The sequence below is a fragment of the Myxococcus sp. CA056 genome, assembly GCF_013336715.1.
Taxonomy (GTDB): domain Bacteria; phylum Myxococcota; class Myxococcia; order Myxococcales; family Myxococcaceae; genus Myxococcus; species Myxococcus llanfairpwllgwyngyllgogerychwyrndrobwllllantysiliogogogochensis.
Window position 1 is genome coordinate 287,846 of the sequence record NZ_JABUMT010000004.1, and the last position, 115,343, is coordinate 403,188.

Annotated in this window: 88 protein-coding genes (1 of these 88 cut by a window edge); 44 read left to right on the plus strand and 44 right to left on the minus strand. The window is 69.0% G+C overall.

Annotated features, from left to right (window positions below):
- The first annotated feature begins 314 nt into the window (after nt 1–314).
- Nucleotides 315–947 (plus strand): response regulator transcription factor, encoded by a 633-nt coding sequence (locus HUA76_RS19545; protein ID WP_174461756.1) that lies wholly within the window; start codon nt 315–317, stop codon nt 945–947.
- 267 nt (nt 948–1,214) lie between these two features.
- Complete coding sequence (locus HUA76_RS19550) at nt 1,215–3,665, plus strand: lectin-like protein (RefSeq protein ID WP_174461757.1); 2,451 nt, start codon at nt 1,215–1,217, stop codon at nt 3,663–3,665.
- 60 nt (nt 3,666–3,725) lie between these two features.
- Here the strand turns inward: HUA76_RS19550 and HUA76_RS19555 are convergent, their stop codons facing one another.
- Entirely contained in the window at nt 3,726–4,220 is a 495-nt protein-coding gene (locus HUA76_RS19555; RefSeq protein WP_174461758.1) for a GNAT family N-acetyltransferase, read from the minus strand.
- 379 nt (nt 4,221–4,599) lie between these two features.
- Here HUA76_RS19555 and HUA76_RS19560 point away from each other — a divergent pair, with 379 nt between their 5' ends.
- Nucleotides 4,600–5,709: a hypothetical protein gene (locus HUA76_RS19560; protein ID WP_174461759.1), complete on the plus strand. Its 1,110-nt coding sequence runs from the start codon at nt 4,600–4,602 to the stop codon at nt 5,707–5,709.
- A gap of 27 nt (nt 5,710–5,736) precedes the next feature.
- Here HUA76_RS19560 and HUA76_RS19565 read toward each other — a convergent pair whose 3' ends face one another.
- Nucleotides 5,737–6,234, minus strand: a complete 498-nt coding sequence (locus HUA76_RS19565) for a DUF3592 domain-containing protein (protein ID WP_174461760.1) — start codon at nt 6,232–6,234, stop codon at nt 5,737–5,739.
- A 226-nt stretch (nt 6,235–6,460) separates the two neighbouring features.
- Between HUA76_RS19565 and HUA76_RS19570 the strand changes: the two genes are divergently transcribed.
- Complete coding sequence (locus HUA76_RS19570; protein ID WP_174461761.1) at nt 6,461–7,294, plus strand: 3'(2'),5'-bisphosphate nucleotidase CysQ; 834 nt, start codon at nt 6,461–6,463, stop codon at nt 7,292–7,294.
- Nucleotides 7,295–7,301: 7 nt separating this feature from the next.
- Here the strand turns inward: HUA76_RS19570 and mug are convergent, their stop codons facing one another.
- On the minus strand, nt 7,302–7,859 hold the full coding sequence (mug, locus tag HUA76_RS19575) for a G/U mismatch-specific DNA glycosylase (protein ID WP_305794242.1): 558 nt from the start codon (nt 7,857–7,859) through the stop codon (nt 7,302–7,304).
- Between the two features lie 128 nt (nt 7,860–7,987).
- Between mug and HUA76_RS19580 the strand changes: the two genes are divergently transcribed.
- Nucleotides 7,988–8,938, plus strand: coding sequence for a 1-phosphofructokinase family hexose kinase (locus HUA76_RS19580; protein WP_174461762.1), 951 nt, complete (start codon nt 7,988–7,990; stop codon nt 8,936–8,938).
- A 112-nt stretch (nt 8,939–9,050) separates the two neighbouring features.
- On the plus strand, nt 9,051–10,373 hold the full coding sequence (locus HUA76_RS19585) for a glycosyltransferase family 87 protein (protein WP_174461763.1): 1,323 nt from the start codon (nt 9,051–9,053) through the stop codon (nt 10,371–10,373).
- On the opposite strand, the gene HUA76_RS19590 is transcribed toward HUA76_RS19585, so the two are convergent.
- Nucleotides 10,361–11,641 carry an amidohydrolase family protein gene (locus HUA76_RS19590; protein WP_141646877.1) on the minus strand — a complete coding sequence of 427 codons (1,281 nt, stop codon included), beginning with the start codon at nt 11,639–11,641 and terminating at the stop codon, nt 10,361–10,363. The two genes, HUA76_RS19585 and HUA76_RS19590, sit on opposite strands and share 13 nt — an antisense overlap.
- A 167-nt stretch (nt 11,642–11,808) precedes the next feature.
- Here HUA76_RS19590 and HUA76_RS19595 point away from each other — a divergent pair, with 167 nt between their 5' ends.
- The gene (locus tag HUA76_RS19595) at nt 11,809–12,117 is read left to right on the plus strand and encodes a hypothetical protein (RefSeq protein WP_174461764.1); all 309 of its coding nucleotides are present in this window, start codon (nt 11,809–11,811) and stop codon (nt 12,115–12,117) included.
- Between the two features lie 28 nt (nt 12,118–12,145).
- Here the strand turns inward: HUA76_RS19595 and HUA76_RS19600 are convergent, their stop codons facing one another.
- The gene (locus tag HUA76_RS19600; protein WP_174461765.1) at nt 12,146–12,520 is read right to left on the minus strand and encodes a DUF423 domain-containing protein; all 375 of its coding nucleotides are present in this window, start codon (nt 12,518–12,520) and stop codon (nt 12,146–12,148) included.
- 94 nt (nt 12,521–12,614) lie between these two features.
- On the opposite strand from HUA76_RS19600, the gene HUA76_RS19605 reads away from it, so the two are divergent.
- Together HUA76_RS19605 and HUA76_RS19610 are read left to right on the plus strand one after the other, a co-directional pair.
- On the plus strand, nt 12,615–13,223 hold the full coding sequence (locus HUA76_RS19605; RefSeq protein ID WP_174457251.1) for an SET domain-containing protein: 609 nt from the start codon (nt 12,615–12,617) through the stop codon (nt 13,221–13,223).
- A gap of 512 nt (nt 13,224–13,735) precedes the next feature.
- Nucleotides 13,736–14,677: an acyl-CoA dehydrogenase family protein gene (locus tag HUA76_RS19610; protein WP_174461766.1), complete on the plus strand. Its 942-nt coding sequence runs from the start codon at nt 13,736–13,738 to the stop codon at nt 14,675–14,677.
- Between the two features lie 337 nt (nt 14,678–15,014).
- Here HUA76_RS19610 and HUA76_RS19615 read toward each other — a convergent pair whose 3' ends face one another.
- Nucleotides 15,015–15,740 (minus strand): hypothetical protein, encoded by a 726-nt coding sequence (locus HUA76_RS19615; protein ID WP_174461767.1) that lies wholly within the window; start codon nt 15,738–15,740, stop codon nt 15,015–15,017.
- 518 nt (nt 15,741–16,258) lie between these two features.
- Between HUA76_RS19615 and HUA76_RS19620 the strand changes: the two genes are divergently transcribed.
- From HUA76_RS19620 to HUA76_RS45405, 3 genes are read left to right on the plus strand one after another with little or no spacing between them, the layout of a single operon-like run.
- The gene (locus HUA76_RS19620; protein ID WP_174461768.1) at nt 16,259–17,062 is read left to right on the plus strand and encodes a hypothetical protein; all 804 of its coding nucleotides are present in this window, start codon (nt 16,259–16,261) and stop codon (nt 17,060–17,062) included.
- Nucleotides 17,063–17,107: 45 nt separating this feature from the next.
- Entirely contained in the window at nt 17,108–18,418 is a 1,311-nt protein-coding gene (locus HUA76_RS19625) for a M18 family aminopeptidase (protein ID WP_174461769.1), read from the plus strand.
- Between the two features lie 46 nt (nt 18,419–18,464).
- The gene (locus HUA76_RS45405) at nt 18,465–19,439 is read left to right on the plus strand and encodes a fused MFS/spermidine synthase (RefSeq protein ID WP_174461770.1); all 975 of its coding nucleotides are present in this window, start codon (nt 18,465–18,467) and stop codon (nt 19,437–19,439) included.
- A 13-nt stretch (nt 19,440–19,452) separates the two neighbouring features.
- Here the strand turns inward: HUA76_RS45405 and mdoH are convergent, their stop codons facing one another.
- The 4 genes from mdoH to HUA76_RS19650 all read right to left on the minus strand — a co-directional run bounded on the left by mdoH (nt 19,453) and on the right by HUA76_RS19650 (nt 26,208).
- Complete coding sequence (gene mdoH / locus HUA76_RS19635; RefSeq protein ID WP_174461771.1) at nt 19,453–21,477, minus strand: glucans biosynthesis glucosyltransferase MdoH; 2,025 nt, start codon at nt 21,475–21,477, stop codon at nt 19,453–19,455.
- 25 nt (nt 21,478–21,502) lie between these two features.
- A complete protein-coding gene (locus HUA76_RS19640; protein WP_254614347.1) occupies nt 21,503–21,997 on the minus strand; it encodes a hypothetical protein in 495 nt (164 codons plus the stop codon).
- Nucleotides 21,994–23,586, minus strand: coding sequence for a glucan biosynthesis protein (locus HUA76_RS19645; protein WP_371823500.1), 1,593 nt, complete (start codon nt 23,584–23,586; stop codon nt 21,994–21,996). Before HUA76_RS19645 ends, HUA76_RS19640 begins: the two co-directional genes overlap by 4 nt.
- Nucleotides 23,587–23,916: 330 nt before the next feature.
- On the minus strand, nt 23,917–26,208 hold the full coding sequence (locus HUA76_RS19650) for a PAS domain S-box protein (RefSeq protein WP_174461773.1): 2,292 nt from the start codon (nt 26,206–26,208) through the stop codon (nt 23,917–23,919).
- Between the two features lie 160 nt (nt 26,209–26,368).
- Here HUA76_RS19650 and HUA76_RS19655 point away from each other — a divergent pair, with 160 nt between their 5' ends.
- The gene (locus HUA76_RS19655; RefSeq protein WP_174457243.1) at nt 26,369–26,962 is read left to right on the plus strand and encodes a DUF2378 family protein; all 594 of its coding nucleotides are present in this window, start codon (nt 26,369–26,371) and stop codon (nt 26,960–26,962) included.
- 9 nt (nt 26,963–26,971) lie between these two features.
- On the opposite strand, the gene HUA76_RS19660 is transcribed toward HUA76_RS19655, so the two are convergent.
- Entirely contained in the window at nt 26,972–27,982 is a 1,011-nt protein-coding gene (locus HUA76_RS19660) for a serine protease (protein WP_174461774.1), read from the minus strand.
- Between the two features lie 182 nt (nt 27,983–28,164).
- Between HUA76_RS19660 and uvrA the strand changes: the two genes are divergently transcribed.
- From uvrA to HUA76_RS19675, 3 genes are all read left to right on the plus strand, one after another.
- Nucleotides 28,165–33,471 carry an excinuclease ABC subunit UvrA gene (gene uvrA / locus HUA76_RS19665; protein ID WP_174461775.1) on the plus strand — a complete coding sequence of 1,769 codons (5,307 nt, stop codon included), beginning with the start codon at nt 28,165–28,167 and terminating at the stop codon, nt 33,469–33,471.
- 70 nt (nt 33,472–33,541) lie between these two features.
- Nucleotides 33,542–34,138, plus strand: coding sequence for a glutathione peroxidase (locus tag HUA76_RS19670; protein ID WP_174457240.1), 597 nt, complete (start codon nt 33,542–33,544; stop codon nt 34,136–34,138).
- 199 nt (nt 34,139–34,337) lie between these two features.
- Nucleotides 34,338–35,348, plus strand: coding sequence for a DUF5996 family protein (locus HUA76_RS19675; protein ID WP_174461776.1), 1,011 nt, complete (start codon nt 34,338–34,340; stop codon nt 35,346–35,348).
- Nucleotides 35,349–35,414: 66 nt separating this feature from the next.
- Here HUA76_RS19675 and HUA76_RS19680 read toward each other — a convergent pair whose 3' ends face one another.
- From HUA76_RS19680 to HUA76_RS19705, 6 genes are all read right to left on the minus strand, one after another.
- Complete coding sequence (locus HUA76_RS19680) at nt 35,415–36,500, minus strand: ADP-ribosylglycohydrolase family protein (RefSeq protein ID WP_174457300.1); 1,086 nt, start codon at nt 36,498–36,500, stop codon at nt 35,415–35,417.
- Between the two features lie 239 nt (nt 36,501–36,739).
- Nucleotides 36,740–37,882 (minus strand): chemotaxis protein, encoded by a 1,143-nt coding sequence (locus HUA76_RS19685; RefSeq protein WP_174461777.1) that lies wholly within the window; start codon nt 37,880–37,882, stop codon nt 36,740–36,742.
- Nucleotides 37,883–37,997: 115 nt separating this feature from the next.
- Nucleotides 37,998–38,588, minus strand: coding sequence for a DUF4136 domain-containing protein (locus HUA76_RS19690; protein ID WP_141642572.1), 591 nt, complete (start codon nt 38,586–38,588; stop codon nt 37,998–38,000).
- A gap of 127 nt (nt 38,589–38,715) precedes the next feature.
- Nucleotides 38,716–39,231 (minus strand): hypothetical protein, encoded by a 516-nt coding sequence (locus tag HUA76_RS19695; protein WP_141642580.1) that lies wholly within the window; start codon nt 39,229–39,231, stop codon nt 38,716–38,718.
- Between the two features lie 5 nt (nt 39,232–39,236).
- A complete protein-coding gene (locus HUA76_RS19700) occupies nt 39,237–39,764 on the minus strand; it encodes a zf-HC2 domain-containing protein (protein ID WP_174461778.1) in 528 nt (175 codons plus the stop codon).
- A complete protein-coding gene (locus HUA76_RS19705) occupies nt 39,764–40,399 on the minus strand; it encodes an RNA polymerase sigma factor (RefSeq protein WP_371823501.1) in 636 nt (211 codons plus the stop codon). The genes HUA76_RS19700 and HUA76_RS19705 overlap by 1 nt, the downstream gene beginning before the upstream one ends.
- A 180-nt stretch (nt 40,400–40,579) precedes the next feature.
- Here HUA76_RS19705 and HUA76_RS19710 point away from each other — a divergent pair, with 180 nt between their 5' ends.
- Nucleotides 40,580–41,158, plus strand: a complete 579-nt coding sequence (locus HUA76_RS19710; protein WP_141642575.1) for a TIGR02265 family protein — start codon at nt 40,580–40,582, stop codon at nt 41,156–41,158.
- A 10-nt stretch (nt 41,159–41,168) separates the two neighbouring features.
- Here HUA76_RS19710 and HUA76_RS19715 read toward each other — a convergent pair whose 3' ends face one another.
- Nucleotides 41,169–41,645 carry a peroxiredoxin gene (locus HUA76_RS19715; RefSeq protein ID WP_174461779.1) on the minus strand — a complete coding sequence of 159 codons (477 nt, stop codon included), beginning with the start codon at nt 41,643–41,645 and terminating at the stop codon, nt 41,169–41,171.
- Nucleotides 41,646–41,940: 295 nt separating this feature from the next.
- Nucleotides 41,941–43,230 carry a hypothetical protein gene (locus tag HUA76_RS19720; RefSeq protein WP_174461780.1) on the minus strand — a complete coding sequence of 430 codons (1,290 nt, stop codon included), beginning with the start codon at nt 43,228–43,230 and terminating at the stop codon, nt 41,941–41,943.
- A gap of 402 nt (nt 43,231–43,632) precedes the next feature.
- Here HUA76_RS19720 and HUA76_RS19725 point away from each other — a divergent pair, with 402 nt between their 5' ends.
- The 4 genes from HUA76_RS19725 (at nt 43,633) to HUA76_RS19740 (ending at nt 49,009) form a co-directional block, all read left to right on the plus strand.
- The gene (locus tag HUA76_RS19725) at nt 43,633–43,803 is read left to right on the plus strand and encodes a hypothetical protein (protein ID WP_174457234.1); all 171 of its coding nucleotides are present in this window, start codon (nt 43,633–43,635) and stop codon (nt 43,801–43,803) included.
- A gap of 166 nt (nt 43,804–43,969) precedes the next feature.
- Nucleotides 43,970–45,136, plus strand: a complete 1,167-nt coding sequence (locus tag HUA76_RS19730) for an aminopeptidase (RefSeq protein ID WP_174457233.1) — start codon at nt 43,970–43,972, stop codon at nt 45,134–45,136.
- Complete coding sequence (locus HUA76_RS19735) at nt 45,133–46,398, plus strand: MFS transporter (protein ID WP_174461781.1); 1,266 nt, start codon at nt 45,133–45,135, stop codon at nt 46,396–46,398. Before HUA76_RS19730 ends, HUA76_RS19735 begins: the two co-directional genes overlap by 4 nt.
- Nucleotides 46,399–46,402: 4 nt before the next feature.
- Nucleotides 46,403–49,009 (plus strand): pitrilysin family protein, encoded by a 2,607-nt coding sequence (locus HUA76_RS19740; protein WP_174457297.1) that lies wholly within the window; start codon nt 46,403–46,405, stop codon nt 49,007–49,009.
- Between the two features lie 30 nt (nt 49,010–49,039).
- On the opposite strand, the gene HUA76_RS19745 is transcribed toward HUA76_RS19740, so the two are convergent.
- Nucleotides 49,040–50,251 carry a hypothetical protein gene (locus HUA76_RS19745; RefSeq protein WP_174461782.1) on the minus strand — a complete coding sequence of 404 codons (1,212 nt, stop codon included), beginning with the start codon at nt 50,249–50,251 and terminating at the stop codon, nt 49,040–49,042.
- A gap of 188 nt (nt 50,252–50,439) precedes the next feature.
- Between HUA76_RS19745 and HUA76_RS19750 the strand changes: the two genes are divergently transcribed.
- The gene (locus HUA76_RS19750) at nt 50,440–50,904 is read left to right on the plus strand and encodes a DoxX family membrane protein (protein WP_174461783.1); all 465 of its coding nucleotides are present in this window, start codon (nt 50,440–50,442) and stop codon (nt 50,902–50,904) included.
- 28 nt (nt 50,905–50,932) lie between these two features.
- Here HUA76_RS19750 and HUA76_RS19755 read toward each other — a convergent pair whose 3' ends face one another.
- Entirely contained in the window at nt 50,933–51,157 is a 225-nt protein-coding gene (locus tag HUA76_RS19755; protein ID WP_371823502.1) for an SDR family oxidoreductase, read from the minus strand.
- Between the two features lie 308 nt (nt 51,158–51,465).
- Entirely contained in the window at nt 51,466–53,703 is a 2,238-nt protein-coding gene (locus tag HUA76_RS19760) for a M9 family metallopeptidase (RefSeq protein WP_174461784.1), read from the minus strand.
- Between the two features lie 305 nt (nt 53,704–54,008).
- On the opposite strand from HUA76_RS19760, the gene HUA76_RS19765 reads away from it, so the two are divergent.
- The 4 genes from HUA76_RS19765 to HUA76_RS19780 are packed head-to-tail and all read left to right on the plus strand — an operon-like array spanning nt 54,009 to nt 57,289.
- Complete coding sequence (locus HUA76_RS19765) at nt 54,009–54,776, plus strand: AHH domain-containing protein (protein ID WP_174461785.1); 768 nt, start codon at nt 54,009–54,011, stop codon at nt 54,774–54,776.
- Between the two features lie 32 nt (nt 54,777–54,808).
- On the plus strand, nt 54,809–55,396 hold the full coding sequence (locus HUA76_RS19770; protein ID WP_141648388.1) for an imm11 family protein: 588 nt from the start codon (nt 54,809–54,811) through the stop codon (nt 55,394–55,396).
- Nucleotides 55,397–55,424: 28 nt separating this feature from the next.
- Nucleotides 55,425–56,519, plus strand: a complete 1,095-nt coding sequence (locus HUA76_RS19775; RefSeq protein WP_174461786.1) for a hypothetical protein — start codon at nt 55,425–55,427, stop codon at nt 56,517–56,519.
- 5 nt (nt 56,520–56,524) lie between these two features.
- A complete protein-coding gene (locus tag HUA76_RS19780; RefSeq protein ID WP_174457225.1) occupies nt 56,525–57,289 on the plus strand; it encodes an Imm49 family immunity protein in 765 nt (254 codons plus the stop codon).
- 95 nt (nt 57,290–57,384) lie between these two features.
- On the opposite strand, the gene HUA76_RS19785 is transcribed toward HUA76_RS19780, so the two are convergent.
- Nucleotides 57,385–57,690, minus strand: coding sequence for a hypothetical protein (locus HUA76_RS19785; protein ID WP_246137682.1), 306 nt, complete (start codon nt 57,688–57,690; stop codon nt 57,385–57,387).
- A gap of 198 nt (nt 57,691–57,888) precedes the next feature.
- On the minus strand, nt 57,889–58,242 hold the full coding sequence (locus HUA76_RS19790; RefSeq protein ID WP_174457224.1) for a hypothetical protein: 354 nt from the start codon (nt 58,240–58,242) through the stop codon (nt 57,889–57,891).
- A gap of 275 nt (nt 58,243–58,517) precedes the next feature.
- Here HUA76_RS19790 and HUA76_RS19795 point away from each other — a divergent pair, with 275 nt between their 5' ends.
- From HUA76_RS19795 to HUA76_RS19810, 4 genes are all read left to right on the plus strand, one after another.
- On the plus strand, nt 58,518–59,627 hold the full coding sequence (locus tag HUA76_RS19795) for a YcaO-like family protein (RefSeq protein ID WP_174457296.1): 1,110 nt from the start codon (nt 58,518–58,520) through the stop codon (nt 59,625–59,627).
- Nucleotides 59,624–60,802, plus strand: a complete 1,179-nt coding sequence (locus HUA76_RS19800) for a TfuA-like protein (protein WP_141647577.1) — start codon at nt 59,624–59,626, stop codon at nt 60,800–60,802. Before HUA76_RS19795 ends, HUA76_RS19800 begins: the two co-directional genes overlap by 4 nt.
- A 273-nt stretch (nt 60,803–61,075) precedes the next feature.
- Nucleotides 61,076–63,109 (plus strand): protein kinase, encoded by a 2,034-nt coding sequence (locus HUA76_RS19805; RefSeq protein ID WP_174457223.1) that lies wholly within the window; start codon nt 61,076–61,078, stop codon nt 63,107–63,109.
- 73 nt (nt 63,110–63,182) lie between these two features.
- Complete coding sequence (locus HUA76_RS19810; protein ID WP_174461787.1) at nt 63,183–63,998, plus strand: DUF2381 family protein; 816 nt, start codon at nt 63,183–63,185, stop codon at nt 63,996–63,998.
- A 16-nt stretch (nt 63,999–64,014) separates the two neighbouring features.
- On the opposite strand, the gene HUA76_RS19815 is transcribed toward HUA76_RS19810, so the two are convergent.
- Together HUA76_RS19815 and HUA76_RS19820 are read right to left on the minus strand one after the other, a co-directional pair.
- Nucleotides 64,015–64,932 (minus strand): type VI immunity family protein, encoded by a 918-nt coding sequence (locus HUA76_RS19815; protein ID WP_174457221.1) that lies wholly within the window; start codon nt 64,930–64,932, stop codon nt 64,015–64,017.
- On the minus strand, nt 64,929–65,726 hold the full coding sequence (locus HUA76_RS19820; RefSeq protein ID WP_174461788.1) for a hypothetical protein: 798 nt from the start codon (nt 65,724–65,726) through the stop codon (nt 64,929–64,931). Before HUA76_RS19820 ends, HUA76_RS19815 begins: the two co-directional genes overlap by 4 nt.
- 103 nt (nt 65,727–65,829) lie before the next feature.
- Here HUA76_RS19820 and HUA76_RS19825 point away from each other — a divergent pair, with 103 nt between their 5' ends.
- Nucleotides 65,830–66,612: a DNA methyltransferase gene (locus HUA76_RS19825; protein WP_141647582.1), complete on the plus strand. Its 783-nt coding sequence runs from the start codon at nt 65,830–65,832 to the stop codon at nt 66,610–66,612.
- On the opposite strand, the gene HUA76_RS19830 is transcribed toward HUA76_RS19825, so the two are convergent.
- Nucleotides 66,591–67,229 (minus strand): 2OG-Fe(II) oxygenase, encoded by a 639-nt coding sequence (locus HUA76_RS19830; RefSeq protein WP_141647583.1) that lies wholly within the window; start codon nt 67,227–67,229, stop codon nt 66,591–66,593. The genes HUA76_RS19825 and HUA76_RS19830 overlap by 22 nt on opposite strands.
- Before the next feature lie 107 nt (nt 67,230–67,336).
- Between HUA76_RS19830 and HUA76_RS19835 the strand changes: the two genes are divergently transcribed.
- The 3 genes from HUA76_RS19835 (at nt 67,337) to HUA76_RS19845 (ending at nt 71,219) form a co-directional block, all read left to right on the plus strand.
- Nucleotides 67,337–68,614, plus strand: coding sequence for a dicarboxylate/amino acid:cation symporter (locus tag HUA76_RS19835; protein ID WP_174461789.1), 1,278 nt, complete (start codon nt 67,337–67,339; stop codon nt 68,612–68,614).
- 73 nt (nt 68,615–68,687) lie between these two features.
- The gene (locus tag HUA76_RS19840; protein WP_141647585.1) at nt 68,688–69,194 is read left to right on the plus strand and encodes a peptidylprolyl isomerase; all 507 of its coding nucleotides are present in this window, start codon (nt 68,688–68,690) and stop codon (nt 69,192–69,194) included.
- 123 nt (nt 69,195–69,317) lie between these two features.
- A complete protein-coding gene (locus HUA76_RS19845; protein ID WP_174461790.1) occupies nt 69,318–71,219 on the plus strand; it encodes an OPT family oligopeptide transporter in 1,902 nt (633 codons plus the stop codon).
- Between the two features lie 64 nt (nt 71,220–71,283).
- Here HUA76_RS19845 and HUA76_RS19850 read toward each other — a convergent pair whose 3' ends face one another.
- Nucleotides 71,284–72,189 (minus strand): flagellar motor protein MotB, encoded by a 906-nt coding sequence (locus HUA76_RS19850; protein WP_371745609.1) that lies wholly within the window; start codon nt 72,187–72,189, stop codon nt 71,284–71,286.
- A 288-nt stretch (nt 72,190–72,477) separates the two neighbouring features.
- Here HUA76_RS19850 and HUA76_RS19855 point away from each other — a divergent pair, with 288 nt between their 5' ends.
- The gene (locus HUA76_RS19855) at nt 72,478–74,934 is read left to right on the plus strand and encodes an ABC transporter permease (protein ID WP_174461792.1); all 2,457 of its coding nucleotides are present in this window, start codon (nt 72,478–72,480) and stop codon (nt 74,932–74,934) included.
- 50 nt (nt 74,935–74,984) lie between these two features.
- On the opposite strand, the gene HUA76_RS19860 is transcribed toward HUA76_RS19855, so the two are convergent.
- The 3 genes from HUA76_RS19860 to fusA all read right to left on the minus strand — a co-directional run bounded on the left by HUA76_RS19860 (nt 74,985) and on the right by fusA (nt 80,609).
- Complete coding sequence (locus tag HUA76_RS19860; RefSeq protein WP_174461793.1) at nt 74,985–76,376, minus strand: fibrinogen-like YCDxxxxGGGW domain-containing protein; 1,392 nt, start codon at nt 76,374–76,376, stop codon at nt 74,985–74,987.
- Between the two features lie 103 nt (nt 76,377–76,479).
- Nucleotides 76,480–78,408, minus strand: coding sequence for an ABC-F family ATP-binding cassette domain-containing protein (locus tag HUA76_RS19865; RefSeq protein WP_174457213.1), 1,929 nt, complete (start codon nt 78,406–78,408; stop codon nt 76,480–76,482).
- Nucleotides 78,409–78,494: 86 nt separating this feature from the next.
- Nucleotides 78,495–80,609, minus strand: a complete 2,115-nt coding sequence (gene fusA, locus HUA76_RS19870) for an elongation factor G (protein ID WP_174457212.1) — start codon at nt 80,607–80,609, stop codon at nt 78,495–78,497.
- A 213-nt stretch (nt 80,610–80,822) separates the two neighbouring features.
- Here fusA and HUA76_RS19875 point away from each other — a divergent pair, with 213 nt between their 5' ends.
- Nucleotides 80,823–81,185, plus strand: a complete 363-nt coding sequence (locus tag HUA76_RS19875; protein WP_174461794.1) for a nuclear transport factor 2 family protein — start codon at nt 80,823–80,825, stop codon at nt 81,183–81,185.
- A gap of 57 nt (nt 81,186–81,242) precedes the next feature.
- On the plus strand, nt 81,243–81,569 hold the full coding sequence (locus HUA76_RS19880) for a hypothetical protein (RefSeq protein ID WP_141645973.1): 327 nt from the start codon (nt 81,243–81,245) through the stop codon (nt 81,567–81,569).
- Nucleotides 81,570–81,572: 3 nt separating this feature from the next.
- Here HUA76_RS19880 and sthA read toward each other — a convergent pair whose 3' ends face one another.
- The 4 genes from sthA to HUA76_RS19900 all read right to left on the minus strand — a co-directional run bounded on the left by sthA (nt 81,573) and on the right by HUA76_RS19900 (nt 87,651).
- Nucleotides 81,573–82,979 carry a Si-specific NAD(P)(+) transhydrogenase gene (gene sthA, locus HUA76_RS19885; protein WP_141645972.1) on the minus strand — a complete coding sequence of 469 codons (1,407 nt, stop codon included), beginning with the start codon at nt 82,977–82,979 and terminating at the stop codon, nt 81,573–81,575.
- Nucleotides 82,980–83,015: 36 nt separating this feature from the next.
- Complete coding sequence (locus tag HUA76_RS19890; RefSeq protein ID WP_174461795.1) at nt 83,016–84,815, minus strand: acyl-CoA thioester hydrolase/BAAT C-terminal domain-containing protein; 1,800 nt, start codon at nt 84,813–84,815, stop codon at nt 83,016–83,018.
- A gap of 94 nt (nt 84,816–84,909) precedes the next feature.
- Nucleotides 84,910–86,733, minus strand: a complete 1,824-nt coding sequence (locus HUA76_RS19895; protein ID WP_254614348.1) for a right-handed parallel beta-helix repeat-containing protein — start codon at nt 86,731–86,733, stop codon at nt 84,910–84,912.
- A gap of 111 nt (nt 86,734–86,844) precedes the next feature.
- Nucleotides 86,845–87,651, minus strand: a complete 807-nt coding sequence (locus HUA76_RS19900) for a pseudouridine synthase (RefSeq protein WP_174461796.1) — start codon at nt 87,649–87,651, stop codon at nt 86,845–86,847.
- A gap of 150 nt (nt 87,652–87,801) precedes the next feature.
- On the opposite strand from HUA76_RS19900, the gene HUA76_RS19905 reads away from it, so the two are divergent.
- Nucleotides 87,802–88,806 (plus strand): alpha/beta hydrolase family protein, encoded by a 1,005-nt coding sequence (locus HUA76_RS19905; protein ID WP_174461797.1) that lies wholly within the window; start codon nt 87,802–87,804, stop codon nt 88,804–88,806.
- A 48-nt stretch (nt 88,807–88,854) separates the two neighbouring features.
- Here HUA76_RS19905 and HUA76_RS19910 read toward each other — a convergent pair whose 3' ends face one another.
- Nucleotides 88,855–89,079, minus strand: coding sequence for a hypothetical protein (locus HUA76_RS19910; RefSeq protein ID WP_246137501.1), 225 nt, complete (start codon nt 89,077–89,079; stop codon nt 88,855–88,857).
- A 127-nt stretch (nt 89,080–89,206) separates the two neighbouring features.
- On the opposite strand from HUA76_RS19910, the gene HUA76_RS19915 reads away from it, so the two are divergent.
- Both HUA76_RS19915 and HUA76_RS19920 read left to right on the plus strand, forming a co-directional pair.
- On the plus strand, nt 89,207–90,205 hold the full coding sequence (locus tag HUA76_RS19915; RefSeq protein ID WP_174461798.1) for a DUF1028 domain-containing protein: 999 nt from the start codon (nt 89,207–89,209) through the stop codon (nt 90,203–90,205).
- Nucleotides 90,206–90,329: 124 nt separating this feature from the next.
- Nucleotides 90,330–90,566 (plus strand): hypothetical protein, encoded by a 237-nt coding sequence (locus tag HUA76_RS19920; protein ID WP_141645967.1) that lies wholly within the window; start codon nt 90,330–90,332, stop codon nt 90,564–90,566.
- Here the strand turns inward: HUA76_RS19920 and HUA76_RS19925 are convergent.
- The gene (locus HUA76_RS19925) at nt 90,563–91,285 is read right to left on the minus strand and encodes an RNA methyltransferase (protein ID WP_174461799.1); all 723 of its coding nucleotides are present in this window, start codon (nt 91,283–91,285) and stop codon (nt 90,563–90,565) included. The genes HUA76_RS19920 and HUA76_RS19925 overlap by 4 nt on opposite strands.
- A gap of 261 nt (nt 91,286–91,546) precedes the next feature.
- Here HUA76_RS19925 and HUA76_RS19930 point away from each other — a divergent pair, with 261 nt between their 5' ends.
- Nucleotides 91,547–97,288 carry an alpha-2-macroglobulin gene (locus HUA76_RS19930; protein ID WP_174461800.1) on the plus strand — a complete coding sequence of 1,914 codons (5,742 nt, stop codon included), beginning with the start codon at nt 91,547–91,549 and terminating at the stop codon, nt 97,286–97,288.
- Between the two features lies 1 nt (nt 97,289).
- On the plus strand, nt 97,290–99,662 hold the full coding sequence (gene pbpC, locus HUA76_RS19935) for a penicillin-binding protein 1C (protein WP_174461801.1): 2,373 nt from the start codon (nt 97,290–97,292) through the stop codon (nt 99,660–99,662).
- Nucleotides 99,663–99,678: 16 nt separating this feature from the next.
- On the opposite strand, the gene HUA76_RS19940 is transcribed toward pbpC, so the two are convergent.
- Nucleotides 99,679–101,478, minus strand: a complete 1,800-nt coding sequence (locus HUA76_RS19940; protein WP_174457204.1) for a CotH kinase family protein — start codon at nt 101,476–101,478, stop codon at nt 99,679–99,681.
- Between the two features lie 345 nt (nt 101,479–101,823).
- On the opposite strand from HUA76_RS19940, the gene HUA76_RS19945 reads away from it, so the two are divergent.
- Nucleotides 101,824–102,291 carry a DUF2892 domain-containing protein gene (locus HUA76_RS19945; protein ID WP_174457203.1) on the plus strand — a complete coding sequence of 156 codons (468 nt, stop codon included), beginning with the start codon at nt 101,824–101,826 and terminating at the stop codon, nt 102,289–102,291.
- 67 nt (nt 102,292–102,358) lie between these two features.
- On the opposite strand, the gene HUA76_RS19950 is transcribed toward HUA76_RS19945, so the two are convergent.
- Nucleotides 102,359–105,922, minus strand: coding sequence for a tolB protein precursor protein (locus tag HUA76_RS19950; RefSeq protein ID WP_174457202.1), 3,564 nt, complete (start codon nt 105,920–105,922; stop codon nt 102,359–102,361).
- A gap of 193 nt (nt 105,923–106,115) precedes the next feature.
- On the opposite strand from HUA76_RS19950, the gene HUA76_RS19955 reads away from it, so the two are divergent.
- On the plus strand, nt 106,116–107,558 hold the full coding sequence (locus HUA76_RS19955) for an LVIVD repeat-containing protein (RefSeq protein WP_174457201.1): 1,443 nt from the start codon (nt 106,116–106,118) through the stop codon (nt 107,556–107,558).
- 314 nt (nt 107,559–107,872) lie between these two features.
- Here the strand turns inward: HUA76_RS19955 and HUA76_RS19960 are convergent, their stop codons facing one another.
- The 5 genes from HUA76_RS19960 to HUA76_RS19980 all read right to left on the minus strand — a co-directional run.
- Entirely contained in the window at nt 107,873–109,699 is a 1,827-nt protein-coding gene (locus HUA76_RS19960; RefSeq protein WP_174461802.1) for a hypothetical protein, read from the minus strand.
- Between the two features lie 159 nt (nt 109,700–109,858).
- A complete protein-coding gene (locus tag HUA76_RS19965; RefSeq protein ID WP_174461803.1) occupies nt 109,859–111,487 on the minus strand; it encodes a hypothetical protein in 1,629 nt (542 codons plus the stop codon).
- Complete coding sequence (locus tag HUA76_RS19970; protein WP_174461804.1) at nt 111,484–112,266, minus strand: outer membrane lipoprotein-sorting protein; 783 nt, start codon at nt 112,264–112,266, stop codon at nt 111,484–111,486. The genes HUA76_RS19965 and HUA76_RS19970 overlap by 4 nt, the downstream gene beginning before the upstream one ends.
- Before the next feature lie 5 nt (nt 112,267–112,271).
- Nucleotides 112,272–113,573 carry an FtsX-like permease family protein gene (locus HUA76_RS19975; protein ID WP_174461805.1) on the minus strand — a complete coding sequence of 434 codons (1,302 nt, stop codon included), beginning with the start codon at nt 113,571–113,573 and terminating at the stop codon, nt 112,272–112,274.
- Between the two features lie 4 nt (nt 113,574–113,577).
- Nucleotides 113,578–115,343: the 3' portion of an ABC transporter permease gene (locus tag HUA76_RS19980; RefSeq protein WP_174461806.1), read on the minus strand. It continues 343 nt past the right edge of the window; 1,766 of the gene's 2,109 nt are visible here — the last part of the coding sequence; its start codon lies beyond the right edge, outside the window — the gene reads right to left on this strand; its stop codon occupies nt 113,578–113,580.

Here is a 115,343-nt window from a genome sequence, read left to right on the forward strand (position 1 = left end):
CAGTCCCCGGTGGCGTTGAAGGGCAAGGCCCCCGTCACGGGCAATCGCAGCCACAGTCAGGCCATTCCCGGCGTCCCCTCGGGAATCATCGAGATGAGTCGTTGCACGACGAGAGGATAGCGATGCCAGACGTCTGGATGAAACCCCATGCCAGGGAGGATGTCCTCCCCATTTCGGGGGAGGGCGGGGGACTCGGCCTGTGTAGAGAGCGGCACGGGGCGTGAGGAATCCGCTGGTGTTGAGGGTGTATCAGTCCCGTTGTCGCGGTGATGGCCAGATTCCGGCCTCCCTCCCGGAGTGGTATCCTTGACGTCATGAACGCGATGGACTCGAACATCCGAATCCTGGTGGCCGACGACCATCCGCTGTTGCGTGAAGGGCTCAGCGGGATGATTGCCGGCCAGCCGGACATGAAGCTGGTCGCCGAGGCGGAGAACGGCGAGCAGGCGCTCCAGGCCTACCGGACCCACCAGCCCGACATCACCTTGATGGACGTGCAGATGCCCAAGATGAATGGCATCGACGCCATCACCGCGATTCGCTCGGAGTTCCCGGCGGCGCGCATCGTCGTGCTGACGACCTACAAGGGCGACGCGCAGGCCGTGCGGGCCATCAAGGCGGGCGCGTCCGGCTATCTGCTCAAGAGCATGCTGCGCAAGGACCTGGTGGAGACCATCCGCAGCGTGCATGCGGGGCGCCGCCGCATCGCCGCGGACATCGCGTCGGAGATGGCCGAGCACATGGCGGACGACGAGCTGACGACGCGCGAGCGGGACGTCCTGAGCCGGGTCGCCGCGGGCAACGCGAACAAGGAAGTCGCCGCGCAGATGGGGATCTCCGAAGAGACCGTCAAGACGCACATGAAGAACGTGCTGACGAAGCTCTCGGCCAGGGACCGCACGCACGCGGTGGTGGTGGCCGTACGGCGGGGCATCATCGACCTCTGAGCGGAATTCCCCGCGCTCCCTGCCCAGCTCTGCGATACAAGAATTGTTCAACAGGCCGATGTTCCGTGCTTGTCCCGCAACGTAGGTGGATGTAGAAGGCGCGCCCCCTTGGCCGAACCGGGCCTGGGGGACATCCAAGGACAGCACTATATGAAGTTGGCCAATGCTTGCCTGCTCATGGGCATGCTTGCTTGCGTTTCTTGCAACACCCCTCCGGCTGAAGCTGAACCCACTCCTCCCCAGGAGTCAGGGGCTGTCTCCCAGGCGATGGAGCCTGGTGATTATTGGGCGGCGCACGCCGCCAGATTCCAGCAGACCGAGCTCCAGCGAGACATTCCGGTCCAGCGCTTCCAGCGGCTTGGCGCGCACAATGCCCACGTCAGCAATGCCTATTCCCACGGCGGGCGTTGGTACACGCGAGTCAATCAGCACCGCTATGTCTACAACCAGCTCGCCATGGGCATGCGCGCGCTCTATGTGGACGTCTGGGACCATGGCTGTTTCTACAGCAAGGACGAGCCGAACGACCCCTACGGCAACGCACAGGCGCCGGGGTTGTGTTTCAGCCATGCCGTGGAGCCCTTCTCGACGCCGATCAATGGCATCCTGGGGGAGATCTCGACCTGGCTCCGCGAGCCCCAGAACCAGAATGAAGTCCTTCTGATTGGCATTGAGGACCTGGAGGTCAACTCGGCGGATTCCCGGACGCGAATGGTCAACCTGTTGCGCCATTTCTTCGACAAGTCCTATCCGAATGTCCCGGGGGATACACGGGGCAGTCTCATCTTCACTCCGCGGGACCTGCGAACCTACTTCTCGAACCCGTGGGCCATGGGGTCGGGCTCCCAGGCTCCCGGCGAGTATCATCCCCAGCGCTGGCCGACGAACGAGGAGCTGGCCAGGATGGGCAAGCGGGTCATCATCTCCGTGAAGGACCGATTCGACTATTCATCCCTGCCCGATGGAAACGGCGGCTCGCTCAAGGACTGGGTCTTCTCCGAGAGTTCGGGGCACCATGAGGGCGGCTCGGCCGAGCCGGATCTGTGGGTCAACGCGCCCGGTTACCCCGCGAACGAGGCGCAGAAGTTCACCGGATATCCCTCCTGTCGCTCGCAGGACCTGCCCGGGGCGCTGGGCCTGTATTGGACGGAGTTCTCCGAGCTGCGTATCTGTGACCAGACTCTCCACTGTGGGCTGCCGTACTCCGGGTTCTCCCACTACCTGGACTACTGGGCTGCCACGCGCTGTGGCTTCAGCATCTCAATGGACCAGGTGGAGTCGAACCTCTCGTATTCACCGTATGGTGTCAGTATGGATGCGATGAAGGAGGCGCTCTGGTCCTTTGGCGAGGATGAGCCGAATGACGGGGATGACAATGAAGACTGTGCGGAGTTCCAGTCGGATACCGGTCAGTGGAACGACGTGGACTGTGCTTCGAGTCTGCGGCGCGCCTGTCAGAAGGTGGGCGCGACCTGTGACGCCTCCTACTGTCCGTCTGATTACTGGAAGTTGTCGACGGGGGCCTACGAGTGGGCGCCCCAGTACAACTTCTGCCCGGACGGATATGCATTCATTCCTCCCCAGAACGGCTACGAGAACCAGAAGCTGCAGGAACTCGTCGATGGCGGAGACAACGTCTGGGTCAACTTCTCCGACCGCCTGCTCGAGGGCAAATGGCAGTACGAGGGTTTCCAGTGGTGGGCTGACGGCGAGCCCAACAACTACGATGGTGTCGAGCATTGCGCTGAGTGGAAGGGGCTGTATGGCTACAACGACGCCCCCTGCGCCACGAACAAGGCCTATGCCTGCCTCCGGATTGCAACCGGTTCCTCCTCCGGCAATCCCTGGTTCATTACGGACGCCACGGGCCCCTGGAACCGGCCGCAGTGCCCCGCGGGCTATGAGTTCGTCCCGCCCAGGAACGCCTCGATGGGTTATCAGCTCCAGGAACTCTCGTACCTCTCGGGCAAGAACGCCTGGGTCAACCTGACGGACCAGTTCGAGGCAGGTCGCTGGGAGGAGGTCCCCTTCCAGCCCTGGGGGACGGGCGAGCCGAACAACGCGGGAGGCGCCGAGAACTGCACGCTGGCCAACGTGACGGGCACCTGGAATGACGCGCCCTGCGATACCGCGGTGAAGCACGCCTGCCGGTGTACGAGCCAGGGCTGTGTGCTGAATGACTGGAAGCTGTCGGCCACGGCTGGCGCCTGGAGCGCGAGTGTCTGTGGCGATGGCTGGACGTTCTCGGCACCCAGGAACTCCATCGAGAACACGGCGCTCCAGCAGAAGCAGCAGGGGGCCATTGTCTGGGTCAACCTCACGGACCAGACGAAGGAGGGGCGGTGGGTTCACTGGGGCGGTGCCCCGGTGCCGTTTACGCAGTGGGCCGCGACCGAGCCGAACAACTACAATGGCAACGAGCACTGCGCCATGATTCTGGCCAATGGGACCTGGTACGACGCGAATTGCGCCGAAAGCCATCCGCATGCATGCCGGAAGTACGCGACGAGTTGCACTGCGACCGCGTGCCCGTCTGACTATTGGGCAATGGGTGGGACGGGGTCTTTCGACAACTTCCAGTGTCCCTCGGGGTATGGGGCGGGTGTCCCCAAGACCGCCGTCGAGAACGCCGCGCTGCTGACCAAGACGAACGGTCAGAACGCGTGGCTGAAGCTGACGGACCGAGGCCACGAAGCAGACTGGACCACCTGGGACTGAGCTGTGCCCGGTGACACGCCAGCCGCCATTTGGGGCGGGCGTGTCGGAAGCCCTGAGTCCTCAGGGCTTCTTGGGCGTGTCGGGCGCCTCGCGGGTCATCTCCACCATGGTGGGGCGCCACCCGAGGCGCGCGAACATCCGCTGTGCGGGCTCGTTCTTGGCGGCGGCGTGCAGGACGACGCGCGGCACGCCCAGGGCCGTCAGTCGGCGCATCAGCTCCTCGGCGAGCAGGGGGCCTACGCCGGCGCGGCGGGCCTTCGCGTCCACCCACAAATCATGGAAGCCGCCGGAGCGGTCCAGCAGGGCGTTCCAGTCCACGTCCTCCACGCGGCCGTACGCATAGCCCACCACCTCACCGTCCAGCTCGGCGACGAGGACGACCGCGTCAGGCTTGCGGGCCTCTCGTCCCAGCCACCAGCGGTATCCAGACTCCACGTCGTCCGGAAGCATGAAGCGCTGAGGGTCAAGCTCGTGATGGAGCCGTGCGAGCGCCGCGCCCATCCGGCCCAGAGCGGGCTCGTCCGAGGGCTGGGCGGGGCGGAGGGTGACGGGCATGCGGGAGCTCCTTCAGGGAGGGCCGTCCAGATAGCACGGCGCGGGGGCGACAGCGTCACACAGGGGCTTCGGGTCCGCACGGCGTTCGTTTGGGGCGGATGTGGAGTGTCGGACGGGAGAGGTCTCCGTCCGTCCGCTTCCCGTCGCGACATCCGGCGTTCGGACGGGGCCGTCGGCAATCGATACCACGCGGAACGGGCTGCTTTGAGCCTCGCGCGACGCCCCGCGCAAGGAGCGCATCTGCGTGCCGTCCGGACGCCGAGGCGTGCCGGGTGGACGCGAGGTCCGGCGCTCCAGCAAGGGAGGTCCTTGTCTTTACTGGGCTTGCGCTCCGGGTACACAGCTTGCTCCCCGGGCACCGACCAACCCGGGAGTCTTCATGCTGTGCAGCTTCTGCAAGCGCGAGGAGATGGAAGTCCGCCTCGAATGTGACACGTGCGCCAAGAAGTTCTTCATCTGTCTCAAGTGCTGGAATGGCTGGCGCGGCAAGGTCACCCACTGCGGGAAGCTGCTCGACGTCAAGCGCTTCATCTCGCGCTCGGACGCGCATCCTCCGCTCGATGAGCTGCTCGGTCGCGCCGCCGCCGAGGGACGGAAGTTCCAGTCGCGGCTCTCGCTCTCCACCATCGAGATGTTCGTGTGCTCTCCGCTCTCCACCTATGGGAGCACGACGACGAGCGACCTGGAGGAGGTTGTCCGGGTCTTCGCCCTGAAGACCTCCGTGGCCACCCTGCGGTCCATGCTGTTCGCGGACTACGTGGAGTTCACCGCGAAGCACAACCTGGAGTCGGGCTCGTGCGGCGCCACGTCCTCCTGGATGGATGACGTCACGACGGTGGGAGGCGACGCGCCGGCCGTGGGGGACATCGGCGCGCCCGCGCTGCTGAGCCTGCTCGAGAACACGCCGGGCCCCTACTACTGTCGCATCTCGCGCAAGCCCCACTCGTTCATGGTCGAGCGCCTGGGCGACGAGGTCCGCGTGTACCAGAGCTATGCGAGCAAGTACTCCCTCGCCCACTGTCTGGAGGCGATGCGGCCCATGTCCCACGCGAAGTTCTGCGAGGACTTCACGCTCGCGCTGACGGAGCTGGGGGCAGGCGAGGAGGTCCGCCAGGCCAAGAAGCGCCTGTTCCTCATCGACGTGCACTGGAGCCAGCCCCGCATCCAGTACCGGCTGAACGCCGCTCCCGCCAGAAGCTCCCTCGTGCTCCAGAACCTCCAGGCGCGCCTGCAGGCCTACCGGGGCGAGTGGGCGACCTGTCTGACGAAGACCATCGAGGAGCTGGCTCCGGACCCGGTGCCCCAGGTGTTCGCGACAGCGCCGCTGGGGCCCCTGGAGCTCGTCGACACCCGCCAGAAGCTCCTCGTCTACTTCGACGAAGACACGTTTCCGGATCCACTCCAGCTGGGCATGGACGTGGATGGTGACTTGGGGGGCTACAGAGTCGTCGCGCAGAATGGCGACGTCTTCACCTTGCGAAGACGCTGAGGCGGAAGCCCGCGCCCGCGACCATGGCTACCGCGCGAGCCGCTGCCCCTTGATGCGGCGCCGCTCGCGCACGTCGGAGCGCACCATGTCCACCATGCCCGCGCCCGCGAGCCCCGCGAAGGCCAGGCCGCCGAACATCACGACGTAGCTGGACATCCCCGCGTTGCCACACTCCACGCACGCGATGGCCGGGTCGTCCGGTTCGTAGTGCACGGGCAGCTTCGTGCCGGAGGCATACCGGTGCGTCAGGCGCTGGGCATCCGGCAGCGCGCCCGTGTCATTGCCTCCGAACGAAATGGTGTCCGCCGAGTAGGAATGGCCACCCACCGAGTACTCGTACTTCACCTCGGGGTGGAAGCGGGTGGTGCGCCGGTTGCGCACCGTCTCCACGCCCGAGGACACCACGGTCCCCTCCGTGGTGGGCCAGCGCTCGCTCGCATGGGCGCGGTACAGCATGCGCCCGCCCCCGAAGGCGAGCATCCCCCCGAACACCAGCATCAACCCCGCCAGTAGCACCTTCATCATCTCGGCATGTCCTCACTTCGCGTCGGGGGCTTGGGCGCGGGCCCGCTCCCCGAGCGCTCACGGTTCGCTTCATGCAGTGCAGGAGCCACGCCACCATCTTCCCTCGCGAGCGCGTCCGGCCGGGCGGGGCAATCCGCCCCGCGCGGGGCGGTTCGCCCCATGTTCAAGGTCCACACCGACGCGCGACCTCCCACCCAGGCCCCATTCGAGGGCAGACTGTCCGCCCATGCCATCCCTCGACACCGAGCTCGACACCGCCCGCCGCATCGCCCGTGAAGCGGGCGCCCTCTTGCTGGAGGTCTACGCCACCCCCTTCTCCGTCGAGGACAAGGCGGGCGGCCAGGGGCCCGTCACCGAGGCGGACACCCGAGCCAACGCCCTCATCGTGGAGGCGCTGCGCCGGGCCTTCCCCGGTGACGGTGTGGTGGCCGAGGAGTCCGACAACAGCGCCGCCGCCGGCCGCTTCGAGCGCTGCTGGTTCGTGGACCCGCTCGACGGCACGCAGGAGTTCGTCAACCGCAACGGCGAGTTCGCCATCCACATCGGCCTGGCCATTGGCACCGAGGCCGTGCTGGGCGTGGTGTACCGGCCGGTGGGCGACACGCTCTATTCGGGCGTGGTGGGGCAGGGGGGCTTCGTGGAGAAGGCGGGCGCGCGCCGGGCCCTGTGCGTGTCGGACGTGGCGGAGCCCGCGTCGCTGCGACTGGTGGTGTCGCGCTCGCATCGCTCCAAGCTGACCAACCAGGTCGTGGCCCGGCTGGGAATCACCCGCGAGCAGGAGTCCGGCTCGGTGGGCGTCAAGTGCGGCCTGCTGGCGGAGTCCCAGGCGGACCTCTACCTCCACGTCAGCGACAAGAGCTATCGCTGGGACAACTGCGCGCCGGAGGCCGTGCTGCGCTCGGCCGGGGGCATCCTCACGGACCTGGGCGGCACGCCGTATCGCTATGACGGCTCCGAGCTGCAGAACCTGCGCGGCCTGCTGGCCTGCAACGCCGCCGCGTTCCCCCACGTGCAGCCCGTCGTCACCCGCTTCGCGCGCGAGGCGGGGCTCATCACCTGAAGCGCCGTCAGCCCGCGTCCGCCGCGAGTCGCAGTTGCGCGTAGAGCCGGGCCAGGTCCGGGAGCTGGTAGTGGGCATTGAGCCCGCTGGGATTGGGCAGCACCCACAGCCGGGTGGTGCCCAAGGTCTCCTCCTGAAGCCCGAGCTGGGCCTTGGGCCGCGCGAAGGCGGTGCGGTAGGCCCCCATGCCCAGCACCGCGAGGAAGCGCGGGTGGTAGCGGCGCACCTTGGCTTCGAGCGAGCGGGCGCCCTCGGTCAGCTCCGACTTGTCGAGCAGGTCCGCGGTGGCGGTGGCGCGGTCGACGACGTTGGTGATGCCCAGGCCCTGCTCGCGCAGCTCGCCCTGCTCCGAGGGGCTCAACTGTCGCGTCGTGAAGCCCGACAGGTGCAGCGTGGGCCAGAAGCGGTTGCCGGGGCGCGCGAAGTGGTGGCCCATCACCACGGAGTAGAGGCTGGGGTTGATGCCGCAGAAGAGCACGCGCAGGCCGGGCGCGATGATGTCCGGCATGTGGCGGCCGGTGGCGGCGTCGAGCTCGTCCCGCGTGGGGCCTCGTGGCGAGGGCATGTCACGCATCTCGCATCAGCCGCGCGGGGATGGCAACGGCCGGGCTGGCGGGGACGTGCCCGGTGGGGCACTCTCTGCGCTTGCGTTCCGAGAGGGACGACCTCTTCCCATCGCTGGAGACCTGGCACATGGCGCACATCGTGACGCTGACGCTCAACCCCGCCATCGACGTCGCGACGTCGGTGCCGGAGGTCACCCCGGAGCACAAGCTGCGGTGCGGCTCGGTGCGCAGGGACCCGGGCGGTGGCGGCATCAACGTGGCGCGCGTGGTGCGGGAGCTGGGCGGGGAGTCCATCGCCGTCTACACGCGGGGCGGTGCCACGGGGCTCATGCTGGAGGAACTGTTGGAGGAGAAGGGCCTGCTGCGCCGCTCCATCCCCGTGGAGGGCTCCACGCGCGAGAGCTTCACCGTGGCCGAGGGCGCCAGCGCCCGGGAGTACCGCTTCATCCTCCCCGGGCCGGTGCTCTCCGAGCTCGAGTGGCAGCGCTGCCTGAGCGCGGTGGGGGAGGTCGCCACGGGCGCCGCGTTCATCGTGGCCAGCGGAAGCCTGCCCCAGGGCGTGCCCGACGACTTCTACGCGCGTGTCGCGCGGCTGGCGAAGCGGCTGGGGGTGCGCGTGGTGGTGGACACCAGCGGGACGCCGCTCTCGGCGGCGCTGGAGGAAGGGGTGTTCCTGGCCAAGCCCAACCGCCGCGAGCTGCGCGAGCTGACGGGCCTGAAGGCGGAGGACCTGGCGACCCAGGCCGAGGCGGCGCGGGAGCTGGTGGCGAGGGGCCGGGCGGAGGTCCTGGCCGTGTCCATGGGGGCCGACGGCGCGCTCCTGACGACGCGTGACGCGCAGCTTCGCGCCTCGCCTCCTCCTGTGGAGACGCACAGCTCGGTGGGCGCGGGGGACAGCTTCGTCGCGGGGCTGACGCTGGCGCTCGCTCGGGGCCAGTCCCATGAGGAGGCCCTGCGCTGGGGCATCGCCTCCGGCACGGCGGCCCTGCTCTCCCAGGGCACGGACCTGTGCGGCCGAGCGGACGTCGAGCGCCTCTTCACGCAGGTGAAGGCCGAGCCCCTGGCCCGCACCCCGTAGCGCCGACCCGGGTAGACTCCGCCTCCTCGGGTGGCGCCCGACCAGGGGAGGGGGCGGCGTGTCTCTCTTTCCCCGCGACAAAAGCAGCCAGGATTGGACAGAGTGCGCTCGCGTGTCCGCCTCCACCCCTCCTTCTCCCGCAGCTTCCCCTTCCGCCCGTCTCGGGCCCTGGCACTGGGTCGCGTTCCTCGTCGGCGTGACGCCGCTCGTGGTGTACGCGTTTTCGCCGCGTATCGGCGACCTGGACCTGTACTTCAAGACGGCGCGAGCCTTCCTCGCCGGCGCCACGCCCAACCAGGACTTCCGCTTCGAGTACCCGCCCTACGCGCTGTTGTGGTTCGTCCCCGCCGCGTGGGTGCGCCATACGCAGTGGGAGTTCATCCCGCTGTTCGGCCTCCAGCTGGCGGTGATGGATGGGTTCATCAAGTGGGTGCTGCTGACCGAGGGGGCCCGCAAGTGGGGCAGGGCGTGGCGCTCGGTGGTTCCGTGTCTGGCGTACTCGGTGACGTCGTGGATGGCGGCGCTCTACTACCTCAAGCGCTATGACCTCATCCCCGCGGCGCTGACGATGGCGGCCCTCTTCGCGCTGGCGCGCCGCCGAGAGACGGTGGCGGGCCTGGCGCTCTCGGTGGGCGTGGTGACGAAGCTGTACCCGGTGGTGCTGGTGCCGCTCGCGTTGGCCGTGTGCTGGAAGCGCGGCACGCTGGGCAAGCTGGTGGTGGGCCTGACGCTGGGCGTGGCGCCGCTGTTGCCGCTGAGCGCGGTGTGGCCCTGGTGGGGCTTCGCGTCGTTCCATGTCGACCGGGGGCTCCAGGTGGAGTCGCTCGGGGCCTCGCTGCTGTGGGCCGCGCATCACCTGGGCCTGGTCCAGGGCGTGCTCTGGATTCACGCCCCCGCGGCGTTCGAGCTGCATGGCGCGGCCGCCGAGGGCGTGAGGGCGGTGAGCCGGTGGCTGTGGGTGGTGGGCTCGTTGGGCATGGCCGCGGTGGGCATGTGGTCCGTGCGTCGCCGGCTCCCCGAGCGGATGGATGACCTGGCGCGGCTGGCGCTGGGGCCGCTGGTGGCCTTCATCATCCTCAACCCGGTGCTCAGTCCGCAGTTCCTCACGTGGGTCATGGGCGCGGCGGCGCTGTCGCTCTTGTCCGGCTCGCGCACGGTGCCCGTGCTCATCCTCGTGGCCGCCATCCTGTCGCGCGGTGTCTTCGTGGGGCCCTCGTACAAGTACGGGCTGGGCATTCCCCAGACGCTGCTGCTGCTGGCGCGCAACGGGATGTTGTTCGTCGCGGGCTATCTGCTGCTGCGGGATGCGTGGCGCCGGGTGGCCTCGGAAGACGCGGCGCCCAAGGAGTCGTCGGCGCTGGACTACCTGCCCGCGTCGGTGGAGGCGGGCTGCGCGGAGCCCGCGGGCATCGGGCTGGCGAGTCAGCGCCGGTAGGGCGTTCCGTTCTTCATCACCCAGCGGACCTTGCGCACGGCGGAGATGTCCCGCGTGGGGTCTCCGTCCACGGCGACGAGGTCCGCGAGCAGGCCGGCCTTCACCTGGCCGAGCCGGTCCTCGCGGTGCAGCATCCGCGCGTTGCCGGACGTGGCCGCCTGGAGCACCTGCACGGGCGTCATGCCGTACTCCACCATCAGCTCCATTTCGCGCCCGTTCTCCCCGTGGGTGAAGACGCCCGAGTCTCCACCCACGCACATGGGCACGCCCGCGGTGAGCGCCGCGCGGAAGCTGGCGCGCTTCTCCTGGATGGGGGCGGGCTCCGGACCCACGCCCTTCTTCCAGCCGTGGTAGCGGAACAGCGCGTCGCCCGCGGCGAGCGTGGGGCAGAGGAAGACTCCGCGCTGCGCCATGAGGCGGAAGACCTCCGGTGTTCCCCCATCGCCGTGTTCGATGGTCTCCGCGCCGGCGAGCACGGCGCGGCGCATGCCTTCGGGCGTGCTGGCGTGGACGGAGACGGGGCGGCCGCCGTCGCGCGCCGTCTCGACGATGAGCTTCATCTCCTCGAGTGAGTAGGTGGGGCGCGCCTCGCCCGAGGGGCCCCAGCGATAGTCGCCGTAGACCTTCACCCAGTCGGCGCCCCGGCCCATCTGTCCGCGCACCGCGCGCACCAGGTCATCGACGCCGTCGGCTTCTTCGGCGCCCTGGGGGACGTGCCACTCGGGGGCGAAGCCCTTGGGGGCATAGGTGCCAGTGGCCACCAGGGCCCGGGTCGCCACGAGGAGGCGAGGTCCGGGGATGATGCCCTGCTGGATGGCTTGCTTGAGTCCGACGTCGGCGTCGCCCGCGCCCTCGGTGCCCAGGTCACGCGCGGTGGTGAAGCCCGCGAGCAGCGTCTCTCGCGCGTGCTGGGTGGCTCGGGCCACGCGCAGGGACAGCGGCTCCTTCAGCACCTGGTCGTTCCAGCTCGTCTCGTTGTACGGGTGGAGGAACAGGTGGGAGTGGCCCTCGATGAGCCCGGGCAGGAGCGTGGTGCCGGCGAGGTCGACGACTTCCGTGCCCTCGGGCGCCTTCACCTGTGAGGCGGGGCCGGCGGCGACGATGCGCTCTCCGGTGACGAGCACCACCCAGCCCGCATGGGGCTTGGGGGTGACGCCGTCGAAGACGCTCGTGGGGCGCAGCAGGTAGGACCTTGGAGCAGGGGCCGAGGCTCCAGACTGCTGGGCCGAGGCCGTGGTGACGACGAGGGCCAGGAGGAAGGCGCGCATGGCGGTTCCGGGGAGTGGGTGTGGGGGAGGGGATGATGACGCGGCGCCAGGAAGGCAGCCACTTCGCCGCTCCCTGTCCTGGAGGGCAAGCTGGACTGAGAGGGCGCTTCAGGTGCGCTCATCCCCCGCGCTGCGAGCGCCAGTGGGGGGTGGTTAAACCCAAGGGCATGGCCCGAGAACAGAGCGTCAACGCGTTGTTGCCGGTGGAGGCCGAGTTCCAGAAGGAGAAGGCCTCCGCGCTCAAGCGCACCGGCGAGAAGCTGGAGAAGGCCCTGGCCGCGCTGGAGGGCGCGGAGCGCGAGCTCTTGATGTCCCGGGGCCCCACGCGGGCGGTGCGCCTGGAGCGCTACCGCGAGGTGCGCAAGGAGGCGGAGCTGCAGCGCTGGTATCTGATGGTGCAGCGCGAGGCGTGTGGCATCCGCAACAACCGGGACCTGGACCTGATGTACCCGATGCCTCCGCTGGTTCGGGAGTGACACCGGGGGCCGGGCCTCGGTGGGGTGGCTAGGGCGTCGCGCGCCAGGCGGCGATGGCGAAGAGGGCCCAGCCCGCGAGGAAGCCCAGCCCGCCCAGGGGTGTCACCGCGCCCAGGACGCGGACGCCGGAGAGTGCGAGCGCGTAGAGGCTGCCAGAGAACAGGACGATGCCCACGAGCATGGCCCAGCCCGCGCCGTTCAGGAGCGAGGAGGGGCGCAGTAGGGAGAGCAGTCCCACCGCGAGCAGCCCGAGCGCGTGGTACATGTGATAGCGCGCGCCCGTCTCGAAGATGACGAGGAGGTCGGGAGGGAGCCGGGCCTTGAGCGCATGAGCGCCGAAGGCTCCCGCCGACACGGACAGGAAAGCGTTCACCGCACCGAGCACGAGCCACCACCGCATCATCGAACGCCTTTCATCGAGAGTCCGTCTGGTGCACGCTACACCGCCGTTGATGGAGCGTCCTGGCCGACGTGAACTCCGGGCCACTCATACCCGCATGACATCCCCCACTTTCACTCCTTCTTCCAAGCCCATCCCCTTCGAGCTGCGTCCGTCGTCCATCCAGGGCACGGGCGCCTTCGCCACCCGCCGCATCCGCAAGGGCGAGCGCATCATCGAGTACGTCGGTGAGCGCATCACCCAGGCGGACGCGGACCGTCGCTACGACGACGAGGCCATGGGGCGGCACCACACCTTCTTGTTCAACCTGGACAGCAAGACGGTGCTCGACGCGGGCACCCTGCACAACGAGGCGCGCTACATCAACCACTCGTGTGCCCCCAACTGCGAGGCGCTCATCGACAAGGGGCGCATCTACATCTTCGCCCTGCGCGCGCTCGAGGTAGGGGAGGAGCTGGTCTACGACTACGCCTACGAGCGCACCGAGGACATGGGGTCGGAGTCCGAAGCCCTCTACGTGTGCCGCTGTGGCGCGCCCCAGTGCAGGGGCACCATCCTGGCGCCGGAGAAGAAGGCCCCTGCCCGGAAGAAGGCCTCGAAGAAGAAGTCCGTGTCCAAGTCCCGCTCCGCGAAGAAGCCCGTGAAGGGGAAGAAGACGACGAAGGGCAAGAAGTCCGCGGGTGGCCGCAAACGCCTGGCGGGGTGAGGTTGTTTGCCCGGGCCTGACGCGCTGTCGTCGGGCCTCGTGGCGAAGTGAGTGCGAGGGCCAGCGACGCCGGCCGGGAGTTGTCGCCCTGGGGCCCGCGAAGGTCGCGTGCTGGTGCGGGCGAATCCCAGTTCCCTGGCACGCCGACTGAGCGCATTCCGGGACACCTCAGCCGCGCCCCTGAGCATCCAGGTCGCCAGCGCATTCGTGGACGTAGCGAGTGACTCCTGCCACGTTCACGACTCCCGCGAGCTGGATGCTCGGGCTGCGATTGATGAGGTTGTAGATGGAGGCGCGTGGGATGTAACGCCGAGCGCTGGACTCTGTCTGCTCATCATGGGGGGCTGGTGCAGCGCATCCTGTACACAGTCATGCCTTGGGTGTTGTTTTTGAGAGGGTAAAGGCATGTTGGGTCTGGCGCCGCTGGCTGACTTCAGTCAGGCCGGTGGGCCGCCTCTGGTTTGGATTGTTCCGGGAACGCCGCTTGCGTCTGGCTGTCGTATAGTGGCCCTGTGAACGACGTCCTCTCCTTCCTGCTCACTGAGTCCCCCGAGCCCGTCACACTTGACTCCGTCGAGACGTGGTGGCGCCGTCATGTGGAACTGGTGCCGCGGTTCCAGTCGCCCGCGGACCTCGCGCTCGCGGGAGGCTTTCGCGCGGACCGGCTCGGATTTGCATTCGCCTCCGGGTACCACGCCGCCCACCGCTTCCTGTTCCCCATGCTCCCCGCTGACCAGCCCGTCGCGCTCTGCGCCACGGAGTCGATGGGTGGGCACCCCGCCGCCATCCAGACGCGTCTTGCGCCAACGGCCACGGGCTGGACACTCACAGGGGAGAAAGCCTTCGTCACGCTGGGCTCCAGCGCGAAGCTGCTACTCATCGTCGCCTCCGAAGGACAGGACGAGCAGGGCCGCAACCGGCTCAGGTTGGTGTCCGTGGACGCCAGGCGTGCGGGCATCATCGCTACTGAATTGCCCGAACTCCCCTTTGTGCCCGAGGTCCCTCACGCGGAGCTGCGACTCGAAGACGTGGCGGTATCACCGGACGAAGTACTCCCGGGCGATGGCTACACGCGCTACCTCAAGCCCTTCCGCACCGTGGAGGACTGTCATGTCCATCTCGCGCTCCTCGGCTGGCTTCTCCAGGTCGGCCGACGCAGCGGCTGGCCTGACCCCATCCGCGAGGAGTTGCTCGCGCTCGCGGTGATGATGCGCGGGCTTGCCCAGGCGGACCCGTCATCCGTGGCGACGCATGTGGCGCTCGCTGGCGCGCTGGCTCAGGTGAAGCGCACGCTCGTCGAGAGTGAGCCGCTGTGGGCCCAGGTCGACGCTGTGACTCGTGAGCGCTGGGCGCGCGACCGCCGACTGCTCGACGTTGCTGGAAAGGTGCGCGCCAAGCGGCTGGAGGCTGCTCGCGCGAAGCTCGCGGGCGCGGTGCCGGAACAAGGCGACTGACCTCAGAACGCGCGTACAGGCAAGACGATGGAGGCTGCGCGCGCGAAGCTTGCTGTCCAGGTGCCGGAACACGGCGACTGACTTCAGGACGCGCGTACAGGCAACTGCTCGCGCGGGCTGTCGGCGTTGCGCCGGAACAAGGCGACTGACCTCAGGACGCGCGTACAGGTAACTGCTCGCGCGAGCCGTCGTCGTTGCGCCGGAACAAGGTGATTGCCGCGCACGTGCCAGGGCAGGGGACGCCGCTCGCTCGAAGCTCGTCCCTTGAAAGACGAAGGGCCGCGCCCCTGTACGGGACACGGCCCTGACACGCCTCACGGCGTGAACCCCGGACTTCTCAGTACCGTCCGCCGCCCACGATGGAGACGAGGGCGGACAGGATGCGGTTCTCCACGCCCCACACGGCCTTGTTCAGGCCCTTGATGCCCGCTCCGCGCAGGTAGTCCGTGAAGTCGTGCAGCGCGGTGGAGCGCTGCGTGCTCTGCCCCTCCGCCGCATACAGCAGCGGCGTGCCCGGCGCGCCCGTCAGGCCCAGGTCGGGACAGGCCTCGGACAGCTTCTTCGGATCAATTCCCGTCGCCGCCGACAGCATCGCCACCGTGAACTTGTGCACCGGCAGCTCGCGCGCGTTCGGCACCTTCTTCAGGACCTTCTCCCGGTCCTTCGGATCCGTCGCGAGCTGATCCAACGTCACCTTCGACATCGCGATGATCTGCTCGTTCGACACCTTCTTGCCGTCCAGGATGGCGCGGCCGAGCAGCGACGCCGGCGTGTCTCCCTTGATGGTGACATCCGCCCCCGGCATGTTCTGCATCCGGTCCCAGATGGCCTGCACCGCCTTGCCCACCTCGGTGTCCGGTCCGCCACGCCACGCGCCCGGCGCCGGCTGTGCAGCCACGGCCTGCGCCGGCGGCGCCAGCTTCGCCTCGAAGGTGCTCAACTGCGCATGACCCACCGCGTTGGCCCTTGCCGGGGCCGCCGTCTGCTGCGCCTCCCGCTGCGGCTGGAGCGACGTGGACGGGTTCGACGTGACGACGCGGGTGCGGTTGCGGATGGGATCCATGCTTGGGGGACTCTCCAGAATTCGACGAATCAGCAGGTTATCGCAGGCGGCCGGTAAAGGTTGCCGCCGAGCGGAAACCCACTCATCACGGCGCCAAGAACAGCGCTCAATGTCTGACGCATGACGTCATGAGGTCCCTGGACACCCATATCGTGCTGAAGCCTGTAACCGGTATTTCCTCTCCGACCTATCCCTCATGTGCGCACGAGGTGCGACAACTCCCAGGAGACGAACATGCCCATTCATATCAACCCCCATCGTCCCAGGCCCACACCAAGGCCGCCCCCCAAGGCGCCCTCGAAGATCGAGTCACGGCCTCCGAGCAAGAAGCCCGACCCCAACCGGGACAGGGACCGCTTCGAGCCTCCTCGGCATCAGCGGCCCACACATCGGACGTGACAGGCCCCTCGCGGGCCGTGCTTTCCGGGACATGAAGCACGGCCCGTGGCACCGAGCGAACACGGATGCGGCGCGCATTCCGCACGACAACCGGCCGGTGAAGCCGTATTCGGGGCGGCATGAAGCGTTTCCCCTCCGAGTTCGCCGACCTCCTCACTCCCAAGGGCCGCCGCATCCTGGAGGGCCGGGACACCTCAGTCTCTGGCGCGTTGCTGGACCCCGCGCGCCGCTTCGTCTCCCTCCAGGGCGTGGTGGACGCGACTCGTGCCGCCGCCTGTCGCAACGCGCTCGACGCGGCGCTCAACGACACCCTGGTGCGCATGGAGGACCCCATCCCCGTGGACTCCATCTCCGGGATGACGATGAACTACATGGAGCTGCTGCCCAAGACGGTCCGCGTGCGCACCGCGCTGCTGGAGAACCGGCGCTCCCGCTCCTGGCGCGCGGCGGAAGCGGTGGGGCTCACCACCATGCTTCGCTCGGACACCTTCGCCGCCTTCGCCGCCTCCGTCAGTGGCCGCGTGCTGCGGCGCAACTGGGGCATCCAGGTGCTCTGCTACGGGCCCGGCGACTACTCCGGCCCTCACAATGACCACCACCCCGAGGAGGCCGAGGCCCGCGACGGCTACGTGGACATGCACGTGAGCCTCACCATGCCGGGCGTGGACCACCAGTATCTCGTCTATGAGAAGGACGGGCACCTGTCCGAGATGACGCGGGTGAGCACCGTGGGCGGCATCACCGTGTACCGGCTGCCCTTCTGGCACTACACGACGCCGCTGCTCGCCAAGCGCGGCAAGGAGGACCAGTCCCGCCGGTGGGTGCTGCTGGGGACCTTCCTCGACGCCGCCCCCCAGGCCCGGCCGTCCTCCACCGTGCCGCCGCCGGGGACAGGGGCCCGTCCGCCCGCTCGGGGGACGTGATTCGGACGTGGCGAGACGCCCGGTAGCGGTTAGCTTCGGGCCGACATGAGCCCCACCGACACCGATGCCCTGGCCGATGACCTGCTCGCGTACATCGATGCCTCGCCCACGCCGTACCACGCGGTGCGGGAGACGGCCCGCCGCCTGGAGCAAGCGGGCTACCGCGCCCTGGACGAGCGCGAGTCCTGGACGCTGAAGCCCGGTGAGCGCGTCTACGTCACCCGGGGCGACACCAGCATCGCCGCCTTCCACCTGGGCACCGCGCCAGTGGACCGGACGGGCTTCCGGCTGGTCGGCTCCCACACCGACTCGCCCAATCTGCGACTCAAGCCCAACGCCCAGGTCGCCAAGAACGGCTACCAGCAGCTCGGCGTCGAAATCTACGGCGGGGTGCTGCTGCACACCTGGACCGACCGAGACTTGTCGCTCGCCGGCCGCGTCGTGCTGCTCGAGGGCGGAAAGCCCCGGGGCCACCTGGTGGACTTCCGCAAGCCGCTGTTGCGAGTGCCCAACCTGGCCATCCACCTCAACCGAGGCGTGAACACCGAGGGCCTCAAGCTCAACCCGCAGGAGCAGATGGTGCCCGTGCTGGGCCTGGAGAGCGCGGGCGCGGTGGACCTGCGCGCCATGCTGGTGAAGGAGCTGTCGAAGGGCGGCGTGAAGGCGGAGGCGGCCGACATCCTGGGCTACGACTTGTGCCTCTACGACTTGCAGCCGTCCACGCGCTCGGGGGCGCACGAGGAGTTCCTCCATGCGCCGCGCCTGGACAACCTCGCGAGCTGCCATTCGAGCCTGACGGCGCTGCTCACCGGCCCGGCCTCGCGCGAGGCCACCAGCGGCGTCATCCTGTTCGACCACGAGGAGGTGGGAAGCCGCAGCGCGCAGGGCGCCGCGTCCCCCTTCCTGCGCACGCTCCTGGAGCGCCTCACACTGGGGCTCTCGGACGGAAAGCCCGACGCCTTCCACCGCGCCATGGCCCAGTCCTTCCTGGTCAGCGCGGACATGGCGCACGCGGTCCACCCCAACTACGCCTCGCTGCACGAGCCCAAGCACCAGCCGCAGATGGGCGCCGGGCCCGTCATCAAGTCGAACGTGAATCAGTCCTACGCCACCGATGGCGAGTCCTGGGCGTACTTCGCCGCGCTGTGTCGCGAGGCGGGGGTGACTCCCCAGCACTTCGTCACGCGCACGGACCTGGGGTGCGGCAGCACCATTGGCCCCATTACGGCGGGACAGCTCGGCATCCGCACCGTCGACGTGGGCAACCCCATGCTGTCCATGCACTCCATCCGGGAGATGGCGTGCGCGTCCGACGTGGCGGCGATGGTGGCCGTGCTCCGTCGCCTCTTCGCGTGACGCAGGGCTGTCAAAAGCCGGCCGGGGAGGTGATAGACCTTTGTGCGTGACTTGGCCGCGCGCGGGAGGTCCCTGGTGGTGCGAGGCGCCCTGGAAGCGGGTTCTCCCCCGCCAGGGCGCACCGCTCGGCCTCTCTCTTCCCGGAGGCAAGGTCGAGCGCTCCCGGCGCTACCTCGCGCGAGTCTTCCGCTGGCTCTCCCAGCCGCGCACCGTCCTGCACGTGGGGCTCGCCGGCTCACATCGCTGCATCGTCAGCCAGGACGACGAGGGCCGGCGCTACCTCCAGTTCGGCTGGGACAGCGCATACCAGAGCGTGGTGGGGCAGGGCTTCCCGCTGCGGCTGGAGCTCGAATACACGCAAGGCATGATTGGCGGCGTGGCCTTCGTGGCCAATCCCCAGCGCATCCTGATGGTGGGTGTGGGGGGCGGCTCGCTGCCCATGTTCCTGCGCGCCGCGCTGCCCCAGACGCGCATCGACGCGGTGGACAGTGACGGGGAGGTGCTCGAGGTCGCCCGGCGCTACTTCGGCTTCCGCGAGGATGCGCTGCTGCACGCGCACGTGGCGGACGGGCGCCGCTTCATCGAAACGCCGGGGCCCGCCTACGACGTCATCCTCCTGGATGCCTATGGCCCCCGAGGCATGCCCAAGGCGCTGGCGACATGGGAGTTCCTCCAGGCCGCCAAGGCCCGGCTCACGCCCGACGGCGCGGTGGTGAGCAACGTGCACCGTTCTCCCAATCCGCTGTACCCGGCGATGCTCCAGACGTGGCAGGCGAGCTTCGCGCAACTGCACGCCTTCGACTCGCAGACCACGGCCAACCGCGTCTTCGTGGGGCTGACGTCCACGCAAAAGGTCTCGCGAGGGGCGCTGAAGGCTCGTGCCGGTCGGCTGGCCCGCGCCGCGCGCTTCAACCTGCGCGCGCTGATGTCGCGTCGATTCGAGGACCGCGAGGTCCGCCGCGCCTCCTCGGAGGGCCGAGCGCTCGACTCGCTGGACCTCGTGCTGCACGACGAGGACTGACCGCTCCGACGCGTCAGGACAGCGCGCGCGTGAGGCGCTGCTCGCGCGCCTCGCTCAGCGTGCCCACGTCCAGCAGGGCCGCGACCTTCTCCTGCGCGGAGAGGGGCTCGGCGCCGCCGCCCAGCAGTTTGCGTCGCGCGGACTCCAGGGCCGCGGGCGAGGTGTGCTCGGCGAGCCCCGGCTGCGACTCCAGCAGCGCCAGGTGCAGTGCGTGCATCTTGGCGTCGCCGAGCACCCGCTCGATGGCGTCCGGCACCGGCTCCACCGCGTGCTCCTCGGTGATGGCCTGGGCCCTCTCCACCACCTCGGGAGGCTCCGTCTCCTCCGGCAGGAGGAACAGCCCCCGGCGCGCGGCCCACATCCCCAGCGAGGAGCGCGCCGTCAGCACCGTGAGGGGGACGGCGAGCAGCAGCCCCACCGCCACCGGCAGCAGCCACGCCACCAGCGCCGGGGACACCAGCGCGGCCACGGCCAGCATCCCCACGCCCACCGCCATGTGCACGGCGTGACGCCGCGCCGCTTCGGACCACGGCAGGTCCGCGTCCTCTCGCTGCTGGCTGGACCAGTTCACCCGGTACCCCAGGAGCGTGCCGAAGACGAAGTGTGACTGGAACAGCATCATCACCGGCGCCAGGAGCGAGGCCAGCACGCTCTCCACGAGCACGCTGAGCACCAGCTTCACGCGGCCCCCCATCTTCGCCGCCTCACCCCGCTTGAAGAGCGCGAGCATCAGCCCCAGGATCTTGGGCGCGAACAGCATGCCCATGGACACCGCGAACAGGCGCAGCGCGCCGGGCGCGTCGAACGCGAGCACGGGCGACTCCAGCGCGTGCGCGTCCAGGAAGAAGCGGTCATGAAGCGCGGCGACGAGCCCCGACACCAGGAACAGGAGCCACAGCGGCGAGGCGACATAGGACATGACGCCCATCAGGAAGTGGCCCCGGCTGAACGGATGCAGGCCGCCCGCCATGACGAGGCTCAGGTGCTGCAGGTTGCCCTGGCACCAGCGCCTGTCGCGCTGCGCATACGCGAGCAGGTTCGGCGGCGGCTGCTCGTAGCTTCCGCCCAGCTCCGGCACCAGCCACACCGTGTAGCCCGCGCGCCGCATCAGCGCCGCCTCGACGAAGTCGTGGCTGAGGATGTGTCCACCGAAGGGCTGCTTGCCCGGGAGCACCGGCAACCCACAGTGGTTGATGAACGCCTCCGTGCGGATGATGGCGTTGTGGCCCCAGTAGTTGGACTCGCCCAGCTGCCACGCCGCCGCGCCCGCGGCCACGACGGGCCCGTACACCCGGCCCGCGAACTGCTGGAGGCGCGCGAAGAGCGTCGTGCGGCCCACGTTCAACGGCGGCGCCTGGAGGATGCCCGCGCGCGGGTTGAGCTCCATCAGCCGCGCCATCTTCACCAGCGTGCGGCCGTCCATGAGGCTGTCGGCGTCCAGCACCACCGTGAAGTCGTAGCGGCGGCCCCACCGCTCGCAGAAGTCGCCGAGGTTGCCCGCCTTCTTGCCCGTGTTGTCCGTGCGCCGCCGGTAGAAGATGCGCCCCTGGCCGCCCACCCGGCGGCACAACTCCGACCACGCCAGCTCCTCCGCCACCCACGCCTCCGCGCGCGTGGAGTCGCTCAGCACGTAGAAGTCGAAGGCGTCCAGATGCCCGGTGGCGGCCACGGACTCGTACGTCGCCTGCACGTTGGCGAAGACGGAGGCCGGGTCCTCGTTGTGGATGGGCATCACCACCGACGTGCGCGACGCCAGGGGCTGTCCCTCCTCGTCCGGCGTCGGGTAGCGCAGCCCGGGAAGCCGGGGGCCCAGGGCCAGTTGGAGGAAGCCCGCGATGGCCGTCCAGAAGGACAGCGCAATCCAGCCGAAGCACAGCGCGAAGAGCCCCACCAGCACCACTTCGGGCACCGAGGTGCCGTGGGCGCTCAACAGGCGGTGCATCTCCAGCGTCCCCACGAGGGTGGTGATGGCCGCCAGGCCCAGGACTCCGACGCGCCGGAAAGCGGCGCTCTCGGGCGAAAACGAGTGGGCTTCCATCGCGAGGCTCCGGTGCAACCCCCGCTCAGCGGGAGATGGAGACGTCCGGCGACACCCCGCGCCACCAGCGGCGCAGCAGCTCACCGAACGGCCACAGCACGAGCTGCTGCTCGGGCATCACCGCGCTGACCTGCGCGGGCGCCGGCACCGGCACCGCCGCGCGCGCCGCCTTCACGAAGTCCTCCGGCGCCGAAGCCCGGGTGAGCAGCCGCGCGCCCCGGCTCGCGCCGTCGCACAGGACGAAGGCCGCGCGGCCTCGCGCCAGCAGGCCCGGGCCCGCGTGCTCCATTCCCAGGACGCTCGCGAACCACGTCTCCATGCGCGCGCGCGCCAGCGCCACGGCCGCGGGGGGCTGGGCACCCTGGGCGCCGTAGCCGTCCAGCACCCACGCCGCCAGCGCGGACAGGTCCGCCTCGGTGGTGAAGCCGAAGCCGCGGAAGAAGGTGTCGAGCGCCGCGCGAGAACGCGGGACGGCCCAGACGGTGGACGGGACGGAGGGGCAGGCAGTCAGCGTCGTCACGGAATCCACAGGTAGCTCCAGGTCTCGGTGAGAGTCTCCGGGCCGCGCTTGAGGTACGCGCGCAGCTCGGTGGGGACGGCAGGGGAGGCGGGGTGCAGCTCGAAGGTGGCGCGCCAGCCACCCGAGGGCGTGTGGCGGTTGGCGATGGGGCGCAGGACCTTGCCCGAGCCGGCGCTGACGACGAGCTCCACGGGCGTGGTGCTCTCCTTCAGGTCCGGCACGGGGGAGAAGTCGATGACGAAGCGGCGCATGGGGCGCGCGTCCTTCAGCCTGGCGCCCTTCCAGGAGTCGCCCGCGTCCAGGCGCGTGCTGACGACGGTGGCGCCCGTCACGGGCCACGGCGAGCGCGAGCCCCAGTGCAGCTTGTACGCGACGCGCAGCGAATCGCCGGCCGCCAGCGGCTTCTGGGGCACCCAGAAGGCGACGATGTTGTCGTTCGTCTCGTCCGGCGTCGGCAGCTCCACCAGCCGCACCACGCCCGGGCCCCACTCGCCCACCGGCTCCACCCACGCGCTGGGCCGGCGCTCGTAGTGCGCCTCCAGGTCTTCGTAGTGGGCGAACGCCGTGTCGCGCTGCAGGACGCCGAAGGCGCGCGGGCTGTCCACCTGGAAGCTGGAGACGTTGATGCGCTCGGGGTTCTGCAGGGGCCGCCAGAGCTGCTCGCCCGTGCGCGTCCAGACGAAGAGGCCGTCCGAGTCGTGCACCTCCGGCCGGAAGTCGTCGTAGTCGCCCCGGTCGTTCTCCCCGAAGAGGTACATGCTCGTCAGCGGCGCCACGCCGAGCTGCTCCACCGGCTTGCGAGCGAAAATCGTGGCCTCCACCTCCATCACCGTGTTCACCCCGGGGATGACGGTGAAGCGATACGCGCCGGTGACGCTGGGGCTGTCCATCAGCGCGTGCACGACGACGCGGTCCGCGCCGGGAGCGGGCTTCTCCAGCCACAGCTCACGGAAGGCGGGGAACTCCTCGGGGCGCGACGTCGCCGTGTCGAGCGCGAGCCCGCGCGCGGACAGGCCATACAGGTTGCCCTGGCCCAGCGCCCGGAAGTAGCTGGCGCCCAGGAACACCACCAGCTCGTCGAAGAGGTCCGAGCGGTTCAGCGGATGCGACAGCCGCATGCCCGCGTAGCCATCCGCCTTCTTCAGCGGGCCGGGCTTCACCAGCGGGCCGTAGGTGAACAGCTCCGGCGAGAAGCGCAGCGGCGCCGACCTGCCGCCGGTCACCTCGTACATCGCCACCGGGAACTGGAAGAAGAAGCCGGGGTGGAAGAACTGCGCCTGGAAGGGCAGCCCCGCGTCACGCCACTGCGCCTTCTCCGGACGGAAGCGGATGTCCCGGTACGCGTCGTAGTCCAGCGTCTTGTAGGACTCCGGCAGCGTCGACACGGGCTCCACGTACGCCCGCGCCGCCTTCGCCCTCGCCCGCTCCACCACCGTCTCCGACGTGAAGCTCGAGCCGCCCCGAGACTGCGACGTGGACGGGGCGGGGGCCGCCGCGCACGCGGTTCCGGCCGTGGCCACCAGCGCCACACCCAGCCACCGCACGCACGCCGCGCGCGTCCCACCGTGCTTGTTCCTGTCCGCCGTCACGCCTGATGCCTCCGGGAAAACCGAGGGGGCGAGCGGCTCCTGGTGACTCCCGGACCTCGCTCGACTCCGCCGCCCGCATGGCCTCCACGGTGCGGCGCGTCAGCCCAGAGCAACCCCCGTACCAGCCCATGACGCGGTCGTTCATCCCTGGAATATCTTCAGGAATCGCGCACGCTTACTCGGAGGATTTAGTTTGAGGTCAATGAAGCTGCGGGCTTGCGGGGGCGTCGTGTGACGCAGCCTGGGCAGGGCCGTGGAATCGCTGGGGAATTGAAGGACAGCCGGCGCGTGAGTCTGTCCGATTCTTCCACAGGTGGACTGTGACCCGGATCAGGCGCGGGCCAATCGTTCCTGCACCAAGGACAGCAGCTCGCGGCCCGCGAAGGGCTTCTCGAGATGCGGGCTGGTGACGGTTTCAAGGAAGGCGCGGGCCTGGGGTGTCACCGCACCGCCGGTGAGGAAGACGACGCGGCGGGCCTGGTCCGGATAGCGCTTCATCAGCGTGGAGTAGAAGTCCATGCCGCTCATGCCGGGCATCATCAAGTCGCAGAAGACGACGTCGTAGTGCTCGCCGGCTTCGATTCGCTCCAGCGCGTCCTGCGCGCGCGTGGCGAGCGTGACGTCGTGGTGGGGGCGCAGCGTGCGGCCGAGCGCCGTGCAGACCAGGGGTTCGTCATCCACCACGAGCAGCCGTCCGCGCTTCTCCGCGGAGGAGGGCGCCTCCAGTGGCGGCGGTGGTGGCAGCGCGCGCGGGCGCTCGGACGGAGGCAGCAGCACCTGGAAGGTGGAGCCTCGGTTGGGGGCGCTGCGCACGCGAATCTCGCCGCCCAGCGCCGTCACCAGGTTGTGGCAGATGGACAGGCCCAGGCCGGTGCCCACGCCGGGAGCCTTGGTGGTGAAGAAGGGGTCGAACAGACGCGGCAGGTGCTCCGCGGCGATGCCCACGCCCGTGTCCGACACCTCCACCAGCACGCGACCTCCGTCGCCCATGCGCGCGGCGACGCGAATCTCGTGGCGGTCCGGCGAGCCCTCCGGAATGGCCTGCGCGGCGTTGACCAGGAGATTCAGGAACACCTGGCCCAGCCGCGACTCGTTGGCGCGCACGGGCGTGACGTCCTCGAAGAGCTTCACCAGCCGGGCGCGGTGGCGGATCTCCGTGGTCGCCAGGTTCAGCGTGGAGTCGAGCACCTGGCGCACGTCGACGACGGAGTCCTCGAGCGAATCCACCCGACTGAAGGTCTTCAAGTCGCGGACGATGGTGCGCACGCGCTCGGCGCCCTGCTGGGCCTCGGCGAGCGCGGATTGCGCATCCGCCAGGGACTCGGTCACCGTGGCGTCCATGCCGGGCGCGCCGGGGCCGGGCAGGTTGGACAGCTCCTCGCGCGCGAAGGCGAGGTTGGCGGTGAGGTAGGCCAGCGGGTTGTTGATTTCATGCGCCACGCCCGCGGCGAGCGTTCCCACGGAGGCCATGCGCTCGGCGAGCATCAGCCGCGCCTGCATCTGGTGGCGCTCCGTCAGGTCATGCGCCACGGAGACAATGGAGTCCTCGCCGTCGAAGTGCAGCGGGAAGGTGGTGGACTCCACGTGGAGGATGCCGCCGTCGCGCCGCACCATGCGCCTTTCTGAAAGCGCGTTGCGCCCGGTGCGCAGGGCCTCGTGCATGCGCGCGTCCGCCGAGGCCAGGTCCTCGGGGGGAATCATGTCGGAGATGTGCTTGCCGATGAGCTCGCGCACGTCCGAGTAGCCCAGTGCGCGGGCGACCTTCAGGTTGGCGTAGCGCACGCGCGCGTCACGGTCGAAGACGGCCACCAGGTCCGGCAGGCTCTGGATGAGGGTGCGGAAGCTCACCTCCGAGCGGCGCACCTCCTCCTCGGCCTGCTTCAGCGGGGTGATGTCCGGGAAGAAGGAGATGACGTGCGGCTCGCCCGCATAGGGCACCAGCCCCATGAACAACAGCGTGTGGCGCAGCTCGCCGGTGCTGGTGTGGTACTGCGCGTCCACGCCCCGCACCGAGCCGTGCTGCCGCAGCCGCTCCATGACGTGGGCGCGGTCGAACGGGCGCTCCCACAGGCGCAGCTCCACCGTCGTCTTGCCCAGCATGTCCTCGCGCGAGTAGCCGAACGCCCGGAAGTAGGCGTCATTGGCCGCCACGACGCGGCCTTCGCCCAGCGTGGTGATGGAGGTGGGCACCGGGCTGACGGAGAGCATGGTGTCGCGCAGTTCGTCGCCGAACGGCACCCCGACGCGCGACTCGCGGCGGGCGGAGCGGCGCTCGGCCATGTCCAGCCGCAGCCGCAGCTCCTCCGCGTCCATGGGCCACGCCAGCACTTCGTCCGCGCCGTCCTCCAGCGCGGGCTCCAACAGGTGGAGCGCGCCGCGTCGCCCCACCAACATCACCACCGCCGCGGCGCCACCCGGCAGGCTGCGCAGGGCCCGCACGAGGGGCATTCGCGAGCCCGGCTCGCGCGCATCCAGCACCACCAGGGGACAGGGCTCGGCGCGCCAGGCCGCCGGTACTTCCACGTCACGAGTGACGTGGACCACCGTGTTCCCCCTGGCTTCCAGCAGGGTTTCCAGTGGCGACAGGTCCGCCCCTCCCTGAGCGACTATCAGGACCCGCATGGGACTCCTTGCATGCAAACGACCATCGTTGCACGAGCCCTCGTGTTGTAAAAGTGTGCTGAGGCGCTAGTTTTCCAGGGCAACGAAAGCCGCGCGGACAGCGGGCTGTTAGAGTGGTTCCGGGCCGGTGCGGACCGGCGGATTCGGAGGGGGGAACGCCATGGAGCGGCGGGGCTCGAAGGACGCGGCGGTGGGGGCTCGGAAGGCGCCCTACGTGCCAGTGCAGGTGCCACGGCGCAACTTCGAGGGGCTGTTCGTCCATGCGCTGAAGCCCTCCGGCGCGTTCGCCCAGTCTCTGCGAGACATCGGCTACGACACGGACACGGACGCATCGCAGGAGTACTACCCCCTCACCGTGTGGCGCGCGGCGCTGGGTGTGGCGCGGCGCTTCGCGTGCGCGGGACAACCTCCTGAGGAGGCAAACCGGGCGCTGGGGCACCGCTACGTGGAGGGCTTCGCGCAGACGTTGGTGGGGCGCATCTTCGCCACCGCGGCGCCACTGTTGGGTACCGAGCGTTGTCTGACGCGGCTGCCCACGTACCTGAAGGCGGGGCGCGAGGACATGAAGATGGTCCTGGAGCCGGTGCAGGAGCGGGAGTGGCGCGTGCGGGTGGTGGACGGGGACCCGCTGCCGGACTTCGTGGCGGGCGTGGTGGAAGGCGTGCTGCGGCGCACCCGGGTGCGGCCGCGCGTGGACGTGCTGGACCGGCAGCCGGCCGGCTACGCGCTGCGCGTGCGCTGGGAGGATGCGTGAGGCGGCGCGTCAGTTGAGGTAGTTCTTGGGCGGCGGCGCCGAGTGCCGTGCGATGCGGGCGGCTTCTGGACGGATTTTCTGGAGCCAGCGGCCGATGACGTCCAGCAATCCGTCGAAGGTGTCGCGCAGGGCCCAGGCCCGGTCGTCGGAGTCCGGCAAATCATCGCAGCGCGTGAGTCCGTCGCGCAGCGCGCGCTGGGCGCCAGGGAAGGCCTTGCACGAGTCGATGAGTCGCTCGGCGGTGCGGGCATAGAGGCGGTAGCAGCCGTCCACGTCGCCCCGGTTGTACGCGGGGGCGCCCGCGTTGATGGCGTGGCCCAGCGTGGTGGCGATGGACTCCAGCGCATCCGTCGTCGCGCCTTCCAGCACGCTCAACGGATGTTGCGGCACCCTTCTCACGCGTCCGGCCCTGCGGCGAGGCGCCTCCAGCGCGGACAGGGGCGAGGCGGCCGAGCCCCGCAGGAGCGGCGCGATGTAGCGCGTGGGGATGACGAGGCCCAGGGAGCGGCCGTTGGCCAGCGCCGCGGTGGCCACGCCGACCACCGCGCCGCGCATGTCCAGCACCGGCCCGCCGGAGGACTCCTCCGGAAGCGTGCGCGTCAGCTCCAGCAAGGTGAGCCAGTCGCCGAGCACCTGGACCGCCCGCACTTGCTGGGAGCGAACCTCCGGTGCGGGGCCGGCGCCGGCTCGCAGGACGTAGACGGTGTCTCCCTCGGCGGGCAGGGGTGCGGGCGCCAGACCGAGCGGAGGCGCCAGGTCCGTCACCGGTAAACGGAGGATGGCCAGATCACGGCGGTCATCCATCGCCGCCACCTGGTCCACCTCCGCGCGCGTCCCATCCGCCATCACCGCGTGGATGAGGCGTGCTCCCGCCACGGCATGCAGGCTGGTGACGAGGTGTCCCTGTCCGGTGGCGACGAAGGCAGAGGCCGTGTGGCCATCGACTTCCAGCAACACCAGGGAGGGCGAGGCTTGGACCAGCGCGTCACGGGGGGGAGAACTGTTGCTTCCCTCGGCCATGGAGAGCCTCCTGCATCGCGGGGCATCTGGGCACCTGGGCCGGGCGCCGCCCCCGCGCGCTCATTGTACCCCAGTTGTAGCAAGCCGCTCGCCCTTCACCCAACCAGGGGGGGCATTCGTTGACGCGTTGGTTCACTTGTCTGTGGCGTTGAAGTGTCAGGTCGTTAAACCTCCGACCCGAAATGCACAAGACCCACCTCGTAGGCGCCCGAACGCACAACCTGAAGGACCTCTCCGTGGACCTCGCGGAAGGGGAGCTGGTCTGCATCACCGGAGTCTCGGGGGCGGGCAAGTCGAGTCTGGCGCTCGACACGCTGTATGCCGAGGGTCAGCGGCGCTTCGTGGAGAGCTTCAGCCCGTATGCCCGGCAGTTCCTGGAGCGGCTGGAGCGGCCGCCCATGGAGGCGCTGGAGCCGGTGGCCGCGGGTGTGGCGGTGGACCGGCGCGCGCCGGTGAAGAGCTCGCGCTCGACGGTGGCGACGCTGGCGGACGTGGAGCCGTACCTGTCCGCGCTCTTCACGCGCGAGGCGATGCCGGTGTGCCCGGACTGCGGCGGGGAGGCGGTGCGCACGGATGCGCGCGTCGCGGCGTCGGCCCTGCTGCGCGAGTCGCCGGATGCCCAGGCCCTCATCGCCTTCCCGCTGCGCATCGCGGACACGGCCTCGTTCCTGGACGTGCGCGCCCGGTTGCTGAAGGACGGCTACCACCGGCTGGTGGTGCAGGGCGAGGTGCGGGAGCTGGAGTCGCTCAAGCCCTCGGAGGCGACGGACTCCGCGGGCGTGGCGCGGGTGCTGGTGGACCGGGTGAAGCTGTCTTCCTCGCAGCTGTCGCGCGTGACGCAGGCGATGGAGGACGCGTGGGCTCGCTCGGAGGGTGAGGCGGTGGTGCTGGGGGTCGGCGCCGAGCCGAAGCGGGTGCGCAGGGGGCTGGTGTGTCCGAAGTGCGCGCGTGAGTTCGAGGCCGCGAGGCCGGGCCTGTTCAGCTACCAGTCGCCGGTGGGCGCGTGCGCGCCGTGTCGAGGCTTCGGGCGCACCATCGGCATCGACTGGGACAAGGTGATTCCCAACCCGGCGCTGAGTCTTTCAGAGGGGGCCATCCGTCCGTGGTCCGGCGCGTCGACGGAGTGGGAGCGGGGCATGCTCCAGCGCTGGTGCCGCGCGAAGGGGATTCCCATGGACGCGCCCTGGGCGTCGCTGACGCCGGCGCAGCGGGAGTCGGTGCTGGAGGGTGCGGGTGACTACGACGAAGGGCGCGCCTATCCGGGCGTGCGCGCGTGGTTCCGGTGGATGGAGGGGCGCACGTACAAGATGCACGTGCGCGTGCTGCTGGCGCGCTACCGCGCGTATTCGCTGTGCCAGAGCTGTGGCGGCGCGCGGCTCAATGAGCAGGCGCGCGCGTACCGCGTGGGCGGGTTGGACCTGCCGGGCTGGCACGGGCTGGAGCTGACGGAGGCGCTGGCTCGGCTGGAGGCGCTGGGCACGACGACGGGGCAGGGCGAACTGGCGCGGCGTGAGCTGTCCGGGCGCCTGAGCTACCTGCGGCGCGTGGGGTTGGGCTACCTGACGTTGGACCGCCAGGCGCGCACGCTGTCCGGAGGCGAGGCGCAGCGCGTGTCGCTGACGGCGGCGCTGGGGACGTCACTCACCGGCTCGCTGTTCGTCCTGGACGAGCCCACGGTGGGACTGCATCCCGGGGACGTGCCTCCGTTGACGGAGGCCATCGCGGAGCTGGCGGAGCGGGGCAACATCGCGCTCGTGATTGAGCATGACCCGCTGGTCATCCGCTCCGCGCATCGCGTGCTGGAGCTGGGCCCCGGCGCGGGCCGCGAAGGTGGACGGCTGTGCTTCGATGGTCCGCCGGAGGCGCTGGCGAAGCGCAAGGACCTGCCCACCGGTCGACTCCTCGCGGGGAGCGATGAGGCGCCGAGGACGCCTCGCGTGAAGACGGGCTCCATCGAGGTGCGGGGCGCGCGGGAGCACAACCTGAAGGCGCTGTCGGTGAGCGTGCCGCTGGGCGTGCTGTGCGCGGTGACGGGGCCGAGCGGCTCCGGAAAGAGCACGCTGGTGGACGAGGTGCTCTACCGGCACCTGGCCCGGCGGCTGGGCGTGAAGGACGTGGAGGCCCCGGGGGTGGTGGACGCGCTGGAGGGTGCCGAGGCGGTGAAGGCCATCACCTTCGTGGACCAGTCTCCGCTGGGGCGCACGTCGCGTGGCAATGCCGCCACGTACACCAAGGCGTGGGACAGGCTGCGAGAGCGCTTCGCCGCGGAGCCCGACGCGCAGGTGCGCGGACTGACGCCGGCCCACTTCTCCTTCAACGTGGACAAGGGGCGCTGCGAGGCGTGCTCGGGCGAGGGCTACGAGACGGTGGAGATGCAGTTCCTCGCGGACGTGGCCCTGCTGTGCGCGGTGTGCCGGGGCCGGCGCTTCAAGGAGGAGGTGCTCGCCGTCCGCCACCAGGGCTTCAGCGTGGCGCAGGTGCTGGAGATGACGGTGTCCGAGGTGCTCCAGCACTTCGGGAGCGACGCGGCCCTCCAGCGCACGCTGGGGCCGGTGGCGCGGCTGGGCCTGGGCTACCTGCCCCTGGGGCAGCCCCTGTCCACGTTGTCGGGCGGAGAGGCGCAGCGGCTGAAGCTGGCGCGTGCGCTGGCCACCGAGTCGAAGGGCTCGCTGTTCCTCATCGACGAGCCGAGCGCGGGCCTGCACGCGGAGGACGTGCGTCACGTCATCGACGCGCTTCATGCGCTGGTGGACCGTGGCGCCAGCGTCATCGTCGTGGACCACGACGTGTCGGTGATGAAGGCGTCGGACTGGGTCATCGACCTGGGGCCGGTGGGCGGCAAGGACGGCGGCCGGCTGGTGGCTGAAGGCACGCCCGCGGACGTGGCGCGTGGCGAGGGCGCGACGGCGGAGGCGCTGCGAGGTGAGCGCAAGCCGTTGGGCCGTTCGGTGAAGCCGCGCAAGCCGGGCAAGGACGTCGCTCCGGCCATCGAGGTGGAGCACGCGCGCGAGCACAACCTGCAGGACGTGTCGTGCAAGATTCCGCTCGGGAAGATGACCGTCGTCACCGGGCCGAGCGGCTCGGGCAAGAGCTCGCTGGCCTTCGACGTGGTGTTCGCGGAGGGACAGCGGCGCTTCCTGGAGACGCTCAGCCCCTACGCGCGGCAGTTCCTGCCCACCATGCCCCGGCCGGACGTGGAGCGCGTCAGCTCCATTCCGCCCACCGTGGCGCTGGAGCAACGCACCTCTCGCGCGGGTGGCACGAGCACCGTGGCCACCGTCACCGAGGTGGCCCACTACCTGCGCCTGCTGTTCGCCAAGCTGGGGGAGCCGCACTGCCCTCGCGACGACACGGCCATCACCTCCATCTCTCCGGAGCTCCTGTTCGCGCAGCTCTCCGCGATGAAGGGCGAGGCGACGGTGCTGGCGCCCGCGGTGCGCTCGCGCAAGGGCACGTACCTGGATGTCTTCACGGCGGCGGCGCGCGGGGGCATCACCACCGCCATCGTCGACGGGCAGCTCGCCTCCACGGATGACCCGCCGCGACTGGCGAAGACGCGCGAGCACGACATCGACCTCGTCATGTACGAGGGCAAGGTCTCCAAGCTGCCGCGCGACGTGTTCGACAAGGCGCTGGGCTGGGGACAGGGCGCGCTGAAGCTGCGCACCTCGAAGGGTGAGACGCTGCTGTCCACCGAGCGCACCTGTCCCCAGTGCGGCACCGCCGTGCCGGAGCTGGACCCGCGCTGGTTCTCCTTCAACACGAAGCAGGGGCGCTGCGACTCGTGCGAGGGCACGGGTGTGCAGGGCGGACCCACGGCGCAGGCCGAGGGCGAGACGGCGCCGTGCCGCGCGTGCGGTGGCAGTCGGTTGGACCCCATCCCTCGCGGCGTGCGGCTGGAAGGGGCGCGCTACCACGAGGTGGTGAAGCAGTCCGTGGCCTCGGCGCTGGAGCGCGTGAAGGGCTGGAAGTTCAAGGGGGACCGCGCGCTCCTGGGCGAGCCGTCCCGACAGGAGCTCCTGCGGCGCATGGAGTTCCTGGAGCGAGTGGGCCTGGGCTACCTGTCCCTGGACCGCAACGCGGCCACGCTGTCGGGCGGAGAGATGCAGCGACTGCGCCTGTCCGCGCAGCTCGGCGCGGGCCTCACCGGGGCGATGTACGTGCTGGATGAGCCCACCATCGGCCTGCATCCGCGTGACACCCACCGCCTGCTCGACAACCTGCGCGCGCTGGTGAACACGGGCTCCACGGTGCTGGTGGTGGAGCACGACTCGGACACCATCCGCGCGGCGGACCATCTGCTCGACCTGGGACCCACCGGTGGCCGTGGCGGCGGACGCATCCTCGCGGAAGGCCCGCCGGACGTGGTGCTGCAGAGCGACTCTCCCACGGCCGTCGCGCTGCGCGAGGCGCAGGTGCGGCCTCCTTCAGGACGCGGAGAGCCGAAGCACTGGCTGGAGCTGAAGGGCGCGCGCGCCAACAACCTGAAGCGCGTGGACCTGCGGCTGCCCGTGGGCCGGCTCAACGTCGTCAGCGGCGTGTCCGGCTCCGGCAAGAGCACGCTGATTCGCCAGGTGCTCTACCCGGCGCTGCGCGAGGCGCTGGAGCTGGTCTCCTCGAAGCCGGGACCCTTCGATTCGCTGAAGGGCGTGGACCCGGTGAAGCGGGTGATGTCGGTGGACCAGTCGCCCATCGGTCGCACGCCGCGCTCGGTGCCGGCGACGTTCCTGGGCATCTGGGACGAGCTGCGCCGGGCCTTCGCCGCCACGCCCGAGGCGAAGATTCGGGGCTTCTCCGCCGCGCGCTTCTCCTTCAACACCGCCGCCGGTGGACGGTGCACCGCGTGCGAGGGGCAGGGCTCCATCTCCCATGAGATGTCCTTCCTCCCGGACGTGGTGACGCCGTGCGAGGCCTGCGGCGGCGCGCGCTTCGACGCGGCCACGCTGGAGATTCGCTACCACGGCCTGTCCATCGGCGACGTGCTGCGGCTGTCCGCCGACGAGGCGAAGGACGTCTTCCGCTCCATCCCCAAGGTGGCCGCGCCGCTGCAATGCCTGTCGGACCTGGGCGTGGGCTACCTCCAGCTCGGGCAGGGCTCCAACACCCTGTCCGGCGGCGAGGCGCAGCGGCTCAAGCTGGCGTCCGAGCTGACGGCCTCCTCACGGCACGAGCCCACGCTGTACGTGCTCGACGAGCCGACGACGGGCCTGCACCTGGGCGACGTGGAGAAGCTCATCACCTTCCTGGGGCGACTGGTGGACCGGGGCGACACGCTGGTGGTCATCGAGCACCACCCGTCCGTCATCGGCGCGGCGGACCATGTCGTGGAGCTGGGGCCGGAGGGGGGCGATGACGGCGGCCTCATCGTCGCGGAGGGCACACCTCGCGAGGTGGCGAAGCTGAAGACGGCCACCGGGCGGGTGCTCAAGTCCCTCTTCTCCGGCGAGGACCGTCACGCATCGCGTCGCGGTGCGGCGGGGAGCCGGTGAGGGTGGGATGTCGAAGACAGGACAGAAGGTCGTGAAACGGGGGCTGTGCTTCGGCATTCTTGGCGGCCCCATGAGAACCCTCCATGTACTGACCGTCGCCACGGCGCTCATCGTCACCCCGGCACTCGCCGGGGATTCGGCGACGAAGCCCACCACTCCCGCGAAGTCCCAGCCCCCGAGCGAGAAGAAGCCCATGTCCCTGCATGACCTGTCCGCGAACCGTCTCGATGGCAAGGCCGAGAAGCTCTCCGATTTCCAGGGCAAGGTCCTGGTCGTGGTGAACACCGCGTCGGAGTGTGGCTACACGCCGCAGTACGCGGGCCTGGAGAAGCTCTTCCAGGACTACAAGGACAAGGGCGTCGTCGTGCTGGGCTTCCCGTCCAATGACTTCGGCGGGCAGGAGCCGGGCAGCTCGGAGGACATCAAGAAGTTCTGCGAGCTGCGCTTCAAGGTCACCTTCCCCATGTTCGAGAAGGTGAAGACGAAGGGCGACGGCCAGTCCCCGGTCTACGCCTTCCTCGCGAAGAACCACGACGCGCCGAAGTGGAACTTCCACAAGTACGTCGTGGGCAAGGACGGCCAGGTGAAGGCGGGCTTCCCCAGCAAGGTGACGCCGGAGAGCGACGAGCTGCGCAAGGCCGTCGACGCCGCGCTCGCCCAGCCGTAGCGGACGCCTGAACTCTCGCCGGCCCGGAGCGAGCATCCGCCCGGGCCGGTGGCGGGTCGTCCGTCGGGAGCCCGAGGGCTCGCGAGGACTGACGCTCCGTCCTCCGTCCTCCCTGCATGCGGCCCGTGAGGCCACCGTGGCATGTGGGCCATGAGGGGCTCACCGTGGTGGTGGACGTGGCCCTTGAGGAGGGAGCCGCATGGCCATCGCGTCGATACCCGGACTGGGAACGAAGGAGGAGGCGTGGCCGGCGCTTCCATTCGCGGAGTGGAAGGACACCTATGCCACGCTGCACCGGTACACCCAGGTGCTCGGCAAGGTGCGGCTGACGCTGACGCCACCGGAGAACCACTGGTGGAATGTGTCGTTCCGCGTGACGGCGCGGGGTCTGACGACAGGGCTCATCCCCTATGGGAATGGCGGCTTCGAGGTGGACTTCGACTTCCTCGCCAGCGAGCTGCGCTTCCTGACGAGTCAGGGGGACGTGCGCGTCATGGAGCTGACGTCCCGACCGGTGGCGGAGTTCTACCGGGATGTCATGGCCACGCTGCGCTCGCTGGGCATCGAGACCCGCATCTGGGAGCAGCCGGTGGAGATACCGGACGACACCACGCCGTTCAGTGAGGACCGGCACCACGAAACCTATGTGGCCGAGCACGCGCAGCACTGGTGGCGGGCGCTGCTCCAGGCGGACCTCATCCTGAAGGAGTTCCGGGCCCGCTTCACCGGCAAGTGCAGCCCGGTGCAGTTCTTCTGGGGGAGCTTCGACCTGGCGGTGACGCGCTTCGGTGGCCGGCCCGCGCCGGTGCGTGAAGGCGCGGATGCGGTGACGGCCGAGGCCTACTGCGAGGAGGTCTGCAGCGCGGGCTTCTGGCCCGGCAGCGAGGCCCTGGGCGGCGCGGCGTTCTATTGCTACGCGGCACCGGAGCCGACGGGCTTCGCCGCCGCGCGCGTGGAGCCGGCGGAGGCGGGATACGACGCGGGCCTCAAGGAGTTCCTGCTGCCCTACGAGTCGGTGCGCCACGCGAAGGACCCCAAGGCGTTCCTGCTCGACTTCTTCCAGACGAGCTACGACGCCTGCGCGAACCTGGGGAAGTGGGACCGGGCCCGGCTGGAGCGGCCGCTCATCATTCCCGACAGCTTGAAGGCGGCTCGCGGAACCGTCAGTGCCACGGAGGCCGAGCAGCCCACCGCCGACAGTCACTCGTGAGGGCGTGGCTCCGTGGCCGTTGCGTGATGCACCCGTGAGCGCCAGGGCGGAGATGCGCCGTGGCGTTCAGTACGGTGGCAGCAAGCGACGGAAGCCGTGTGCGAGCACGATGGCGAGGACTCCCAGGTTGCGCGGGAGCAGTCCGGGCCAGAAGAGGGCGAGCGGGCCCGTCCTCTCGGCAGGGGGTTCGCCTGAGGGGAACTGCCGCGCCAGGCGTTCAGCGAGCGTCCGCATCCACTGCGTTGAGCGAGGCCACTCGGCGACGCCGTCCAGCCATGCCTGGGGAATGGCGCCCGCGCCGACGGTGGCTCCGAGCATGCCTCCCACGATGGCGCCCACCGTGTCCGTGTCTCCGCCGAGCAGGATGACTTCCTCCACCGCGCGGGGGAGGTCGTCCGGGTGGCGCAGCCACGCATAGAGGGCCACGGGCACGGTGTGCATGACGTAGCCCGTGACTCCACGTCCCAACCCGAGGACCTCGGCGAGCTCCGTCAGGGAGGCACCGCGCGCCAGTTGGGCGCTCAGCGTGTCGAGCACCGCGTGAAAGTCAGCGGTGGTGGTGGCTTCGCGCAGCATGCGCAGCGCGGCCTCCGAGTCCTTCACGCCCTCGGGCCCATGGAGGGCGCCGTACGCGGCGGCTCGTGCGACGAGGCGCGCTCCGTCCTCGGCCCGGGGATCTCGATGGGTCAGCCGTGTGGAGGCCCGCACGAAGGCATCGAGCCGCTCTGGCTGCGCGGCGAGACAGGCTCCCAACAGGGGTGCTCGCATCGCCGGGCCGTTGCCCGCGGAGACGACGCCGCTGTGCTCGGGCGGGAAGCCGCACCACAACTTCACGATGGCGCGCACGGTCGCCCAGCCGATGCCCGCGGGCAGGGCCAGGAACCACCCCCGCAGTCGCCACCCGAGGTTGCGAGCGAAGCGCGGCGCGTCCTCGGGTTGCGCGAGCAGGGCCTGTCCCGTCATGCACGCGTGCTCCGTGTCATCGCTGGCGAAGCCCCGGCCCAGCACCAGCCGGTGTCGCAGCGGCGCGCCTCCGAACATGCGGTGCGCCCGTCGAGGGCCGAGCCCTTCCCGGGGCAGACCGAGGGCGTCTCCCACGAGGGTTCCGAGCAGTGCACCGGTGATGAGGTCCTGACGTGAGCGCGAGTCCATGTCCGGGACGAATGCAATCACGGAGCCCGCCCCGCGCCGAGAGTGTTCACAGTCTCGGCTTGAAGGGCGCCTGACAGATTGGCAAAGCTCGTCGGGAGGTGGCGTCAGGATGTCGGGGCCGCGCGTGAGTCGCTGCCGCCGCGCGACGCTCAGTCCATGCGCCGTCGCCATGTGGCGAGGCGCGTCGAGAAGTGGTGTCAGGAGGGCGGGGCCGCACGCGGGTCGATGCCGCGCCGTGCTCAGCCCATCCGTCGACGCCACGCACGCGTGAGCAGGAGTGCGACGGCGACCACACCCACCACGCCCAGCAGCGTCAACCCGAGCAGCCACAGGAAGATGCGGTCCACCAGCATGGCGGCGCGCTGGAAGGTGTGGTCCACCAATCCGTAGCCGATCTGCTCGCCCTGCTGGAGTGTCTCCACTCGTTCGGTGTGAAGCGCCGCGAGAATCGCCTGCCGCTCGCCTCGCACGTCCCCCATGAGCGCTTGTCGCTCCGACTCGATGAACCGCTGGAGGGCCTCCCTGCCCGCGTCGAGCGCGCTCAGCACCGCCGTCCTCTCGCGGGCCACCATCGCGGGAGTCCCCGCCGCCAGCGCGCCCAACTGGTCCAGCGTGTCCACCACGCGGTCCAGGTCCCGCATCGCCTCCTTCGCGGGCAGCGTCCTCAGGACCTCCTGCGCCATCGACTCCACCTGCCAGCGGGCCTGTCGGGGGAGGGACGCGGCGTAGAGGTCCACGCGCGCGGTGATGTCGCGCACGTCTTCGACGAGTGCCCCCGCCGTCCCCCTCGCCCCCATCCCGGACAGAGACGTCACGTCCGCCAGCAACCCCACGGTGGACACCCGCGCGACGAGCGAGCCCACCAGCGGGTTCTTCGCGGCCCACTCATGGACGAGGCGGTGCGCCGGCGACACGTCCGCATGGCCGGACACGTCCTTCCACAACGCCTCCACTTCGGCCTCCTGCTCGCGCAACATGCGCTCGGCCTTGGCTGTCACCTCGGGTGACGCCCCCGCGGAGACGGCCCACTGCGGAAGCGCGAGCTCGAGCTGCGCGAGCAGGGCCCACGCATCCACCAGGGCCGCCACGGGGTCGGGCTGGAGCAACGCGGCCTGCATCGCCGGCACCGAGTTGATCTTGAAAGTGGTCATCGCCTCGCGCACGGAGGCCGAGCCCGAGCGCGCGGCGATTTCATCCGAAGAGACCTCCAGCAACCCGGAGAAGCGGCGCGCCATGTCCCGCACCCGCGTACGCAACGCCCCGACGGACAGGTCCGAGCGGCCCACGCGGCGCACCAACTCCGAGCGCGGCGCCGAGACGGTGCAACCGCCAAGGCAGGCGAGCAGCAAGACGCAGCCAGCGAGTCGGCGGACGCGAGACATGGAGCGCAGGCAACCTGGGCATGTCCGCCCGCGCCGACGAGTGTTCCCGAGGACACGCCCGTGTCCGACGCCTGACGCTCCCATACGTCAACGGCGTCGGACACGGGCCCGCACGTCACTTCTTCCCGGGCTTGGGCGGGAAGCGCTCCAGGATTTCCTTCACGGACTTGTCGATGTTCGACTGCCGCTTCTCCGCCTTGGCGTTGTCGTCAATCTCCGCCTGCGCCTGCCCGCGCCAGACGAGCTTCTTGGACTCGGCGTCCACGATGTCCAGCAGGAGGGTGCCCTGCTCGTACTCGCGCACATACGTCTCGGGCGCGGACATGGCGACGGTCCCACCGCCGTAGAACGGGTCCCACATCGAGTTGTACGGATAGCCGTAGTAGGAGTTGACGGTGTCCGCTTCAATCTTGTTGTCGATGGCCCCATGCCAGCCGATGAGGAAGTTGGGGTTCGCCCCCGCATCCACCTTCTGGTAGCCGTGCGACTGCAGATACGCGTCGGCCGCGTGCTGCACCTGGCCACCGACGATGGGATTGTAGACGCGCTTGTCGGTCCCCTCTGGCTGCGGGAGCCACGCGTAGGTCTTGTATCCGTCGATCTGCTGGACGGCGCTGGGGTCGTAGTTGCTGCTCACGTCGATGCTCGCGCAGGCCGTGAAGGCCAGGCCCAGCAGCAGGGGTGCGAGTCGGGGCAGTAGACGCATGGAAGCCTCCTCGGTGGCGGCGCGACACGCGCCGTTGGCTCCCTGACGGTAGGCACGGGCGCTCATCGCCCCCGGGGACGGATGCCCGTCCGTCCCCGACTCCAGTCTCATTCCCGGGGGAGGGGCCTCAGTCTTCGCCCCGCGAGTCGCCCGGCAGCTCGTTCTTCCAGAAGCGCTTGGTCTTCACTCCGCCGCCGCGCGCGAGGGCGAGCGCCAGCTTCGCCCGCTTCTCCGGAGCAAGCTCCTTGGCCAGCGCCTGGTACATCTCCCGGTCCAGTGCGGCGATGCGCTCGCGCGCCTCGAACGCACGCTGCGCGGCGGCGTCCACCTGGGCCAGCGCCGCGCTGTCGCCCCGCGCCGCCTGATGCAGCGTGCGAGCCGCGTCGCGAACCTGCTCCCGCAGAGGCCGCCGCTTCTCGTCGAAGCGCCGCAACGTCTCTTCCATCTTCAACGCCTGCGCGTTGTCCAGCTCCAGCGCGTCCGACAGCGTCAGCACCTGCCGCAGCCGCATCCGCTTCTCCGCGCGCTCCATCCGCTCGGCCTCGCGGGGCTGCTGCTCCGCGCCCTCCTTGTTGCCGGGCCGGGCCAGCGCCAGCCAGGGCACCAGCACCACCGTCACCGCCACCCACGACTTGCGAGTCATCGTCTTCACAGCGTCTCCCCCAGCAGCGCTTCCTCGTCCCAGCTCTCGACGTCGTCGAGCGCTTCCTCGTCTTCCCACTCGGAGCTGGCCTCCAGCGGCTCCAACCCCGCCCAGGCCTCGAAGTCCGCCAGCGCCCGCGCTTCCACCGCGCGCTCCTCGGATGGCAGCTCCCGGGGCTCCGGCGGGGTGTTCCAGTCCCAGGGGCGCGGGATGCCTGGCACCAGGACCATCACCGCCACCGCCGCTGCCGCCGCCACCAGCGAGCCCACGGTGCGTCGCCGCAGCGCCTGGCTCATGCGCTCCCGCTTCCATGTGTCCAGCGCGCGCTGGGGCAGCGATTCCTGTGCGTGCTTCTCCGCCGCCGTCGGCGCGGGCAACGTCAAGAGCGACAGGACCTCCACCGACGCGGCGAAGGCCTCGCGGCACCCCGCGCACGACTCCAGATGGTGGAGCAGGGCCACGGTCTCCGACGCCTCCAGCGCCCCCGCGGCGTGGAGATCCACCCGCGCTTCCTGGTCAGGGCATGCAGCCATCAACGCATCTCCTCGGGCTCGCCCACCCGCGCCTTCAGGCGCTTCACCGCATGGTGGAACTGCACCTTCGCATTGTTCTCGGTGATGCCGAGCGTCTCCGCGATGTCCTTGAACGCCAACCCGGCGTCCACGCGCAGCGTCAACACCTCGCGCTGACGCCTGGGCAGCGTCAGCACCGCCTCGCGCACCTCGCGCGCTCTCTCCGCCCGCTCCAGGCCGTCCTGCGCGGACTCGCCAGGGGCCTCCGCCACCTCGTCGTTCGCGGCCTCCACCAGCACCGGCCGCCACCGCTGGCCGTGCCGCGCGTGGTTCTTCGCCAGGTTGAGGGCGATGCGCACCAGCCACGCACGGAACGGCGCCGGGCCCACGGGCGTGAAGCGCGCGAACACCCGGCGAGAGGCCTCCAGCGCGCGCAGGAAGGCGGCCTGCGTCAGGTCCGCCGCGTCCTCGGGCCGGGTCGTGTAGCGGCGCACCAGCGCAAAGACGAGCGCCCGGTGCCGCGTCACCAGCACCTCGAAGGCCGCCTCCTCGCCGTCCAGGAAGACACGACAGAGCACCTCGTCCGGCGCCCGCTCCAGGGCCAGCCGGCGAGACGGCATCGCCACCACCCGGCCGCCTGTCTCCCTGATGCTCACGACGCCTTCAACCCCCGAGCCGCCCCCAGGTTATTTTTCGACGCGTTTCCGCCATCGCATCAATTCAGGAATCTCAGGAAATGACAGCGATTTGGCCGACACTCGGTTGTGACGTCGGGTTGCCCTGTTCGCTCGGCCGCTGTCAGAATGGCCGCGGTTGGTGCAACCCACGGACTTCTCATGGTTCTGGAAGGCTCGGGCTCTCGCATCAAGGGGGGCGTGCTCATATCCCGCTTGAACATGCTGCGCCGGCACGGCGGGCAGGTTCGGGTGGACGAGGTCCTCGGGCGGCTGCCCCCGTTGGACCAGGCATTGCTTCGCAAGTCGATATTGCCGGTGGCCTGGTATCCGCTGGAGCTGAACCTGCGGCTGGACTCGGCCATCGCGGAGGTGCTGTCGCCGGATGACGAGGGCCGGGCCTTCATCGACATGGGCCGCGCGTCCGCGGACGAGTCGCTCCACGGTCCGCAGCATGCCTTCGTGAGGGCGGGGGACCCGCACTTCCTGTTGAGCCAGGCGGCGCGCATCTACCGGTTCTATTACGCCGTGGGCTCGCGCACGTATGACTGGACGGGGCCCCGGTCCGCGGTGCTGCGCACCTTCAGCGCGGAGAACGTCACGGAGGCTGACTGCCTCACCATCATCGGCTGGCACGAGCGAGCCATCGAGCTGTCGGGCGGTCAGTCGCCGCGAATCACCCACCCGATGTGCCGCGCCCGGGGCGCATCCCATTGCGAGTACTACTGCCTCTGGGACTGAAGCCCGGGGTTCAGGCGGCCGTGTCGTAGGCGACGGGGAGCGGGGTGGACTCGAGGTAGCGCAGGACGTCATCCAGGTGGCGGTACACGCGCACCTCGTGGCGGATGATGTCCTCGATGCGGCCGTCGGGGCCGATGATGAACGTGACGCGACGGTCCACCCGGAGCACCGGCCAGAGCACGTCATAGGCCCGGCTGATGACCCGGTCCGGGTCTCCGAGCAGGGAGAAGTGGATGTCTTCCTTCTCCGCGAAGGCGCACTGGGTGCGCTGGGTGTCCACGGAGACGCCCACCAGCTCCGCGCCCAGCTCCTGGAGGCGGTGGTGGTTGTCCCTGAACGCCCGGTTCTCGATGGTGCAGCCGAGCGTGAAGGCCTTGGGAAAGAAGAACAGGACGACCCTGCGGCCCCGGAGCGCGGACAGGCTCAGGGGCGCGCCATGGCAGTCCGTGGCGGAGAAGTCCGGCGCGAGGTCTCCAATGGCGAGCATTCCGACGGCTCCCTTTCTGGTGGCCGCGACGGTCCACCGGTACCACGTTTTCCGCGCGAGTCCGGGGACGTATTCCCCACCGGACGCCACCCGTTCTCCCCTCGACTGCGGGACTGTGTCCTTCCCAAGTCCCGGGGAGGGGCGCGTCCTGCATCGCATGGTTGGAGTCACCGGGGTGTTAAGTAATGTTGAGCGCTGTGCCAGGGGGTGGAGCCGTCAACGCACCCGACGACGCCCGGTGCGGCGCTCACACCCACCTCACTCCCGCGGAACGTAAGCCAGGCCGTCAGGGGCTTCAGCGAAACCCATGGGGGTTGAACAGGGGCTGTCTGTTCTGCTGGCAGTCGATGGTCTGCTGGATGAGGTTCGGATGGCGGAACGGGAGCAGGTTCATGCCCGGCGCGGCGAGTCCATCCGCCTCCAACTTGCTCTGGAGGAACTTGAGGCTCTCCTTGGAGGTGACTTGCGACTGGCAGGACTCGTCCAGGTAGACCTTGGGGTCGGGAAGGTAGTGGCCGGAGGCGGAGTCCGCCTGGGTGACCTGGCCTCCTTTCGCCAGCAGCATGCCCGCCGCATACACGTCGCCCCCTGACGCCAGATAGCTGTGGGGCACGGCGTTGTTCGTGGTGGCATCCGTCCCCGTGTAGGAGATGGCCACCCGCCCATCCTTCGCGCGGTGGGAATAGGCGTAGTAGCCGTCCTGGGCCAGGTCGTTCGGGCCCGACAGGAAGCTCACCCCGGGAATCTCGGTCGGGTCTTCGGGATAGCTCCACCTCCCCGTGGCGAATGCATTCAGCCAATCCTTCCAGACGCCATGATTGGACCAGGTCTTCGGCGCAACGGGGGCGTCGGCCATATCGCACGTGGGAAGAGGCATGGGCAGGAAGCTGTCCATGAGGCCGGGGACCTTGCACACGTCCTGCCGCAGGCCGGTCATGTTCGTCAGCGCGTTCGACGGGCCACTGGGGCCCATGGGGAGCGGCATCGCATTCGCCTTGGGCAGGACGTTCTGCACCGCGCTCTGGGCCGCGAGGAACAGGGTGCCGTACTTCAACAGCTTCCACGCGAGCCCACCCCAGCCCCCCGATTCCTGCTGCGTGTCCTCGTCATCAAGGTCCTCCTGCGGCCCCACCGGGTAGTCCGTCCCCTCCCGGGCATTCAGCTGCTGGGTCAGCAGGTCCGCGGCGTCTTCGTAGTACTCGAACTCCTGGTCCTCCCCCATGGCCGCGAGCTGCTGCTTCATCTCGGGCCAGTAGCGGTCGGGAATGCCTTTGTCCCAGAGGAACTCCTCCACCGTCTTCCAGGCCTCGTCGACGCTCTCCGTGACGTCACCACTGGTGATGCGCATGCGCTGGACGACGGGGGCCCGTGGTGGGCCGCGCTGCAGCGCCGCCACCCTGGGGCTCGTGTTCAGCAATTGCTGGTAGCCGGACACGCGCTGGACCGGAGGGCTCTGATTGGCGCGTTGCTGGCATTGCGCGAGCCCCCGCTCCGCGCTCGTGTGGACTCCCTCCCCGCTCACGGTGCGCGAGGGATGGGCCATGCCGTGCATCTCAGAGGGGGCTGCATAGGCCGTCGCGCGCATGGGCTCAGCTCCTGTGGGCTGTCCCAAGAATAGACGCGGGGCTCGCCTCGGAAACAGTTGCTGGCGAGTCCTCCCACTCGAAGGGACTCCCCGCGTCGGGCCCCCTACCCGTGGAGTCGAGAGAGATGGGGATGGATGTGATGCGGAAAGCCCTGTCATGGAAAGCCGCTACAGCGCGGGCGCGCGCCGCGTGGATGGGATTCAAGGCGCTGTCCGGGGATGTCGGGTCGTCAACGGTGCAGCCACGCCATGTCACTGGGTTGAGAGGATATGGTGCTCAAGGGTTGTCTGGAATTCGTGATGGGATTGCCCTGGATGGCGGGGTGTCTGTTTTGTGGAGTGCGTTGTGATAGTCCTTGGGCGCGCCAATCCAGGCGTGACCGGCGTACCGGGAGGTTGCACATGGAACATTCGAACCGTGATGAAATCCTTGCGCAGACCCTGATGGAGATGCAGAGCGCGGAGCCCGAGGGCTTCGAGAGCTCCGGACTGAACCCCTGCAACCTGAGCGACTCCAACGCCGAGCACACCATCGGCATGTGGTCGATCTGGACCACCGAGCAGAACAACTAGTCGCACCGCGCGACTTCGCGGGCACCTGCCCCAGGCGCTGGTGGTGGCCTGGGGCAGGCGTAAAGGCCGGGCGGGACGTCTGGCGCGGTGTTCATGCGCAAGGCCCCGAGCTTCAAACCATGGGCAATCTCAACCTGCTGCCGCAGCACATCCGGGGAGTCGCGAGATGAGCAAAGTGGACGAGCGAGTCTGGGCCGGCATCGATGTCCTGCTTGATGATTACGCGCGCCTCATGCCGGAGGACCAGGTCCTCGTGGCCTACACGCCCGAGAGTCGCGAGTCCGCCGCGTGGATTGCCACCGTCTTGCGGATGCGTGGGATGGAGGCCGCCTTGTTGGGGATGCGGCCCAAGCCCTTCCCGGACGAGACCTTCCCTCAGCGCCTGGACGCGGCGTTGCCGCCTGCCGAGAGCCTCAAGGGCAAGCTGGTCATCATCACCGTCGAGCGCGACTCGATGTCGCACATGATGACCTTCCGCAACGCCCTGGCGCGCTACGATTTGGACAAGTGGCTGGCGGTGCGCATCATCAACGCCTCCCAGGACTTCTTCCTCAAGGCGCTGAACGTCAGGTCTGGGATGTTGTCGGAGCTCAACGCGGGCTTGCTGGACCGGTTCATGAAGGCGCGTGAGCTGAAGGTGAAGACTCCATCGGGAACGGACCTGCGCATCGGGCTCGACTCGGAGCGGTACCGGTGGATCAGCAACCGGGGCGTGTGGCGTCCTGGGAGCTTCGTCATCCTGCCCGCGGGAGAGGTGGCCACCTTTCCGGGCACCGTGGACGGTGTCCTGGTCGCCGACGGGGCCTTCAACATCAATGCCTTGACGCAGGTCGATGCGCGTCTGGCGAAGAATCCCATCCGCATCCGGATTCAGGACGGCCATGCCGTCGACTACGAGTGTGACAGCCCCGAAGTGAGCCGCCTGGTGGAGGCGGTCTTCGCCCAGCCCAACTCCAGACGGGTGGGGGAGGTGGGGTTCGGGACGAACGGAGGGCTGGGGGAGTTCATCTCCATGAACTCTCACATCAACGAACGTCATCCGGGCGTGCACCTGGGTTTTGGCCAGCACAACCAGAGCATCCATGTCCTGGACTACTACTCGCCCATCCACATGGACCTCATCTCCCCGGGAGGGCAGGTGTGGGTGGATGACGACCAGGTGCCGTTGGACCTGCTGAATCTCAAACCCTCGCAGGTGCCTCACCCCAAGCTGGTCTTCAACGAGGACATCGACGGGAACTGCTGCGGGTTGACCGGCGACGAGGAGATGCGGGAGGTGTGTCCGCTGCCGGATCGCCTGAAGGCCTCCACGCGGACCCAGCGGGCGGGATGAGCCCGGGCCCTCCGCCCGGTCTCTGGCGCAACGCCACCTTCCTGCGGCTGTGGGCGGCGCAGACCGTCACGTTGACGGGCTCGGCGGTGACCAAGGTGGCGCTGCCGCTCGTCGCGGTGACCATCCTGAACCTCACGCCCCAGCAGATGGGGTTGCTGATGGCCGTGGAGATTGCGCCGACCCTGCTGCTGCGGCTCCCCGCCGCGGCGTGGGCCGATGCGAGCTCGCGTCAGGTGCCCGTCCTGGTGGCGTGCAGCATGACGAGCAGCCTGCTCATCGCCTCCATTCCGTTGCTCTGGTGGATGGGCCTGTTGAGCTTCGGGTTGCTCCTGGGGATGGCTTTCTGTCTGACCTCGGTGAGCGCCATCGGCGGGATGTTCGCCGCGCCCATCCTCCCCGCTGTGGTGGGGGATGGGCAGTTGGTGGAGGCCAATGGCCGGTTCAGCGTGACGCGCAACCTGGCGGACGTCTCGGGGCGCAGCCTGGGGGGCCTGCTCGTCTCCGTGCTCTCGGCGCCCGTGGCGCTGCTCGTGGACGCGGCCTCCTTCGCGGTGGCCGCGCTGCTGACCGTGGCCGTGCGGGTCCCCCGCAAGCCGCAGCATGTCCCGGCGAGGAACACGGCGAGCCTGAAGGGGCTCACCCTGGGATTCTCGCTGCTGCTCCAGCGGCCCTTCCTGGGCCTGGGGCTCGTCATCGTCGGGTATCTCTGCCTGGCCAATGGCGTGGTCTCCGCGCTGCTGGTCCTCTTCATGTCCGGGGACCTGGGCATGTCGCCGTCGCTCATCGGCCCCATCGTCGGGGTGGGCTCCGTGGGGGGCATCGTCGCCAGCCTTCTCGTGGGGACCTTCCACCGGCGCCTGGGAGCGCAGTGGACCGTGGCGGTGGCCGTGGCCCTGCTCACTGGCTCGTTCGCGCTGCTGCCGCTGGCCCGGCCTGGGGCGCTGGGACTGGTGGCGTGCCTGAACTACGAGTTGATGGGCAGCTTCGGCGCCTCGCTCCTGCTCATCACGCTCTTCGCGGAGGTCCCCCGACAGGTGCCCTCCAACGCGCTCGCCCGGGTCATGGCCGTCATCAGCCTGATGCCCGAGGTCTCGACGATGCTGGGCGCGCTCCTGGGCGGAACGCTGGGGACGTCGCTGGGCATCCCCCGGGCCTTCGCGGTGAGCTTCGCCTTTGCCCTGCTATCGGGGACCGCGCTGGCGCTGGGGCTCGCGTGGCGCCGTCGCCTGTTGCTCAAGCGCCAGGCCATGGTGGGAGGTTAGGACCCTGACGGCTCAAACGTACACGCTGGACAATGGGCTCACCGTCGTCTTCGAGCGACGAGACACCGCACGCGCTGTCGCCTTCCAGGTCTGGGTCCGGGCCGGCAGCGCGGACGAGCGGCCCGACCAACTGGGCCTGGCCCACCTGCATGAGCACATGCTCTTCAAGGGGACATCGCGTCGGGCACCCGGGGATATCGCTCGCACGGTGGAGGCCCATGGTGGGCAGATCAACGCCTGGACGAGCTACGACCAGACCGTCTTCCATGTCGTCATCGCCAGTCGGTTCGCCCGGCTGGGGCTGGACATCCTCTCGGACGCGGTGCGTGGCTCCTCGTTCGACGCGGGAGAGCTGGCGCGAGAAATCGAGGTGGTGTGCGAGGAGATCAAACGCAACGAGGACCTCCCCGCGCGGCGGGCCTCGCGGCAGTTGTTCGCCGCCGCCTACCCCCAGCATCCCTACGGACGCCCCGTGATTGGCACGGCCGCGAGCGTGCGCGACTTCACCCGGGAGCGGGTGCTCGAGTTCTACGCGCGGCACTACACCCCGCGAAACCTGGTGCTCAGTCTCGCGGGCGACTTCGACGAGTCGCGGCTGCGCGAATGGGTGGACGAACTCCTTGGCGGTGACTGGGGGCAGCACCACTCGGGGCCGCTGCGGCGTCCCGCCGAGCCGGAGCGCACCGCGCCGCGGATATGTCTGCGAGAAGATGGCGCGAAGGAGGCATGGCTGCATCTGGGCTTCTCCATCCCGGACGTCGCGCATCCGGACGTGCCGGCGCTGGACGTGCTGGCGCTGCTGACGGGGCAGGGAGAGCGCTCGCGGGTCATCCGGGAATGCAAACGCAGACAGGGCCTCGTCAGGGCGCTGGAGTCCTCGTCCTATACTCCCTTGGACCCCGGGCTCTTCTCCCTCCGGTTCACGCTCGCGCCGAACCAGGTCGCGGAGGCGGTGGAGGAGGAGCTGCGGGTGCTGGCCCGGCTGCGCGCGGAGCCGGTGCCCGCCGAGGAGCTGGCGATGTTGCAGGCCCACTTCGAGGCGCGGGCCGTGCAACAGCGCGAGGAGGTGCAGGAGCTGGCGCGGCGGCTGGGCTACTACCAGTTCATGCTGGGCGGCCTGGAGGCGGAGGCGCGCTACCACGAGGCCATCGCTCGGCTCACTCCGGAGCGATTGCACGAGGTGGCGGAGCGCTACCTGCGCCTCGACCGGGCTGTCCTTACGGGGCTGCTCCCCCAGGGCTGCGACTTCTCCACCGAAAGGGCGGAGGCGATGTTGATGCACGCCGCGCACGACGGTGTGTCACGGGGGCGCGCGCCAGCCTCGGTGCGTGGAGGGCCCGCGCCGCTGCCTCGGCTCGTGAGGCGCAAGACGACCGAGACGGCTCGAGGGCTGGTGGAGTCGCGACTGCCTTCGGGGGCACGGGTGTTGGTGCTGGAGTCGCGCGCGGTGCCGCTCGTCGCGATGCGAGCCTGCTTCGCGGGCGGCGTGCGTTACGAGACCGCGGAGACCAACGGGCTCACCACGTTGCTGGGTCGCTGCCTCACGCGTGGCACGGCCACTCGCGACGCACAGGAGATTATGCGGCGGGTCACCGCCATGGCGGGCTCGCTCCAGGGGGCCCATGGACGCAACCTGGTGGAGCTTCGCGGCGAGTTCCTGTCACGCCACTTCCAGCCCGCGTTTCGTCTCTTCGCGGACTGCCTGCGCGCCCCGCTGTTCTCCGAGAGTGAGGTGGCTCGCGAACGCGGGAACTTGTCCAGGGAGCTGGGCGCTCGCGATGGCAAGCCCGAGGGCCGGGTGTTCGATGTCCTCGCGAGCACGCTCTACCGCACGCATCCCTACCGGTTGCCGGTGTCAGGGGAGAGCCGTGCGGTGGCGCGACTGGGCCCCGAGTCGCTGCGCGCCTGGCACGCGGCCTACATGAACCCCGCGCAGATGGTGCTGAGCGTGGTGGGGGACGTGCGCGCGGAGGAGGTGCTGGAGCGGGCGCATGAGCTGTTCGGCGACGCCTCGGGCGCGCTGGCCGCACCGCCCCCTGTGGCGCCGGAGCCGCTTCCGGAGTCGCCTCGCGAGCACAGGCAGGTGCTCGCGCGCTCCTTGACCCATCTGGCGCTGGGCTTCCAGGGGGCACGGGTGACCGATTCGTGGCGCCACGCCTTGAAGGTGCTCAGCACGCTGCTCGCGGGGCAGGGCGGGCGATTGTTCCGCGAGCTGCGTGACAAACGCGCCATGGCCTACAGCGTGAACAGCTACAGCATGGAAGGCGTGGACCCTGGCTACCTCGCCATCTACATGGGGACGAGCCCGGAGAAGGTGACAGCGGCGCTGGTGGCCATCCGCTCCGAGCTGGAGCGGGTGAGGGACGAACGGGTGAGCGAAGAGGAACTGGAGCGGGCGCGCCAGCACCTCATCGGCACGCATGAGCTGGGGCTGCAGCGCAACGCCGCTCGTGCGGCGATGCTGGCGATGGATGGGTGTCTCGGGGTCGGACAGGAGAACTTCCAGCACTACGCGCAGCGGGTCTCCGAGGTGACGGCCGACCACGTGCGTGACGTGGCCCGGCGGGTCATCGACTTCGAACGCAGCGCCCTGGCGGTCGTCGGTCCCTGACGGGGGAAGGCCCTCGCGGCTCCATCTCCATCATTGCGTGAGCATGAGCAGCGTGGCGCCGGCTTCCACCCGCGCCCACGGCTGGACGTTCTGCTCCACCGTGGGAAAGGGGCGCCCCGGCTCGGCGACGAAGAGCACCTTGGGGAAGACATTCACCAGCGTCTCCTGACCCTTCCCGTCTCCATCCGAGAAGAACACCGAGAACCAGGGCATGGAGGTCATCGCGTCGTAATAGGTGCGCTTCGCGGGCGGCGGCATGAACCAGTCCAGGGGCAGCTCCACCTCGATGGCCTCCGGGGAGGTCCACCGAATCGTCGGCGGTGGCGTGTCCTTTTTCTTGGGAGGCTTGAACCACGTGGCCACGGGCACCCCCAACGCGTTGCGCGCGACCCCCAGCTCCACCGGTCGATTCTCCATGCGCTTGGTGGTGCCCCACTCCGACCATCGCAGCTCGAGGTGGTCCGCCGCGAGGATGGCCTTGGGACTGGCATCTGCGGCAACGACTGTCTTGTCATCCTTCAGCCGGACACTGACCACCATCAGGTCGCCCCGGCGACGCAGGCTCACCGTCAGGTCCGCATCCTCGAGTCCCTTCCAGTTCTTCTGGCCCCAGGTGACCTTTCCCGGAGTCGGAAGCACCGTCGACTCCAGGTCCGTCACCACCTGCGCCGGGCCTTCCCACCGGGTCTCATTCCCCTCGGGGTCCTGTTCCTCCGAGGTCGGCGCCGTGTAGTTGTAGGTCTGGGCGCGCTGGGTCAGCAGGTCCATGCGGTTCGAACTGGAATATGTCGTCACGTGGCTCGCCACGAGCAACGGGCCGTTCCGGTCGAAGCGCAGCGACACCGATGACGAACTTCTCATCCCGGTTCGTGGCAGCAGCAGGAACGGCTTGCCCGTGTTTGACGCTTCCGGGGTGGGGGACGGGCAGCCCAGTTCGACGTCCAATCCCACGCCTGTGTTCATCGCGAAGCGCTCTCCGCTGGCCAGCCCCACCAGCGTGACCGGAGCTCCATCCCCGCGCCTCGTTTCGTCGCTTTTCACCAGGGAATAGCAGACCACCTCGTCCTCGCGCCCATCACCGTCGAGGTCCACCTGGTATCGCGTCAGGACCTTTGGCTGCTCCTCCTTCGCTCGCGCGTCGAACCAGCTCGAGAAGGCGGCAGGCGCAGGCTCGGCGCGTGCGGCGGCGGGTGGCACGGAGTGAAGGGTGACAAGCACGGGCAGCCACGGGGCGAAGGCCATGACCCCTCACTGAACCCCGGGGGATACACGCATGCAAGGGCAGACCTCGACGCCGAGGGCACCTGGATGAAATCGCCGCCGTGTCGATCTCCCGGAAGGCCGTTCGTCGCGAGGGTAGAGGCAGCGCCCCCGGGGCGGTCCAGGAGCCTTGCCACCAAACCTGAAGTGACACCGAGGAGGACTACGCCATGGGAACGGGAACGACGCTGAACGCAGAGGTCACTGGAGCGGGCCAGGACACGAAGTCGTTTGCTCGCCACCTGCCAACGGTTGCGCGGGTCCTGTTGGGGCTCCTCTTCTTCGTCTTCGGGCTGAACGGCTTCCTGAACTTCATCCCGCCGCCTTCCGAGCCCATTCCCGAAGGCGCCATGGCGCTCAGCATGGCGTTCATGAAGTCGGGTTACATGATGCCGCTCATCAAGGGCACCGAGGTGCTCGTGGGCTTGCTGCTGCTGACGAACCGCTTCGTGCCGCTGGCGCTGGCCCTCCTCGCGCCCGTCGTCGTCAACATCGTCGCATTCCATGCCTTCCTCGCCCCGACCGGCATCGGGATGACCGTCGTCGTCCTGGCCCTCCACCTCTATCTGGCCTGGGCATACCGGGCGACCTACCGCTCCATGCTCGTCGCGCGGGCGGTGCCCGGCGCGAAGTGAGCGTTGCGGCGCGGGGAGCCACTCACCCCTATGCCGCGGAGACGCTGGTGTAACCACCATCCACGGTGAGCACGCTCCCCATCATGTAGCGAGAGGACTCCGAGGCGAGCAGCAACAGGGGCCCATCCAGCTCCTCGAAGTGGCCGGTGCGTCGCTGGGGGATGCGCTCCACCATGGTTGCGAAGTGCCTCCCCAGTCCGTGCGAGGCTCCCGTGATGAAACCCACCTTGCCCGCGATATCGAAGTGTCCCACTGCCAGTCACTCCTCTTTCCAGACATCACGAGTTGGTTGAAACCGTGGGGGCTCGCGGTTCGTGTCCCGGTGTCTGCCATCAGAGGTTGAACGGATGGCACTGCCCCCGCGCAAGGGAAGCCGCGGAGGCAGTAGAGGTGGAAGGGTTTCACAATCAGGCCGCCGCACTGTTCCCTTCACGGCCTCGCTGTGGAGGATAAGGCCTCGCGCACATTTCGCGCCTCGGTGACTGTCATCACCCCGGTGTGCTGACGGAGGAGGGACTCCCAGGTGGCTTCACGCCCACCCGGGAGTCTGCCCTTTCCTCGTCAGGGCGCCCTGTCGAAGTGGGCCTCCAACTTCACGTCTGCGTAGGCCGGGCGGGCCACGAGCATGAGGTAGTAATAGCCTCCGGTCGCGGGTGAGGCGATTTCCACCGTCTCGTCATTGCCCGGGAGGTAGGGCCGGTAGTCGTACACAGTCGTCGTGGGCCACGTGCCGGCGCGGGCGTACAGGTCCGCGTTGCCGGTACCGCCGCTTGCCTTGAGGCGCAGGTTGCTCGCTCCGGGGGGCACGTAGAGATAGAAGTAGTGCACGCTGCCGGTGGAGGCGAGCGGGCCCCGATAGCAGCCGTTGTCCAGTCCCATGGGGTTGGAAGCCGTGCAGGGCGGGGTGGGGCCGGGTCCGGAGCCGGGTGGGATGCAGATGCTCGGGTCCGTGGCCGTCGCGACGCAGTCGATCCACTCGTGGAACTCCACGTCGTTCGCCGTGCCCAATGCGTCCAGGGACTGGCGATAGGTGCTGTAGTTGCCCGCGCGGAACTGTTCGACGAAGGTGTCCACCTGGTCTGAGTGGCGCTCGAACATGAAGCGCGTCGCCAGATAGCCCCACGAGTACACGCGGTCGGTGCTGCTGTTGTAGTCATTGCGGAGGATCTGGCTGAGCTGGAAGGTCTTGCCCCGGCCCAGCGCCACCGCGCTGGCATTGTCGTTTTTCTTGGAGATGTACTCAGCCAGGCCTTCGATCCACCAGACGGTGGGCTGGCTGATGCTCGTGGTGAAGTCGCCCTTCATGTTGAAGCGGCCGTCCAGGTAGTGGATGTATTCGTGCCGCAGGTTCCAGATTTCAAAGGCGGGCCGCAGCCACTCCGCCTCGTAGGCGATGAAGCGGGCCTGATTGCCGGAGGCGGCGGGGTTTCCCTCCAGGTACATGCCGCCATTGTTGGTGTTGATGCCGAACAACACGCCGCCGTACGTCTGGTAGTCGAACCGACTGTCGAAGACGACCATCTCCAGGGACGTGTTGTTGTCGCTCGCCACGGGCACGCGGTGGGTCTTCAGCGTGTCGTGGAAGGAGGACTCCTGCGTGGCGACCTGGTCACAGCTCTGCGTGAGCTGTGGGGCCGTCATGTCCTGCACGCGCATGCGCAGCGTGGGGCCACACGTATGGGTGATGCCGAGCACCGTCTGCTCCAGCGTCCGCCGGAAGTCGCAGACACCGTAGTAGGCGCAGTTGGCTCCATCGTAGAACTCGACCATCTCCGCCGAGCCCACCCAGAGGCCCGCGGTGGGGCCCGTCATCGAGTGGTTGTCGATGACCGCCTTCACCAGGGGGCGCGTCTTGTTCTGGAGGGTTCCGGAGTGCTGGACGAAGCGAGCCATCTCTCGCGCCGCGTTGACGGTGAGGTACTGGTTGGACGTGGCCAGCAGGTGCTCGGTGCGGGTGATGAAGGAGTCGAGCGAGTCGATGAGGGACATGTCCGCCCGCACGGCCGCGACGAAGTCCGTGTTGAATTGCCCCCGGTAGATGCCGTTGAAGACGCTGTTGGTGGCGCCGCGCATGTATGTGGAGGCCACGGTGGTGTCATTGAAGCGGTCCAGCAGGCCCCGGAGGGTGCCCATGTGCCAGGCGGTCTCTCCCGCGCTGTCGATGAGGGTGACGAACTCCTGCAGCACCGCGCCGTGCGCGTCGTTGTTGTCCGTGAAGTGGCTGTTGGCGACGAAGGCCGCGAGCGCCGGGCGGATGGCGTTGCGCAGCGTGGTGCCGTAGCTGCCCACCGAGCCCGACTGGTAGAACTGCACGTAGTAGCCGGCGCGCAGGAACAGGATGAGCTGGAGCGTCTGGGCGGTGTTGTTGCCCACGTACTGTTGGGCGTTGACCGTGAGCGCATTGGCGACGGTGACCATCTTGCTCTCGGCGAAGACCTGGCCGGCCTGCGTTCCCGTGACACCGAACAGCGTGTTGAGACACTCCGCCGTGGAGCCCTTCACCAGCGTGACGAGCCCGGTGCCACTGGCCGATGCGAAGGCCGCCGTGTCACAGGCGACCAGCAGGGCCCGCGAAAGTGCGACAGGAATATGCTCCCGGTGCAGTTCCTCGGGGGAGACATCCGGCTCACGCTGGTCGGGCCGGATGCGTTGATGGGTGTGTTCCAGCCCGTGGGACTTCCAGGAAGACTCGGCGGGCGGGGGACTCCTCGGGCGGGCGAGTGCCCCCGTCGAGAAGAGGGTGAGCGTGACAGCGAAGGCGATGGGACTGCGATACCAATCCGTGACAGGACAGCGCATGGACTCATGCTCCTGGGTGATAGGGCCTGCTGCGCGGAGTCAGCCGTTCCGGCCGACTCGGGTCGTGCTGGTGAAGTCGCGATAAAGTAGTATTAGCAGTCAGGCCTGACAGTGGGGCGGGCTGCCGCGGGCCGGGTCCGGGAGGGCGCGCTCCGATGGGCGCCCACGCTGGTCCCAGGGCGCGGAACCGAGGACGCCGTCCTCTCCAGGGGCTACTTCACTGAGAGTCCAGGTCGACCTTGTCGTTTCCCTGAGCTTTCGCGATGATGGATGCAGGGAAAGCCTGATTTCGTGGAGGGTGCGTCATGTCCGAGGAAAGACACACACGAGATATCGAAAACAAGCTCGACCACCACACCGCGGGTGGCACGGAAGGCGGGAAGTGTCTGAATCGACACGAGTCCCGCAAGCCGAACAACTCCTGCAGCCACATCTGGCAGGCCACGAAGAAGGCCCAGAGTGACGACGGGCTGTATAACTGGCCTCGCTACAAGGACATGCCGGGCACAATCCAGGTCTTCTTCCAGGGGCGCGAGGCGGAAGCCGGCAAGCCCCAGAAGGGAGATTGGGACGTCAAGGCCGGGAACTTCGACACCCACTGCGACGTGCCCTACTTCCACGAGGCGCATCACGTCATCCCGAATTCGACCCTGAGCACCACCATCAGCGACTACCTGGGCAACCCGGATGAAGGGGGCTCGCCGGAGCTGGTCACGGTGGTCCGGGGTGGGCTGCTCACCGCGGGCTACAATCTCAACCATATGGACAACATGATCATGCTCCCCCTCGACGCGACCGTCGCGCGGGTCATGCGCCTGCCCCGACACCGGACGCTGCCCAAGATGTATCACGGTGTCTACAGTGATCATGTCAAGAGCGAGCTGAAGGCGATGCTCGCCGACAACCTCGAGGACCTGGTCGATCACGAGGCCCCCAAGTACAAGGACTTCAAGGACAAGCTCATTGCCCTGTCCAATCGCCTCTATGGGTCCATCAAGCAGGCCGGCGAGGACGGGGTGGACGCGCTCGACCATATGGCGAAGGAACTTTTCAAGCAGCAGAGCGCCAGTTGAGACACGGTGGTGCTCACCCCGGAGGGAAGTGAATGAAGTATTTCCTGTTGTCGACGGTCGGAGACCTCAACGACCGCGATCTTTGCCTGATTGATGATCCTCCCAAGGGGATTGGCCTGCGCCGTTTCCTGATGACCAAGGGCCGGCCAGCCAAGGCTTTCTACCCCGCGGAGGCCAAGATCTTCCTGCGCGAAGAGAACCCAGGCATCAAGCTCTCTTCCGTGCTGGGGAACACGGAGAACTACCTCATCGCCTCATCCGAGGTGAAGACGGTGTTCGAGCAGCTCTGCGCGGGCTGCGATATCGAATATCTCCCCTTCGACTTGTATGACCACCGCGAGCGGCTCTACAGCAAGGATTACTTCATCATCAATCCCATCGGTGCGCTGGACTGTCTCGACGAGCAGGCCAGTGGCGTTACCTATGGTGAAGAAGGGAGTGTCATCGACATCGCGGAGTTCGTGCTGGATGACAAGAAGGTGGGGCAGGCCGCCGCGCTGTTCCGGATCGACAAGAAGCCCAGCAAATATGTCGTGGATGAGCGCTTCGTCCAGGCCGTCGAGGCGCGGGGGTTCACCAACGTCCTGCTGACACCGCTCCGCTTGTCGGGACAGGGCTGACGGCCCGGGGGCGGCCTGGGAGGCATGCGTGGTGCTCTCGATTACAGGACTGGGAATGGTCACCAGCGTGGGGCTGGACGTCGTCCAGGCCTGCGCGTCGCTCCGGGCGGGCCTCACGCGGCCCCGGCAACTCGTCTACTTCCCCGTCCTCGACGAGGAGAGTCAGGAGCGCGTGCCGGTGATGGGCCATCCCATCCAAGGCTTCACCGACGGGTTCGGGCCCGTGGGCAGGTGGATTCGACTCGCGCGAGGAGGGGTGGACGACCTGCTGTCGCTCGGGCAGGTGCCGGGTCGCGAGGACTCGGACTTCTGGCGGCGGACGGGACTCATCTGGGTGGGGCCTGTCTTGGATGAGTCCCGCTTCATGGAGGCACGCCAGCTGAGGCCCGACGTGTTGACGAGTACCTTCTGCCTGCAACTGAAGAAGGCCCTGGAGCTTCCGCTCGTCAGCGACTGTCACGCCATCCACCAGGGACACGCGGGCATGGCGGCGGCGCTCCAGTATGCCTCGCGGCAGCTGTCCCGCTCCGCCGTCGAGCGCTTCCTCATCGTGGCCATGGACTCCTATCTGGACATGCTCAGCCTGGAGTGGCTGCAGTCTCACCGGAGGTTGAAGTCTCCAGACGCGCCCGTCGGCTTGATGCCGGGCGAGGCCGCGGCATGCATCCTGGTGGAGTCCCCCCTGTCCGCGCGCAGGAGGGGCATCACGCCCCAGGCCTCCGTGAGCGCCGTCTCGGTGGGACAGGAGCACGACCCGTTCGTGACCCAGCGGCCGAGGGTCGGGCAGGTGCTGGCGGACACCATCGTCGACGTGCTCACGAAGGCGCCGGGGCCCACGGGCGCCTTCCAGGGAGACATCATCAGCGACCTCAATGGCGAGGTCTGGCGGGCCTCGGAATGGGGCCACGCACGCGTGAGGCTCGGCGACCAATTGGATGAGTCTCATCGCCTGGTCATCTCCGGCACCTCCCTGGGGGATACCGGCGCCGCGAGTGGTGCCGTGGCCCTCTGCGTGGCGGTCCGGTCATTTCTTCGCAAGTACGCGTCCAGTTCCCGAAGCCTGGTGGTATCCAGCTCGGAGCATGGCTGGGTCGGTGCATTCGTCGTCAGCGCGGAGGCCTGAGCCGCATGTCTTCCAAGTTCCTCCAGGTGTTTGTCAGCAATGCCCGGTCCGACAACGCGGAGTTGTTGAAGGCCCTGGATGCGAAGGCGAGTCTTCAGCAGGTCTTGACCTTCTGCGAGAACTATCGGATTCGCGGGATTGGTCGCTTCCTCCTCTACGGTGATGCGGAGGCGCTGCATGCGTGCCTCTACAAGAGTGGCCGCGCCTACCTGTCGCTCATGGAGAAGGTGCCAGAGTCCCAGTGGGTGACGAGCCGCTCGGCGCCGTTCTTCGACGCCCTGGCCGCTCAGGACCTCGATGGCGCCCGGGAGATTGCCAGACGCGCCAGACGCACCTGGCAACAAGGGATGGAGTACAAAGAGGACTTTCTCTACGTCCATTTCCTGATGAGTCGTTTCTTCCTCGGGGAGACGGATGCGCGGTTGGTGGAACTCCTGGCGGATTACGAGCAGGTGCTGCAGGGCTCGGAGGACCTCCGCCTCCCGCTCTGCCACGCCCTCCTGAAGGGAGATGGGGAAGAAGTGGCGCGGGGATTGGAGACGTTCCTTGTCGCGGAGCGGGCCCGTCAGGACCGCCTCCTGCAGCGGGAGAAGATCTCCGAGGAGCGCTGGGCCACGGTCGCGCAGGTGTCGGTCGAGGGACTGGCGTTGATGACGCTGGCTGAACATGCGGGGCTGCCCCTGGTGGGCGAGTTTCCATTCGTGCCCTCCCTGGCGCGTGCGAGTGGCAGGCCGCGGCTGCCAGTGGATTCGTGGCGCAGCCTCGATTGAGCGCCGTCCGTGGAGGGGTATTCCTCGCGCGAAAGCATCTCCACCGGAGCCGACGGGCCCGGAGACGACACGGGCCCGTCCGCGCTCCACTCGCTCTAGAAGCAATCCCCACAGGCGTAGTCGCCCGTGGGTCCCGCGTCGTAGAACTCCGTGCCCGACTGACAATACAGATGCAGGACGTTGTAGTGCCCGGGCCCGCCGTAGTTGCAGGGAGGCGCGTGGGCCGCCAGTCGCTTGCAGGCCCAGAGATAGACATCCGTGTAACCCGTGGGACAGCTCGGCGCGAGCGACTGCTCCTGTGAGGAATCAGCGGGTGCTGACTCCTCCGCCGCCACGCCACCGCAGCCCATCACCAGACTCGCCACCAGGAACGAGACACCCCTCAAAGGCACTCTTCGCACGTGACCTCCCGGAGAAGCATTCATGTCTGTACGGCGCCAGCATGATAGCGAATTCCGCGAAGAACATCCGACGGCGAGGAACGCCGCTGAGGGGCGTGTGTAGGCGCGGAGGTGATGAGGAGTGCCACTGATGGAGCTGTCGGAGCTGAGTGGCAGGCCGGGCGGAGGGACTGCTCCGCCCGGCGGCGAGTCAGACGGCTAGCAGTTCTGGACGCACGCCGAAACGCTCGAGGACGGGCGGCTCGTCGCGCTGCTCCCGCAGACGTACTGCTCGGTGCCGCACTCCTGGCGGTACTTCTGGGTGCCAGCCTGGTACTGCTTGCAGGCCCAGAACTTCCATCGGTACGTGCCGCCAGTGCAGGCGGGGTCCGAGTAACCACCCGCGCCCCAGTCACGACAATTGTTCTGGAACGTGCCCATGGCACACGCCCGTTGCTCCACGTCATCCACGACGACTTCTGCTTCTCGCGGCTCGGTCTCCGCGCCGCCGCAAGCGCTCACGCATGCCACCACCGCCCCCAGGAACAACGAACGCACGAAGTGCTTCGACATGGTTCGACTCCATCGGTTGTGTGTCAGCTCGCCGTCCACCGGGTGTCTGCCCTGGCGAAGCCAGTCGCGTCCGGCGAGTGGGCGCCTTATCCCAGACGTCTTCATCCGCCAGGGATTAAGCGGAATTAAGTCCGATTAAGGCCCGGTCCGCCGCGGGTCTCCGCGCCGCCGCGGGTGACAGGGCTTCACGCGTCGCTGCTGACCGTTCCCGGCCGAAGTGCTATCCGCCGGGTGTGTCCTTCGAGCGAATGACGTCGTCCCGGCTGGCCCGGGCCATGGGGGTGACGCGGGTGGCGCGCGTCACCGGGCTGGACCGCACGGGTGTGGAGGTGGCGTGCGCGGTGCGCCCGGGCGGGCACGTGCTCCAGGTGTGCAACGGCAAGGGGCTCACCCCGGACGAGGCCGCGTGGGGCGCGCTGTTCGAGACCGCGGAGCTGTGGGCGGCGGAGACGGTGGTGCCAGGGCGGCTCACCTGGGGTTCTCGCGCCGAACTGGAGGGCCGGCTCGGGACGCTGTGGGGCGCGGACTCGCTGGGCTCGGCCGGTGCGCTCGTGGAACCCCGCCTGTGGGCAGACGGGGTGCGGTGTGCGTGGCGCGAGGCGACGGAGCTGGGCTCGGGCCAGGCGGTCTGGGTGCCCGCCCAAGGTGTCCATGTGACGCCCCCGGGAGGCCCCTCGCTGGGGCCGGTGGCGGCGGCATGGACGAGCAACGGCTCCGGCGCGCATCCGGAGGCGGCGCGAGCGCTGCTGCACGCGCTGCTGGAGGCCACTGAAAGAGATCAGCTCGCTCGGGTGTTTCCGGAGGGGTGGACCGAGGAGACCGTGCGGGGACGCATGCTGCGGACGGCGGAGCTGGAGAAGGCCGTGCCTCGGACGGCGGCGCTGGCCGAGCGTCTGAGGGAGCGTGGCTTCGCGGTGTACCTGTTCGATGCCACGCCATCCGCGCGCACGCCGGGCGCGGTGGGCCTGCCCGTGGGCGCGGCGGTCCTGGTGGACCAGGAGGACGGGCCCGTGCCGCTCACGGCGGGATATGCGTGCGCACTGGAGCGTGACACCGCGCTGTTGAAGGCCTTGCTGGAGGCGGCGCAGTCGCGCCTGACGGACATCCACGGCGCGCGCGAGGACGTGGCGTCGGTGGACCGACAGGCGGCTCGGGACTTCGCGGAGGCCTGCGCGGGAGTGCGCGCGCGGCGACGGGCCGGAGAGCTGCCGGACCTGGGCGCGGTGGCCAGGGGGCCGGCCGACGTGGCCGTGCGGCGGGTGCTGACGCGGTTGAAGCGCGCGGGGTTTGCTCGCGTGGCCTCGGTGGAGCTGGACGCGCCCGTGCCCGGCTTGCACGTGCGGCGGGTGGTGGTGCCGGGCATGCTCATCTCGGAGCTCCTATGAAGCGGCGCGCGGAGGAACTGGTGGTCTTCCTGGGGCCCTCGCTGCCCGCGGAGGAGGCGCGGAAGCTGGCCCCCTGTGTGGTGTTGCCCCCGGCCCGACAGGGCGATGTGTGGCGCGCGCTCGGTGCCAGGCCCCGTGCGATAGCGCTGGTGGATGGCGTCTTCGAGGCGCAGCCGTCGGTGTGGCACCACGAGCTGCTGGCCGCGCTGGAGGCAGGGGTGGCCGTCTTCGGCGGCTCCAGCATGGGCGCGCTGCGCGCGGTGGAGCTGGCGCCCCATGGCATGGTGGGCGTCGGGCGCATCTTCGAGTGGTATCGCGACGGCGTGATTTCCGACGACGCGGAGGTGGCGCTGCTGCACGCGGACTCGGAGCACGGCTGGAGGCCGCTCACCGTGCCGCTCGTCAACGTCCGGCATGTCGCGGAGCGGGCTCGGGAAGCGGGCGTGCTGAATGCGCGCCTGGCCCGGGGCCTGGTGGACGTGGCGAGCGCGTTCTTCTACCAGGAGCGCACGTGGTCCCGGTTGATGGAGCGCGCGCGGGAAGGGTGGTCGGAGGCCACGCGGGACGCCTGGGAGCGCTGGTTCTCGAAGGGCGTGGAGGACTTGAAGCGACAGGACGCGCGCGCCTGCATCCTGGCCGCCGCGCAGTGGGTGGCCTCGCGAGCACCCTCCGTGCCGGGGACCCGGCGGTCTCCCTCGTCCCTGGTGCGGCGGCGACGCCTGGTGGAGGACGTGACCCGGCTCCCCGACGCCGTCGTGCCCTCGGGGCAGGTGCTGGAGGTGCTGAGTCAGGCCCCCGACGCGCGGGCGCTGGCGGAGGCGGGGCTGCGACGGGCGCTGCTCGCGGGTTGGGCCCGGACGATGGGGCTGTCACCCACGGCCGACGAGGTGGCGGAGGCGGAGGCCGGGTGGTGGCGCGAGCGTGCGGTGCCGGTGCGCAAGCGCGACGCGTGGCTGGTCTCGAATGGCCTGGATGCGGAGGGGCTGCGGGCGCTGTGCGAGGAGCTGGCGCTGGAGCGGCTGGTCCTGACGCAGTCGACGCGGCTGCTTCCGGATGGCCCGTCCTGGGAGGAGGCGCTGGCCTCCGAGTCCCGGCTGCGCGGGCGCTGGGCGGAGGCCGCGCTCACGGTGGCCGCGAGCGACGAGGTGGACGCGCTCGAGCACGACTCGGACTGAGCGGGGAGGATGGCCCGGAGCCAACGGGTGACGTTGGGTTCCCCGCGCCGGAGCCTACCCACCTGCCGGGTGGGAAAAATCGTGACAGTCCCTGAAGAAAGGCTAGGGTCAACCCTGGAGGTTACCCTTGCTCAACCCCGTTCCCTGGGTGGTCACCGAGCCCCTCGTTCCGCGGGGTGCCGCGCGCATTGAGGCGTGGGCGTCCGCGGGCTCTGGCGCGCATGGGCTGGGGAGTTTCGAGGAAGGCGGGTCTTCGCGGGAGGGGTCGTCGCCGTGAGGTCTCCGCCGTTCCATCCGGACCAGCTCTCGCCGGGCAGTGTGGTGGGGCCCTGGAATGTGGTGGCCTCGCTGGGTGCGGGAGGCTTCGGCCGTGTGTTCAAGGTCGAGCGGGGAGGGCGCTTCTACACGATGAAGATGGCGCTGCGTCCCGCCGGGCCCCAGGTGTCCGAGGAGGAGGACGTCAACGGTCGGCTGTCGCACGAGGTGGCCACGCTGCTGGCCTGCGCGCCCCATCCGAACCTGCCCCGCGTCCACGCGGTGGACCGCTGGCCGGAGCCGCCCGAGGGCTACCTGTTCTTCGTCACCGACTTCATCGACGGAGAGACCTTCCATGAGTGGCGCTGGCGGGTGAAGCCGTCGGCGGCGCACCTCTTGTCCGTGTTCACGGAGGTGGTGCGCGCGGTGTCGGACCTGCATCGGCGCGGGTTGCACCACCGCGACGTGAAGGGCGACAACCTGCTCATCCGCCGCGAGGACGAGCGCCCGTTCCTCATCGACCTGGGCACGGTGCGGATGCCGGGCGCGACGACGCTGACGGTGGGCGTGGCGCCGGCCTCGCCGCACCTCTTGCCGCCCGAGTGCGTGGCCTTCCTGCGTGAGGGCCAGTGGGAGCAGGGCGCGCGGTTCGACGCGGGAATCCCCGGCGACCTCTATGCGCTGGGCGCGCTCCTGTACGAGTCGCTGACGGATGGCTACGCGTTCGACCCGAGGCTCCCGTACGACCGGCTCTTGCCGGCCATCGAGACGGTGACGCCCCGGGCTCCGCATGTCGTCAATCCCAAGGTGCCTCCCGCGCTGGGAGACATCGCGCTGCGGTTGTTGGCCAAGCGCCCCGAGGAGCGCTACGCGGGCACGGAGGCGCTGTTGCAGGCGCTCTGGGAGGTCGCGAAGGAGAAGCGACAGCCGGCGTGGAAGGTGTCGCTGGACCGACCTCCGGACCCTGAGTCTCCTCGTGACGTGGAGGCCGACACGCCTCGGGTGCGCATGGTGCCCGAGTTGGTGCGCTCGTCGGAGTCCCACCCGCACACGCCGGAGCCCGAGGAGTCGCGGCCACCTGACGAGTCCGTCGCCGAAGCGCTCCTGGTCGCGCCTCTCGTCGAGGACCCGGTTTCCGCGGGCTCGGAAGTTGTCGCCCCGGTGGAGTCACCGCGGGCCGAGCGGACTCCGGCGCGAAGGTCGCGCGGCTGGACGATAGGAGTCGGAGTCGTCGCGCTCCTCGTCATCTGCTTCGCGGCGGTGGGCCTCGCCCGCCGCGAGCCCTCCCCGAGTTCCATGCAGGCGGTCGTCCCCCCTCCACCCCCTGCTGAGAAAGGAAGTTCCGTCGTGACGAGTCGTCCCCCTCACACCCCTGTTACAGCCGCTTCTTCGTCGCCGCCTCGCGTTGTCGCGGTGACTCCCGAGGCTCCCTTGCAGGCGCCCGTCCTGAAGGTCGAGCGCGCCGTGGAGGCCACCCCTGAGGTGTCACCCTCCGCGAGGAAGCGCTCATCCGTGAGCAGCACCCTGGGAAAGACAGCGGCGGTCGCATGCCTCGCGGGAGCTTGTGCCGGGGGGGCGCCTCAGGTCCGGACGACGTCTCCGGAGCAGGAATGCTCGCAGTCGACCATCGAGGTCATGACGAAGATGGGCTGGAAGCTACCCAGCGTGGTGACCGACGGGAGACTCTGGCTCATCCCTCGCTTCGATGGGCGACGGCTGATACCGGTCCCGCCAGAAGGGCCCATCACCGCCTACGCCGCGGAGAAGCCCATCCTGGGCTATGGCGGCGTTGTCGACGATGCCGGAGATCCCATCGCCTTTCCCGTGGGCACCCGGTTCCAGGGCACTCTCTTCCATGGGAAGGAGCGCTACTTCGGTTGGTTCACGGAGGCCGAACTCCCCGATGGCAGGCGCGTCCCCTTGTGCCTCCAGCTCACCTGGCACGGCCGTAAGGAATTGGGCATCCCCTACGACCCGTCGAGTACCCCGGAGCTGAAGCTGACGGAGCCCCAGTTGACGGTCACCGCGACGAGATACCTGGGAAGGTTGTGATTTGCCTGCCGCGTCTTCAGTCCTCGTGGTCGCGTGGGGAATGATGGTCGCCCTGGGGGGGGAGTTGGCCCCCGTGCGTCGAATCGAAGTGGGAGCGGAGCCGCGTGTGCCTGCCCCCGAGATTCGCATCGCTCCGGGGCGCTCCACGACGTTCTTCTTCGACGCGCGCATCCTGCCGGACGAACTCTCCTTGGAGGGGCGTGAGCGCTTCCAGCGACTGGGAATCTCCGATGACCACCTCGCGCTCGTTCCGTCGAGTGCGCTCCGGGAGGGTGAGCGGCTGCGCCTGGGGCTGCGTTTTCGGGACGGCGCGGCGCCGGAGCAGGTGACGTTCGTGCTGGTGGTGGATGCGGTGCTGGGTGAACCCCAGGTGGAGGTCTATCGCCGTGCTCGTTCGGTGGAGTCCTACCGGCAGGAGGTGGAGGAGCTGAAGGGTCGTCTGTCGCTGGCCCGGCTTGAGTTGGACAGGCTTCAGTTGGAGGGTCGGTCGTCGGGAGGGGTCGAGTCGCTCGTGGCGGCGCTGGAGAACCCCGAGGAGATCGCAGTCAGGCCTCTGACTCCCACGAAGGTGGTGGCCCATCCCGAGGTCAGTGTCTCGCAATCACGGTTCGTGACGCATCAGATGCGCTGGCGGGCGATTCGCGTGGATTTGCGAGCGCTGACAGGGGGCACGGGATGGGTGGCGACAGGGGCCTCGCTCACGGATGCGCGTGGGCGAAGCCACAAGGTCCTAGCCCACTGGCAGACGGCTCCCTTGCGTGAGGATGTGGCGCAGGCCTTGGTGGTCCGCGTGGACCACACCACCGACCTGGATCCGGGTCACTATGTGCTCAAGCTGTGGGACGCGAAGGGGCGCACGGTGACGCTGGAAGGGCTTTCGTTGAAGTGACTGCCCCGAGGCATTCTCAGTCGAGGAAGCGGCGCTCCCATCGAAGCTGCTCCTCGGGTGGGAAGTCTGGGTCGTAGAGCGTGTCCGAGTCGCGGTGGTAGAGCCACGGCTCCAGGATGCGGGCGAGTTCGCGATAGGCCGGTAGTGTCGCACCTCGTGTCGAGTCCCCCGCCTCGGGCCACGTTCCCAGGGAGACGACGGCACGCTCGCCATCCAACTCCAGTACCTGGGTTCCAGATGTCGAAAGTCGCGCGCGGAGTTTGCTTGCACCTCCGAGCGCGCTCAGCAGAGGTTGTCCCAAGAACGTCAGCCAGTGTGCCCCGCGTACCCGCGAGCCGATGTCCTGGCTGACGGAGTCGTCGATGATCTCCATACCGGGATAGCTGAAAGCCAGCTCACGCACGCGTTGGCGAACACCAATGAGGTCCATCAGGGCGTTGAAGCAGAGGCTCGCGTAGCCGGAGGTGAACGGGAGCGACGCGGCGATTTCCAACGCCAGCTCACGGACACTCTCGGGACCCTGCTGTTCGAGATACTCCGTTGGCAGGCTGAAGGTAGCGACGCAGGACCGACCGATGGAATCACCTCTCGTGGTGACGTCCATCGGGACTCCTGAGTAACTGAAGGAGAACTCGGGAACGCCCTTGGAATCACTGATGAGGGTGACCTGGGGCCATTCGTCCTGAAGAAGGCTGCGCTGGATGTGCTCCCAGTCCGAGGGCTTCAGGGTCCTCCAATATCCTTCCGAGTCGGGCTGGAGGGTCAGCGTCTGTGGGGGCAGTGCTCGCTGGAAGCGCTCCAGCGCTTGAAGGATGGCGGGCCCGAGCCCTTCATGAGCGCGGTGGAAATAGAAGCAGAAGGTGAGTCCGTCGCGGAGGACGAGGTAGCCCTGCTCGTCCGACTCAATGCGAAGGTGAGGGAAGTGCTCGCTCATGGGAACATGCCTCTGGGCGTCACCAGTACGGGAGTCGTACCAAACGTCATTCGGTACGCGTCGCCCTGGTGCCGGGCCCGGAGTGGATTGCCTGGCGGCGACTGTCTCCATACGGGGGGATTGGTGTCGGGGCAGGGGAACTTGAAATCGTAGACCCGCTGGACCTGAACCGGGTTGCCTGTGTGGAGGATGAGGTCGGGCACCACCGTTCCTTCCAGGGCCTTGCTCGCACCCGCGCGCAGGAGGTCCAGTTCTTTTTGATGGGTGACCAGCTCCGGCTCTTGGGAACGAGTCCCTCTCCGGTAGCGCTGCTCACGCAGGAAGCGGGCGGGAAGGCTCTGTCCGAGAGCTGCTTCGGCACAGTCGAGCGCGAGTGCGTGCTTCTTGCGTCCCAGCATCATCGCGCCCGTGACGGGATTCTCCTTCGTCCCGCCCACGACCTTCTCACAGTCGGCACGGGTCGGGCTCCGCCCTCCAAACTCCTCGCGGTTCACCTCGGCGTCAGCCCTCCTCGCGCAGTCGATGAGGCGTTCGCGGATCCCTGTCTCGACGAGAGTCTCGATTTCCATCCACGATTTACCCGCCGCGGATACCTGCGCGGCCCGTACGGCGAGCGGAACGATGCGCTCCTGCCCCGCCGTCGCGGCGCAGTAGGCGGGGTTCTGCTCGCAGGCGGACGTCGCCGAGTCGAGGGCCTGGGCATAGGTGCCGGACCGTCCCTGCCTGGCTGGCCCGGAGGCTCCGCATCCCAGCATGAGGAGCAGCCATGGGACCGTCGTACCCGGACGCAGCATTCGGAGACCCCTCCCGTACCGGCTTCGCATGCTACCTGGAGGCGGGGCCCACACGTCGGGCCTTGAGCCTCGCTGCCCTCCGTGTAGGGTGCCGTCCCGGACGATGACTTCCCCGCTCCCTTCCGACGCCCTCCGCTGCATCCGCGCCGACTCTCGCGAGCCCGAGGGCTACCGCGCCGCCCTGGGCGACCGCCGCGCCTCGCTCCTGCTCACCGACCCTCCCTATTGCCTGCTCACCCGGCGTCGCAAGGGCGGCGACCTGAGAGACCCACGCGCCCACAAGAAGATCGACCAGAACCCCATCGTCCGCTTCGAGACTGTGCGCGACTACCGCGCCTTCTCCGAGGCCTGGCTCTCCCGCGCCCTGGCCCACCTCACCCCGGACGCCCCCCTCGTCATCTGGACCAACCTGCTCGGCAAGGAGCCCATCGTCACCGCCGCCAGGGCCCTGGGCTATCCCCACCTGCGCGGCGAATTCACCTGGGGCAAGCGCACCACCGACAAGAACGCCAACGAGCAGACCCTGCGCGTCTACGAGGTGGCCCTCGTCATCGCCCGCACCCCCGAGCCCGTGCTCGCCCCCGGTGACATGCCCACCGTCTGGGCCGTCGTCGGCGGCTATGACGATGACGGCGACGCCGCGCGCTGGGGCAGCCACCCCCACCACAAGCCCTTCTCCGTGGTCGAGCCGCTCGTGCGCACGTACAGCCGCCCCGGCGACACCGTGCTGGACCCCTTCGCCGGAAGTGGCTCGATGCCCGCCGCCGCCCTGCGTCTGGGCCGCCAGCCCGCGTGCCTGGAAATCGAGCCCGAGTGGGCCGAACGAGTCACCCACCGTCTGCGCGAGACGGCCGCCGCCTTCCCTCAGCCCCCCAGCGCCCGGTAGAGCCGCGTCTCCGACCAGCGCGGCACGTCCGTGGGCCGGTGTCCCCACCAGTTCATCACCAGTGTGCGCCTCAGCCGCGAGCGCCCCGGCAGCTTCCCCTCCGGAATCTGGTTCTCCGCGTCCAGCACCCCGTGCGTCAGCGTGCCGTCGAACAGCACCAGCCGGTTGGGGCGCGGCGTCACCAGGTCCGCGGTGTCCATGCGCGAGGGCGCGAGCGACGGATTCGCCTCGTCCGGCTTCTCTCGCGTCACCACCAGCGCTCCGCCGCGCACCCGGTTGAGGAACAACACGCTGCTGATGCGCGGATGCACCAGCTTCCCCGTGCGCAGCGCGAGCTTCTCGTCCCGGTCCTGGTGGAAGTCCACGCGCACGTCCGTCGGATACATCCTCGACAGCCACCACTCCACCCCGGCGATGCGCCGCTTCCCGGCGACCTGGGGCCGCAAGCTGGAGATGACGTCCTCCACCACGTTGGTCGGTGGCCCGAAGTCGTACCAGAACGTCGTCTGGTAGGTGTCCTTCAGTCGCTCGCGGCCGAGCACGCCCAGCCGCCGCAACAGGCGCCGGAAGAGGGGAGGGGACACGGCGCCTTCAGTGAGCTGGACGAGGGTTTCCACGGGAGACCGCAGCTTTGTCCCATGCGAAGGGTGGGCGCCACCTTCCTTTGCCGGTAGGCTGCGCGCCCCATTGCCCTCCTGCCGGAGGCACGCGGAGAGGCTGCTCGATGAAGGCTCACCACAAGATGCTCATCGGCATCGTCACCGGCACGGTGGCGGGACTCGCCGCCAACGCGCTCGCCGGCGGTGCCCCCTGGCTGGACTGGACCGTCACCAACGTGGCGTCCCCCGTGGGGCAGATCTTCATCCGCCTGCTGCTCATGCTCGTGGTGCCGCTGCTCTTCGCCGCGCTCGTCATGGGCGTCGCGGAGCTCGACCTGAAGCAGGTGGGCCGCCTGGGCGTCCGCACGCTGGGCTACACCGTCGTCCTGTCCACCATCTCCGTCCTCATCGGCCTGGTGCTCGTCAACCTCATCCAGCCCGGCGTGGGCCTCAGCGAAGAGGCCCTCGCGCTCGCTCGAAGCGGCACTCAAATCAAGGCGGCGCCGCCCCCGTCCGACACGTCCTTCGGCGCGGTGCTGATGTCCATGGTGCCCACCAACCCCCTGAAGGCCGCGGCCGACGGAGACATGATTGGCCTCATCGTCTTCTCACTCATCTTCGGACTGGGCGTGGCCCTCACCCCTGGCGAGCCCGTGCGGCACCTGCGCGACACGATTCAGGGCCTCTACGACGTGATGATGAAGCTCATCGACGGGGTGCTGAAATTGGCGCCCTTCGGCGTGGCCGCGCTGCTGTTCGCCATGACGGCGAAGCTGGGCCTGGGCATCCTCGGGCAGCTCGCCGCGTACGTGGGCACGGTGCTGCTCGCGCTCGCCATCCACATGTTCATCGTCTACTCGCTGTCGGTGCGCTTCCTCGGGGGCCGCAACCCCATCGAGTTCTTCCGCGACAGCCGCCTGGCCATCGTCACCGCCTTCTCCACGTCCTCCTCCAGCGCCACGCTGCCCACCGCGCTCAAGGTCGCCGAGGAGAACCTCAAGCTTCCGCCCAACGTGTCGCGCTTCGTGCTCACCGCCGGCTCGGCGATGAACCAGAACGGCACCGCGCTCTTCGAGGGCGTCACCGTGCTCTTCCTCGCGCAGGTGTATGGCGTGCCCCTGGACCTGCGGCAGCAGGCGCTCATCATGTTCATCTGCATCCTGGCCGGCATCGGCACCGCCGGCGTGCCCGCGGGCTCCATCCCGGTCATCGCGATGATTCTGGGCATGTTCAAGATTCCGGTGGAGGGCCTGGGGCTCGTCCTCGGCGTGGACCGCTTCCTGGACATGTGCCGCACCACACTCAACGTCACCGGGGACCTGGCCGCCGCCGTGTACGTGGCGCGCGGGGAACCGCCTGCCCGCACGGACGTCGAGCGAGCGACAGGCCCCACTGCCTCCTGACGCCGGGCATAAACCGTCCCCATCCTTCCCACCGGTAAACCGTCTCACCGCCTCACCCGACATAGGAGCCCGCATGAGGGTCACCAAGGATTCGATTGTCTCGCTGGAGTACCGGCTGCACCTCGGTGACGGACAGGTCATCGACCAGAGCGCGCCGGATCAGCCGCTCGCCTACCTGCACGGGCATCGCCAAATCGTCCCGGGCCTGGAGGGCGCCCTGGAGGGCCTGGGGCAGGGCGACAGCAAGCAGGTGGTGGTGCAGCCCGCCCAGGGGTACGGCGAGCATGACCCCGAGGGCGTGCGCGTCGTCCCGCGCTCCATGTTGCCCCCTGGCTTCAACCCGCAGCCCGGCCAGACGCTGATGGCCCAGACGGAGCAGGGCGACATCCCGCTGCGCATCCAGGAAGTGCGGGGCGACGACATCGTCATCGACCTGAACCACCCGCTCGCCGGCAAGACGCTCCACTTCGACGTCACGGTGAAGGACATCCGCCAGGCGTCCTCGGAAGAGCTCTCCCATGGCCACGTCCACGGGGCCGGTGGGCACGACCACGGGGCCGGTGGGCACGACCACGCCTGATCTCGGGGCGTGACGCCGTGCGGCGACACGGAGGGGCGGGGCAGGAATGCCTCGCCCCTTTCGCTTGCCTGCCGGAGTGAATGCTTCGTCGGGGAAGGGGCGTGCACTATCTTTGCCGCCCCAATGAGCCAGTCCCCCCCTCAACAGACTCCGAGCCCCAGTGGGCTTCGCCTCCAGCCCACCGACCCGCACGCAGGCGAGCCGGGTGCTTCCGCGACGCAGGACCCGGAGCTGTACTGGCTGAAGAATGTCTACCAGGGGGGCTCGCGCCAGCTCACCGTGCGCGCCGTCATCGCGGGCATGTTGATTGGCGCGGTGATGTGCCTGTCCAACCTGTACGTCATCCTCAAGACGGGCTGGAGCCTGGGCGTCACGATTACGGCGTGCATCCTGGCCTTCGCGGTGTTCGGCACGCTGCGCTCGCTCAGGCTGTTGAAGAACGACTTCACGGCGCTGGAGAACAACGCCATGGGCTCGGTGGCGTCGGCCGCTGGCTACATGACGGGCGGTGGCAACATGGCCGCCGTCCCCGCGCTGCTGATGCTCACCGGCGCGCTGCCGCCGTCGGGTTGGCTGGTGGTGTGGTTCGCCGTCATCTCCGCGCTGGGCGTCTTCGCGGCCATCCCCATCAAGCGCCAGCTCATCAACATCGAGGCGCTGCCGTTCCCCACCGGCACGGCCACCGCGGAGACCATTCGCGCCCTGCACGGCCATGGCGAGGTGGCCCGCCGCAAGTCCAAGCTCCTGGCGGGCGCGGGCTTCATCGGCGCCCTGCTGGTGCTGCTCCGCGATGCTCGCTTCACGTGGCTCACCAACATCCCGGACAAGGTGAGCATGCCGTTCACCATCCTGGGCAAGAAGGCCTCCGCGTGGACGCTGTCGTTCGACTTCAGCCTGCTGCTGGTGGGCGCCGGCGCGCTGGTGAGCTTCCGCACGGGCTGGTCCATGCTGCTGGGCGCGGTGCTGACGTACGGCTTCCTCGCGCCCGCCATGGTCACCCAGGGTGCCATTCCAGAAGTGACGTACCGGGCCATCAACACGTGGATGGTGTGGACGGGCTCGGCGGTGCTGGTGTCCTCGGGCCTGTTGGCCTTCGCCTTCCAGTGGCGCAGCGTGGCGCGCTCCTTCAAGGCGCTGTCGGGCCTGTTCGGTCGCAAGAGCTCCAAGGAGGAGGAAGCGGACCCGCTGGCGGGCATCGAGTGTCCTCCGTCCTGGTTCCCCCTGGGCTTCGCGGTGCTGGGCCCCATCGCCATCTTCCTGATGGCCTACCTCTTCCAGATTCCGTGGTGGGCGGGCGTGCTGGCCATGCCGTTGGCCGTCGTCATGGGCGTCATCGCCAGCCGCGTCACGGGTGAGACGGACACCACGCCGACGAAGGCGCTGGGGCCCGTCACGCAGCTCATCTTCGGAGGCCTGGCGCCGGGCAACATCCCCGCCAACGTGATGAGCGCCAACGCCACCGGTGGCGTGGGGCTCCACGCGGCGGACCTGCTGACGGACCTCAAGTCCGGGTGGCTTCTGGGCGCCAACCCTCGCCAGCAGTTCGTCGCGCAGTTGTTCGGCGTGGTGGCTGGCGCGGCGGTGGTGGTGCCGGTGTTCAACATCCTCATCCCCAGCCCGGACGTGCTTGGTTCGGCCGAGTTCCCCGCGCCCGCCACCATGGTGTGGGCCGGCGTGTCGAAGCTGCTCGCCACGGGCGTGTCGGCGATGCCCGTCACCGCGCGCTGGGGCGCCCTGTGTGGCGGAACGCTCGGCATCGTCCTCGTCCTGCTGGAGCGGTGGGCGCCGGTGAAGCTGAAGGGCTACGTGCCGTCACCCGCGGGCTTCGGGCTGGCCATCGTCATCCCCGGCTCCAGCTCCATCGCCTTCTTCCTGGGCTCCGCCATCGCCGAGGTGATGCGTCGCAAGGCGCCGAAGCTCGCGGAGGAGACCGTGCTGCCCGTGTCCTCGGGCTTCATCGCGGGAGAGAGCCTGTTGGGCATCGGCATCGCGATGGCGAAGGCCTTCGGGGTGATGCCCAAGTAGGCAGCAGCGGCGCCTCGCATCGAATCCCCAACAGGGGAGAGCGAGGCGCCCTCACGACTCGCCGTCAGTCCACCCGGCCGGTGGAGAACGAAGCCCCGGCCAGGAAGCGGAACGTGGGCGTGTCCAGGCCCGCGCCGACACCCGGGCCGCCCATGACGTAGAGGTCCATCCAGGACGTGGTGTGGCGGCGGATGGCCACCATCAGCTCCGCGCCCGTGCGGCCTCCCTGGAGCGGCACGCCGAGCAGCAGGCTCACCTCGCCGCGCGTCAGCTCTCCGGCGCGCGACGTCACCGTGCCGGCCAGCCGCAGCTCGTTGCCGATGACGTCCGCGGACTCGGCGGACAGCGCCATCAGGTTCTTCTTCTCGCGCAGGAAGACGCCGACCTCGGCGCCCAGCTGCCACGTCTCCGCGAGGAAGCCGAGCTGGAGGCTGGGGTGCATCGCGTAGGTGTCGCGCGCCAGCAGCTCCTTGCTTCCCACGGGCAGGGCCGCGGAGAGGTCCACGGCGAGCTGGAAGCCGAAGGCCGGACGCACCAGCGCGGCGCGAGCCCCCAGCCACGGTGAGCCCAGGCCCTGACCTTCCGGCGGGTTCACGTCCATGAAGGTGGTGCCGCCCTGGGTGACGATGAAGGGCACCTCCGCGTCCACCTGGAGCCAGTCCAGCACGCCGATGGCGGCCGTCACGTCCATGGTGAACTTGTTCTCCACCAGGCCCATGCCGCCGCCTGGCTCCCAGCGCGTCTGGAAGTGGAAGGGGAGCTGCTCGTAGTGCCCTTGTACGGCCACTCGCACCATGCCCGCGGGCAGCGTGCGGCCAGTGCTGACAACGAGCGAGCCGAGGCCCGCCGGGTCCAGCTCCAACCGTTGCAGGTTGAAGGTGGGCAGAGCGGCCGACTGCGCGGAGGCGGGCAGGGCCAGGACGACAGAGAACAGCGCCGACAGCAACGCAACCGCGGGCCGGAACGACACGACGACTCCTTCAGCAGTCATTGAAATGGCAGCTCACTCGAACAGAGGACCCCAAACGCGAAGCACTCGCATGGCGGAGGGGGGCGCGCAAGTGGACCTCCAAGTCACCCCTCTCCGGAAAGTATCGAGGCGTCGCCCCATGGAACGGCTTGACGGAAGTCTCATCCGGATTCTCCCTGGCTTGCCGTGAAGTCATTGCCTTGTCCCACGCGTGGGAAAACAGACACCCGGTGCAATGGCTGACGGGGGCGCCGCGTAGGGTCCATGTCCCCCACCAGGAGCCTTTTCGTGGCCATCCTCCTCGAGGATCTCCGCTACGCCGTCCGGCTGTTGCTCAAGAGCCGGGGCTTCACCGTTGTCTCCATTCTCACGCTCGCCCTGGCCATTGGTGCGAACACGGCCATCTTCAGCGTGGTTCACGGAGTGTTGCTGCGGCCGCTGCCGTACCCGGAGCCCGAGCAGCTGGTGCAGGTGTTTCGCCAGGATGAGGACGGGCGGGCGACCTCGCAGGCCATCGCGCAATACGTCTGGCTGTCGACGGAGGGCTCGCCCTTCTCCCAGGTCGCCGCGTCGGAGCTGCTGCCCACGGGCTTCAACGTCATGGGGGATGGGCTCCCGGAGCGCCTGTCCGGCATGCGGGTGACGGGGAACTTCTTCGAGACGTTTGGCGTGCGGCCCGCGCTGGGGCGCGGCTTCCTGCCGGAAGAGGACGTGGTGGGCGGGCCTCGGGTGGTGGTGCTCAGCCATGGGTTGTGGCAGCGGCGCTTCGGAGGCGCTCCCGACATCATCGGCCGCTCGTTCACGCTCAACGACCAGCCCTACACGGTGGTGGGCGTGGCGGCGGAGTCCTTCCAGCATCCTCGGCAGGCGCAGCTGTGGACACCGCTCCAACTGGACCTGACGAACACCGATGACTCCAACTTCCTCTACGTCGTTGGCAGGGTGCGCGCGGGGCTGTCGCCGGAGGGCGTCAGCGCGGCCCTGAAGACGCTGTCCGAGCGGCTGCGCGCGGACACGCCGCACCTGCTGCGTGGGCGGGAGATGTTCGTCGCAGAGGACCTGCGGACGTTCCTGGCGGGAGACCTGCGGCTGGCGCTCTGGGTGCTGCTGGGAGCGGTGGGACTGGTGTTGCTCATCGCGTGTGTGAACCTGGCCAACCTCCAACTGGCGAGGGCGGCGGCGCGACAGCGGGAGCTGGTGGTGCGCGCGGCGCTGGGGGCTCCGGCCCGGCGGCTGGTGGGGCAGCTCATGACGGAGAGCCTGTTGTTGTCCGTGGTCGGCGGTGGACTGGGCGTGCTGCTGGCCTCGGCGGTGCTGCCCGCGCTCCTGGCCCTGGCGCCCCCGGAGCTGTCCGTGCCGGGCGCGGCGGTGGGCTTGAATGGCGTGGTGCTGGTGTTCTCCGTGGGCGTGTCGCTGCTGACGGGAGTGCTCTTCGGGCTGTTGCCCGCGTGGCAGGCGTCGCGGCCGGACCTCCAGGATGCGCTGAGGCAAGGGGCGCAGCGGGCGACGTCGGGGCCTGGGGGCGGCAGGACGCGCAAGCTGCTGGTGGTGGGGCAGGTGGCGCTCGCGGTGGTGTTGCTCACGGGGGCCGCGCTGCTCATCCGGGGCTTTGGCGCGCTCCAGGTCGTCCGCCCCGGCTTCGATGCGAGCGACGTGCACGTGCTTCGCCTGTCGCTTCCGGAGGGGCGCTATGGCGAGCGGGAAGCCCTGGAGCGCTTCCACCGTCAGGTGGAGGAGCGGGTGCGGGCGCTGCCGGGCGTGACGGCGGTTGGCTTCACGCCCGCCCTGCCGATGGAGCTGGGGCCCAGCATGGGCTTCGCCATCGACGGCAAGTTCGAGGGCCGCCTGGACGGCCCTGGCGTGGGGTTTGGCCAGTATCGGCCCGTGTCGCCGGGGTACTTCGGTGCCCTGGGGCTGGAGCTGGTGCGAGGCCGGTTGCTTGCGGACACGGACGTGGCGGGGGCTCCCCACGTCGTGGTCATCAACGAGACGGCCGCGCGCAAGTACTGGCCGGGCGAGGATGTCATCGGCAAGAGCTTGCGTGTGGCCTACACGGTGCCGTCGCTGCAGGACACCGTGCCGCGCGTCATCGTGGGCGTGGTTCGCGACGTGCGCGAGAACGGGTTGGACCGGGAATCGCCCGCGGTGTTGTACGTGGCCTCGGGGCAGGTGGCCCCGACGCTCAACGGGATGCTGGTGCGCATGCTGCCGCAGAACCTCCTGGTGCGAGCCTCCGGGGGGCACGCGGCGCTGGTGGCGTCCGTGCAACGCGAGCTGTGGGCGGTGGACGCGCGGCAGCCGGTGACGGAGTCGCTGAAGCTGGGAGACCACGTGACGCGCACGCTGGGCTCCGAGCGCTTCAACATGGTGCTGCTGGGATTGATGGCGGCGCTGGCGCTCGGGCTGGCCGCGGTGGGCATCTACGGGGTGCTGTCCTATCTGGTGAGTCAGCGCACGCGGGAGATGGGCGTGAGGCTGGCGCTGGGGGCCACGCGCGGCGAGGTGGTGCGGCTGGTGTTCCTCCAGGGCCTGGGCTCGGTGGGCGCGGGCGTGGCGCTGGGCTTCGTGGGCGCGCTGGGCCTGACGCGGGTGGTCTCCGGGATGGTGCACGGCGTCAGCGCGCTGGACCCATGGGCCTTCGTCACCGCGCCGCTGGTGCTGCTCGCCGTGGGACTCGTCGCCACGTGGCTGCCGGCCCTGAGGGCCTCGCGCGTGGACCCCATCATCGCGCTCAAGTACGACTGATGAGCGGAGGGACGGGCCCACGCGCGAGGTCTGCGTGGGCCCCGCGCCTGTCAGCGGATGGCGAAGCCCCAGGTGTAGGGCGTGCTCCGGTAGCGGCAGGTGGTGCCGTCGCTCCAGGCCCAGGTGGAGTCGAGCCGCCCTCCCGCGCAGTACTCGCCCGCGTAGTCCGCCAGGTGCCCTCTTGCCCGGCCCTCGTGGTCATTGTCGCAGGCAATCTCGAGGTAGACGCCGCCTCGCCAGCTGAAGCCCACGCAGCCCATCATGATTTCCGAGCTGGCCGGGCCGTAGGTGCCCTGCTTGAAGGCGATGCCCGGTGTGCCGATGGCCATGTTGACCGCGGTGTGGTTCCACGTCTGGGCCGGGTAGGCCTGGACGAAGCCTTCGCCAAAGGTGCGGTTGAAGACGCGAATCTCGGTGAAGGGAACGCACGCGAGTCCGCGAGACCAGTCCTCGCTTCCCACCGTGCCACGCGAGGTGAGCCCCAGGCTCGTCCTTGCCGAGGCCGCCTGCCAGCCGGCGACGGTCCACCCGCCTCCCTCCGAACTCATGTCGCAGTAGTGCTGCGTGGCGCCGGTGTCACAGGGGTTCAGCGCGTACACGCCGCTGGGCAGGGCGGGGCAGTACTGGTGCAGCAGTCGGCACGAGGCGGGCGCGGCGGTGGGGGACTCGGGGCAGGGCTTGTCGGGGATGCTCGGACCCGAAGGGTCCGTGCCCGTCGCGGGGTTGCTGGTGACGGAAACGATGAGGTCGGAGAAGTTGTTGTTGGCCTGCTCGTGGGCGCGGTCGAAGTCCTCGAAGGCCAGCACGCGCCGCTGCGCGCCCGGGTGGTAGAGCGAGACGAGGTGCCGGCGCTGCGACGCGAGGGGCTCCGGATTCAGCGCATCCACCGAGTAGTAGGTCGTCCGGCCGTAGTCGACCTGGCCCCAATCCCAGCCGTTGGAGACGAGGAAGAAGCCAATCCGGGTGCCCGCGGGAAAGCGTCCCAGGCGCATGCGGTCACCCGGTGACAGCGTGCCCCCGGAGCCCCAGGCGGAGGCGTTGCCGAAGACGAGGTGCTTCTGCAGGCCCACCGTCGTGGTGGGCGGGCTGCTCTCCGGATAGGTGAAGTAGCCGAAGGCGTTCAGGAACGTCGCGGCCTCCGACACGAAGGTCACCCAGACATCCGACTCCGCGACGACGCGCACGTTGGGGTCGAAGCTCGACGACAGGTACTCCGGATGGTGCGCCAGGACGGACTGTCCTTCGGGCAGCGCCAGCTGGATGTCCTGGAGGAAGTCCGAGGGAAGGCTCTCCGGCGGTGCCTCCTCCACGGCGGCGCGGGATGTGGCCAGGGCGGGCGGCGCGGATTCCAGGCTCGCCTCCTCCGAATGACAGCCCCACGCCAGCAACAGACACAGCGGTGACAGCACCCGGCGCACCGGGCGGGACGAAATGAAAGACATGTCAGGGGACTCCCTGGAGGGAAGGGATGGCTCCGCGAGAGCCCCTGGATTGAATGGCAAACTTCGCGTGCCGGCAATTCCGGCCGCGCATGGAATGGAGCGGCTAGGCCGAGCCGGCCGCGAGGTCCTGGAGGACCTGCCAGCGCGCGTAGAGGCGGTCGATGTCGGCGATGGCGCCGTCGAGCTCCTTCTGCACCTCCGCCACCTTGCCGCTCTTGCTGTAGATGGTCGGGTCGGCGAGCTGGACCTCCAGCTCCGCCTTGCGCTTCTCGGCCACTTCGATGGTGGCTTCCATACCGTCCAGCTCGCGCTGGTCCTTGTAGGAGAGCTTGACCGCCTTGCGCGCCTCCGGCTTCGCCGCGGGAAGGGGGGCGACGGGGGCGGGCTCGTCCTTCTTCGGCGCGCCCTTCGCGGCCATGGCATCCGACTGCTCCTTCAGCCGCCGGTACATCGCGTAGTTGCCCTCGTAGCGCGTGACGCGGCCGTTGCCGTCGAACGTCACGATGCTGGTGGCCACCTTGTCGAGGAAGTACCGGTCGTGCGTGACGAGCAGCGTGCTGCCACCGAAGTCCAGCAGCAGCCGCTCCAGCACGTTGAGCGTGACGATGTCCAAATCGTTGGTGGGCTCGTCCAGCACCAGCACGTTGGCGCCCTCCAGGAACAGGCGCGCCAGGAGCAGCCGGTTGCGCTCGCCGCCCGACAGCGCCTTCACCTTCATCCGCTGCATGGGCACGGGGAAGAGCAGGTCGTCCAGGTAGTCGCGCAGCGCGACCTTCTGGTCGCCCAGGTCCACCCAGTCCTCGCCCTGCGAGGCCGCGTCGTACACCGTCATCTCCGGGTCCAACTGCGCCCGGTTCTGGTCGTAGTACGCGACCTTGGTGTTCTTCCCGATGACGAGCTTGCCGCCGTCCGGAGGCAGCTCCCCCAGGATGACGCGCAGGAAGGTCGTCTTGCCCACGCCGTTGGGGCCGACGAGGCCCACGCGCTCGCCGCGCTGGAGCCGGAAGTCCACGCCCTGCAGCACCTTGCGCTCACCGAAGGACTTCTGGAGCCCCTCCGACTCGATGACGGTGTGGCCCAGCCGGGGCGCGGCAATCACACGCAGGTCGGCGACCTTGGGGCGCTGGAAGCCCTTCTCCGCCATCAGCTTCTGTGCCCGGTCGATGCGCGACTTGCTCTTGGTGCGCCGCGCCTCGGGGCCCCGGCGCAGCCACGCGACTTCCTGGGCAATCCACCGCTCGCGCTTGTGCTGCGAGACTTCGGCGTTCTCCTGCGCCACCAGCTTCTGCTCCAGGTACGCCTGGTAGTTGCCCGGATAGGACGTGACGCCGCCGCCCGGCTGGATTTCGACGATGCGGTCCACCAGCCCATCCAGGAAGTACCGGTCGTGCGTGACGAGCAGGAGCGAGCCGGGCAGCTTGTCCAGCTCCTCCTCCAGCCAGTCCACCGTGTCCGCGTCCAGGTGGTTGGTGGGCTCGTCCAACAGCAGCATGTCCGGCCGCGTGAGGAGCGCCCGGGCAATGGCCACGCGCTTGCGCAGGCCTCCCGACAGCTGCGCCACCGGGCGGTCCCAGTCCTTCACGCCCAGCCTGTCGAGCAGCGTCTTGGCGTGGTGCTCGGTGTCCCAGCCGCCCAGCTGTTCGATGCGGTCCGACACCACGGCGAGCTGCTCCATCAGCTTCTCGTGGGCCTCCGGGGGAGAGGCCTCCAGCTTCAGCGCGAGCTCCGCCTGGGCGGCCATCGCCTCGCGCAGGGGGCCCTGGGCCACGGACAGCTCCGAGGCCACCGTGGCGCCCTCGGCGAACTCCGGCTCCTGGGGCAGGTAGGTGACGCGGGCGCCACGGCGCAGCTGCAGCTCGCCCGTGTCGGGCTTCGCCGCGCCCGCGAGGATCTTCATCAGCGACGTCTTGCCGGAGCCATTCACGCCCACCAGGCCCACGCGCTCACCCTCTTCGATGGTGACGGTGAGGCCCTGGAAGACGGTGCGACTGCCGAAGCTGAGCTGGACGTTGGCGGCACGAAGCAGCGTCACGGTGTTCTGACTCCTGAAAAGGCGAAAGGCGCCCCTCACTGATGAGGAGCGCCTTCCTTACAACCTCGACGTCGCGGTGGCGCGGACTACTTGCGCGCCGCCTGCTCGGCCGCGAGCTTCTCCTTGTACTGCGCCATCAGGGCCTCGGCCTCGTTGCGCGGCACCGGCGTGTACTTGGCGAACTCCATGGTGAACTCGCCCTTGCCCTGCGTCGCGGAGCGAAGGTCCGTGGAGTAGCCGAACATCGCGTTCAGCGGAACCTCGGCCACCGCGGTCACCTGGCCCTCGGCCGTCTCCGTGGAGAGGATGGTGCCACGGCGCTGGTTGAGCTGACCGACGACGGAGCCCTGGAAGTCCTCGGGCGCCGTGACTTCCACCTTCATCATCGGCTCGAGGATGATGGGCTTGGCGGCGGCGTAGCCCTCGCGGAAGCCCATGATGGCGGCCGTCTTGAACGCCATTTCGGACGAGTCAACCGCGTGGAACGCGCCGTCGTTGATGACCACGCGCAACCCGACGACGGGGAAGCCGATGAGGCTGCCCTTCTTGATGGCCTCGTTGAAGCCCTTCTCGCACGCGGGGATGAACTCGCGGGGGATGGAGCCACCGACGATGTCATCGACGAACTCGTACTGCTGCACCGCGTCCGAGGGCAGGGGCTCGATGTAGCCGCACACGCGCGCGAACTGACCGGAGCCGCCGGTCTGCTTCTTGTGCGTGTAGAAGAACTCGCCCTTCTGGCTGATGGTCTCGCGGTACGCCACCTGCGGCTTACCGGCCTGGACCTCGCACTGGTACTCGCGCTTCATGCGCTCGATGTAGATCTCCAGGTGCAGCTCACCCATGCCGCGGATGATGGTCTGCCCGGACTCTTCATCGCGGTGCACGCGGAAGGTGGGGTCTTCCTTGGTGAAGCGGTTGAGCGCCTTGGAGAAGTTGGCCAGGGCGGAGCGGTCCTTGGGCGCCACGGCGAGCGAAATCACCGCGTCCGGGACGTGCATGGACGTCATCGTGTAGTTCACCGTTCCATCGGTGAACGTGTCGCCGGAGGCGCACTCGACGCCGAACAGCGCGACGATGTCGCCGGCCGTCGCGTCGTTGATGTCGTCCATCTTGTTGGAGTTCATCCGGACGATGCGCGGAACCTTGACCTTCTTCTGGTTCACCTGGTTGAAGATGAAGTCACCCTTGGTGACGCGGCCCTGGTAGATGCGCATGTACGTCAGCTGCCCGTAGCGGCCGTCTTCCAGCTTGAACGCCAGACCGACGAAGGGCTTCTCCGGGTCGGACTCGAGGATGACCTTCGCCTCGTTGTTCTTCTGGTCCAGCGCCTCGTTGGTCGCCTCCTTGGGGTTCGGGAGGAAACCGCAGACCGCGTTCAGGAGCAGCTGCACGCCCTTGTTCTTGTAGGCGGAGCCGCACATGACCGGCGTCATCTTCAGGGCGATGGTGGCCCGGCGGACGGCGGCGGTGATCATGTCGTTCGGGATGGCGGCGTCGGACAGGAACAGCTCACCGAGCTGGTCGTCGACCTCGGCCACGCCTTCGATCATCTGCTGACGACGGACCTTGGCCTCGTCCAGCATGTCCGCGGGGATCTCCTCCTCGCGGACGATCTCACCGTTCTCACCGTCGAAGTAGAACGCCCTCATCTGGATGAGGTCGATGAGGCCCTTGAAGCGGTCCTCGGCGCCGATGGGGTACTGGAGCTTCACCGGGTGGTGGTTCAGCTTCTCCTTCAGCTGCGCGGCCACGCGGTCATAGTTCGCGCCGGCGCGGTCCATCTTGTTGACGAACGCGATGCGCGGAACGCGATAGCGCTTCATCTGCCGGTCCACGGTGATGGACTGGGACTGCACGCCCGACACCGAACAGAGGACGAGGATGGCGCCGTCGAGAACGCGCAGGGAGCGCTCCACCTCGATGGTGAAGTCCACGTGTCCCGGCGTGTCGATGAGGTTGATGTTGAACTCACCCCACATCGCGTACGTCGCGGCGGACTGGATGGTGATGCCCTTCTCACGCTCCAGATCCATCGAGTCCATGACCGCGCCCACGCCGTCCTTGCCGCGGACCTCGTGGATCTCATGGATCTTGCCCGTATAGAACAGGATGCGCTCGGAGAGCGTCGTCTTGCCCGAGTCGATGTGGGCAGAGATACCAATGTTACGAATCTTGTCGATGGGTGCGTTGGCGGCCACGATCCGGTCCTTCTTCTCTTGAAAGTGCCTGAGGGAACAGAGCAGGCGGGGCCCTTACTTCCCACGGGACTTGGTTTCCAGCCAAATCCGCATGACGGTGGGGTCCTATACTCCCACCTTTGTCTACAGATTCGGCCCACCTTATATACAGGGCGACCGGTCTCCCCGCTGCGCGGAGGGGCCGATCTGAATTCTTCCGAGGGTACCTAAACCATGAGTGCGAGCGAAAACTTCTCCGTGGCCAGAGCCTGGCTGCACGCCTTCAACGCCCACGACGTGGAGGCGCTGGTGGCGCTGTACGCCGAGGACTGCACCCACACGTCCCCCAAGATTCGGGTGCTGCATCCGGAGACCGGGGGGCAGCTGGTGGGGCGCTCGGCCCTGGGGAAGTGGTGGAGGGAGGCCATCGCCCGGCTGCCTGGCCTGCGCTACGAGGAGACGGCGCTGACGGCGGACGGAGAGCGTGTCTTCATGGAGTACCTGCGCCATTCGCCCGGCGAGGCGCCCATGCCGGTGGCGGAGGTGTTGGAGGTGCGCGGGGGCCGGATTGTCGCCTCGCGCGTGTACCACGGCTGAAACGGCCCCTGGCGCTGGGAATGGGCTAGGGTGGCGCGGCCCCAGAGGAGGACGGACGTGGCGACGAACCCCAGCGCTTTCGACAAGGACTTCGGCTACCTGCTGCCCTTCCTGGACAAGGTCGCCGCCGCCGCGGCCGAGCTTCCGGAGGGCTCCGCTCGCGAGGAGCTGACGCGGTTGATGGCGGAGGAGAAGGTCCGCTGGCAGCGCGCCCGGGAGCTGCTTCGCGGTGCCGCCGGGACAGTCGTGGACAGCGGGGCCGCGCCGCGCGCGCTGGCCCGGTCCTCCGCGGACGAGGTCCACGAGACGGCGCCGAGCCCCTCGGGGCTCACCGTGGGCAGTCTGAAGAGCGTGGGGAGCGTGAATCCTCCCCGCCGCCGCTGAGCCTCAGACGGTGCCGTGCTTGAGGTGGTCCAGCGCGTCGAACGTGGCCGCCTTGTAGGCCTCCGACAGCGTCGGGTAGTTGAAGCAGGTCTCGATGAACAGCCGCGCGGTGGAGCCGGTGAGCATCGCCACCAGCCCCACGTGCACCAGCTCCGAGGCCTGTTCTCCGATGACGTGCACGCCCAGGAGCTTCAGGCTCTCGCGGTGGAAGAGCAGCTTCAGCAGGCCGTACATCTCTCCGATGATCTGCCCGCGCGGGTTGGTGGCGAAGGCGGCGCGGCCGGCCACGTAGGGCACCCGCTTCGCGCGCAGGCCCTCTTCCGTCTCCCCGGCCATGGAGACTTCGGGGATGGTGTAGATGCCGTAGGGCAGCACCGTGGCCAGGGCCTGCGGGCCTTCCAACGTGAAGGCGTGCTCCACGGCGATGCGCGCCTGGTCCATGGAGGTGGAGGCCAGGGCGGGAAAGCCGATGACGTCGCCCACCGCGTAGATGTGGGGCACCGCCGTCTGGAAGCTGGGGCCCACCTCCACCTGTCCGCGAGCGCCCAGCTTCACGCCGATGTCCTGTAGCCCCAGGCCCGAGGTGTTCGCCGAGCGACCGGAGGCCACCAGCACCTGGTCGGTGTCCACCTCCTCCCCGGAGGAGAGCGTCAGGCGGATGGGCACCTCGCACGCGGCGGGCACGTCCACCTTCTCCACCGTCTGGCCGAAGCGCAGGCGGATGCCGAGCGCCTCCATGCGCTGGGCGAGCAGCGCGGAGATTTCGTCGTCGAGGAAGGGCAGCACCTCGGGCTTCACCTCCACCAGCGTCACGGGGATGCCCAGCGCGGCGAACATGCACGCGTACTCGCAGCCGATGACGCCGCCGCCCACGACGACGAGCGAGCTGGGGAGCCGTCCAATCTCCAGCACCTCGTCCGAGTCGTGCACGCGGATGTCGCCGAAGGGATACAGCGGAGGCCGGTACGGGGAGGAGCCGGTGGCGACGAGGATGACGGAGCCGGTGAGCAGGAGGTCCTCCGCGCCCTTGCGGCACACCCGCACGGTGTGCGCGTCCACGAACGAGCCGACGCCTTGCAACACCTGGACGCCATGCTTCTGGAGGTTGTGGCCAATGCGCTCGCGCTCCATGCCCTTCACGCGGCGCTCGCGGTAGAGGAAGTCGGAGACGGTGGCCTCGTGGCGCAGCGTGGTCTCCACGCTGTAGAGGCCTCGGGCCTTGAGGCCGGACAGGTGCAGCGCCGTCTCGCGGAGCGTCTTCGAGGGCAGCGTGCCGGTGTTCGCCGCCGTGCCGCCCAGCACCGACTCCCGTTCCACCACCGCGACGCGCTTGCCCGCCATCGCGGCCTGCACCGCGCCCCACTCGCCGGCCGGGCCGGAGCCAATCACCACCAGGTCAAAGTCCACCATGGGGCGAAGGTACGCGAGGCCACGCGACCTTTGAAGTCACGGAAGGAGATGTTCCTCGAAGAAGAGGGCCGTCTTGCGCATCGCCTCGCGCGAGTCCTCCACGTCGTCCGTCAACTCGAAGCCGTGGTGACCCTCCGGAAGCTCCATCAGCGTGAGGGGGGCCCCTCGGCTCCGGGCCTCCTTCACGAAGTCGTCGAGGGCGGCGTTGAGCGGAGGAGTGTCCAGGCCTGCGCGCAGCACGAGCAGCGGCGGCACCTTCTTGGCGTTCGCCGCCTTCAGGCCGTCCATGGGCCCGAGGCCTCGGGGCACGTCCGGGCCTCCGAGCAGGGGGTACCACGCCACCGCGCAGCGCAACCAGGCGGGAGGCGCCTTGCTCAGCGCGGGAGACAGCCCCCAGAGCCCTCCGGCGGACATGGCCATGAGGCAGACGCGGTCCGCGTCGAGCGGCTCCGTCGCCGCCTGCTTGCGCACGAAGGCCAGCGCCGCGTCCACGCGCTTCTGGAGGTCGGCGACGCGTGTGAGCCACTGGGACTTCTCGATGCCCGTGGACGGGGAGCCCAGCTCCACCAGCGCCACCGCGAAGCCTTGTGTGGCCAGCCAGCGGGCCTGACCGGCGAAGGCGGGCAGGTCCCTCACGAGCGGGGTCAGGTCCGGGTGCAGCAGCCCATGGGCCAGCACGATGATGGGCACGCGTCCCTGGGACACCGCCTCCGGGATGTACAGGTCCAGCTTGTAGTCGCGGCCGCCCGCGCGCGTGTACGTGAGCGCCCGGCGGACCTGCACCTCCTCCATGCCGGGGATGGTGAGGACGGGCCGGGCCTTGGTCCACTCGGGCAGGGGGAGGCCCTGGAGCTCCGGAGGCATGGGGAGGGCAATCATCGGAGGGCCGAAGGCGGGCACCTCGCCGAAGCCCAGGTGCGTGCGCAGCCATTGGGCCCGGTCCCTGCGCGCGGCGTCGCCCAGCTCATGGCCTCCTTCGTAGACCTTGGCGAGCTTGGGCATCGTGGCCGCGTCGATGAACGTGTTGACCTGCGCGGCGGTGACCCAGGCGTCCGAGCGGCCATTCTGGAAGAAGAGTGCCCGGGGCGCCGCATGGCCCACCCCCACCACGCCGTCGAGCACCGCCATCTTCCGCACGAGCTTCGCGAAGTCCTCCTTGGACATCGCGTTGGCGAGCTGCTTCTCGTTGTCCAACTCCATCTCGCGGATGCTCTTGGAGTAGTCGCCCACGCCATTCATCAGGACGAAGGCGCGCAGCCGGGGCTCCACGCCCGCGAGGGCGCCGCCCACCATCGCGCCCATGCTGTGGCCCACGAAGCCCAGTCGCCGAGCGTCGACCTCCGGCCGCGAGGCGAGCAGGTCCACCGCGCGCCGCATGTCCACCAGCATTTGAAGGGACGAGTCGTAGATGGCCGCGCCCTTGAGCGAACCACGCCAGGGGGCCGGGCGGACATGGGGGGCATCGACCAGCAGCGACACCACGCCCGAGCGGGCCAGGGAGAGGGCCTCGTCGAGGAACTCGTTCTTCGAGCCTTGTCCCCAGTGCAGGAAGGTGAGGCCGGCGAATGGCCCGGGGCCCGGGGGCGTGACGAGGTAGGCGGGGACGCGTCCGCCCTTCGGGCTGGCGTACGTCAGCTCCGTCACCGTGATGTCGCCGCGCCGCTGCGCGCGGACCGTCTTCACGTCGAGCGGCGCCTTCGCGTCGTAGTCCGTCACGCTCCGCAGTTCGCCGAGGAGCGTCGCGGCGGCGGGCTCCTGCTCGGCTCGGGCCGGAGGAGTGGTGAGCAGCACCAGCAGGAGGACGAGCCAGCGCGGAGCGGGACGATACCGGGTCATGGAAGCGCCTCGGCTTCGGACTGCGGGCCTCCCTGGAGTGGGAGGGAGGCCCGAGTCTGAGCCGTCCCCGCGCGAGCGCAAGTCTCGCGTGAGGTCAGGAGCGCGGACCGTAGACGGGCAGGGGTGCTCCGACTTCGTAGGCCCCCAGGTCCGGCGCCGTACCGCTGAAGCCGTCGTTGATGTTGGCGAGGGGCGCTCCCGCGTTCTCCACGGCCGAGCCCGTGCGCGGGCGCAGGTCGGGCGCGGCATACAGCGTCATCGGCGCGGCGGGGTAGGCGACGGACGCGGCGAAGACTCCGAGGTCCACCTGCACGGCGTTCTTTTCGGTGGTGCTGGCACGCAGGGCGCTCAGGCCCGTCAGGGCGCTGCCACCCCAGGTGGCGGTGAAGTTGCCGGACGTGGTGCCGAAGCCGTCGTGGTCCAGGTTGGCGCTCGCGGTGACCAGGTCGGGGATGTGGAGCACCCGCCCGTTGGCGTTGCCGCTGTTGTAGCCGTTGAAGGACCCGCCCGGTCCGCCGATGAACAGGTTGTTGCGCGAGTACAGGTTCGCCACGGGCTTGCCCGCGGTGATGCCGAGCCCGTCGCCATGCTTCACCACGGTGTTGTGCAGCAGCACGTCGCCCGAGCTGCCCCGGTACAGTTTGAAGGCGATGTGCACCGTGTTGTAGGCGGCGTTGCGGACGAAGTACGTGGGGCCGCCGAGGCTCGGCTGCGACGACAGGGCGATGAAGTTGTTGGTGAGGCGGTTGCCGACGATTCGGCAGTTGTGGAAGCAGAAGTCCGCCTCGACTCCATCGTCCGCGTTGCCGATGAGGTCGTTGTTGAGGATGTCGATGCTGTACTGGTCCACCGCGGCGTCGTCCTCCATCAGGGAGATGCCGTCGCGGAACCCGGTGACGCGGTTGTTGAGAATCACGTGGCCCGGGCCCGTGACGCAGATGCCCTCACCCTGGTTGTTGCCGTTGACGCCGAGCGAGGCCTCTGCCCACTGCGTGACACCTGTCACGACGTTGTCGGCGATATAGGCGTTCTCCGCGCGCAGGAAGGTGACGACGGCGTCGCCTCCGTTCGCGGTGGTGGCGTTGACGGTGGAGCGGGTGAGCACGAAGTGCTTCGAGCCGTTGAAGCGGACGCGGCCGTTGATGGTGAGCCGGTCGAAGTGCACGTAGCTCTGGTTGAACAGGTTGATGGGGCCGGTGAGGATGGTGCCGGTGGTGCCGCGCAGGACGATGGGCTTGCCCTCGGTGCCGCTGCGAGACCAGTCGAACGCGCTGTATGTCCCCGCGCCCAGCTCGAGGATGTCGCCCGGCTGCGCGCCGGAGGCAACGGTGGCGAAGGTGGCGGGGGTCACCGCCTTGACGGGAGCACTCGCCATGGGGGTTGGCACCGCGCGCGTGGTCGCCGTCTCCGTCCGCGTGGTGGAGCCTCCGTCCGGGTCCGTGAGGGTGACCTCCAACTCGTAGCGCGTCCCGGGCTGGAGGCCGAACACGCTGCCGGAGTGGCGCGAGCCCCAGCTGAAGCCCTCGTTTGTTCCGGCCGGGATGCGGCGCAGCGGCAGGGCCTGCTGCCAGGTGCCCGTGCCGACGGGGCGGTAGCGGACGGAGACGACGCCGTTCGCGTTGGGGTCACCGGAGAAGGCCCACTCCACCGTCAGGTGGTGCAGCGTCGGGAAGGGGAGGGTGATGGCTCCAGGGACGGTGGCGTCGGCGCTGGTCGCCCCTCCGTCGGGGTTCGCCTGGGTACCTCCGTCGGGGTCCGGCTGGGAGCCGCTGTCCTCGCGCGTGCCTCCGTCGGGGAGCACGGAGCCATCGGGAGCGCCTGTTCCCGCGTCGTCCCCAGTGTCGTCGTCTCCTCCGCCACACGCGACGCAGAGAAGCAGCAGGACAGCGCAGGACCACTGCCGGATGAGAGCGTTCATGCGCCGGGATTCTGCCCGGAGCGAGGGCTCACCGCGAGAGAACCTGCTGTCGCGGGCGGTGTGGCACTTGCTGTCGGGGATGTGGGTGGCGCGAGCGAGCGCGCCGCGACGTCACTCGCTCGGTGGGGTGCGCCCCGAGTAGAGCAGGCCGTCGCGCACTTCCTCCTCGGTGAGGAGGCGGTAGGTCCCCTCGGGGATGTCGTTGAGCTCGATGCCACCCACGGCCTCGCGGTGGAGGGCGCGCACGGGGAGCCCCACGGCGCCGAGCATCCGCTTCACCTGGTGGTGTCGGCCCTCGGTGAGGGTGACCTCCACGGTGTGCTCGTCGCGGATGCGCACGGTGGCGGGGCGCGCGGGGCCGTCGTCGAGCGTCATCCCCTGGCGGAGGGGCTCCACGCGCGCTTCGTCGGGGGTGCTGAAGACGGTGGCCACGTAGCGCTTGGGCAGTTGCGTGTCAGGGGAGGTGGCGTGGGCGACGAACTTGTCGTCATTGCTGAAGAGCAAGAGGCCCGTGGAGTCCACGTCGAGGCGGCCCACCGCGTGCCACGTGTAGCCGGCCAGGTCCGGGGGCAACTGGCGCAGGAGCACCTCGAAGACGGTGCCGGTGCGGTGCTGGGACACGGTGGAGGACAGCACGCCCGCGGGCTTGTGGAAGGCGAGCACGCGCGTGGCGGGGGCCGACAGCGGGACGACCTTGCCATCCACGCGCACGACGGAGCCGGGGGGCACGGGGGCGAGGGGCATGAGCGCGACGCGCGCGTTGATGGTGACGCGGCCGGCGCGGATGGCGTCGTCGGCCTCCTTCTGGGGGAACACGCCTGCTCGGGCGAGCGCGCGCGACAGCCAGTCCGGCTTCTCCTTGCCCTCCCAGCGCTGGTGTTGCTGAGGGGCCTTGGGCTTGTCGTACTTGCGAGGCATGGGCTTCCAGGGGGCAGGTGACGCGAGGGCGGGTCGGGAGCACCGGGTGTCGTCGACCCGCCGCGAGGGCGGCGTCATATCATCACCAGTTCCCCGACGTGGCGCATCTCACCGCCGACGTCCGGGAGCGGTCGTCGTAGAGTCAGGGGCATGACCTCGCGTGCCGGAACACCGCCTGTCCGGGATGAAACCCGGATGCATCCGCTGGATGGGTTCATCGCCTCGCTGGCGAGTCACTCGCTGTTCTGTGACGGCTGGGGGGACGAGCAGGCGTTCACGGGGCCGGGTCTGTCGGACCGGCTCTGCGCCCGGCCTGGCCCGCTCTCCATGAGCTGGGAGGCGGAGCAGTCGCGGGGGCGGCGTTGCTTCCGGGATGGCGCGTTCGAGTCGCCCTGGGCGGCGCTGCCTCCGGAGGTCCGTCGCGGCAAGGTGCGGTGGTTCTCCTCCACGCGAGGTCGCGGGCGGGATGCGTGCGTGGTGCTGGCCTCATCACGGGACGAGGGTTTCCGGCTCAGGACGTGGCTCTTCGCGCCGCTGGTCGACGAGGGCGTGGACTTGTTCTTCCTGGAGAATCCCTTCTACGGGACGCGCAGGGCGACGGGGCAGAAGGGGCCGCACATCCGCACGGTGAGCGAGCAGTTGAACATGAACATCGCGAGCATCGAGGAGGCGCGGGCGCTCGTGGCGCATGCGCGGCGGGAGGGGTACGAGCGCGTCGCGGTGGCGGGATACAGCATGGGTGGCTACATGGCGGCGCTCGCGGCGGCGACGATGCCGGAGCCCGTGGGAGTCGCGGCGCTCGCGGCGGGAGCGTCACCCGCGCCCGTGTTCACGAAGGGCGTGCACGGGCGCTCCATCGATTTCAAGAAGCTGGGAGGCTCGCCGGACGAAGCGGAGGCCCGGCTGCGGCTCGCGACGATTCTGGACGCGGCGAATGCGTGTCTCTTGCCGCCGCCCGCGAAGCCGAGCGCCGCCGTCATCGTGGCGTGCGCGAGGGATGCCTTCGTGCCGTTGTCCGAGGCGCGAGCGCTTCACGCGCACTGGGCCGGAAGCGAGCTGCGCGTCCTGGACGCGGGCCACATCTCCGCGCTCATCACCTCTGGGTCGGCGCTGCGCGGAGCGATTCGAGACGCGGTCCATCGCTCCGGCGAGTGACTCCGGGGCACTGGCGCAACACGTCTCGTGAGGAGGCGAGTGACCCCGCTACTCGCGGCGAATCGTGTCCGGGTCCTCGCCCTCGGACATGCCCGGAGTCTTGCCCGGTTCATCCTCAGGCCTCCGCCGCTCTGCCTCTTGCTCGTCGCCCTCGGCCTTCCGCGGCGTGCGGCCTGGAGCCTCCTCCTCGCGCTCGTCCTTCCGGGGCTGGCCACCGCCGCGTCCCGGTTCATCGTCGCCCACCACCATCGACTCGTAGGGCATGTGATCCATGCGTGCTCCTCTCGCGGGTTCAGGACTCCTCCCGAAAGGTAGGGCCGTCCCCCGAGCGTGCCGCGCCGGGCCTTGCGGTCGCCCGCCCGCTCGCCCACCCTGCGCCTCCTCGCCCGCAGGAGCCGCCATGTCCCGCCTCGCCGCCTGTCTCGTCCTCCTCACGCTCCCCGCCGTCGCCGCCGAGCCAGCCATCACCCCGCGCCGTCCCGTCCACACCTACTCCATCGTCGCGAGAGACCCCGTGACGGGAGACCTGGGGGTCGCCGTCCAGTCCCACTGGTTCTCCGTGGGCGCCACCGTGCCCTGGGCCGAGGCTGGCGTCGGCGCTGTCGCCACCCAGTCCTTCGTGGACCCGTCCTACGGTCGTCTGGGCCTGGAGCTCATGCGCGCCGGACGCAGCGCTCCCGATGCCCTCAACGGTCTGCTCGCCGCGGACTCCGCCAGCAACGTGCGACAGGTCGCCATGGTCGACGCGCAGGGCCGCGTCTCCGCGCACACCGGCAGGAGCTGCATCGCCGCTGCTGGCCACGTCGTGGGCGAAGGCTTCTCCGTTCAGGCCAACATGATGGACAAGGCCACCGTCTGGCCCGCGATGTCCCAGGCGTACCGCGACTCGAAGGGCGACCTGGCCGAGCGCATGCTCACCGCGCTCGAAGCCGCGGAGGCCCAGGGCGGCGACATCCGGGGCAAGCAATCCGCCGCCCTCATCGTCGTCTCCGCGAAGTCCACCGGCCGTCCCTGGCAGGACCGTCGCTTCGACCTGCGCATCGAGGACCACCCGGAGCCCCTCAAGGAACTCCGTCGCCTCGTCACCCTCCAGCGCGCGTACAACTTCATGAACGAAGGAGACCTCGCCCTCGAGCACAAGGACACCGACGCGGCCCTCGCCGCGTACTCCTCGGCGGAGAAGCTCGCTCCCGGAAACATGGAGATGGTCTTCTGGCACGCCATCTCACTCGTCGGCGTGGGCCGCGTGGATGAAGCCCTCCCGCTGCTCCAGCGCACGTACGCCGCCGACCCCCGGTGGCGGGAACTCGTCACCCGGCTGCCAGCGGCGGGGCTCCTCCCGGACGACCCGAAGCTCCTCTCCCGTCTGGCGGGCACGAAGCCGAAGCCCGCGAAGTGAATCGCGGACTCAGCCGCACAGGGAGCAAGGGCCCGAGCGTTGGGGATTCCTCTCGGTGGGATGGCGGGCGCGAGCGCTTGTGTCCACCGAGCGCGATGGAGAGGTTCTCAAGACGAGGACACCCATGCGCATCCCCCCGGCCCCATTGCTCGCGTTGCTCGTCCCGTTCATGGCGCTGGCACAGGTGCCTCAGGACGTGTCCCTCTCACCCGAGGAGTCCAGCGGTCCCAGCTACTGGTACTGGGTCGCGCTCCTCGTCATCGCCGCGGCCGTCTTCGCGTGGGTCTCGGTGCGCCTGTCGCGCAGGCATCGAGGTCCGCCACCGACGTCGCGGCCACGCCGCTCCACCCGCTCCGTCTAACCCGAGGGCCGGTGCTTGCGCAGCGTGTGCAGCGCGGCCAGCCACAGCCGCGCCTCCTTGCGCGTGAGCCGTGAGCGACGCAGTGGCGCGAAGAGGTCTCTCAAGGCCGTGCGCCCCGGCTGCTCGTCGATGAGGAATCCGCCCGAGCTGAGCACGCCCCCCAGCGTCGACTCCACCTGCGCCAGCTCCGTGTCCGTGGCCGCCACGGGCAGCGGCCCCGGTGGCGGCGCGTGCTCCGCAAGCGTGGCCACGCGGACTTCATAGGCATACAGCAGCACCGCCTGCGCCAGGTTGATGGAAGGCTGCTCCGGAGCGGTGGGCACGGCCGACAGGTCGTGACAGCGCTCCACCTCCGCGTTGGTGAGCCCGCTGCGCTCATCTCCGAAGACGACCGCCACCGTGCCCTGCGTCGCGCGAGTCACCATCTCCTCACCCACCGCGCGCGGCGGCAGTCGTCGCTTGCCCTCCACCTTGCGCGAGCTGGTCCCCACCACCCAGACACAGTCGGCGATGGCTTCCTCCAGGGTGTCGGCGCGGCGGGCGCCGTCCAAAACATCCTCGGCATGGACCGCCAGCCGGCGCGCGGGCGTCAAATCCTCCACTTCGGGCGTCACCCACACCCAATCCGAGAGGCCACAGTTCTTCAACGCCCGAGCAGCGGCACCCAGGTTCTCCGCGTTGCGCGGACGCATCAGGACGAAACGGACGGGCAGCACCATGCGCGGGGCACCTTAGCGTCTTCCGGGGCTCGGGCCTGGGCCGTTGACCCGGGCGCGGGGCCCCCCTATAGCGTGACGCCATCGACCGCCGGGTGAGGGCGCGGAGGCCACCGGGAGTGTGGCTCCGGGTACACCATGCGGGCTCGGGGACGCGTGGGGGCCGCGTCCCGGCCGTGTGCGTTCGACCACACCCCCCTCGATTCCAGACGTGCGCGCCGTCGGCACGTCACGTGAAGAACAGCTGGTACCTCCGGAGGAACCATGGGTTCGCAGTCTTCAGTCCTGACCACGCCGCACCGCGCGACACGCGCGGGCTGGCTCTTCGCCGTGCTGCTGGTAGGCACCTCGCTCGCGGGCTGCCAGAAGGAGAAGGAACCCGCGACCTCGCCTCCGCCGGCGACCACCGAGGCTCCGCGGGTGACGGGGACAGACGCCGGAATCGCCGCCGCCCCGGCGCCGGTGCCCGTCAAGCCGGAGTCGGTGACGCCCATCATCAGCGCGCCGGGCACCGAGAGCGTGCTTCCCCAGCGCGTCGTCATCGAGCTGGCCCGCTCGCTGCGCCCGCCGGATGGCGAGGTGAAGCCGGGCACCATCGTCAACATCGCGCCCCGTGTCGCGGGCAACCTGCAATGGAGCGGGCCGTCCACGCTCACGTTCAGCGCCACGGGCACCGGCTTCGCCTTCGAGACCGAATACACCGTGACGGTGGAGTCGCTGGAGACGGACGCTGGCGTGGTGAAGCCGCCCTCCGAAGGGGCGTGGACCCATCGCTTCACGACGCCCGCGTTCCGCTTCCTCCGCATGGAGCCCAAGCAGTTCGACCTGCTCAAGGGCCGCGTCGAGCTGGACCTCGCGTTCTCCGGTCCGGTGGAGCCGAGCGCCCTGCGTTCGCGCGGCTCCTTCCAGGTGGGAGGACAGGCCATCACCGACGTGAAGTGGCGCACCGTGGCCGGCAGCCGTGACGTCGTCACCGCGCAGCTGGCCCACCCGGGCCTCAAGGGCGGGGCCACCGTGCGCTTCGTCCTCCAGGCGGGGCTCGCCTCGGCCACGGACGGGAAGGCGCGCGCACCCGCGGCGGAGTCCACCTTCGTGCTTCGCGGTGGCAAGCGGCTGGACATCACCGGCATCGCCCGCCAGAGCGGGGCCTCCGGGCACTACCTGGAAGTGAGCTGCCGCGACGTGGAGATGTCCGCTCCGCCGAGCCCTCGGCAGAACATGGACTACGACGAGTTCTACTGGGACTCGAGCAACCGGGGCTGTGTCCTGGACGATGCCACGGCCGAGGCCGCCATCCACCTGACTCCGCCGGTGAAGGTGTCCGTCGCCCCCTCGCGGCGCGGCTTCCGCATCTTCGGTGACTTCAAGCGCGGCGTGTACTCGCTGCGCATCGGCGCGGGGACGACGTCCCTGGGTAACGGCACGTTGCTGGCGGACTTCGTGGAGGACCTCTCCGTCCCGGCCCGGCAGCCGCAGCTCTCGTTCTCCTCGGCGGGGCGTTACCTGCCGCGCAGCGCGTGGCGCAACCTGCCGCTGCAGCACCTCAACCTGGACAACGTGGAGCTCACCATCCGCAACGTGCCGCCGGAGAACCTCGTCTTCTGGATGAGCGACGACCAGCGCGAGGTCGCCGACGAGCGCACGTCCAACGTGGTGGTGAAGAAGACGCTGGCCCTCCAGTCCCCCGCGGACACCCTGACCACCACCTACGTGGACGTGGCCAACCTGGTGCCGTCCACGACGCGCGGACTCGTGGAGGTCTCCGTGAAGAAGGATGACCTCCAGGCGGCCTCGCGCATCCTCCTCACGGACTTGAGCCTCGTGGCGAAGCGGGGCGGACCCGCGCCCGGCTCCACGGACCGGGGCGAGGTGTGGGTCTGGGCGCTCGGCATCGAGAGCACCGACCCGGTGTCCGGTGTCGAAGTCACGCTCGTGAAGAAGAGCGGCCAGTCGGTGGACCGCTGCGTCACCAAGGGCGCCGACGGGTGCATGCTGAAGGTGCCCGCGGCGGGCGCCGACGACAGCGAGCCCTTCGCGCTCATCGCCCGTCAAGGCGAGGAGCTGACGTACCTCAAGTACAGCGAGCTGAAGATGGAGATCGCCAACTCGGACGTGCAGGGGGAGCCCTACCGTTCCGAGAAGGCCTACCGCGCCTCCCTCTGGTCCGACCGGGGCGTGTATCGCCCGGGAGACACGGCGCACGTCGCCGCCGTGCTGCGCGGCCAGGATGACCTGGCGCCGCCCACGGGCATGCCCGTCGAGCTGGTGGTGGTGGATGCGCGAGAGCGCGAGTGGAAGAAGGTGCCGCTGAAGACGAACGAGGCGGGTCTCGTCTCGCTCGACATTCCCTTCGAGGCGTTCCAGGACACGGGCCGCTACCGCGTGACGCTGAAGGTCGCGGACCGGGACGTGGCCTCCTACGCCTTCAGCGTGGAGGAGTTCGTCCCCGAGCGCATGAAGGTGACCGCGACCACCGAGGCCCCCGGCTACGTGCAGGGCGTGGAGCTGCCCGTCGCAGTGGAGGCCGCGTATCTCTTCGGAGGCTCGGCGGAGGCAAGCCCGGTGGAGCTCAACTGCCGGCTGCTGCCGTCGGACTTCAAGCCGAAGCAGAACGCCCAGTTCACCTACGGCCTGTGGCGCCAGGACGGCAAGGAGCCGCGTCCCGTCACGCTGGGGCAAGCCAAGGGCGTGCTGGATGCGAAGGGCCAGGCGGTCCTCAACTGCCCGGCGCAGGCGGCCATGGGCGGTCTGCGGGGCGCGGCGAAGCTCAGCGCGTTGGTCAGCGTCTTCGAGTCCGGCAGTGGCCGCTCCACGGTGAACGAGGCCAGCGTGCCCGTGCACCCGGAGCGCTACTACGTGGGTCTGCAGGCCAGCGTCGGGAAGGTGAAGGCCGGCAAGCCCTTCACTGTGACTGGCGTGGTGGTGGACTGGGACGGCAAGGTCGTCACGTCCGGCTCACTGGCGCCCAAGTCGGTGGATGTCGAGTACGTCCGCCTGGAGGAGGAGTACGGGTACTACTACGACGAGTCGGAGGGGTATGACCGCTACCAGCGCTACCTGCGGCCGATTCGCGAGGGCAGCGCCGTGGCGAAGGTGGTGGACGGCCGCTTCTCCCTCAGCGTGACGCCGGGCGGAGATGCCGCGGGCTATCTGGTGCGCGTGCGCTCCGGCAATGCGCAGACGGACCTGGAGCTGGAGGGCGAGGGTCGCTACTACTGGTGGGGCGAGGGCTCGCGCGTGGACCAGACGCCGCGTCCGCTCAAGCCCACCTCGCTGGATGTCGCGGTGCCGGCGCAGGCCCGCGTGGGCCAGGCCATCACCGTGAAGGTGAAGGCTCCGTACAAGGGCCGGATGCTCTTCACGGCGGAGACGGACCGCGTGCTCGCCACCGAGTGGAAGGCCGTGGAGCCGGGCGAGGTGACGTGGACCTTCACGCCCAAGCAGTTCGCGCCCAACGTCTACGTGAGCACCTTCCTCGTGAAGGACCCGCATCTGGAGTCCCGCGAGGCGTTCATGCCGGACCGCGCCTTCGGCGTGGCCAGCGTCACGCTGGAGCCCGTGGACTTCACGCAAGCCGTGACGCTGAACGTGCCCAAGGAGGTCCGCTCCAACGACACGCTCAACGTGGACCTGGACCTGGGGGCGCTGGAGGGGCCGACCTTCGCCACGGTGGCGGTGGTGGACGAGGGCATCCTCTCCCTCACGCGCTTCCAGAGTCCGGACCCGCTCAAGCAGATCTTCACCAAGCGCGCGCTCGGCGTGGGCACCTACGAGACCATCGGCTGGACGCTGCTCGTGCCGCCCGGCGGCAACTCGCGCTCCACGGGTGGTGACGCGGAGAGCGATGCGAGTGGCCGGGTGCAGCCCGTCAAGCCCGTGGCGCTGTGGAGCGGCGTGGTGCTGGTGCCCGCCAGCGGCAAGCTGCGCCTGCCCTTCCAGATTCCGCAGTACCGGGGCGCGGTGCGGGTGATGGTGGTGACGGCCGGCCCCAAGCGCCTGGGCCGCGCGAGCGCGCAGGTGCTGGTGAGAGACCCGCTGGTGCTCCAGACGACGCTGCCTCGCTTCCTCACGCAGAACGACGAAATCCAGGTGCCCGTCTTCGTCACCAACCTGTCCGGCAAGCAGCAGGACGTGAAGGTGACGCTGGGCGCGGAGTCGCTGCCGGTGCCGGGCCTGTTGCAGCCCGCGACGGCGTCGTCGCCGCTCCAACTGCTGGGCAAGAGCGAGGGTCGGGCCCGGCTGGAGGATGGCAAGTCCACCACCTTCGTCTTCCAGGCGCGCGCGGTGCAGGCGGTGGGCGCCGCGCGGCTGAGCGTAGTGGTGGAAGGCGGTGGCTACACGTCGAAGGAGACGCTGGATGTGCCGCTGTCCCCGGCGGGCCCCCGCGAGCGGCGCGTGCAGCGCATCGAGCTGGCGGAGGGCGTGACGGACCTCTCCAAGCACCTCCAGGGCTGGGTGCCCACCACGGAGCGCTCCACGCTGTGGGTGACGACCAATCCCTATGCGCAGTCGCTCCAGCACCTGTCGTACCTGGTCCAGTACCCCTATGGCTGCATCGAGCAGACGACGTCCTCCACGCGTCCGCTGCTCTTCGTGTCGGAGCTGGTGGACACCGTGGACCCCACGCTGACCCAGAAGGGCTCCGTGGGAGACATGGTGCTGGCGGGCATCAACCGCGTGCTGTCCATGCAGACGTCCTCGGGCGGCTTCTCCTACTGGCCGGGCTCCACGGAGCCGGTGGAGTGGGGCACCGCGTACGCGACGCACATGCTGCTCGATGCGCAGAAGCTGAAGTACCCCGTCTCGCAGGACCGGCTGAACGACGCGATTCAGTGGATGAGCAGCCGCATGGGTTCCTACGAGAACGCCGCGGTTCGCTCGGATGGCCGCATCAACAGCGAAGAAGCTTACATGCACTACGTGCTGGCGGTGTCCGGCAAGGGCCGCAAGGCGCGCATGTTGAAGCTGGTGGAGACGCTGGCCGAGAAGTCGAAGAAGGGCGCGCTCGATGGTCAGGAGCGTGAGGACGACTACATGCTCAAGGCCGGCCTGTGGCTCGCCGGAGACCGCCGCTACGAGAAGGAGCTGCGCACCCCGGACCTGTCGCCCGTCACCGACGAGCGCAAGAACAGCTGGTCCTTCTACTCGGACCGTCGGCGCCGTGGCTTCATGCTGAGCACGTACCAGGACCTCTTCGGCAACTCCGCCGCGGGGGAGCCCCTGGCGGCCATGGTGGCCGAGTCCCTCCAGGCCCACACGAGCAGCTGGTACACGACGCAGGAGCTGGTGTGGGGAATCACGGGCCTGGGCAAGCGACTGCAGGGCGCGGCCTCGCAGTTCACTCCGCCGGTGTTGACGGTGGACGGCAAGGACGTGGCGTCGCTGCAGGCGAAGGACGCGCGCGCGTCGGACCGGACGTGGGCCCTGGCTCGGGCCAGCGAGCGCAAGCAGCTCCAGCTCGACGTGAAGTCGAAGGACGCGGGGAAGCTGTACCTCGTGTTGAGCAGCGAGGGCGTGCGCGCGGACGGACAGGTGCGCACCGGAGGCGAGGGCCTCACGCTGAAGCGCACCTATCGCAAGCAGGACGGCACGGAGCTGAAGCTTCAGGCGTCGCCCCTGGCCCTGGCGGAGCTCATCTACGTGGAGCTGACGCTGACCAACACCACGCACGAGCGGGTGCAGAACATCGCGCTGGTGGACCGACTGCCGGCGGGCTGGGAAATCGAGAACGCGCGGCTGGGGCGTGGCGGCTCGGTGGACTGGGTGGCCGCGGACGCGCTGTGGACGCCGGACTACGTCAACATCCGGGATGACCGGATGGAGGTCTTCGGCGCGCTCGGGGCTCGGGAGTCGAAGAGCATCGTGTACGCGGTGCGCGCGGTGACGGCGGGGGCCTTCACCCTGCCGACGGCGGAGGCCGAGGCGATGTACGACCCGCGCATCTGGGCCCGTGAGGGGGGTGGCACGGTGCAGGTGTCCGGCCCGTGGAAGGACAGCCTGCTCTGATATGCGCCGCGCTCGCCACCTCCTGAAGAAGCTCGTGTGGTTCGCCGTGGGGCTCGTCGGCCTCGCGGCGGTGGGGGTGGCGGCGGCGTGGGTGTTGCCGCTGCCGTCGCGGCTCTCCGCACCGCCCTCGGTGGTGCTGGAGTACCGCGATGGCACTCCGGCGCATGTCTTCCTCGCGCCGGACGAGCGGTGGCGCATCGCCGCTCCGGCGGAGCGCATCGACCCGGCGTACCTCCGGGCCCTGCTCGCGTTGGAGGACAAGCGCTTCTATTCCCACCCGGGCGTGGACCCGCTCGCGGTGGCGCGCGCCGCCGTGCTCAACCTGACGCGGGGCCGCCGGGTGTCGGGCGCGTCCACGCTGACGATGCAACTGGTGCGCATGCTGGAGCCCCGCCCGCGCACCTTCACCTCGAAGCTGGTGGAGGCCTTTCGCGCGGTGCAGTTGGAGCTGCGTCTGACGAAGCAGGAGGTGATGGGCGCCTACCTCCAGTTCGTCCCGTACGGTCGCAACGTGGAGGGCGTGGAGGCCGCGGCGCTCGCGTACTTCGGCCACACGGCGGCCCACCTGAGTCCGGCGGAGATCGCCACGCTGCTGGCGGTGCCGCAGAACCCCAACCGTCGTTTCCCCACGACGGAGAACCGCGCCCGGCTGCGCGCGGCCCGGGATGACGTGGCCCGACGGCTGCTGGAGGCCCACGCCCTCCCACGCGGCCCCGAGGGCGCGACGGTGTCGGCCGAGCAGGTGCTCGCGGAGGTGCATGCCTCCGCCGTGCCCCTGGACTTGAAGGCGTTTCCTCGCGAGGCCCCGCACGCGGCGGTGTGGCTCCGGGCGCAGCGCCCTGGGCAGACGCGGCTGCGCACCACGCTGGATGCCGGCACGCAGCGGTTGGTGGAGCGGGTGATGCGCGACGGGGCGAAGGACCTGACGTCGCGCGGCGTCCACAACGGCGCGGCCGTGGTGGTGGAGCGCGAGCGGGGCGAGGTGCTCGCGCTGGTGGGCAACTTCGCCTTCTTCGACGAGAAACACGGCGGACAGATTGTCGGCTTCGCCGCGCCGCGCTCTCCGGGGTCGGCGCTCAAGCCGCTGCTGTACGCCATGGGCATCGACCTGGGGCTGGTGGGGCCGGAGCAGCTCGTGGCGGACATCCCCACGACGTACGGCGGTTATGCCCCGCGCAACTTCGACGGCCGCTTCCTGGGCCTCGTGCGGCTGGAGTACGCGCTGTCCCAGTCGCTCAACATGCCCTTCGTGCGGCTCCTGGAGCGCGTGGGCGTGGAGCGCTTCCTGGGTTCGCTGCGCACTGCGGGGGTCGCAAGCCTCGTCCCGGAGCCCGGCTACTACGGCCTGTCCGCGGCGGTGGGCGGCATCGAGGTGACGCCCCTGGAGCTGGCGGGGGTGTACGTGGCGCTCGCGGGTGATGGCCGCACGCGGCCGCTGCGCCTGCTGGAGGAAGGGCAGCCGGTGGAGTCCCCCGTGGAGGTCATGTCTCCGGGGGCGGCGTGGCTTACGCGCAAGGCCCTGTCGCTGAAGGACCGGCCGGACTTTCCGGAGCGGCGCCGGCTGACGGGCCTGCCCGCGCGCGTGCACTGGAAGACGGGGACGAGCTTCGGGCACCGGGACGCGTGGGCCGCGGGCTCCGGGCCTCGGCACACGGCGGTGGTGTGGCTGGGAAATTTCGACCACTCGCCGAGCGTGCACCTGGTGGGCGCGGATGCGGCGGGCCCCCTGTTGTTCGACATCCTCGAAGGCGTGGGTCCCCGGGGTCGCTCGCTGCCAGAGGATGAAGTGAATGCGCCGGACGACTTGATGCGCGTGGAGGTCTGCGCGTACTCGGGACATCTGCCGACGGAGGCCTGCACGCAGCGCAAGGAGGTCTACGCGCGGCGCTCGGCGGTGCCCACCGCCCGCTGTCCCTACCACCAGCACGTGGAGGTTGACGTGGCCTCCGGGCTCGCGGTGGGGCCCACCTGCCGCGCCGGGCGGAAGACGGAGTCGCGGGTGTTCGTCACCTGGCCCGCCACCATCCGCCGTTGGCTGGAGGAGCAGCACCGCCGCCTGCCGGAGCCTCCCTCGGCGGCGCCCGGCTGTGAGCCCGGTGGCGAGCGCGCCGCGCCCAGCATCGTCTCGCCCGCCCAGGGCCACATCGCGCTGCTGATTCCCGGAGTCCCTCCGGAGCAGCAGGAGATGCCGCTGGAGGCGGAGGCCTCCCACGAGCGCGCGCTCACCTGGTTCGTGGACGGCGCGCTCCTGGGAACGGCGCGCGCCGACGAGCGCATGTGGTGGAAGCCCTCGGTGGGCTCCCACGAAATCCTCGTCACGGATGACCGGGGACTCAGCGCGAAGCGCACGCTCGTCGTCCGCGAGCGGCGCTAAAGCGAAGCACTCCGGCTCAGCGGACCTCCCAGCCCTTGTCGCCGCGCTCGTACTGCTGACCTGCGCGCAGCGCGCCGTAGAAGAGGAAGTCCTTCACGCCCACGACGGACTTCCCATCGAACAGGCCCAGCTCCCCCTTGGGCATCAACTGGATGCCCAGCTCGGAGAGCTTCAGCCGCACCTTCGCGCCCGGGGCCACCGTCACGTCCGGCAGCACCGCGCCCACGGGGGTTCTCACCAGGGTGGGTGCATGGTCGCTCTGCGCCAGGCTCACCCGCAGGTTCGTGGTCAGCACCATGCCCTTGAGCGACAGCGCCACCGTGCCCCGGTTGCCCACGTCCACCCAGCCCGCCACCGGGTCGAACGCCTCGAACACCAGGGGCGAGCCCTGGGCCTTCAGCCGCGCCCAGTCCTTCTCCACGAAGGTCCGGCGCTCCTTCACGTAGCGCTTCATGTAGTCGCGGCCCGCCTGGAACTGGGCGAAGTCGGTGTACGGGGCTCCACGCATGTGCGGGGTGATGAGCGCGTGCAGCGCGTCGATGTACGGGTTCATCACCTCGGGGGTGAACAGCTCGTCGAGCGCCTTGTCGAGCCGCGCGCCCAACTGCTCACGCAGCGCGGGGTTGGCCAGCACGCGCGTGCCCAGGTTGGAGAAGACGGGCAGGTAGCCGGGATAGGACTGCGTCTCCGTCTTGCGCTGCAGGTACATCCTCTCCGTCCACGCGTCCGTCAGCGTGAAGTTGAACAGCGGGTGGCGCATGTTGTTGGAGCTGGTGCTCATTCCCTCCACGGGATTGAGGTACCACCAGCGCGCGTCCACGTTGTTGAGGTCCCAGGGCACGTAGGACCACTTCGCCACGGCCCGGTCGTAGATGAAGTAGCTCTCCGAGTCCTCGACGAAGTTGTTGGACATCAACGCGTCCAGGACCATGGAGCGCAGGTAGTGCTCGAGCTGGAGGTGTTTCTCCAGTGCCTCGGCGAACTGGGGCTCCGGCGTGTGGTTGATGACGTCCAGCATGGCGAGGAGCGCGTCGTCCGGCTGCTGCTCGTTCGTCTTCTTCGTCCAGTCACCCTGGTAGGGCACCTTCCACGTCTTCAGCTCGCAGTCCTTCCAGCCGCACCGGTAGATGGTGGCATCGTCGTCCGCGAAGGCGTGGGCCTTGAGGAAGGCCTTGTTCACCTGCTCGATGTCCAGGAACACGCCCTGGTACTGGCCATTGAGCTTGAGGCGCACGTAGGTCGCCTTGGACGCGGGCACGCGCATCGCGGCCATCAAGTCGAACGCCATCTTCTCCGCCAGCATCGTCGCATCGGCGTACTCGGCCACGAGGTTGAGTGACGTGCGTCCCTCGAACCGGGCGTCCTTCTCGAAGCTCACGTTCCAGCTCTTCTTCGGGAAGTAGCGCGCGGAGGCACCTCGCAGGCGCACCTTCACCTGATACGTCGTCCCGCCCGCCTTGAAGACGGCGTCCTGCTCCGGCGTCCACACGTCCGCCTCGAACTTCTTCATCGCCGCCTCGGGGATGATGAGCTCGTACTCGGGCACGCTCGCTTGCAAGGCTGGCATCGTGAAGGGCCGCTGGGCCTCGGGCGTCACCGGAGGCGGGTCCACGGGGGGCGGGTCCACCGGAGGCGGGCCCACGGGCGGAGGGTCCACGGGGGGCGGGTCCACCGGCGGAGGTTCCACGGGCGGATTTGTTGGAGGCGGCTCCTCGATGATGACGGGAGGCGATTGAGTGGGCGAGGACGGGGCTCCAGAGCCGCAAGCCCACAGCCACATCACCGGAAGGCAGAGCAAGAGTCGTGAGCGAGTCATCGCCGGGTGTTGAGCAAGGCTCGTGCCTCATGGAGGGAGACGTGCGCCGCTCGAAAGTGAACGAAGCCAGTGCCCTGAGACGCCGTGGGGTGGGTAGTTGATGAAAGGGATTTCCCTTCCTGGTCCGGTCATTTGCTTCACCCTGGAGGGCTGAGGACCCGTCGACCCCTGGGTCGGCGTGAGGGCTTCTTGAGAAGGAGCTGCGTCGCACGCGAGCCTCCCTGGTGGGGCAGGCGGGCAGGCAGGGAAGCCTTCTTCCCTTCTTCCCACCGCTGTTCCCGACGCGGAACGTCGGGCCTAGCTTCTTCAGGAAGAGGGGAGCGCCGCGACAGGGAGACGCCCGCGATGGAGACCTGGAACCAGTCGTCTGATTCCGCCCGCAATCACACGCCGCTGATGGTGAACCGCCGTATCGACGAGCATGTAGAGGCGTGCGTGCGGCACATGGCGACGCACGCGGACCGGCCGGAGATGAGTCGCTACCTCCAACGGTTGGAGCGCGAGTGGGACCTCAACCGCGCCGTCATGGTGGGCACGGCCGCGATGGGGGCGCTGGGCCTGTTGCTGGGCAAGAAGGATGGCGGCCGGTGGCGGGTGCTGAGCGCCGTGGCCGCGGGAGTCCTCCTCCAGCACGGCGTCTTCGGCTTCGGGCCCTTGTCCGCTCCCTTGCGCGCGCTGGGCATCCGCTCGCGCCGGGAAATCGACCTGGAGAAGTTCGCCATCAAGGCGCTGCGCGGTGACTTCGAGCGCATCCCCAATGACGGCGGGCCCATGGCGAAGGCCAACGCGGCGCTCGTGGCCGCGCAGTCCTGACGCCGCGTCCCCAAGCATCACCAGCCCCCGCTCACCCGATGAAGGGAGCGGGGGCGGCCTTGTCGCCTCAGTGCCGAGGCGAGGTGTAGCCACCACCCTGCGCCGGCATCAGCGCGGGGGACCCGCCCTGGGGTGGGCCGTTGTTCGTCGCGCCGGTGTTCCCCTGGTCGAAGAAGCCGTTGAGGCCGGCGATTCCCAGCGAGAAGTTCGTCACCCAGCCGGAGTCCGGCTTGCCGGCCTTGGCGCCGATGTCGAGCGGCCTGCCGAAGTGCAGCCGCAGCAGCAGGGGCCCCAGCGCCAGGTTCACACCGACGACGGCGTTGAGCACGCGGTGGTCCCACAGGTCCTCGGCGCTGTTGCCCACGCCACCCACGTCCATCGCCGCGATGGCTTCCAAATCACTGAGGAAGGCCACGCGGATGATGTCGTTGAGGGGCAGCTGCAGCTCCAGCGTGGCGTAGGTGAAGTTGCGGCCGAGCAGCCACCGCTCGTCGCCGAAGTTCACGCCGCGCAGGGTGTCGAACGACGACAGGAAGTAGGAGCGCGCGTAGCGTCCGCCCAGCGTCGTACCCGCGCCGCCGCGCAGGAACAGGTGGGTGCGGCCGTAGATGGGGAAGTAGCGCTCGGCATCCAGCCGGAGGTTGCCGTAGGCCTCGCTGTCGAAGGGCTGCACGCCCAGCGTCATCTCCAACAACGCGGAGCTGCCCGACAGCGGACCGGTGGCGTAGTGGTATTTGAGGCTGTCGTAGCCCACCTGTCCGCTCAGCTCGGTCTGGAAGCGGATGGAGCCGTTCTTCGCGTTCCACAGCGACAGCAGCTCCCGGTTGGCCTCGTTGCGGTCCGCGAAGAAGAGGCGGAACTCGGTCTGGTCGTCGAGGAAGTACTTGGTTCCGCCCATGCTCAGGTCGCCCTGGACGAAGAAGAACGTGCTCAGGGGATAGCGCAGGCTGCCGAGCGCGCCGAAGTACCGCTCCGCCGACGTGAAGAAGACGGGCAGGTCGTCGAACGTCTGGTCCACGCGGAAGCGCAGCGACTGGAACAGACCGCCGCCCCACGTCGTCCGGCCCGCGTCGTTGATGTACAGCATGTAGCCGTCCGTCAAATCGAAGCTGCCGTACACCGCCAGGGTGAGGATGAACTGGTGGTCCCTCATGCGGTCGCTCGCCGCCGCGAAGAGCTGACCGACGAAGCCGCCGCCGCCCGCGCCCGCGAAGCCGAAGATGGGGCCGAACTCCAGGTTCTTTCTCGCGAAGGGCTCGTACGCCTGCGCATCCGTGAGCGGGCGCACCGCCAGCGGGTTGGGCGGCTCCGGAGGAGGCTCCGGCGCCACGTCGAGCGCGAGCATGCGCGGAGGCCTGAGCACCGCGGGCTTCCGCTCACCCGACACGTGGAAGAGCATCCACAGGCCACCCTCGGGGCCGGGGCCCGGCTCGAAGACGCCGGTGGTCAGGTCCGTACGGCGCACGATTCGCCCATCCGCCATCAGCTCGTGCAGGTCGGAGCTGCTGTTGTTGAAGGCGGTGAAGAACACGCGGCCGTCGACCAGGGCCAGCGGGTCCGCGTGGTCTCGCTCCTCGCTCGTCAGCCGCTCCACCTGGCGGGGTGCGTCCAGCTTCACTCGGAAGAGGTTGAACTTGCGGTGCGACGTGGCGTCCGACGTGAAGACGATGCCCGCGGGGCCCCACGTCACCTGGCGCTCGGAGAACACGTCGTCGGTGAGCTGCAGGGGCTTGGCGTCCGGGCTCGCGTTCAGGTCGATGACGTAGACGTCGCGCAGGCCCTCGTCCTGGATGCCGATGAAGGCCACGTAGCGCCCATCCGGCGAGAGGGCCGGCGAGTACGCCGCGAGGATGCCGTGCTTGTCGATGCGGTAGGCCTTGCGGTCGCCCACCTCCAGTTGCACCGACGTGCCCACCTCCCGGTCGATGCCGGTGCGGATGGGGTTGCGTCGCACCAGCACGTCGTTGGCGCGCTTCTCCACGGTGTGTTTGTAGTCCTGCACGTAGATGATGTCGCGACCGGTGATTTCGGCGACGAAGGCCAGCTTGTCCTTGGACAGCGCGAAGCTGCGGCCGGAGATGGGGTGCAGCGACTCCACGCCGGGCACGCCGTCACCGGCCACCTTCACCGCCTTGTCCGGCGCGCGCGGGTCCATCACATACAGCCGGCTCTCGCCGGTCTCGGGGACGATGGTGCGCAGCGCCAGCAGGGTGCCGTCCGGCGAGCTGGACATCGCGGTGATGTAGCCCGGGGCCTTGTCGAGCAGGTCCAGCGCGGGCGCGGACTGCTCCGAGCCGAGGTACGTCTTGTAGGCCCGGCGCTTCAGCCAGTTCTCGAACCGCGCGGACAGCCGCTTCGGATCATCCCCCGTCAGGCGCTCCAGCAGCTCCTCGAACTTGAGCGACGGGGAGTCCTTCGAGCCGCCCACCAGCCGGGGCGAGTCCTCCAGCACGCGCTGGATGAAGCCCTTGCCGTACTCCTCCTCGAGGAAGGCCACGCGCACCTGACCGACCTTGTAGATCCACAGGTAGCCGTAGGGCCCGGGGGAGAAGAAGTCGAGGAAGGCGTAGCCCTTGTAGAGGTCCGGATTGACGAGCAGGTCCCGGACGAGCATCTCCGCCTCGGGGTCCATGCCGCGCTTGGCGTAGAACTCGGCGATACCTTCGATGAACCACAGCGGAATCGCCTGGAGGGGGTCGCCGAACACCTTGGCCTGCTCGGCCACGGTGCGCGTCTTCTGGATGGTGAACTGGTGCGCGAGCTCGTGGGTGCTGATTTCCTCGAAGAGTCGGTGATCACCCAGGTACGGCAGCGTGAGCTTCAGGTCCTCGGTGCTGGTGACACCCAGGGTTCCCTCGGACAGCGGGAAGAGGTTCGTCTGAAGGAATTCCTGGTAGCTGCTGTAGAGGATGTACGGGAAGGTCTCCGTGGGGACGTACTGGAAGGTGTCCACCAGGTACCGGTACGCCTCTTCGATGAGCGGCGCGGCGCGCTCGGCGACGACGCGCTCTCGCTCGTAGAAGTAGAAGCGCACGCCGCCGGCCTTCGCGCCTAGCGACTTCGCATAGGTGTAGTTGAAGCCGCCGTCGGGGTTGCCGCCCAGCGCGGGGCCACCGAGCGCGGGCCCGCTGCCGAGGGCCGGGCCGCCGTCTCCGAGCGCGCTGCTCAGGGGCGTGCCGCCGTCCTCTCCGCCCGTGACGCCCGCGGTGGCGCCCGAGGGAGGCGTGCCGCCGTCCTCGTTGTCCGCGACGGCTCCCGTGGGAGGCGTGCCCGAGTCCTGCGGCTCCGCGAGCTGAGGTGCGGGGCTGGGGGAGAGGGTGGTGGAGGGGTCGGCGCCGGTGGGGGGATCCGCCGGGACTGACTTCGTGTCGCCGGTCTGGGGGTGGGTGGTGGGCGCGTCGGGGTTGGCTCCCCCTTGTGCCTCGGGCGGCTGTTCATGCGCCGTCCTGTCAGGAGGCTTGGCGACCCCGGTGGCCTGTGGGCCCACGAGGATGTCGACGTGCCGCCACTCGAACTCGAAGCTGTTCACCGGCGTCTTGCCCGGGCGACGAGGCACGACGAAGACCTGGGCCAACGCCAGCTCCGGGAGGAGCAGGGTCAGCGCGGCGGCAGCGAGGAGACGGGGGTTCACGAAGGTCACCTCTTGGGGTGGGGTACTGGCGAGACAGGTGCTTCCTAGGAGGCTCGCTCTCAGGAGTGAGCCTATACAAGCGCCTCGATAATTTCTTTTCGTTTACTTGCCGGGCGGTGGACGTCGCCGCTCCCTTGGGGAGAAAGAGGGAAGGGCTTTCGTTGGGTTCCAACGCCCGGTATGCATACGGGCCATGAGACGCTTCTTCCTACTGAGCAGCACGCTGGTCCTCGCCCTGGGTTGCGGCAAGGACGACGACTCCAAGAACAAGGCGGAGTGTCATCTTGCCGCCATCAACCTGTCGGCCTGTCAGCGTTCAAGCCTCGCCTCGGTGCAGTCCACCGGGGTGTGGAACGTCAATGTTGAACTGAACGACGGCTCGGGCTCCGCGGGAGCGCTGAAGTTGTCGGGCGGTTCAGGGGCCCAGATTCTGGGGTTGTCGGTGACGGAGCAGCAGCTCACGGAGGACACCTTCTATCTGGCCGCCGACGTGGTGGACACGTACGGCCGCACGGTGCGTTACGCGTTCGCGGGTTGCGAGGCGAGTGCGCCGACGAAGCTGGAGGGAACGTTCCGTCGGTGTGTGGACGGAGCGCTGGACCTGCAGGGCACCTTCAAGGGGGCTCGCCTGGAGCGCAACGCGGGCGAAGGCGAGTCGTCGGGCGTGGAGCTGGTGAAGGAGCTCGCGTTGCCGCGCGGCGCCGCGCGGGATTTGACGGTGTCGGGTGGCTACGCCTATGTGCCCGCGGGCCCCGAGGGCTTCTTCGTCTTCGACGTGACCAACCCGGCCGAGGCGCGGCGGGTGGGCGAGGGCAATCCGGGCAACGACGTCTACACGGACGTGGCGGTGAAGGGCACCACGCTCTTCGTCGCGAGCCAGAAGAATGGCCTGGCCCTCTACAACGTGGCGAATCCGGCGGCGCCCGCCTTCCTGCGTGCGTTGGCGGACCCGGCGGTGGAGGTGGTGTCGCTGGCGGTGGAGGGGAACCTCCTGTTCGCGGCGTCGCCCGCGCCCAACGGAGAGGTGCTCATCTTCGACGTGACGACGCCGGTGCAGCCGAAGCTGGTGGACCGTTACTTCGTCGAGGGCGCGCAGCCGCAGGGTGGCGAAGTGCCGATGGATGTGATGGCGGTGGGCAATCGCCTGTACGTGAGCAACTGGACCTACGGCGTGACGGTGTCGGATATCACCACGCCGTCGACGCCGAAGCTGCTGGGGCGGTTCAGTGGTGGCACGTCGCGCACGGTGGCGGTGGGCACGGTGGGTGACCGCACGCTGGCCTTCTCCGCTGGCGAGGACTGGGACGCGCACCTGACTGTGCTGGATGTCGCGTCTCCGGCGAACGTGCTCCAGGTGGGTGAGTTCCGGATTCGTCCGGAGGTTTCCATCCGCGCGCTGGCGCTGTCGGGAGCGAAGCTCTACGTGGCGCACTATCAGGATGGCCTGCGCGTGCTGGACGTGAGCAACCCGAGCGTGCCGCGGCAGGTGGCGTACTACAACACCTGGCGTGAGACGGATGCTGGCCGTGGCATCTCGTTCTTCGAGGGGCTCAACAGCGTGAACGTTCCCGGGGATGGGTACGTGTACGCGACGGATTCGTCACGAGGGTTGCTCATCTTCCGCGAGACGCCGTGAGCGTCAGGTCGCACCATCGGTTGAGGCGCCTCGTGAGTGAGGCGCCTCGCCGGTGTCGTGCGCGGAAGGTGCTGCGTTGTGCGGTCGCTTCGTTCGTGAGCCAGGTGCTTCGCCGGCGTCACGGAGTGAGCAACGAGTTGCCCGTGTCGGACCTGCCGAGGCTGGTGTCACGGCGCGAGCAGGGAGTTGGCCGTGCCGGACGTGCCGAGGCCGCCGTCACGGAGTGAGCAGCGAGTTGCCCGTGCCGGACCTGCCGAGGCTGGTGTCACAGCGCGAGCAGGGAGTTGCTCGTGCCGGACCTGCCGAGGCTGGCTTCACGGAGTGAGCAACGAGTTGCCCGTGCCGGACCTGCCGAGGCTGGCGCTGCGAGCGAGGCTGAGTTCGACGCCGGCATCTTGCAGTGCGCGTCGCGCGGAATACGTGTCGCTGCGTCCGGCTGCGTCGCGGGCGAGGTTGATCAGGGCGCGGGCGCGTTCAGCATGAACGATGACAGTCCCCTGGCCGAACTCGGCGGCGCTGTCGCGGACGCTGGCGAAGGCGCTGTCGGCGATGTCCAGCGCGTTGCCGACATCGTCTTCGCCCTGTTGGAGCGCGGCATCCGCCGCGAGCATCCACTCCCCCGCGCTCTGGATTGCGGCGAGCCGCTGCTGACGTGAGCGCTCGGTTTCGACCGCGCGCTCGCCGAACGTGTCGACTTGCTGCTGGGTGGCCTGGGCGTTCTGTTCAATCTGGGTGTCGCGTGTCTTGAGTTCTTCCTCGAGTTGCTGAAGGCGATTCCGCAGTTGGGTCACCTCCGCGTCCGTGGCGGGCTCGGTGGCCTGGGCCGAAGGGTTCGCGGCGGTGTTTCCATTCTGCTGCCCGCTCACGGAAGACTGTTGCTGCGGTTGAGCCGGCGCGGTCGATGTGTCGCCCGACGCGCCCGCGCCGCCCTGTCCATCGAGTTGCTCTGTTTCAGTGGGCCCAAAGCCACCAAGGGAGTCCTGGCTGTCAGGCTGTGTCGTCGTGCTCGTGCCGGAACCCCCCGTCGCGCCCTGGTTATCAGGCTGTGTCGTGGCCTCCGTGCCGGAACCACCGGTCGCGCCCTGGCTATCAGGCTGTGTCGTGGCCTCCGTACTGGGGCCCCCCGTCGCGCCCTGGCTATCAGGCTGTGTCGTGGCCCCCGTCGCGCCCTGGCTATCAGGCTGTGTCGTGGCCCCCGTCGCGCCCTGGTTATCAGGCTGTGTCGTGGCCTCCGTGCCGGAGCCCCCCGTCGCGCCTTGATTATCGGGCTGTGTCGTGGTGCTCGTGCCCGAGCCGCCGGTCGTGCCCGGGTTGACGGGCTGCGTCGTCGTGCTCGTGCCCGAGCCACCGGTCGCGCCCTGATTATCGGGCTGCGTCGTCGTGCTCGTACCCGAGCCGCCAGTCCCCATGGGATCCACGGGAGCCGTCGTCCCGCTCGTGTCCAAGTCGCCGGTCGAGCCCTGAGTGCTGGGCTGCGTCGTGGCATCCGTGCCAGAACCACCGATTCCTGTCTGGCCAGCGCTGTCCGTGCCTGAAACGTCGGACGAGTCCTGTCCGCTCGGAATCGGGGTCTGCGGCGCCGTGCCGGCCGTTCCATCCAGCCCGCCAGCCTGCGATGCCGACGACGGAGCCACGGCCTCGGTGTTCGAGCCACCTGGCTGCGAAACCCGAGCATCACCCGAGTCATCCGAGCCCGCCCCCTGTCCTGTTGTCACATTGCCCGAACCACCCACGCCCGGGGCATCTCCGCCTGTCGTCCCCGAGGTCGTTGATGAAGCATCGGAGTCATCCGTCCCACTGCCCCCCGTGCCTTCCGGCACCTCGGCGGGGATGGGCTCATAGTTCCGATACGTTTCGTCGATAGCCACTTCGCCGGAAGTCGACGGGGCATCGCCATCCGGAAGAGCAGGCGTGATGCTGTAGGGCCCATAGGGCGCCGTCCCATCCGCCATCGGAGATTGAAGGACGTAGTTGGGAGGGAGCCATGCGCCGTCCGCTGCCTCGGCGGCCTGCTCGTTCGCATCCCGCAGGGCCGAAGCCGCGGGGCCCCTGTTGGACGGATCCGTGGGGGAAGGGTAGGGCGCCTCGCTCTGACCCTGCGCGAGGCTCAATCCGGCGGCGATGGCGATCCACAGGTGCATGCCGGAAGGATGTTCACTGCATGAATTCTCCGGCACCTCGTCGGCCCAAGCGCCCCTCGTTGGCCCGCCCGGGCGGCGACCTGCCCCCGAAAAGAAAGGACCGCGTCCCCGGGAATAGGAGACGCGGTCCCTGAAGCTCCACTGCGCGAGGTGTCCGCGTCAGATGCTGATGCGCAACCCCGCGCCCAACTCGAAGGTGGGCGCCGCCAGGGTGCGGCCATGAACGGTCTCCCCGTTGACGTCGACGTCGGGCACCGAGAAGCCGAGTCGGAACTCACCACCCTTGTGGCCGTAGTGAACGGCGCCATAGGCCTCGACCGTCAGGTAGCTGAGGGCGCGGTGGGTGACGTTGATCCGACTGATGTACGACTTGTCCGAGAGGTTGCTGAGCGTGAAGAAGTTGAAGGACGTGCGCTCGAGCGACCCGGGCCGGTCCAGGAACAGGTACGCGGCACCATAGTGGCGGCCCAGATACAGCGGCTGGAAGGCGTCCTCCGCGATCAGGTACGGATAGCCGAAGGAGCTCGTGTAGCCCGTCGAGTTGTAGAAGTACTCCACGCCCAGCACTGCGATGTCGTTGTCGCCGTAAGGGAAGCTGTAGTTGGCGCCACCCGTCACCTGTGGCGTGAGCCCCGAGGGGACATAGGCCTCCACCAGCGACGTGTCCTTGATGATCTCCTCGTACGTGGTTCCGGCGGGGATTCGGTACAAGGGGCGCTCGGTGCCCTTCTTGATGCCTACTTCTCCGTAGACATCGATGGGACCCAGAGCCGAGGACACGTCGAACCCGAAGCGCGGCTTGCGACCCCGCTGTGCCACGGCGCTGGCGCCGAACTCGGCGGGCCCGAGGACGACTTCCGCGCGCAGCGCCCCACCGATACGGCTCAGGCGGTTGACCGGGTCGGCCTCCACGGGGGGCGGAACGCCTCCCGTGTTGTCGAGCAGCGCGCCCGCATCGGTGCCCAGGTCATCCATCACCGCGATGGCATAGAAGTTCCAGCCCTTCGCCTCCCAGGGAACGTGGACCTTCAACATGGACACGCCGGTGCGCAGGTCCACGAAGGCCAGCGGATTGCGCCGCTGCGGTGACAGGAAGTCGGTGGGGTTCCATATCTGCCCCGTGCCCCACTTCACATGCTGCTTGCCGATGGTGAGGAACAGGGTCCGTTCGATATCGAAGCGGAGCCAGGCCTGGTCCAGCAGCACGCGAGGATTGGACGGCGTGTTGTTGGTCGTGGTGCCCGTCTGCGTGGCCACGGTGGGGTCGTAGCTCAACCGCCCCACCACGAAGCCGCGCAGCCGGTCCATCGGCCGCGCGTCGAAGTACCCGTCCACCAGGGTGGGCGCGGAGAACGACGTGTCACCGAACGACGTCCCCTCCGTCGCCGCCGCGAAGCCGCGCATGTAGAACTGCCCGCCAATCTTCAGCGGGTCGTCCACGGCCTCATCGGAATCGAAGGCGCTGCGCGTCCCCGGCCCCGACAGCGCCTGCGAGTCCCGGTCTCCCGGCTCGGGCGGAGCCGGGGTCAGCGGCGGTTGCCGCTCGGTCGCGTCGCCCGTGTTGCTCGCGTCTGCTCCCGCGGACGGCGCGGGGTCCTCGCCGAACACCTCGTCGTCACTGGGACGCCCCGTCGTGGGAGGCTCCCCGGGCGTGTCGGCCTGGGCGGGCTTGTCGTCCTCGCCCCCGAAGAGGGCATTCTCGTCCGGCCGCTCGGACTGCCCGAGCGCGGTGGTGCCGGCGAGGACCACGGACAGGGCCGTGGCCAGGGTGAGGTTGCGCGGGCTCATCGACTCTTGCTCTCGAGCCAGGCCTTGGTGAAGAGGTTGGCCTCCAGCGGGCGCAGGTCCACGGACTTGATGAGGATGATGGTGGAGTTGGCCTTCTCCACCTCGTCGTAGAAGCGGATCTCCTCGGGGAACCAGACGTCGGCGCCCTTGGACTCGCTGAAGATCTTCTTCCAGCGCGGATAGAGCGCGGTGCGCATCAGCCGGCCGGACAGGGCGTAGTCCTCGCGCTTGAGGATGTTGTTCGTGTCCTTGTCTATCCACATCTTGACCAGGGGATAGGCCACGTCCACGTTGGGCTTCACCTTCAAGAGCAGCTTGTGGGCGGTGAATTTGCCCAGCTTCGCCTCGCCCTCGTAGGCCGGGTCGAACTCCTCGGCCAGACGGGACTCGTCGAAGTCGGCACGTCGGCTGTCGGTGCCGGCGATGCGCTCGCGCTCGGTGCGACGCTCCCACTTGCCCACGTTGGGGTCGTAGCTCCAGAGGTTCTTGTCCATCCTCAGGTAGCCCTTGCCCGCCTCCGTCTTGGGCTTGCTGAAGAGGATCATCAGCTTGTCGTCCGCGTCGCGCCGGTAGACGAACGCCTCGCGCACGTTGTCTGTTTTGTCCTTCTCCTTCTGCTCCATGTAGATGAGCGACTTGTAGTCGCCACCGTTGCGCTGACGGTCATCGATGGTCGCCAGCATCTGCGTCATGGCGGCCGGCTCCAGGGCCAGCGCCACGGGCGCGGACAACATGGCCACGGACAGCGCCGCGGCGGACAGCAGATTCTTGAGGCTCATGGATTTCATCCGATGTGGTGCATCGCCGTCACCGGCTTGAGGCGCGCGGCGAGGAAGGAGGGAATCAGCGAGATGAGCGTGGTGCAGGTGGTGATGAACACCATGGCGCCGACGACGGAGCCCGCGTTCACCACCAGGTGCAGCCGGTCCGACATGATGAACATCGCCACGGCCGCCGGGACGCCCACGTGAGCGGCGTCCACGCCCAGGCAGACGGCCAGCCCGATGAGCGCGCCCGCCAGGGTGCCCAGCGCCCCGAGCGTCATCGCCTCGAACAGGAACATCGCCACCACCCGGGTGCGCTGCATGCCGATGGCGCGCAGCGTGCCAATCTCCCGGGTGCGCTCCCGGATGGCGATCCACAGCGTGTTCATGATGCCCACGCCGATGATGACCAGCAGCACGAAGATGAGGATGCCGGTCAGCCCGTTGAGCGCGGTGAGCGTCCAGGTGATGAACGACAGCTCATCCTCCCAGTTGGTGATGTCCAGCTTCTGTCCGGTCCACGCCTCGCGGTTGACGACCTCGAACTTCATCCAGAAGGCGCGAGGGTCATTGTCCATGAGCTGGTGGCCCGCGTCCGCCAGCACCGTGCGCAGCCGCGCCTGGACGACGGGCACCTGGTTCACGTCCTTGAGGTACAGATAGAGGGCGCCCGTGGTGTCGTCGCGCAGTTGGTACAGCGAGCGCAGCGTGTTGGACGGGACGAAGACGTTGAAGTCGCTCATCATGCCCACGTCGGTGGCGATGGCCGCGACGCGGACGTCCACCGTGTTGTTGGTGCCGCGCATGGTGGGGGCGGAGACGGTGACGGTGTCGCCCACCTTCACCTGGAGCCGCTTGGCCTGCTTCTCGAACAGGAGCACCGTGCCTTGCTCGTTCAGCCCGTCCAGGTTGCCCTCGTGGATCTGCAGGACCTGCCGGAAGCCCGGCTCGTCCTTCACGTCGATGCCGCCCACGCCCACCTGCATGGAGGCGGACTCGCTGACGATTTTCGCCCAGCCGCGCCCGCGCTGGACGGCGTAGTCCAGCTCCGGCACCTCCTTGCGGACCAGCTCGAGAATCTTGGGGTAGGCCGTCACCACCGGCGCGGCCTGGCCGGCGGTGACCTTGAAGAAGCCGCCCACGTTGACGTGGCCGGTGGCGAGCGTGGTGGCGGAGCGCAGCATCGTCTCCTTCATGCCCGTGGACAGGCCCATGAGGATGACGAGCAGCGCGGTGACGCCGGCGATGGCGCCGCCCAGCAGCAGCGTGCGCCGCCGGTGGGTGCCGAGGTTTCGGAATGCGATGAGGAAGAGTTGGAACATGGCCTTACTCGTCCGTCTGCATCGCCTGGAGAGGCGACACCCGCGTCGCGAGGAACGCGGGATAGAGGGTGGAAATGGCGGACACCAGGAGGACAATCACGAAGGCCGCGATGAGGTTGCCGGCGCTCAACGTGGGGTAGAGGCGGGGACCGGAGAAGAAGAAGTACAGCGCCTCGTTGCCGGCGGGGATGCCGGCGCTGCCCAGCGCGCTCATGATGCCGCTGCCGAGCAGCGCGCCACCCACGCCGAACACGAAGCCGAGCAGCACCGTCTCCACCAGCACCATGCTCAGCACGAAGGATCGCTGCGCGCCGATGGCCCGCATCGTCCCGACTTCGCGCACGCGCTGGAGGGTGGCCATCATCATCGCGTTGTTGATGATGACCAGCGCGACGATGAAGATGATGAAGACGGCGAAGTAGAGCACCAGCTTCGCCATCAACACGAACTGGCCGATGAGGCCCGCGGCCTGCTGCCACGACACCACGCGGAGCTTCAGTCCCGCCGCCGTGGAGGCCTGCTTCAATTCCTCCATCGTTTGCTGGAGCTGCTCGGGGTCCTTGAGGATGATGGCCGCGCTGAGCGCCACGCCCTGCTCGATTTCCTGCTGGGAGTAGACGCGCGAGGCCAGGTCGTCCCGGCGCAGCGAGCCCAGGGCACCCTCGAACGCCTTCGAGTCCTCGATGAGTCCCGGCGTGGCCTCCGCCACCAGCGTGTTGCCGCTCTCCTCGCCGAAGAGCGCCTCCTCGGCGTTGGCGCGGTCCACCGCCTTCAGGCCGCTGTTCTTCTGCAGCTCGGCGATCTCCGCCTTGCGGTCCGGACTGAGGTAGCCGTACAGCTCCCGGAAGGACATCAGGTCCATCAGGTTGATGACGCCGGCCATGGCGGACTTCTCCAGCCCCTTGAACTGATAGGTGCCGTAGATCTTCACGTTGATGCTCTGCACGTAGCCGGTGCGCGTGAAGGCGGTGATGGTGAGGTTGTCACCCATGCGCATGCGGTACAGCTCCAACAGCGGCGCGAGCTCCGCGTAGAACTGCTGGTAGCGCGTGTCGAAGTTGTCGTCGGTGGTGGTGAGGAACTCCGACAGGAGCTTCTCCAGGGAGGCCTCCTTGCTGCCGAGCACCTTCTGCAGCCGCTCCACCGCCTGCCCCGTCTTGATGGGGTCCAGCTGGAAGAGGATCTCCCGTGGCTGCGTCTGGTTCTCCTTCACCCAGCGCTGCAGCTGCGGGTCGGTGTCGATGCGCTTCTGGTTGAGGTCCCGCTCCTGCTTGATGTTGTCCATCCGGAGCGCCGTCTTCAGCTTGAGGAAGTTCTCGTAATAGAACTTGGACAGCAGCATGCCGCGCTTGCCCTGGGGCACCGGCTGACCGTCGACAATCTCCATGCGGTCGAAGGTGCGCTGGAAGGAGTCCAGGTCCGTGCCCACGTAGCGCATGTCCAGGAGGTCGCCGTCCGGAAGCTGCGGGGCGATCCGGTTCTCCAGGAACTCCAACGAGGCGAACGGGTCCTGCTCGAAGGTGTCCCAGAACGCATCGGTGCGAGCGCGCGCCAGGGCCTCCACCTCCACCGGGTCCACGGCGGCGGAGCTGAGCAGCTCGCGGCTCTTGTTGCGCTGCTCCTCCATGAGCGACACCATCTGCCGCACGTGTGACTTGACGCTGTCGATGTTCGCGCGAAGGGCAGGGGATTCGCCTTCCTCCGCGCGCTTCTTGTAGAGGTCTCTCAGGCGCGCGAGCGTCAGGTCCACCGTGTTGCCGGAGGTGATGA

What these genes read in the sequence shown, in the direction of transcription:
- HUA76_RS19545 (WP_174461756.1), top strand. Translation starts at nt 315, where the DNA reads ATGAACGCGATGGACTCGAACATCCGAATCCTGGTGGCCGACGACCAT.
- HUA76_RS19550 (WP_174461757.1), top strand. Translation starts at nt 1,215, where the DNA reads ATGGAGCCTGGTGATTATTGGGCGGCGCACGCCGCCAGATTCCAGCAG.
- HUA76_RS19555 (WP_174461758.1), bottom strand. Translation starts at nt 4,220, where the DNA reads ATGCCCGTCACCCTCCGCCCCGCCCAGCCCTCGGACGAGCCCGCTCTG.
- HUA76_RS19560 (WP_174461759.1), top strand. Translation starts at nt 4,600, where the DNA reads ATGCTGTGCAGCTTCTGCAAGCGCGAGGAGATGGAAGTCCGCCTCGAA.
- HUA76_RS19565 (WP_174461760.1), bottom strand. Translation starts at nt 6,234, where the DNA reads ATGATGAAGGTGCTACTGGCGGGGTTGATGCTGGTGTTCGGGGGGATG.
- HUA76_RS19570 (WP_174461761.1), top strand. Translation starts at nt 6,461, where the DNA reads ATGCCATCCCTCGACACCGAGCTCGACACCGCCCGCCGCATCGCCCGT.
- mug (WP_305794242.1), bottom strand. Translation starts at nt 7,859, where the DNA reads ATGCCCTCGCCACGAGGCCCCACGCGGGACGAGCTCGACGCCGCCACC.
- HUA76_RS19580 (WP_174461762.1), top strand. Translation starts at nt 7,988, where the DNA reads ATGGCGCACATCGTGACGCTGACGCTCAACCCCGCCATCGACGTCGCG.
- HUA76_RS19590 (WP_141646877.1), bottom strand. Translation starts at nt 11,641, where the DNA reads ATGCGCGCCTTCCTCCTGGCCCTCGTCGTCACCACGGCCTCGGCCCAG.
- HUA76_RS19595 (WP_174461764.1), top strand. Translation starts at nt 11,809, where the DNA reads ATGGCCCGAGAACAGAGCGTCAACGCGTTGTTGCCGGTGGAGGCCGAG.
- HUA76_RS19600 (WP_174461765.1), bottom strand. Translation starts at nt 12,520, where the DNA reads ATGATGCGGTGGTGGCTCGTGCTCGGTGCGGTGAACGCTTTCCTGTCC.
- HUA76_RS19605 (WP_174457251.1), top strand. Translation starts at nt 12,615, where the DNA reads ATGACATCCCCCACTTTCACTCCTTCTTCCAAGCCCATCCCCTTCGAG.
- HUA76_RS19615 (WP_174461767.1), bottom strand. Translation starts at nt 15,740, where the DNA reads ATGGATCCCATCCGCAACCGCACCCGCGTCGTCACGTCGAACCCGTCC.
- HUA76_RS19620 (WP_174461768.1), top strand. Translation starts at nt 16,259, where the DNA reads ATGAAGCGTTTCCCCTCCGAGTTCGCCGACCTCCTCACTCCCAAGGGC.
- HUA76_RS19625 (WP_174461769.1), top strand. Translation starts at nt 17,108, where the DNA reads ATGAGCCCCACCGACACCGATGCCCTGGCCGATGACCTGCTCGCGTAC.
- mdoH (WP_174461771.1), bottom strand. Translation starts at nt 21,477, where the DNA reads ATGGAAGCCCACTCGTTTTCGCCCGAGAGCGCCGCTTTCCGGCGCGTC.
- HUA76_RS19650 (WP_174461773.1), bottom strand. Translation starts at nt 26,208, where the DNA reads ATGCGGGTCCTGATAGTCGCTCAGGGAGGGGCGGACCTGTCGCCACTG.
- HUA76_RS19655 (WP_174457243.1), top strand. Translation starts at nt 26,369, where the DNA reads ATGGAGCGGCGGGGCTCGAAGGACGCGGCGGTGGGGGCTCGGAAGGCG.
- HUA76_RS19660 (WP_174461774.1), bottom strand. Translation starts at nt 27,982, where the DNA reads ATGGCCGAGGGAAGCAACAGTTCTCCCCCCCGTGACGCGCTGGTCCAA.
- uvrA (WP_174461775.1), top strand. Translation starts at nt 28,165, where the DNA reads ATGCACAAGACCCACCTCGTAGGCGCCCGAACGCACAACCTGAAGGAC.
- HUA76_RS19670 (WP_174457240.1), top strand. Translation starts at nt 33,542, where the DNA reads ATGAGAACCCTCCATGTACTGACCGTCGCCACGGCGCTCATCGTCACC.
- HUA76_RS19675 (WP_174461776.1), top strand. Translation starts at nt 34,338, where the DNA reads ATGGCCATCGCGTCGATACCCGGACTGGGAACGAAGGAGGAGGCGTGG.
- HUA76_RS19680 (WP_174457300.1), bottom strand. Translation starts at nt 36,500, where the DNA reads ATGGACTCGCGCTCACGTCAGGACCTCATCACCGGTGCACTGCTCGGA.
- HUA76_RS19685 (WP_174461777.1), bottom strand. Translation starts at nt 37,882, where the DNA reads ATGTCTCGCGTCCGCCGACTCGCTGGCTGCGTCTTGCTGCTCGCCTGC.
- HUA76_RS19690 (WP_141642572.1), bottom strand. Translation starts at nt 38,588, where the DNA reads ATGCGTCTACTGCCCCGACTCGCACCCCTGCTGCTGGGCCTGGCCTTC.
- HUA76_RS19695 (WP_141642580.1), bottom strand. Translation starts at nt 39,231, where the DNA reads ATGACTCGCAAGTCGTGGGTGGCGGTGACGGTGGTGCTGGTGCCCTGG.
- HUA76_RS19700 (WP_174461778.1), bottom strand. Translation starts at nt 39,764, where the DNA reads ATGGCTGCATGCCCTGACCAGGAAGCGCGGGTGGATCTCCACGCCGCG.
- HUA76_RS19710 (WP_141642575.1), top strand. Translation starts at nt 40,580, where the DNA reads ATGGTTCTGGAAGGCTCGGGCTCTCGCATCAAGGGGGGCGTGCTCATA.
- HUA76_RS19715 (WP_174461779.1), bottom strand. Translation starts at nt 41,645, where the DNA reads ATGCTCGCCATTGGAGACCTCGCGCCGGACTTCTCCGCCACGGACTGC.
- HUA76_RS19720 (WP_174461780.1), bottom strand. Translation starts at nt 43,230, where the DNA reads ATGCGCGCGACGGCCTATGCAGCCCCCTCTGAGATGCACGGCATGGCC.
- HUA76_RS19725 (WP_174457234.1), top strand. Translation starts at nt 43,633, where the DNA reads ATGGAACATTCGAACCGTGATGAAATCCTTGCGCAGACCCTGATGGAG.
- HUA76_RS19730 (WP_174457233.1), top strand. Translation starts at nt 43,970, where the DNA reads ATGAGCAAAGTGGACGAGCGAGTCTGGGCCGGCATCGATGTCCTGCTT.
- HUA76_RS19735 (WP_174461781.1), top strand. Translation starts at nt 45,133, where the DNA reads ATGAGCCCGGGCCCTCCGCCCGGTCTCTGGCGCAACGCCACCTTCCTG.
- HUA76_RS19745 (WP_174461782.1), bottom strand. Translation starts at nt 50,251, where the DNA reads ATGGCCTTCGCCCCGTGGCTGCCCGTGCTTGTCACCCTTCACTCCGTG.
- HUA76_RS19750 (WP_174461783.1), top strand. Translation starts at nt 50,440, where the DNA reads ATGGGAACGGGAACGACGCTGAACGCAGAGGTCACTGGAGCGGGCCAG.
- HUA76_RS19760 (WP_174461784.1), bottom strand. Translation starts at nt 53,703, where the DNA reads ATGCGCTGTCCTGTCACGGATTGGTATCGCAGTCCCATCGCCTTCGCT.
- HUA76_RS19765 (WP_174461785.1), top strand. Translation starts at nt 54,009, where the DNA reads ATGTCCGAGGAAAGACACACACGAGATATCGAAAACAAGCTCGACCAC.
- HUA76_RS19770 (WP_141648388.1), top strand. Translation starts at nt 54,809, where the DNA reads ATGAAGTATTTCCTGTTGTCGACGGTCGGAGACCTCAACGACCGCGAT.
- HUA76_RS19780 (WP_174457225.1), top strand. Translation starts at nt 56,525, where the DNA reads ATGTCTTCCAAGTTCCTCCAGGTGTTTGTCAGCAATGCCCGGTCCGAC.
- HUA76_RS19790 (WP_174457224.1), bottom strand. Translation starts at nt 58,242, where the DNA reads ATGTCGAAGCACTTCGTGCGTTCGTTGTTCCTGGGGGCGGTGGTGGCA.
- HUA76_RS19795 (WP_174457296.1), top strand. Translation starts at nt 58,518, where the DNA reads ATGGGGGTGACGCGGGTGGCGCGCGTCACCGGGCTGGACCGCACGGGT.
- HUA76_RS19800 (WP_141647577.1), top strand. Translation starts at nt 59,624, where the DNA reads ATGAAGCGGCGCGCGGAGGAACTGGTGGTCTTCCTGGGGCCCTCGCTG.
- HUA76_RS19815 (WP_174457221.1), bottom strand. Translation starts at nt 64,932, where the DNA reads ATGAGCGAGCACTTCCCTCACCTTCGCATTGAGTCGGACGAGCAGGGC.
- HUA76_RS19820 (WP_174461788.1), bottom strand. Translation starts at nt 65,726, where the DNA reads ATGCTGCGTCCGGGTACGACGGTCCCATGGCTGCTCCTCATGCTGGGA.
- HUA76_RS19825 (WP_141647582.1), top strand. Translation starts at nt 65,830, where the DNA reads ATGACTTCCCCGCTCCCTTCCGACGCCCTCCGCTGCATCCGCGCCGAC.
- HUA76_RS19835 (WP_174461789.1), top strand. Translation starts at nt 67,337, where the DNA reads ATGAAGGCTCACCACAAGATGCTCATCGGCATCGTCACCGGCACGGTG.
- HUA76_RS19840 (WP_141647585.1), top strand. Translation starts at nt 68,688, where the DNA reads ATGAGGGTCACCAAGGATTCGATTGTCTCGCTGGAGTACCGGCTGCAC.
- HUA76_RS19845 (WP_174461790.1), top strand. Translation starts at nt 69,318, where the DNA reads ATGAGCCAGTCCCCCCCTCAACAGACTCCGAGCCCCAGTGGGCTTCGC.
- HUA76_RS19860 (WP_174461793.1), bottom strand. Translation starts at nt 76,376, where the DNA reads ATGTCTTTCATTTCGTCCCGCCCGGTGCGCCGGGTGCTGTCACCGCTG.
- HUA76_RS19875 (WP_174461794.1), top strand. Translation starts at nt 80,823, where the DNA reads ATGAGTGCGAGCGAAAACTTCTCCGTGGCCAGAGCCTGGCTGCACGCC.
- sthA (WP_141645972.1), bottom strand. Translation starts at nt 82,979, where the DNA reads ATGGTGGACTTTGACCTGGTGGTGATTGGCTCCGGCCCGGCCGGCGAG.
- HUA76_RS19890 (WP_174461795.1), bottom strand. Translation starts at nt 84,815, where the DNA reads ATGACCCGGTATCGTCCCGCTCCGCGCTGGCTCGTCCTCCTGCTGGTG.
- HUA76_RS19895 (WP_254614348.1), bottom strand. Translation starts at nt 86,733, where the DNA reads ATGAACGCTCTCATCCGGCAGTGGTCCTGCGCTGTCCTGCTGCTTCTC.
- HUA76_RS19900 (WP_174461796.1), bottom strand. Translation starts at nt 87,651, where the DNA reads ATGCCTCGCAAGTACGACAAGCCCAAGGCCCCTCAGCAACACCAGCGC.
- HUA76_RS19905 (WP_174461797.1), top strand. Translation starts at nt 87,802, where the DNA reads ATGACCTCGCGTGCCGGAACACCGCCTGTCCGGGATGAAACCCGGATG.
- HUA76_RS19910 (WP_246137501.1), bottom strand. Translation starts at nt 89,079, where the DNA reads ATGGATCACATGCCCTACGAGTCGATGGTGGTGGGCGACGATGAACCG.
- HUA76_RS19915 (WP_174461798.1), top strand. Translation starts at nt 89,207, where the DNA reads ATGTCCCGCCTCGCCGCCTGTCTCGTCCTCCTCACGCTCCCCGCCGTC.
- HUA76_RS19920 (WP_141645967.1), top strand. Translation starts at nt 90,330, where the DNA reads ATGCGCATCCCCCCGGCCCCATTGCTCGCGTTGCTCGTCCCGTTCATG.
- HUA76_RS19925 (WP_174461799.1), bottom strand. Translation starts at nt 91,285, where the DNA reads ATGGTGCTGCCCGTCCGTTTCGTCCTGATGCGTCCGCGCAACGCGGAG.
- HUA76_RS19930 (WP_174461800.1), top strand. Translation starts at nt 91,547, where the DNA reads ATGGGTTCGCAGTCTTCAGTCCTGACCACGCCGCACCGCGCGACACGC.
- pbpC (WP_174461801.1), top strand. Translation starts at nt 97,290, where the DNA reads ATGCGCCGCGCTCGCCACCTCCTGAAGAAGCTCGTGTGGTTCGCCGTG.
- HUA76_RS19940 (WP_174457204.1), bottom strand. Translation starts at nt 101,478, where the DNA reads ATGACTCGCTCACGACTCTTGCTCTGCCTTCCGGTGATGTGGCTGTGG.
- HUA76_RS19945 (WP_174457203.1), top strand. Translation starts at nt 101,824, where the DNA reads ATGGAGACCTGGAACCAGTCGTCTGATTCCGCCCGCAATCACACGCCG.
- HUA76_RS19955 (WP_174457201.1), top strand. Translation starts at nt 106,116, where the DNA reads ATGAGACGCTTCTTCCTACTGAGCAGCACGCTGGTCCTCGCCCTGGGT.
- HUA76_RS19960 (WP_174461802.1), bottom strand. Translation starts at nt 109,699, where the DNA reads ATGCACCTGTGGATCGCCATCGCCGCCGGATTGAGCCTCGCGCAGGGT.
- HUA76_RS19965 (WP_174461803.1), bottom strand. Translation starts at nt 111,487, where the DNA reads ATGAGCCCGCGCAACCTCACCCTGGCCACGGCCCTGTCCGTGGTCCTC.
- HUA76_RS19970 (WP_174461804.1), bottom strand. Translation starts at nt 112,266, where the DNA reads ATGAGCCTCAAGAATCTGCTGTCCGCCGCGGCGCTGTCCGTGGCCATG.
- HUA76_RS19975 (WP_174461805.1), bottom strand. Translation starts at nt 113,573, where the DNA reads ATGTTCCAACTCTTCCTCATCGCATTCCGAAACCTCGGCACCCACCGG.